The sequence below is a fragment of the Citromicrobium sp. JLT1363 genome (assembly GCF_000186705.1).
Classification (GTDB): Bacteria; Pseudomonadota; Alphaproteobacteria; order Sphingomonadales; family Sphingomonadaceae; genus Alteriqipengyuania.
This window is the reverse complement of record NZ_AEUE01000007.1, coordinates 110,946-221,034: the sequence shown is the minus strand read 5'-3', so window position 1 is coordinate 221,034 and position 110,089 is coordinate 110,946. Positions and strand designations below refer to the sequence as shown.

Annotated in this window: 119 protein-coding genes and 1 tRNA gene (2 of these 120 only partly in view); 58 read left to right on the top strand and 62 right to left on the bottom strand. The window is 65.5% G+C overall.

Translation table 11 applies throughout. The features are described 5' to 3' along the window. From ADAD_RS0112555 to ADAD_RS0112545, 3 genes are all read left to right on the top strand, one after another. Positions 1-105 carry the final stretch of a TMEM165/GDT1 family protein gene (locus tag ADAD_RS0112555; RefSeq protein ID WP_010414323.1) on the top strand. The gene continues 474 nt to the left of window position 1, outside the view, so the window shows 105 of its 579 coding nt (coding positions 475-579); its start codon lies off the left edge, out of view; the stop codon is at positions 103-105. 157 nt (positions 106-262) lie between these two features. Then, positions 263-2,026, top strand: a complete 1,764-nt coding sequence (locus ADAD_RS0112550) for a methyl-accepting chemotaxis protein (protein ID WP_010414321.1) — start codon at positions 263-265, stop codon at positions 2,024-2,026. A 74-nt stretch (positions 2,027-2,100) separates the two neighbouring features. Next, positions 2,101-2,367 carry an acylphosphatase gene (locus ADAD_RS0112545; RefSeq protein WP_010414319.1) on the top strand — a complete coding sequence of 89 codons (267 nt, stop codon included), beginning with the start codon at positions 2,101-2,103 and terminating at the stop codon, positions 2,365-2,367. A gap of 109 nt (positions 2,368-2,476) precedes the next feature. On the opposite strand, the gene ADAD_RS17025 is transcribed toward ADAD_RS0112545, so the two are convergent. Further along, entirely contained in the window at positions 2,477-2,626 is a 150-nt protein-coding gene (locus ADAD_RS17025; RefSeq protein ID WP_010414317.1) for a hypothetical protein, read from the bottom strand. 316 nt (positions 2,627-2,942) lie between these two features. On the opposite strand from ADAD_RS17025, the gene ADAD_RS0112535 reads away from it, so the two are divergent. Further along, positions 2,943-3,443 (top strand): hypothetical protein, encoded by a 501-nt coding sequence (locus ADAD_RS0112535; RefSeq protein WP_029140117.1) that lies wholly within the window; start codon positions 2,943-2,945, stop codon positions 3,441-3,443. Here ADAD_RS0112535 and ADAD_RS0112530 read toward each other — a convergent pair whose 3' ends face one another. Beyond that, positions 3,444-4,781: a chloride channel protein gene (locus ADAD_RS0112530; RefSeq protein WP_010414313.1), complete on the bottom strand. Its 1,338-nt coding sequence runs from the start codon at positions 4,779-4,781 to the stop codon at positions 3,444-3,446. Between the two features lie 33 nt (positions 4,782-4,814). After that, on the bottom strand, positions 4,815-5,384 hold the full coding sequence (locus ADAD_RS0112525) for a pyridoxamine 5'-phosphate oxidase family protein (RefSeq protein ID WP_010414311.1): 570 nt from the start codon (positions 5,382-5,384) through the stop codon (positions 4,815-4,817). 210 nt (positions 5,385-5,594) lie between these two features. On the opposite strand from ADAD_RS0112525, the gene ADAD_RS0112520 reads away from it, so the two are divergent. Both ADAD_RS0112520 and ADAD_RS0112515 read left to right on the top strand, forming a co-directional pair. Beyond that, positions 5,595-6,554 carry an RcnB family protein gene (locus ADAD_RS0112520; protein WP_010414310.1) on the top strand — a complete coding sequence of 320 codons (960 nt, stop codon included), beginning with the start codon at positions 5,595-5,597 and terminating at the stop codon, positions 6,552-6,554. Positions 6,555-6,673: 119 nt separating this feature from the next. Then, the gene (locus ADAD_RS0112515) at positions 6,674-7,345 is read left to right on the top strand and encodes a prolyl hydroxylase family protein (protein ID WP_010414307.1); all 672 of its coding nucleotides are present in this window, start codon (positions 6,674-6,676) and stop codon (positions 7,343-7,345) included. A 29-nt stretch (positions 7,346-7,374) separates the two neighbouring features. On the opposite strand, the gene ADAD_RS0112510 is transcribed toward ADAD_RS0112515, so the two are convergent. From ADAD_RS0112510 to ubiA, 4 genes are read right to left on the bottom strand one after another with little or no spacing between them, the layout of a single operon-like run. After that, on the bottom strand, positions 7,375-9,021 hold the full coding sequence (locus tag ADAD_RS0112510) for a lysine--tRNA ligase (protein ID WP_010414305.1): 1,647 nt from the start codon (positions 9,019-9,021) through the stop codon (positions 7,375-7,377). 51 nt (positions 9,022-9,072) lie between these two features. Next, positions 9,073-9,600, bottom strand: a complete 528-nt coding sequence (locus ADAD_RS0112505; protein WP_010414303.1) for a SixA phosphatase family protein — start codon at positions 9,598-9,600, stop codon at positions 9,073-9,075. Positions 9,601-9,634: 34 nt separating this feature from the next. Next, positions 9,635-12,406 carry an ATP-dependent DNA helicase gene (locus ADAD_RS0112500; RefSeq protein ID WP_010414300.1) on the bottom strand — a complete coding sequence of 924 codons (2,772 nt, stop codon included), beginning with the start codon at positions 12,404-12,406 and terminating at the stop codon, positions 9,635-9,637. Between the two features lie 48 nt (positions 12,407-12,454). Next, complete coding sequence (gene ubiA, locus ADAD_RS0112495; protein WP_010414298.1) at positions 12,455-13,378, bottom strand: 4-hydroxybenzoate octaprenyltransferase; 924 nt, start codon at positions 13,376-13,378, stop codon at positions 12,455-12,457. A 40-nt stretch (positions 13,379-13,418) separates the two neighbouring features. On the opposite strand from ubiA, the gene ADAD_RS0112490 reads away from it, so the two are divergent. Further along, positions 13,419-14,174: a 16S rRNA (uracil(1498)-N(3))-methyltransferase gene (locus ADAD_RS0112490; protein ID WP_010414296.1), complete on the top strand. Its 756-nt coding sequence runs from the start codon at positions 13,419-13,421 to the stop codon at positions 14,172-14,174. 42 nt (positions 14,175-14,216) lie between these two features. Next, a complete protein-coding gene (locus ADAD_RS0112485; RefSeq protein ID WP_010414293.1) occupies positions 14,217-15,587 on the top strand; it encodes a glutamate--cysteine ligase in 1,371 nt (456 codons plus the stop codon). A gap of 7 nt (positions 15,588-15,594) precedes the next feature. Here the strand turns inward: ADAD_RS0112485 and ADAD_RS0112480 are convergent, their stop codons facing one another. The 5 genes from ADAD_RS0112480 to ADAD_RS0112460 form a co-directional block, all read right to left on the bottom strand. After that, positions 15,595-16,947 (bottom strand): methyltransferase family protein, encoded by a 1,353-nt coding sequence (locus ADAD_RS0112480; RefSeq protein WP_010414291.1) that lies wholly within the window; start codon positions 16,945-16,947, stop codon positions 15,595-15,597. A 68-nt stretch (positions 16,948-17,015) separates the two neighbouring features. After that, positions 17,016-18,356, bottom strand: a complete 1,341-nt coding sequence (locus tag ADAD_RS0112475; protein ID WP_010414289.1) for an outer membrane protein assembly factor BamB family protein — start codon at positions 18,354-18,356, stop codon at positions 17,016-17,018. A gap of 38 nt (positions 18,357-18,394) precedes the next feature. Beyond that, positions 18,395-19,192 (bottom strand): tetratricopeptide repeat protein, encoded by a 798-nt coding sequence (locus tag ADAD_RS0112470; protein WP_010414287.1) that lies wholly within the window; start codon positions 19,190-19,192, stop codon positions 18,395-18,397. A gap of 108 nt (positions 19,193-19,300) precedes the next feature. Further along, positions 19,301-20,455 (bottom strand): glycosyltransferase family 4 protein, encoded by a 1,155-nt coding sequence (locus ADAD_RS0112465; protein WP_010414285.1) that lies wholly within the window; start codon positions 20,453-20,455, stop codon positions 19,301-19,303. Then, positions 20,455-21,345 (bottom strand): alpha/beta fold hydrolase, encoded by an 891-nt coding sequence (locus ADAD_RS0112460; protein ID WP_010414284.1) that lies wholly within the window; start codon positions 21,343-21,345, stop codon positions 20,455-20,457. Before ADAD_RS0112460 ends, ADAD_RS0112465 begins: the two co-directional genes overlap by 1 nt. A 71-nt stretch (positions 21,346-21,416) precedes the next feature. On the opposite strand from ADAD_RS0112460, the gene ADAD_RS0112455 reads away from it, so the two are divergent. From ADAD_RS0112455 to rarD, 3 genes are all read left to right on the top strand, one after another. After that, a complete protein-coding gene (locus ADAD_RS0112455; RefSeq protein ID WP_010414283.1) occupies positions 21,417-22,817 on the top strand; it encodes a protein adenylyltransferase SelO family protein in 1,401 nt (466 codons plus the stop codon). Positions 22,818-22,903: 86 nt separating this feature from the next. Then, entirely contained in the window at positions 22,904-24,319 is a 1,416-nt protein-coding gene (locus tag ADAD_RS0112450; protein WP_139020439.1) for a succinylglutamate-semialdehyde dehydrogenase, read from the top strand. Between the two features lie 236 nt (positions 24,320-24,555). Continuing rightward, the gene (rarD, locus tag ADAD_RS0112445; RefSeq protein WP_029140114.1) at positions 24,556-25,464 is read left to right on the top strand and encodes an EamA family transporter RarD; all 909 of its coding nucleotides are present in this window, start codon (positions 24,556-24,558) and stop codon (positions 25,462-25,464) included. Here the strand turns inward: rarD and pyrC are convergent. Beyond that, a complete protein-coding gene (gene pyrC, locus ADAD_RS0112440; RefSeq protein WP_010414280.1) occupies positions 25,461-26,498 on the bottom strand; it encodes a dihydroorotase in 1,038 nt (345 codons plus the stop codon). The genes rarD and pyrC overlap by 4 nt on opposite strands. Positions 26,499-26,713: 215 nt before the next feature. Here pyrC and ygfZ point away from each other — a divergent pair, with 215 nt between their 5' ends. After that, complete coding sequence (gene ygfZ / locus ADAD_RS0112435) at positions 26,714-27,457, top strand: CAF17-like 4Fe-4S cluster assembly/insertion protein YgfZ (protein WP_010414279.1); 744 nt, start codon at positions 26,714-26,716, stop codon at positions 27,455-27,457. A 68-nt stretch (positions 27,458-27,525) separates the two neighbouring features. Next, entirely contained in the window at positions 27,526-28,626 is a 1,101-nt protein-coding gene (locus ADAD_RS0112430; RefSeq protein WP_237700821.1) for a S41 family peptidase, read from the top strand. Positions 28,627-28,634: 8 nt separating this feature from the next. On the opposite strand, the gene ADAD_RS0112425 is transcribed toward ADAD_RS0112430, so the two are convergent. Beyond that, a complete protein-coding gene (locus tag ADAD_RS0112425; protein ID WP_029140113.1) occupies positions 28,635-29,243 on the bottom strand; it encodes a TetR/AcrR family transcriptional regulator in 609 nt (202 codons plus the stop codon). Positions 29,244-29,368: 125 nt separating this feature from the next. On the opposite strand from ADAD_RS0112425, the gene ADAD_RS0112420 reads away from it, so the two are divergent. Continuing rightward, entirely contained in the window at positions 29,369-30,217 is an 849-nt protein-coding gene (locus ADAD_RS0112420; RefSeq protein WP_010414276.1) for a metal-dependent hydrolase, read from the top strand. A 33-nt stretch (positions 30,218-30,250) separates the two neighbouring features. Here the strand turns inward: ADAD_RS0112420 and ADAD_RS0112415 are convergent, their stop codons facing one another. The 3 genes from ADAD_RS0112415 to rplU all read right to left on the bottom strand — a co-directional run bounded on the left by ADAD_RS0112415 (position 30,251) and on the right by rplU (position 31,785). Continuing rightward, positions 30,251-30,802 carry a GNAT family N-acetyltransferase gene (locus ADAD_RS0112415; RefSeq protein WP_010414275.1) on the bottom strand — a complete coding sequence of 184 codons (552 nt, stop codon included), beginning with the start codon at positions 30,800-30,802 and terminating at the stop codon, positions 30,251-30,253. 148 nt (positions 30,803-30,950) lie between these two features. After that, positions 30,951-31,220, bottom strand: a complete 270-nt coding sequence (rpmA, locus tag ADAD_RS0112410; RefSeq protein ID WP_010414272.1) for a 50S ribosomal protein L27 — start codon at positions 31,218-31,220, stop codon at positions 30,951-30,953. Positions 31,221-31,254: 34 nt separating this feature from the next. Next, the gene (rplU, locus tag ADAD_RS0112405; protein ID WP_010414270.1) at positions 31,255-31,785 is read right to left on the bottom strand and encodes a 50S ribosomal protein L21; all 531 of its coding nucleotides are present in this window, start codon (positions 31,783-31,785) and stop codon (positions 31,255-31,257) included. A 197-nt stretch (positions 31,786-31,982) separates the two neighbouring features. Between rplU and ADAD_RS0112400 the strand changes: the two genes are divergently transcribed. Then, complete coding sequence (locus ADAD_RS0112400; protein WP_010414267.1) at positions 31,983-32,534, top strand: hypothetical protein; 552 nt, start codon at positions 31,983-31,985, stop codon at positions 32,532-32,534. Beyond that, positions 32,531-33,220, top strand: coding sequence for a Crp/Fnr family transcriptional regulator (locus ADAD_RS0112395; protein WP_010414266.1), 690 nt, complete (start codon positions 32,531-32,533; stop codon positions 33,218-33,220). Before ADAD_RS0112400 ends, ADAD_RS0112395 begins: the two co-directional genes overlap by 4 nt. Here the strand turns inward: ADAD_RS0112395 and ADAD_RS0112390 are convergent, their stop codons facing one another. From ADAD_RS0112390 to coxB, 16 genes are all read right to left on the bottom strand, one after another. Continuing rightward, a complete protein-coding gene (locus ADAD_RS0112390) occupies positions 33,221-33,739 on the bottom strand; it encodes a hypothetical protein (RefSeq protein WP_139020438.1) in 519 nt (172 codons plus the stop codon). A 123-nt stretch (positions 33,740-33,862) separates the two neighbouring features. After that, on the bottom strand, positions 33,863-34,330 hold the full coding sequence (locus ADAD_RS0112385; RefSeq protein ID WP_010414263.1) for a molybdenum cofactor biosynthesis protein MoaE: 468 nt from the start codon (positions 34,328-34,330) through the stop codon (positions 33,863-33,865). 3 nt (positions 34,331-34,333) lie between these two features. Beyond that, complete coding sequence (locus ADAD_RS0112380) at positions 34,334-34,576, bottom strand: MoaD/ThiS family protein (RefSeq protein ID WP_010414260.1); 243 nt, start codon at positions 34,574-34,576, stop codon at positions 34,334-34,336. Position 34,577: 1 nt separating this feature from the next. Beyond that, positions 34,578-35,603: a GTP 3',8-cyclase MoaA gene (gene moaA, locus ADAD_RS0112375; RefSeq protein WP_010414257.1), complete on the bottom strand. Its 1,026-nt coding sequence runs from the start codon at positions 35,601-35,603 to the stop codon at positions 34,578-34,580. After that, positions 35,587-35,970 carry a Rossmann fold domain-containing protein gene (locus ADAD_RS0112370; RefSeq protein WP_010414254.1) on the bottom strand — a complete coding sequence of 128 codons (384 nt, stop codon included), beginning with the start codon at positions 35,968-35,970 and terminating at the stop codon, positions 35,587-35,589. The genes moaA and ADAD_RS0112370 overlap by 17 nt, the downstream gene beginning before the upstream one ends. Before the next feature lies 1 nt (position 35,971). Beyond that, positions 35,972-36,343: a dihydroneopterin aldolase gene (locus tag ADAD_RS0112365; RefSeq protein ID WP_010414251.1), complete on the bottom strand. Its 372-nt coding sequence runs from the start codon at positions 36,341-36,343 to the stop codon at positions 35,972-35,974. Positions 36,344-36,351: 8 nt separating this feature from the next. Then, positions 36,352-37,236 (bottom strand): class I SAM-dependent methyltransferase, encoded by an 885-nt coding sequence (locus ADAD_RS0112360; RefSeq protein WP_010414248.1) that lies wholly within the window; start codon positions 37,234-37,236, stop codon positions 36,352-36,354. Next, the gene (gene thrC, locus ADAD_RS0112355) at positions 37,236-38,642 is read right to left on the bottom strand and encodes a threonine synthase (RefSeq protein WP_010414245.1); all 1,407 of its coding nucleotides are present in this window, start codon (positions 38,640-38,642) and stop codon (positions 37,236-37,238) included. The genes ADAD_RS0112360 and thrC overlap by 1 nt, the downstream gene beginning before the upstream one ends. Then, on the bottom strand, positions 38,642-39,265 hold the full coding sequence (locus ADAD_RS0112350) for an SURF1 family protein (protein ID WP_010414243.1): 624 nt from the start codon (positions 39,263-39,265) through the stop codon (positions 38,642-38,644). The genes thrC and ADAD_RS0112350 overlap by 1 nt, the downstream gene beginning before the upstream one ends. Continuing rightward, complete coding sequence (locus ADAD_RS0112345; RefSeq protein ID WP_010414241.1) at positions 39,262-39,657, bottom strand: DUF983 domain-containing protein; 396 nt, start codon at positions 39,655-39,657, stop codon at positions 39,262-39,264. The genes ADAD_RS0112350 and ADAD_RS0112345 overlap by 4 nt, the downstream gene beginning before the upstream one ends. After that, entirely contained in the window at positions 39,657-40,538 is an 882-nt protein-coding gene (locus ADAD_RS0112340) for a cytochrome c oxidase subunit 3 (protein WP_010414238.1), read from the bottom strand. The genes ADAD_RS0112345 and ADAD_RS0112340 overlap by 1 nt, the downstream gene beginning before the upstream one ends. A 74-nt stretch (positions 40,539-40,612) precedes the next feature. Then, positions 40,613-41,221, bottom strand: a complete 609-nt coding sequence (locus tag ADAD_RS0112335; protein ID WP_010414235.1) for a cytochrome c oxidase assembly protein — start codon at positions 41,219-41,221, stop codon at positions 40,613-40,615. Positions 41,222-41,224: 3 nt separating this feature from the next. Then, positions 41,225-41,374: a hypothetical protein gene (locus tag ADAD_RS17020; protein ID WP_010414233.1), complete on the bottom strand. Its 150-nt coding sequence runs from the start codon at positions 41,372-41,374 to the stop codon at positions 41,225-41,227. Continuing rightward, complete coding sequence (locus ADAD_RS0112325; RefSeq protein ID WP_010414231.1) at positions 41,371-42,309, bottom strand: heme o synthase; 939 nt, start codon at positions 42,307-42,309, stop codon at positions 41,371-41,373. Before ADAD_RS0112325 ends, ADAD_RS17020 begins: the two co-directional genes overlap by 4 nt. Positions 42,310-42,405: 96 nt before the next feature. Then, positions 42,406-44,130 (bottom strand): cytochrome c oxidase subunit I, encoded by a 1,725-nt coding sequence (gene ctaD / locus ADAD_RS0112320; protein ID WP_010414229.1) that lies wholly within the window; start codon positions 44,128-44,130, stop codon positions 42,406-42,408. A 62-nt stretch (positions 44,131-44,192) separates the two neighbouring features. Beyond that, positions 44,193-45,335 carry a cytochrome c oxidase subunit II gene (coxB, locus tag ADAD_RS0112315; protein WP_010414227.1) on the bottom strand — a complete coding sequence of 381 codons (1,143 nt, stop codon included), beginning with the start codon at positions 45,333-45,335 and terminating at the stop codon, positions 44,193-44,195. A gap of 195 nt (positions 45,336-45,530) precedes the next feature. Here coxB and pyrE point away from each other — a divergent pair, with 195 nt between their 5' ends. The 8 genes from pyrE to ruvX all read left to right on the top strand — a co-directional run bounded on the left by pyrE (position 45,531) and on the right by ruvX (position 52,423). Then, complete coding sequence (gene pyrE, locus ADAD_RS0112310) at positions 45,531-46,112, top strand: orotate phosphoribosyltransferase (RefSeq protein ID WP_010414224.1); 582 nt, start codon at positions 45,531-45,533, stop codon at positions 46,110-46,112. Continuing rightward, on the top strand, positions 46,112-47,167 hold the full coding sequence (locus ADAD_RS0112305; RefSeq protein WP_010414221.1) for a serine hydrolase domain-containing protein: 1,056 nt from the start codon (positions 46,112-46,114) through the stop codon (positions 47,165-47,167). Before pyrE ends, ADAD_RS0112305 begins: the two co-directional genes overlap by 1 nt. 34 nt (positions 47,168-47,201) lie before the next feature. Beyond that, positions 47,202-47,945: a pyridoxine 5'-phosphate synthase gene (locus ADAD_RS0112300; RefSeq protein WP_010414218.1), complete on the top strand. Its 744-nt coding sequence runs from the start codon at positions 47,202-47,204 to the stop codon at positions 47,943-47,945. Positions 47,946-48,237: 292 nt separating this feature from the next. After that, on the top strand, positions 48,238-48,639 hold the full coding sequence (acpS, locus tag ADAD_RS0112290) for a holo-ACP synthase (RefSeq protein ID WP_010414212.1): 402 nt from the start codon (positions 48,238-48,240) through the stop codon (positions 48,637-48,639). Next, positions 48,636-49,514, top strand: a complete 879-nt coding sequence (gene lepB, locus ADAD_RS0112285; RefSeq protein WP_010414210.1) for a signal peptidase I — start codon at positions 48,636-48,638, stop codon at positions 49,512-49,514. The genes acpS and lepB overlap by 4 nt, the downstream gene beginning before the upstream one ends. Before the next feature lie 9 nt (positions 49,515-49,523). Next, entirely contained in the window at positions 49,524-50,708 is a 1,185-nt protein-coding gene (locus ADAD_RS15960) for an AI-2E family transporter (RefSeq protein ID WP_010414208.1), read from the top strand. 24 nt (positions 50,709-50,732) lie between these two features. After that, positions 50,733-51,956, top strand: coding sequence for a DUF3089 domain-containing protein (locus tag ADAD_RS0112275; RefSeq protein WP_029140107.1), 1,224 nt, complete (start codon positions 50,733-50,735; stop codon positions 51,954-51,956). Next, positions 51,935-52,423, top strand: coding sequence for a Holliday junction resolvase RuvX (ruvX, locus tag ADAD_RS0112270; RefSeq protein ID WP_010414203.1), 489 nt, complete (start codon positions 51,935-51,937; stop codon positions 52,421-52,423). The genes ADAD_RS0112275 and ruvX overlap by 22 nt, the downstream gene beginning before the upstream one ends. Here ruvX and ADAD_RS0112265 read toward each other — a convergent pair. Genes ADAD_RS0112265 through ADAD_RS17140 form a run of 3 tightly spaced genes read right to left on the bottom strand, consistent with a single transcriptional unit; the run spans position 52,420 to position 54,332 of the window. Continuing rightward, entirely contained in the window at positions 52,420-53,205 is a 786-nt protein-coding gene (locus tag ADAD_RS0112265; RefSeq protein WP_237700820.1) for a transposase, read from the bottom strand. The genes ruvX and ADAD_RS0112265 overlap by 4 nt on opposite strands. Continuing rightward, positions 53,205-54,158 (bottom strand): hypothetical protein, encoded by a 954-nt coding sequence (locus tag ADAD_RS0112260; protein ID WP_010414197.1) that lies wholly within the window; start codon positions 54,156-54,158, stop codon positions 53,205-53,207. Before ADAD_RS0112260 ends, ADAD_RS0112265 begins: the two co-directional genes overlap by 1 nt. A gap of 12 nt (positions 54,159-54,170) precedes the next feature. Next, entirely contained in the window at positions 54,171-54,332 is a 162-nt protein-coding gene (locus tag ADAD_RS17140; protein WP_010414194.1) for a hypothetical protein, read from the bottom strand. A 124-nt stretch (positions 54,333-54,456) separates the two neighbouring features. Between ADAD_RS17140 and ADAD_RS0112250 the strand changes: the two genes are divergently transcribed. Next, the gene (locus ADAD_RS0112250) at positions 54,457-54,939 is read left to right on the top strand and encodes a PaaI family thioesterase (RefSeq protein WP_050803752.1); all 483 of its coding nucleotides are present in this window, start codon (positions 54,457-54,459) and stop codon (positions 54,937-54,939) included. Continuing rightward, positions 54,932-55,348 carry a PaaI family thioesterase gene (locus tag ADAD_RS0112245; protein WP_010414188.1) on the top strand — a complete coding sequence of 139 codons (417 nt, stop codon included), beginning with the start codon at positions 54,932-54,934 and terminating at the stop codon, positions 55,346-55,348. The genes ADAD_RS0112250 and ADAD_RS0112245 overlap by 8 nt, the downstream gene beginning before the upstream one ends. A gap of 9 nt (positions 55,349-55,357) precedes the next feature. Here the strand turns inward: ADAD_RS0112245 and ADAD_RS0112240 are convergent, their stop codons facing one another. Together ADAD_RS0112240 and cobS are read right to left on the bottom strand one after the other, a co-directional pair. Beyond that, complete coding sequence (locus ADAD_RS0112240) at positions 55,358-57,499, bottom strand: transglycosylase domain-containing protein (protein WP_010414185.1); 2,142 nt, start codon at positions 57,497-57,499, stop codon at positions 55,358-55,360. Positions 57,500-57,546: 47 nt separating this feature from the next. Then, the gene (gene cobS, locus ADAD_RS0112235; RefSeq protein WP_010414183.1) at positions 57,547-58,533 is read right to left on the bottom strand and encodes a cobaltochelatase subunit CobS; all 987 of its coding nucleotides are present in this window, start codon (positions 58,531-58,533) and stop codon (positions 57,547-57,549) included. A 51-nt stretch (positions 58,534-58,584) separates the two neighbouring features. Here cobS and ADAD_RS0112230 point away from each other — a divergent pair, with 51 nt between their 5' ends. Together ADAD_RS0112230 and ADAD_RS0112225 are read left to right on the top strand one after the other, a co-directional pair. Then, entirely contained in the window at positions 58,585-59,475 is an 891-nt protein-coding gene (locus ADAD_RS0112230; RefSeq protein WP_010414180.1) for an oxygenase MpaB family protein, read from the top strand. A 67-nt stretch (positions 59,476-59,542) separates the two neighbouring features. Beyond that, on the top strand, positions 59,543-60,190 hold the full coding sequence (locus ADAD_RS0112225) for a glutathione S-transferase family protein (protein WP_033193367.1): 648 nt from the start codon (positions 59,543-59,545) through the stop codon (positions 60,188-60,190). On the opposite strand, the gene ADAD_RS0112220 is transcribed toward ADAD_RS0112225, so the two are convergent. Next, positions 60,187-60,780, bottom strand: a complete 594-nt coding sequence (locus ADAD_RS0112220; protein ID WP_010414175.1) for a J domain-containing protein — start codon at positions 60,778-60,780, stop codon at positions 60,187-60,189. The genes ADAD_RS0112225 and ADAD_RS0112220 overlap by 4 nt on opposite strands. Positions 60,781-60,833: 53 nt before the next feature. Here ADAD_RS0112220 and ADAD_RS0112215 point away from each other — a divergent pair, with 53 nt between their 5' ends. The 5 genes from ADAD_RS0112215 to ADAD_RS0112195 are packed head-to-tail and all read left to right on the top strand — an operon-like array spanning position 60,834 to position 64,456. Beyond that, positions 60,834-61,112: a BolA family protein gene (locus tag ADAD_RS0112215; RefSeq protein ID WP_029140105.1), complete on the top strand. Its 279-nt coding sequence runs from the start codon at positions 60,834-60,836 to the stop codon at positions 61,110-61,112. A 3-nt stretch (positions 61,113-61,115) separates the two neighbouring features. Continuing rightward, complete coding sequence (locus tag ADAD_RS0112210) at positions 61,116-61,823, top strand: glutathione S-transferase (protein WP_010414168.1); 708 nt, start codon at positions 61,116-61,118, stop codon at positions 61,821-61,823. Continuing rightward, a complete protein-coding gene (locus ADAD_RS0112205; RefSeq protein ID WP_010414165.1) occupies positions 61,820-62,713 on the top strand; it encodes a pirin family protein in 894 nt (297 codons plus the stop codon). Before ADAD_RS0112210 ends, ADAD_RS0112205 begins: the two co-directional genes overlap by 4 nt. Before the next feature lie 22 nt (positions 62,714-62,735). Beyond that, entirely contained in the window at positions 62,736-63,557 is an 822-nt protein-coding gene (locus tag ADAD_RS0112200; protein WP_010414162.1) for an SDR family NAD(P)-dependent oxidoreductase, read from the top strand. Further along, the gene (locus ADAD_RS0112195; protein ID WP_010414160.1) at positions 63,554-64,456 is read left to right on the top strand and encodes an alpha/beta fold hydrolase; all 903 of its coding nucleotides are present in this window, start codon (positions 63,554-63,556) and stop codon (positions 64,454-64,456) included. Before ADAD_RS0112200 ends, ADAD_RS0112195 begins: the two co-directional genes overlap by 4 nt. On the opposite strand, the gene ADAD_RS0112190 is transcribed toward ADAD_RS0112195, so the two are convergent. From ADAD_RS0112190 to ADAD_RS0112180, 3 genes are read right to left on the bottom strand one after another with little or no spacing between them, the layout of a single operon-like run. Beyond that, positions 64,453-64,761 carry a hypothetical protein gene (locus ADAD_RS0112190; RefSeq protein ID WP_139020436.1) on the bottom strand — a complete coding sequence of 103 codons (309 nt, stop codon included), beginning with the start codon at positions 64,759-64,761 and terminating at the stop codon, positions 64,453-64,455. The two genes, ADAD_RS0112195 and ADAD_RS0112190, sit on opposite strands and share 4 nt — an antisense overlap. Further along, positions 64,758-64,907 carry a hypothetical protein gene (locus ADAD_RS17015; RefSeq protein ID WP_158005193.1) on the bottom strand — a complete coding sequence of 50 codons (150 nt, stop codon included), beginning with the start codon at positions 64,905-64,907 and terminating at the stop codon, positions 64,758-64,760. The genes ADAD_RS0112190 and ADAD_RS17015 overlap by 4 nt, the downstream gene beginning before the upstream one ends. Next, entirely contained in the window at positions 64,904-66,010 is a 1,107-nt protein-coding gene (locus ADAD_RS0112180) for a DUF2332 domain-containing protein (RefSeq protein WP_010414151.1), read from the bottom strand. Before ADAD_RS0112180 ends, ADAD_RS17015 begins: the two co-directional genes overlap by 4 nt. Positions 66,011-66,059: 49 nt before the next feature. On the opposite strand from ADAD_RS0112180, the gene hisG reads away from it, so the two are divergent. The 3 genes from hisG to nusB are packed head-to-tail and all read left to right on the top strand — an operon-like array spanning position 66,060 to position 68,469. After that, a complete protein-coding gene (gene hisG, locus ADAD_RS0112175; RefSeq protein WP_010414149.1) occupies positions 66,060-66,731 on the top strand; it encodes an ATP phosphoribosyltransferase in 672 nt (223 codons plus the stop codon). Next, complete coding sequence (hisD, locus tag ADAD_RS0112170) at positions 66,731-68,020, top strand: histidinol dehydrogenase (RefSeq protein ID WP_010414146.1); 1,290 nt, start codon at positions 66,731-66,733, stop codon at positions 68,018-68,020. Before hisG ends, hisD begins: the two co-directional genes overlap by 1 nt. Beyond that, positions 68,020-68,469 (top strand): transcription antitermination factor NusB, encoded by a 450-nt coding sequence (nusB, locus tag ADAD_RS0112165; RefSeq protein ID WP_010414143.1) that lies wholly within the window; start codon positions 68,020-68,022, stop codon positions 68,467-68,469. Before hisD ends, nusB begins: the two co-directional genes overlap by 1 nt. Here nusB and ADAD_RS0112160 read toward each other — a convergent pair. Then, on the bottom strand, positions 68,466-69,209 hold the full coding sequence (locus tag ADAD_RS0112160; RefSeq protein ID WP_139020435.1) for a hypothetical protein: 744 nt from the start codon (positions 69,207-69,209) through the stop codon (positions 68,466-68,468). The genes nusB and ADAD_RS0112160 overlap by 4 nt on opposite strands. Before the next feature lie 125 nt (positions 69,210-69,334). Between ADAD_RS0112160 and thiL the strand changes: the two genes are divergently transcribed. Beyond that, complete coding sequence (thiL, locus tag ADAD_RS0112155) at positions 69,335-70,207, top strand: thiamine-phosphate kinase (RefSeq protein ID WP_010414137.1); 873 nt, start codon at positions 69,335-69,337, stop codon at positions 70,205-70,207. Positions 70,208-70,210: 3 nt separating this feature from the next. On the opposite strand, the gene ADAD_RS0112150 is transcribed toward thiL, so the two are convergent. Together ADAD_RS0112150 and ADAD_RS0112145 are read right to left on the bottom strand one after the other, a co-directional pair. Next, positions 70,211-71,179: a fatty acid desaturase gene (locus ADAD_RS0112150; RefSeq protein WP_010414134.1), complete on the bottom strand. Its 969-nt coding sequence runs from the start codon at positions 71,177-71,179 to the stop codon at positions 70,211-70,213. After that, complete coding sequence (locus ADAD_RS0112145; protein WP_139020450.1) at positions 71,176-71,370, bottom strand: hypothetical protein; 195 nt, start codon at positions 71,368-71,370, stop codon at positions 71,176-71,178. The genes ADAD_RS0112150 and ADAD_RS0112145 overlap by 4 nt, the downstream gene beginning before the upstream one ends. Before the next feature lie 186 nt (positions 71,371-71,556). Here ADAD_RS0112145 and ADAD_RS0112140 point away from each other — a divergent pair, with 186 nt between their 5' ends. The 6 genes from ADAD_RS0112140 (at position 71,557) to ADAD_RS0112110 (ending at position 78,775) form a co-directional block, all read left to right on the top strand. Next, positions 71,557-73,662 (top strand): sodium-translocating pyrophosphatase, encoded by a 2,106-nt coding sequence (locus ADAD_RS0112140; protein WP_010414129.1) that lies wholly within the window; start codon positions 71,557-71,559, stop codon positions 73,660-73,662. Between the two features lie 157 nt (positions 73,663-73,819). Then, positions 73,820-74,959: a GNAT family N-acetyltransferase gene (locus ADAD_RS0112135; RefSeq protein WP_010414127.1), complete on the top strand. Its 1,140-nt coding sequence runs from the start codon at positions 73,820-73,822 to the stop codon at positions 74,957-74,959. Then, positions 74,956-75,864: a cupin-like domain-containing protein gene (locus ADAD_RS0112130; protein ID WP_010414126.1), complete on the top strand. Its 909-nt coding sequence runs from the start codon at positions 74,956-74,958 to the stop codon at positions 75,862-75,864. The genes ADAD_RS0112135 and ADAD_RS0112130 overlap by 4 nt, the downstream gene beginning before the upstream one ends. Continuing rightward, positions 75,861-76,898 carry a GNAT family N-acetyltransferase gene (locus tag ADAD_RS0112125; protein ID WP_010414123.1) on the top strand — a complete coding sequence of 346 codons (1,038 nt, stop codon included), beginning with the start codon at positions 75,861-75,863 and terminating at the stop codon, positions 76,896-76,898. Before ADAD_RS0112130 ends, ADAD_RS0112125 begins: the two co-directional genes overlap by 4 nt. A gap of 167 nt (positions 76,899-77,065) precedes the next feature. Beyond that, positions 77,066-78,001 carry an acyl-CoA thioesterase gene (locus tag ADAD_RS0112115; protein WP_010414120.1) on the top strand — a complete coding sequence of 312 codons (936 nt, stop codon included), beginning with the start codon at positions 77,066-77,068 and terminating at the stop codon, positions 77,999-78,001. Between the two features lie 48 nt (positions 78,002-78,049). Then, a complete protein-coding gene (locus tag ADAD_RS0112110) occupies positions 78,050-78,775 on the top strand; it encodes an EcsC family protein (RefSeq protein WP_010414119.1) in 726 nt (241 codons plus the stop codon). Between the two features lie 4 nt (positions 78,776-78,779). Here the strand turns inward: ADAD_RS0112110 and ADAD_RS15955 are convergent, their stop codons facing one another. The 4 genes from ADAD_RS15955 to ADAD_RS0112090 all read right to left on the bottom strand — a co-directional run bounded on the left by ADAD_RS15955 (position 78,780) and on the right by ADAD_RS0112090 (position 85,984). Then, positions 78,780-79,781, bottom strand: coding sequence for a sterol desaturase family protein (locus ADAD_RS15955; protein WP_033193348.1), 1,002 nt, complete (start codon positions 79,779-79,781; stop codon positions 78,780-78,782). A gap of 87 nt (positions 79,782-79,868) precedes the next feature. Beyond that, on the bottom strand, positions 79,869-81,827 hold the full coding sequence (gene uvrC / locus ADAD_RS0112100; protein ID WP_010414114.1) for an excinuclease ABC subunit UvrC: 1,959 nt from the start codon (positions 81,825-81,827) through the stop codon (positions 79,869-79,871). A gap of 58 nt (positions 81,828-81,885) precedes the next feature. Continuing rightward, positions 81,886-82,953: a hypothetical protein gene (locus tag ADAD_RS0112095; RefSeq protein ID WP_237700819.1), complete on the bottom strand. Its 1,068-nt coding sequence runs from the start codon at positions 82,951-82,953 to the stop codon at positions 81,886-81,888. Positions 82,954-83,032: 79 nt separating this feature from the next. Beyond that, a complete protein-coding gene (locus tag ADAD_RS0112090) occupies positions 83,033-85,984 on the bottom strand; it encodes a TonB-dependent receptor plug domain-containing protein (protein ID WP_010414110.1) in 2,952 nt (983 codons plus the stop codon). A gap of 195 nt (positions 85,985-86,179) precedes the next feature. On the opposite strand from ADAD_RS0112090, the gene infA reads away from it, so the two are divergent. The 9 genes from infA (at position 86,180) to ADAD_RS0112045 (ending at position 90,764) form a co-directional block, all read left to right on the top strand. Then, positions 86,180-86,440 (top strand): translation initiation factor IF-1, encoded by a 261-nt coding sequence (gene infA / locus ADAD_RS0112085; protein WP_010414107.1) that lies wholly within the window; start codon positions 86,180-86,182, stop codon positions 86,438-86,440. 21 nt (positions 86,441-86,461) lie between these two features. Further along, positions 86,462-87,037 carry a Maf family protein gene (locus tag ADAD_RS0112080; RefSeq protein ID WP_010414106.1) on the top strand — a complete coding sequence of 192 codons (576 nt, stop codon included), beginning with the start codon at positions 86,462-86,464 and terminating at the stop codon, positions 87,035-87,037. Beyond that, positions 87,030-88,001, top strand: coding sequence for a ribonuclease (locus ADAD_RS0112075; protein WP_010414104.1), 972 nt, complete (start codon positions 87,030-87,032; stop codon positions 87,999-88,001). The genes ADAD_RS0112080 and ADAD_RS0112075 overlap by 8 nt, the downstream gene beginning before the upstream one ends. Then, positions 87,998-88,180 carry a DNA gyrase inhibitor YacG gene (locus tag ADAD_RS0112070; RefSeq protein WP_010414101.1) on the top strand — a complete coding sequence of 61 codons (183 nt, stop codon included), beginning with the start codon at positions 87,998-88,000 and terminating at the stop codon, positions 88,178-88,180. Before ADAD_RS0112075 ends, ADAD_RS0112070 begins: the two co-directional genes overlap by 4 nt. Positions 88,181-88,281: 101 nt before the next feature. Next, positions 88,282-88,356 (top strand) — tRNA-Phe (locus ADAD_RS0112065). Positions 88,357-88,501: 145 nt separating this feature from the next. Continuing rightward, positions 88,502-89,104, top strand: coding sequence for an NAD(P)H:quinone oxidoreductase (wrbA, locus tag ADAD_RS0112060; RefSeq protein WP_010414099.1), 603 nt, complete (start codon positions 88,502-88,504; stop codon positions 89,102-89,104). A gap of 286 nt (positions 89,105-89,390) precedes the next feature. Beyond that, positions 89,391-89,825, top strand: a complete 435-nt coding sequence (locus ADAD_RS0112055) for a DUF2141 domain-containing protein (RefSeq protein WP_010414097.1) — start codon at positions 89,391-89,393, stop codon at positions 89,823-89,825. After that, the gene (locus ADAD_RS0112050) at positions 89,822-90,454 is read left to right on the top strand and encodes a hypothetical protein (RefSeq protein ID WP_010414095.1); all 633 of its coding nucleotides are present in this window, start codon (positions 89,822-89,824) and stop codon (positions 90,452-90,454) included. The genes ADAD_RS0112055 and ADAD_RS0112050 overlap by 4 nt, the downstream gene beginning before the upstream one ends. Then, entirely contained in the window at positions 90,447-90,764 is a 318-nt protein-coding gene (locus ADAD_RS0112045) for a winged helix-turn-helix domain-containing protein (protein WP_010414092.1), read from the top strand. The genes ADAD_RS0112050 and ADAD_RS0112045 overlap by 8 nt, the downstream gene beginning before the upstream one ends. A 178-nt stretch (positions 90,765-90,942) precedes the next feature. Here ADAD_RS0112045 and ADAD_RS0112040 read toward each other — a convergent pair whose 3' ends face one another. After that, the gene (locus ADAD_RS0112040; RefSeq protein WP_083825615.1) at positions 90,943-93,153 is read right to left on the bottom strand and encodes a GGDEF domain-containing phosphodiesterase; all 2,211 of its coding nucleotides are present in this window, start codon (positions 93,151-93,153) and stop codon (positions 90,943-90,945) included. A gap of 309 nt (positions 93,154-93,462) precedes the next feature. On the opposite strand from ADAD_RS0112040, the gene purC reads away from it, so the two are divergent. From purC to purQ, 3 genes are all read left to right on the top strand, one after another. Beyond that, a complete protein-coding gene (gene purC, locus ADAD_RS0112035; RefSeq protein WP_010414088.1) occupies positions 93,463-94,263 on the top strand; it encodes a phosphoribosylaminoimidazolesuccinocarboxamide synthase in 801 nt (266 codons plus the stop codon). An 88-nt stretch (positions 94,264-94,351) separates the two neighbouring features. Further along, complete coding sequence (gene purS, locus ADAD_RS0112030) at positions 94,352-94,585, top strand: phosphoribosylformylglycinamidine synthase subunit PurS (protein ID WP_010414086.1); 234 nt, start codon at positions 94,352-94,354, stop codon at positions 94,583-94,585. A 6-nt stretch (positions 94,586-94,591) separates the two neighbouring features. Continuing rightward, entirely contained in the window at positions 94,592-95,266 is a 675-nt protein-coding gene (gene purQ, locus ADAD_RS0112025) for a phosphoribosylformylglycinamidine synthase subunit PurQ (protein ID WP_010414084.1), read from the top strand. 27 nt (positions 95,267-95,293) lie between these two features. On the opposite strand, the gene ADAD_RS0112020 is transcribed toward purQ, so the two are convergent. The 3 genes from ADAD_RS0112020 to ADAD_RS15950 are packed head-to-tail and all read right to left on the bottom strand — an operon-like array spanning position 95,294 to position 100,495. Continuing rightward, positions 95,294-97,651, bottom strand: coding sequence for an EAL domain-containing protein (locus ADAD_RS0112020; protein WP_010414083.1), 2,358 nt, complete (start codon positions 97,649-97,651; stop codon positions 95,294-95,296). Positions 97,652-97,710: 59 nt separating this feature from the next. Next, a complete protein-coding gene (glmS, locus tag ADAD_RS0112015) occupies positions 97,711-99,534 on the bottom strand; it encodes a glutamine--fructose-6-phosphate transaminase (isomerizing) (RefSeq protein WP_010414081.1) in 1,824 nt (607 codons plus the stop codon). A 1-nt stretch (position 99,535) separates the two neighbouring features. Beyond that, on the bottom strand, positions 99,536-100,495 hold the full coding sequence (locus tag ADAD_RS15950) for a DMT family transporter (RefSeq protein WP_192807587.1): 960 nt from the start codon (positions 100,493-100,495) through the stop codon (positions 99,536-99,538). A gap of 248 nt (positions 100,496-100,743) precedes the next feature. Between ADAD_RS15950 and ADAD_RS0112005 the strand changes: the two genes are divergently transcribed. Then, positions 100,744-102,291 (top strand): CpaF family protein, encoded by a 1,548-nt coding sequence (locus ADAD_RS0112005; RefSeq protein ID WP_029140104.1) that lies wholly within the window; start codon positions 100,744-100,746, stop codon positions 102,289-102,291. A gap of 3 nt (positions 102,292-102,294) precedes the next feature. Here ADAD_RS0112005 and ADAD_RS0112000 read toward each other — a convergent pair whose 3' ends face one another. Then, complete coding sequence (locus ADAD_RS0112000) at positions 102,295-102,525, bottom strand: hypothetical protein (protein ID WP_010414077.1); 231 nt, start codon at positions 102,523-102,525, stop codon at positions 102,295-102,297. A 103-nt stretch (positions 102,526-102,628) separates the two neighbouring features. On the opposite strand from ADAD_RS0112000, the gene ADAD_RS0111995 reads away from it, so the two are divergent. Both ADAD_RS0111995 and ADAD_RS0111990 read left to right on the top strand, forming a co-directional pair. After that, positions 102,629-103,531, top strand: coding sequence for a DMT family transporter (locus tag ADAD_RS0111995; protein ID WP_010414075.1), 903 nt, complete (start codon positions 102,629-102,631; stop codon positions 103,529-103,531). Between the two features lie 44 nt (positions 103,532-103,575). Further along, complete coding sequence (locus ADAD_RS0111990) at positions 103,576-103,707, top strand: entericidin A/B family lipoprotein (protein ID WP_029140103.1); 132 nt, start codon at positions 103,576-103,578, stop codon at positions 103,705-103,707. Between the two features lie 47 nt (positions 103,708-103,754). Here ADAD_RS0111990 and ADAD_RS0111985 read toward each other — a convergent pair whose 3' ends face one another. From ADAD_RS0111985 to ADAD_RS0111950, 8 genes are all read right to left on the bottom strand, one after another. After that, positions 103,755-104,354: a DUF938 domain-containing protein gene (locus ADAD_RS0111985; RefSeq protein WP_050803756.1), complete on the bottom strand. Its 600-nt coding sequence runs from the start codon at positions 104,352-104,354 to the stop codon at positions 103,755-103,757. Next, a complete protein-coding gene (locus tag ADAD_RS0111980; RefSeq protein WP_029140102.1) occupies positions 104,354-104,827 on the bottom strand; it encodes a methyltransferase family protein in 474 nt (157 codons plus the stop codon). The genes ADAD_RS0111985 and ADAD_RS0111980 overlap by 1 nt, the downstream gene beginning before the upstream one ends. Next, on the bottom strand, positions 104,824-105,285 hold the full coding sequence (locus tag ADAD_RS0111975) for an ABA4-like family protein (RefSeq protein ID WP_010414067.1): 462 nt from the start codon (positions 105,283-105,285) through the stop codon (positions 104,824-104,826). The genes ADAD_RS0111980 and ADAD_RS0111975 overlap by 4 nt, the downstream gene beginning before the upstream one ends. 6 nt (positions 105,286-105,291) lie before the next feature. Further along, positions 105,292-105,981: a nucleoside-diphosphate sugar epimerase gene (locus ADAD_RS16420; protein ID WP_010414065.1), complete on the bottom strand. Its 690-nt coding sequence runs from the start codon at positions 105,979-105,981 to the stop codon at positions 105,292-105,294. 10 nt (positions 105,982-105,991) lie between these two features. Further along, positions 105,992-107,152 (bottom strand): deoxyguanosinetriphosphate triphosphohydrolase, encoded by a 1,161-nt coding sequence (locus tag ADAD_RS0111965; RefSeq protein WP_033193363.1) that lies wholly within the window; start codon positions 107,150-107,152, stop codon positions 105,992-105,994. Between the two features lie 75 nt (positions 107,153-107,227). Continuing rightward, positions 107,228-107,923, bottom strand: coding sequence for an aspartate/glutamate racemase family protein (locus tag ADAD_RS0111960; RefSeq protein ID WP_029140101.1), 696 nt, complete (start codon positions 107,921-107,923; stop codon positions 107,228-107,230). 110 nt (positions 107,924-108,033) lie between these two features. After that, positions 108,034-109,026 (bottom strand): SO2930 family diheme c-type cytochrome, encoded by a 993-nt coding sequence (locus ADAD_RS0111955; RefSeq protein WP_010414060.1) that lies wholly within the window; start codon positions 109,024-109,026, stop codon positions 108,034-108,036. Continuing rightward, positions 109,023-110,089: the 3' portion of a parallel beta-helix domain-containing protein gene (locus tag ADAD_RS0111950; protein WP_010414059.1), read on the bottom strand. 139 nt of this gene lie beyond the right edge of the window; only the last 1,067 of its 1,206 coding nucleotides appear in the window; its start codon lies beyond the right edge, outside the window — the gene reads right to left on this strand; its stop codon occupies positions 109,023-109,025. The genes ADAD_RS0111955 and ADAD_RS0111950 overlap by 4 nt, the downstream gene beginning before the upstream one ends.

Sequence of the window (110,089 nt, the reverse complement as noted above, 5' to 3'; positions counted from 1 at the left end):
ATCGAGCGCGTTTCGCTGAAAGCCGTGCGGATCGTCGCCGCGCTGCTGTTCCTGCTCATCGGGCTGTGGGTCATCGCGGAGGCGGCCGGGATGCTCGGCGGGTAAGCCACGCGCGGAGCGCTGCGACCGGCGGCAATGCAATGGCGCCAAGGCGTCGGAACCCGGCTCCGACCGAATAAACCGGCGCCCTCGCGCCGCCATCGGCGCGTCTCTTCTAGAATGGGGTGACATTTCCATTCCCTCCGAGAGAAGATCGTTCCGGATGACCCTCAAGCTCAAGCTCTTCGTCTGCCTGGCCATATTGAGCGCGGCTTTGCTCGCACTCGCCGGTGCATTCTATCACACCGCGCGCACCAATGAGGCCGCGCTGTCCACCATCCTGGTGGACCGCGTGCAGCCGCTGGAGGACCTGAAGACGGTCGCCGATACCTATGCGGTGCTGATCGTCGACAACGCGCACAAGGCGCTGAACGGCAATGTCGGCTACCGCGAAGCGGCCGACAACGTGCGCGCAGGCGCCGCCGCTATCGACGAATCCTGGCAGTCCTATCGCGCGACCGAAATCGAGGGCGAAGAGGAACAGCTGGCGCAGCAGGCCGAAACGCAGATGGCCGCCGCCGATGCGGCTGTCATACGGCTGGAAGCGATCCTCGATTCGGGCGACGCCGCCGCACTGGAGCGGTTCGTCGAACGCGATCTTTATCAGACCATCGATCCGCTGTCGGAAACGATCACCGCCCTCTCCGCAATGCAGATCGACATCGCAAGCTCGGTCACCCAGCAAGCGCTGAAGGACACGAACGTCGCGCTGACCATCGTGGTGGTGCTCGCCATTCTGGCGGTGGCCGCCATCGCCCTGTCGATCTTCATCGTCACCCGCAAGGTCGTTCGCCCGATCACAAACCTGTCGAGCGTCGTCCACGATCTCGCGAAGTCGGGCGACGGGCAGCTGCCCCATCTGGAGCAGAAGGACGAGATCGGCGACATGGCCCGCGCGATCGACGCCTTCCTCAACGCCGTGCTGGAGAAGGAACGCGCTGCCGCCGCCATCACCGCGCGCGAACAGAAGATGGTGACCGACACGCTCGCCGAAGGCCTCTCCGCGCTCGCCGCCGGGGACCTGACGGTCGAAGTGACCGCCGCCTACCCGCCTGCCTATGCGGGCCTGAAATCCAACTATAACGACGCCGTCAAATCGCTGCGCACGCTGATCGAAAGCGTGGCCCGGGGGACGGAGACGATCCGCGGAAGCTCCAGCGAGATCGCGCAGAGTTCCGAGTCGCTCGCCCGCCGCACGGAAGCGAATGCGGCCAGCCTCGAAGAGACCTCGGCAGCGCTCGCGCAGATGAACGACCGGATCTCTCGCGGGGCCTCGGCAGCAAAGGATACCGCCGAAAGCGCCAATCAGGCCAACAGCGTCGTGCGTGATGGCCGCTCCCTTGCCGAACAGGCTATGCAGGCCATGGGCCGGGTGCAGGAAAGCGCCGAGGGCATCGACACCGTGATCGAGGGGCTCGACAAGATCGCCTTCCAGACGCGCGTGCTCGCCATGAACGCCGCGGTCGAAGCCGGCCGCGCGGGCGAGGCGGGTCGCGGGTTCGCGGTGGTCGCCGATCTGGTCTCCGCGCTTGCCATGCGGGCCGAGGAAGAGGCAGGTTCGGCGCGAGAGCAGCTGACCACCACGCAGGAAGAGGTCGGCAACGCCGTCGGCACAGTGCAGCGCGTCGATGCGGCGCTGGAACAGATTTCGTCGAGCGTCGGGAATGTAAACCAGCTGCTCGACACGATGGCTGCGGACAATCAGGCCCAGGCGTCGGCCATCGCGGAAATCGTCACGGCGGTCAGCGACATGGACAGGTCCACCCAGCAGAATGCGGCCATGGTCGAGGAAACGTCCGCCGCATCGCGCCAGCTGGCGTCGGAAGTGACCGTTCTGGCCGAAGAGGCGGCGCACTTCCGTACCGGCCCGGCTGCCGCCCACACCATCCCGCTTGTGCACCAGGCCCAGTCGGCCTCACTCCACTAGGGGCCATCGGGGCAAGGGATCGCACCGGCACAGTCGGCCATGCAATCCGCGCACGGTTGCGCTAGACTTGCAGGATGCTTGCACGTCACCTCATCCTGCACGGCAAGGTCCAGGGCGTATTCTACCGCGACTGGACGGTGGAGACCGCGCGATCGCTCGGCCTTGCAGGCTGGGTCCGCAACCTGGCCGATGGCACTGTGGAAGCGCATCTGGAGGGTGACGAAGGCAAGGTGGCGCGGATGATCGAGGCTATGCACGATGGCCCGCCACGCGCCCGTGTCGACCGGATCGAGCAGCACGATGCCGCGCCCCAGGCCTTTCAGAGCTTCGAACGTCGCTAGCTTCCCCTGCCCCATCGCTCCGCGAGCACCCCGGGCAAAGGGATCATGGGGGCGCGTATGGAGCTGCATCGGTGCCCCCCGCGCTTGAGTATATCGCGCGGTCGGCGGGTCATTTCGCCACCGGCCCCATCTCGTCGAACTGCGCGGCAAGGCTTTCGGCGCTCGCGGCTTCCGCCTCGGCCTGAGAACGGGCGACGAGCGTAAGAACCGTCAGCGAAAAGATCGAAATACCGGCAATAAGACAGATGCGAGTGGTCATGGCGAAAGTCCCTCGGTTGCTCGTGGAACATCGGTGCTTGTAATAATAGTATGACCATGCGCACGTTAGGTTCCCCTACGGCATCCTGCCCCGGGCCAGCCAAATGCCGGTGACTTTCCTACATTGCGCCGGGAAGCTAGGACGATAGCCGCTCTTTCCCAACGTGGTTCCTGCCGGGTCGCACGCGCGAATTGCGCGTCGAGATGAAGCGGTTTTTCACCCCCTGGACACTGTGTCAGGTGTGTCAGGCCTGCCGATTTGCGGACCCACAATTGTCGGTTTCGGAGCTTCCCGCCGCCCCATGCGCTGCGGGGCCATGCAGTACAAACACACCCTTCTCTGGCCCGCCCTCTCCTTCTCCGTCTTCTGCCTGATCGGCCTCGGCGCGCGCGAGGCGATCGGCACGGTCTACGGCGCTGCGGAGGCGCGCGACCTGCTGGAAGCCCTGAGCCGCGCCGGGCTCTACCTCGGCTCGGCCATAGCCACCGCGTCGGCCACCACGCTCGCGCTGATGCTGACGCTGATCGGGATGATCCGGCGCATCGAGACCGACTTCGACCGCAAGACCTACAAGCAGGTGACGCGCATCGCCGTGATCTCGACCGCCACGCTGATGCTCAGCTTCCTGGTGCTGCTGGCCTTTACCCTGCCGATCGGCGAGTTCGAGAATCTGCCGAGCGGCTGGTACAACTACCTCTACACCGCGCTGTTTGCACTGACCGTGGTGATGGTGGCCCTCGCCGCGGCCAGCGTGACCATCGTGTTCATGACGATCCGCTCGATCGTGTCGCACATCACGCCGGGAGAGAACGTCTAGCTAGCGGTCATCCCGAGCGTCGCCCTCTGCACCGTCGCGGCTCGCGGGCAGGAAGTCCCGCGACAAGGCGTGGTAGAGCCGATCCTTGCAGACGATGGAGCCCGCCCAGTCGCCGATCAGTGCGGTGGCGAACAAGGGCAGGATCGCGTGGGTGGAACTGGTCGCCTCGCTCAGAATGATGACGGCGGTCAGCGGCGCACGGACCACGCCCGTGAAGTACCCGCCCATGCCGATCAGGATGATCAGTCCGGCCTGTTCCGGCGGGAAGAGCGGGGTCAGCAGCTCTCCGAAGCCCGCGCCCACCGCCAACGAGGGGGCGAAGATCCCGCCGGGAATGCCGCTGGCGGTCGTCGCCAGCGCGCCGAGGAACTTGGCGGGGCCGAACCAGTATTCGCTCGCCCCGCCCGACAGCAGGTCGCGCGTCGCCTCGTACCCGGTGCCCGAGGTCGCGCCGGAGGTAACGAAGCCGAGCAGTCCGACCGCGATCCCGCACACCAGCGCGGTGACCAGCGGCCGGGACTTGAGCCGCGCCGCGAAGCGCCCGCCCGGCCCGCGCAATGCCAGCACCATGCGCGCGAAAAGGCCGCCCGCCGCGCCGCCCGCGAGCCCGGCGATCGGCGCGGCCACCAGCACGGTCACGATGGGCAGGCTGCCGCTGAGCTGCCCGAAATAGACGTAGTCGCCCGCAATGCCCTGGGCGGTCAGCCCGGCGATCATCACCGCGCCCATCACCATCACCGCCACCCGCTGTTCGTAGGCGACCGCCAGTTCCTCGATAGCAAAGGCGATCCCGGCAAGCGGAGTGTTGAACGCCGCCGCCACGCCCGCAGCGCCGCCCGCAATGTACACACCTGCGGTCACGTTGACGCGGAACAGGCGGTGCACCTGGACCATGATGGCTGCACCCAGCTGCACCGTCGGCCCTTCGCGCCCGACCGAGCCGCCGCCGAACAGGGCCGCCACCGTCAACGCCGCCTTGAACAGCGCAGTCCGGATCGACACCAGTCCCCTCAGCGCCACGTCGCCGGGCCTGCGGCTGGCCGCGATGACCTGCGGGATGCCCGATCCGCGTGCGTCGGGTGCCACCCGGCTGGTAATGGCCACGATGGCGACGAAGATCAGAGGCGCCGAAACCAGATGCACCCAGGGATGCGCGCGCGTCACGCGGTCGAACAGGGTGGTCGCGTGATCGCCCGCAACCGCGAAGCCGATCGCGACCAGCCCGATCAGCAGCGCACCCAGCAAGGTCGCGGCGCGGCGGCTCCAGTCGCTGGGGCTGATCAGTTCCTCGCCCATGCCAGGCAACAGATCTCTGGCAGGCAGGCGGGGGCGCTTCATAGCCCTCCCCCTATGGCAAGCGGAACACGCGGTCTAGGGCGTCAACCATTGCGCGGCGCCGGTGGCAAGATCGAACACGGCGCGCCGGTGGCCGTCATGCGCCAGGTGGAACCAGTCGAGCTGATGGATCTGGACCAGCAGCACTGCAAAGTTGGCGCGCGCCGGTGCCAGTTCCGCGTCGCTGGGCTCCACGCCTTCGAAAGCCTCGGGCAGGCCGGAGGCCGGTCCGGCGGCGAGAGTACCCGGCCCATCGCCCAGGTAACAGCGACGCGCGAAGTTGTCGCTCGCCTCCCACGCCGCCTGCGCCACCGCGCCCTCGCTTTCGACCCGCGCCTGGCCGCGCACGCGAATCTGCACCTTCTCGGCCTTGTTGTAGAACAGCACGCCGATCTGCGGATTGCGTGCAATCACCGCCACCTTGGGCGCGCGCGTGTCCGTATGGAAGCGCAGGCTCCAGGGGGCGAAATGGCGCAGCACCATGACCCGTGCATCGGCATCGGCCGTTGCCACCACCGGTGTATGCATGGGGGACCGGCGATCCTCCATCGCGCCGGCAAGACGCGTCTGCGCATCCTTGCGGACATCATCGAGGGTTTCGAACATGAACGCTCCCACGCCCTGTAAACGCGCGCGTGTCAATCCGTGACACAGCGCCTATCATTCATCAATTTGGGCGGAAAGATTAACAAAAACCCTTACGAAATGTTCAGAAACGTGTCAGTGCGTATCGTGCATGTATCACCTCGGGACAACGGGGCCGCATGGTGGGCGCGGCGCATTGGTCCATTGCAACCAAGGGAGCCGCAGAAACTCATGTACGATCTTTCAGACCTTTTCCGCTACGGCGGGCTTAGCGCGATAGGGCTGGCCTTGTCCGCCACCGGCCTGCCCGCCAGCGCCGCCGTCACCCAGCCCCAGCCCGCCAAGGTGACCACCTTCCTCGGCATGGCCGACGCCGGCGCCATGCAGCAACCCGCTGAGCGCAGCGAGAATCGCGGCAATCGCCGCGAATTGCGCCGGGAAAGCCGTCAGCAGCGACGGGAAGCGCGCCAGCAACAGAGGCGCGAGACACGCCAGCAGCAGCGGCAACAGGCCAGGCAACAGCAGCGTCGCGCTTCGCAGCCGTCCAACGCTTACGAGCGCACTTGGGAAGCCCGCCGCCAGGCTCGTGAAAACTACCGCGCCCAGCAGAGCCGTTCCGAACGCCGCGAAGCTCGTCAGGATCGCCGCGAAGCGCGCCGTGACTACCGCCGCGACCAGCGCCGCGAGACCCGGCAGGACCGCAGGGAGGCGCGGCGCGACTACCGCCGCGATCAGCGCCGCGAAGCGCGACGCGAGGCTCGCCGCGAGTACCGCAGGGATCAGCGTCGTGAGGCCCGCCGCGAATATCGTCGCGACCAGCGCCGCGAAGCGCGTCGCGAGTATCGCCGGGATCAAAGGCGCGAGGCGCGCCGCGATTATCGCCGGTGGAACCGCAGCTGGCGGAACAACAACCGCTATAACTGGCGCCATTACCGGGCGCAGAACCGCCGTCACTACAATCTCGGCCGGTACTATGCGCCTTACCGGAACTACAGCTATCGCCGGCTGAGCATCGGCTTCACGCTGGGCAGCCTGTTCTTCGGCAACCGCTACTGGATCAACGATCCGTGGAGCTATCGCCTGCCGCAGGTCTACGGCCCCTACAAGTGGGTCCGCTATTACGACGACGTGTTGCTGGTGAACACCTACAGCGGCGAAGTGGTCGATGTGATCTACGACTTCTTCTGGTAAGCTGCGGCTTGACCGCGAAGAATGGCCCCGTCGACTTCCGGTCGGCGGGGCTTTTCCCGTGCAACCCGCAGACGCTAACGGACTGGAACGGCGCGGCGGGCGCTGCTAGGGGCTTTCGCATGGCGAGCGTGAGTAGCAGACCCCCCGACAAGAACGCGCTGGAGCGCGTCGGCAAGCTGGTCAGGAACCGGCTTGAAGCCGATCCCAAGGCCTACAAGATCCCGACCGAGAAGGCGGAAATCTATGCCATCGGCGAATTCCTGACCTCCAACGAATGCCGCAAGCTGGCAGGGATGATCGACATGGTCGCCCGCCCCAGCACGCTGTACGAAGGCACCTACAAGGACGGCTTTCGCACGTCCTATTCGGGCAACTTCGATTCGCAGGATCCGATGGTGAAGATGATCAGCCGCCGGATGGACGACGCGCTGGGCCTGCCCGGCAAGATCGGCGAGACGATGCAGGGCCAACGCTACCTGCCGGGCCAGCAGTTCAAGGACCATCACGACTACTTCTACCCGGAAGAAGAGTACTGGAAGATGGAGCGCAAGAATGGCGGCCAGCGCAGCTGGACCGCGATGCTGTTCCTCAACAACGTGAAGGCTGGGGGCGCGACCTCATTCCCCGAACTGGGCCTGCGGATCGAGCCCAAGGCGGGCGTCCTGCTGACCTGGAACAACGCCAAGCCCGATGGCACGCCCAACGAGTGCACGCTGCACGCCGGTACGCCGGTGGAGGAAGGCGCGAAATACGTGATTACGCGGTGGTATCGCACCCGCCAGTGGGGCTGAGTTCGACGGCAAGTGCCGCAGGCTGAGCTTCAGCCTGCCGCGTTCGCCTTTGCCAGCGCCTCTGCAATCAGCGTGCGTGTGTTGGCGATGCCGTAAAGCGCGATGAAGCTGCCCATGCGTGGCCCCTGTTCGGACCCCAGCAGCGTCTCGTACAAGGCCCGGAACCAGTCGCGCAGGCTCTCGAAGCCGAATTCCTCGCGCTTGCCGATTTCGTACACGATCGTCTGCAGATCCTCCGCGCTCATGTCCGCGGCCACCTGCGACAATTCTCCGTCGAGCGCGGCGAGCGCCGAAGCCTCGTTCGGCGTCGGCGCCCGGCGCTGGAGCGTCGGGGCAATGAAATCGCGGTTGTAGGCGAGCGCAGTGCCGACCAGCGCATCGAGTTCGGGATGCTTCGCGGGATCGGGATCGTCGATGTAGTTGCCGAGATAGGACCAGACCTGATCGCGCGTGGCGGTCGCACCCATGACCCCGACGAGGTTGAGCAGAAGGCCATAGGTGACCGGCAGGCTGTCGCCGGCGCCGGGTGCTTCCTCTGCCGTGTATCCGCCATTGGCGCGCAGCAGGTGCCACACCGGATTGCCGAGCTGCTTGTCGAGCGGCTGGTCGGGCAGACGCTCCCGGAACTGCCAGTAATCGTCCACCGCGCGCGGTATCACGCCGACATGCAGCTGCTTGGCGCTCTTGGGATTGGGGAAGATGTAGAAGCCCAGCGATTCCTCGCTGCCATAGGTCAGCCATTCGTCGATCGTCAGGCCGTTGCCCTTGGACTTGCTGATCTTCTCGCCCTTTTCATCCAGGAACAGCTCGTAGATCAGCCCCTCGGGCTTCCTGCCGCCCAGCACCTTGGCAATCTTGCCGGATTGCACGCCGGTATCGGTCAGGTCCTTGCCGTACATTTCGTAATCGACGCCCTGCGCCACCCAGCGCATCGCGAAATCGACCTTCCACTGCAGCTTGGCCATGCCGCCCAGCGCCGATTGCTCGACCACGGTTCCGTCCTCGTCGGTGAAGCGGATCGTGCCCGCGGAGGCATCGACCACCTCGACCGGCACCTGCAACACCCGGCCCGTGACGGGACTGATCGGCATGATGGGCGAATAGGTCTTGCGGCGCTCCTCCCGCAGCGTGGGCAGCATGATGTCGAGAATCGCCTGATTATTGGCGAGCACGCCCTTCAGCGCATCGTCGAAGGCGCCCGAATTGTACCGGTCATGCGCAGCGACGAATTCGTACTGGAACCCGAAACGGTCCAGGAATTCGCGCAGCTTGGCGTTGTTGTGATGCGCAAAGCTGGGATGATCGCTGGCGAACGGATTGGGGATGCGGCTCAGGGGCTTGTGCAGGTTCGCCTGGAGCAGGTCTGCATTGGGCACGTTGTCCGGCACCTTGCGCAGCCCGTCCATGTCGTCGGAAAACGCCACCAGCCGCGTCTTGCCGTCCTCGGGCCGCGCGCCGATCAGCGCCTCGAACGCGCGGCGTACCAGCGTGGTGCGCAGCACTTCCTGAAACGTGCCGATATGCGGCAGGCCTGAGGGGCCATAACCTGTTTCGAAAAGGATCGGCGAACCGTCGGGTTTCGCGCCATCGGGATAGCGCTTGAGCAGCTTCTGCGCCTCCTGGAACGGCCAGGCCTTGGAGGTGCGGGCGGCGGCGATCAGATCTTGCATGCTCATGGCACGCGCATGTGCTGTGTTGCGCGCGATGTTGCAAGCGCGAAGCCGTAGCTAGTCCGCCGGGCCCAGAGTTTCGTCGAGGTCGCGCGGGCGCTTGAAGTGGATCAGCTTGCCATTGCTCTGGCCGAGTTCAGCCCAGTCGTCGATCGGCAGCTGGAGGACGGCGAAGGACGCGGTGGGAAACTTGACCATCGCCTCCCGGAAATCCGCCGTCTCCTCGTCCGGCGAGACGAGCGCCAGCAAAACGTCCTGCAATCCCGGATTATGCGCCGCGATCAGCACGCAATCGGCATCGCCCGCCAGTTCCTTGACCAGATCGAAGTGCGTTTCCGTTCCCGCAAGGTAGAGGCGCGGATCGAACTGCGTCTCCACCCCCAGCTTCGCGGCATCGAGGGTCAGGCGAACGCGTTCCGCCGGGCTCGCCAGCACGATGTCCCACTTCGGTTCCTGGCTGCGGATGTGGCGCCCCATCAATGCCGCGCCGCGCCGCCCGCGCTCGTTCAGTCCGCGATCGAAATCGCGCTGGTCGCGGTCGCCCCAATCGGACTTGGCATGGCGGAACAGGCCGAGATGTTTCATCGATTTTGCGCCTTTCCCGCCAGACTGCTTATCCTCAACCCGCTGTCGCGTCGAGCGCGGCGGACAGGTTGCGTCCCTGCCCTGCCGGCGGCCCGGCGGCAAGGCGGGAAACGGCTTCGTCCAGCGTGACCCTGTGGATCGGCGTGCCTTTGGGGAAGGCGCTGAGCAGGCGGCTTGGGAATGCGGCGGACAAGACGACGAAATGCCCGCTGTCCTCACGCGAACGGATCAGCCGCCCGAAGGCCTGCGCCAGTCGCGCGCGGATGATCCGGTCGTCGTAGGCTCCACCGCCGCCTCCCGCTTCCGCAAAGGCAGCGCGCCGTGCGCGGTGAAGGATCGTGGGGCGCGGCCATGGGACCGCTTCCAGCACCACGCTTCGCAAGCTCTCGCCCGGAACGTCGATCCCATCGCGCAGGGCATCCGTGCCCAGCAGGCTGGCGCGCGGATCATCGCCGAAAATGTCGGTCAGCGTGCCGGTATCGATCGGGTCCACATGCTGGGCGTACAGGGGCAGGCGCGCCCGGGCGAGCCGATCTGCAATGCGCGCATGAACCGCGCGCAGCCGCTTGATCGCGGTGAACAGGCCCAGCGTGCCGCCACCCGAAGCCTCGATCAGACGGGCGTAAGCGCCAGCCAGGCCGGCAATGTCGCCGCGCTTGATGTCGGTGACGATCAGCACCTCGGCGTTACTCGCGTAGTCGAACGGGCTTGGCTGGCTGGTGAGATGGGGTGCGAGCCCGATATGATCGGCACCGCTGGCCGCGATGGCGCGGGTCCAGTCGACCTCGCCTTCGGAATCGCGGTCGGCCAGCGTCGCGCTGGTGAGCATTACGCCGTGAGACGGTTCGAGCACGACCTTCGCGAAGGGCTTCATGGGGTCGAGCCAGCGCCGGTGCAGGCCGATATCGTATTCGCGCGATTCGAACCGGTCGACGGCCAGCCAGTCGACGAAATCCGCGTCTGCGGGTCCGCCGATGCGGGCCAGCAGGGCTTCCCATGCCGCGATCAGATCCACCCGCCACGCCAGCGAATGGCGCGCCCCCTCGATCCGCGCCCGGCCCTGCGAGTCGAGCCAGTCGGGCGCATCCTCCATCACCGCCTCGAGCCGCTGACCAAGCCTGAGCAGCGGTTTGCGCAGGTCCGCCAGCGCAGCCTGTGCGTCCTGCGCCGCATCGACCAGCGCGCCGGGCGGATCGGCGATCTCTGTTTCGATCCCGTATCCCGCTTCGGAGCCTCCGCTCTCGTCGCGGGCGAACACCGTGGCGCGAACCTGTGCCAGCAGTTCTTCCAGCGGACCCGAAGGGGCGCCCTCGCCGATCCGGCCAAGCCAGCCGTCCGCAGGCAACGCCTGTGCTGCCTCGATCGCGGCCTCGACCGCTTCCCCGCCAGCATCATCATACGAGGACACGTCGGCAAGCCGGGCGGCCAGCCCACGTCTGCGACCGCGCGTGTTGCGCTCCGGCCCGATGATCCAGCGGCGCAGTTCGATCGCCTCCTGCCCGGTCAGCGCGGCCGCAAAGGTGCTGTCGGCAGCGTCGAACACGTGATGGCCCTCGTCGAAGATCATCCGCGTGGGCGGATGGCCGTGGTGCCTTCCGCGAGCAGCATTGATCATCACCAGCGCGTGGTTAGCGATCACGAGGTCGGCCTGGGCGGAGGTACGCGCCGCCCGTTCGATGAAACACTTCCGGTAATGCGGGCACCCGGCGTAGACGCATTCACCGCGCTGGTCGGTCAGCGCGGTGATCCCTCGCCGGGGGAACAGCGTACCCAGCCACCCGGGCAGATCGCCGCCGATCATGTCGCCATCGCGCGTGTACTGCGCCCAGCGGGATACAAGATGGGCGAGCACCGCCCCGCGTCCCGCAAAACCGCCCTGCATCGCGTCCTCGAGGTTGAGCAGGCACAGGTAGTTCTCGCGCCCCTTGCGGACCACGACCGGTGCGGAGCCGTCGGCGCGCTTTTCGGGCCAGGCACGGCGGCTTTCGCGCCGCAACTGGCGCTGGAGATTCTTGGTATATGTGCTGACCCAGAGCGTGCCCTGCGCACGCTCTGCCCAGACGCTGGCGGGCGACAGATAGCCCAGCGTTTTGCCGATCCCCGTACCCGCCTGCGCGAGCAGCAATTGCGGCTTGGCCCTTTTCTCTCGCGGCGCGAATATCCGCGCAACTTCGGCGGCGTAGGCCCGCTGCCCCTCGCGCTTTTCCGCGCCTTCGCCGGTCAGCCGGGCAAGCTGCGCCTGCACCTCTTCCTCACCAATGGAGACCTGCGCAGGTTGCGGGCGCTCGGGCGTTTCTTCCCATTCCGGCAGGGTCGCAAACAGCCAGCGTTCCGCCTTGTTCGGCTTGGCCACAAAGGGCGCCAATACCTGTGCCCAGGGCCAGCGCGCGCGGGCGAGCGATTGCAGCGTGCTCCATGCGCCATGCCGCTCCGCCCAGTCGTCACGCCCGCACACGGCCAGCATCGCGGCCAGCGCGTCGCGCAGGAAGGCGGGGGTCGCGGCATCATCCTGCGGCGGCTCGATATCGAGCGCGGCAGCAAGACCCTTCGGTGTGGGCACGCAAAACTGCGCGGGATGCAGAAAAGCATAAAGCTCGAGCAGATCGAGCCCGGAGAGATCCGGATAGCCCAGCCGCGCGGCCACCAGCGGCGCATTGAGCATGAGCACCGGCGTATCGGCGCAGGCATTGATCGCCTGCCCTTTGCCGATCTCCTGCGTGGTGCCATCGGGCGTGCCCAGCCACAGCCCCGCATGGCTGGCATGGAGCGCGGGCAAGGCAGGCGGTTCGGGCGTCGGCGCGGCCATCGCGGCCTTTTCGGGTGCGCGGAACGAAAAGTAAACAGCGAGGAGGAGCTAAACCCCGGCGTTGCCCACCACGAAGCACGCCGCCGCCAGCAGGAAGCCCGCCCAGCGGTTCGACCGGAAACGCGCGAGCGGATTGTCGGGATCGCTCTCGTCAAGCGTCACCACCTGCCACGCAAGATGCCAGCCGACGGGCAGCAGCGTGATCCAGGAAACCCAATCCTCTCGCAGCAGCCAGAAACCAAGGCCCCACAGGAAGATCGCGCCACCATAGCATAGCGCCACGCCCTGCTTCACCTTGCCGCCCATTCGCAGCGCGCTCGACCGAATTCCCACCAGAGCATCGTCCTCGCGGTCTTGCACCGCGTAGATCGTGTCATAGCCGACGGTCCACAGCGCACAGCCGAGATAGACCGCCAGGGCCACGCCCCAGTTCTCGCCCACCAGCGTAGCCCAGCCGACCAGTACGCCCCAGTTGAAGGTCAGCCCCAGCCAGGCCTGTGGCCACCAGGTAATCCGCTTCATGAAGGGATAGGCGGCGACCAGCAGCAGGCTTGCCAAGGCGACGACCTGCGCCTGCAGCGGCAATTGCAGCAGCACGACCAGCCCGATCAGACTGAGCGCACCGAGCCATATCCACGCGGCCCGTTTGGAAACGCGCCCGCTCGCAATCGGTCGGCTGGCGGTGCGTGCCACCTTCCTGTCCAGTTCGGCGTCGGTGATATCGTTATAGACGCAGCCCGCCCCGCGCATGGCGATGGCACCCACCAGCAGCCATGCGAGCAGGCCCCACTGCCAACCGGCGCCGCTCAGCCACACGCCGAACACGCAAGGCCAGAACAGCAGCCACCAGCCTATCGGCCGGTCGAACCGGGCCAGCTGGGCAAGATCACGCGGAAGCTGCGGAAGCCTGGCTATCAGCCCGCGGTGCTCGCTGTCGGGAACGATGGTATCTGCGGAGTCGCTGCTGCTCATGGACTTGCTCCCTAGCGCGGCGCGTGCCACCTGCCCAGCCATGCCCGCCACCCCTGCCTGGCCCCCGAAAAGCGCGCCGCGCCTGTTCCTCGACGACGAGTTGAGCGAAGGGCGCACGTTCGCTCTCGACGGCAATCGGGCGCACTACCTGGGCAAGGTCATGCGCGTGTCGGAAGGCGACATCGTGATCCTGTGCGACGACATCACCGGCGAATGGGCAGCCCGGGTCGGCCAGGTCGACAAGCGGCGAGTCGATGTGACGGTTGCCGAGCGCCTGCGCCCGCGCGAGGAGGTGCCCGACCTGTGGCTGTGCCCGGCGCTGCTCAAGAAGGATCGCTTCGATCTGGTGCTGGAAAAGGCGACCGAACTGGGCGTCTCGGCCATTCATCCGGTCGTTACACGCCGCTGTGTGGCGGACAAGCTGAACCCGGAAAGGGCGCGTACCATCGTGACCGAAGCGGCTGAGCAATGCGCGCGCACCGCGCTGCCGAAACTGGCCGATCCTGTGAGGCTGGACGCATTGCTGGCCACGTGGCCACCCGATCGCGCGCTGTTCTTTGCCGACGAGGAAGGAGGCAGCGCGGCTGCCAGCCAGTTTGCTGCGCATGGTGGCCCTGCGGCAATCCTGACCGGCCCCGAAGGCGGCTTCGACGATGCGGAGCGCGATAAGATTCGCGCGCTACCCCAGGCCGTCCCGATCACTCTTGGCCCGCGCATCCTTCGCGGCGAAACCGCGGCCCAGGCTGCGGTCGCCGTCTGGATGGCCGCAGCCGGCGACTGGGCTACGGATCGATAAAATCCCTTTCCTCACGCGGATGGGTTTCCTAACGCCACCTGCATGAGCACGCGCAACGCATCGAACGAAGACGATCCCGTGATCGAAAGCCGCGACCAGCTGGTCGCGCCGATGCAGCAGGGCGAGAAGCCGAAGTCCGACTGGCAAATCGGCACCGAGCATGAGAAACTCGTCTACAAACGCGACGACTTCCATGCGCCCTCCTACGACGAAGAGGGAGGTATCCGCGATATCCTCCTGTCCCTGAAGGATTTTGGATGGGAGCCGGTCGAAGAGGGTGGCAAGGTCATCGCCATGGCAGGCGATGACGGGACGGTCAGCCTTGAACCCGCGGGCCAGCTCGAACTCTCCGGTGCGCCGCTCAGGACGCTGCACGAAACCTGCAACGAAGCGGGGCGTCATCTCGCGCAGGTGAAGGAGATCGGCGAGCGGTGCGGAGTCGGTTTCCTCGGCCTCGGCATGTGGCCCGACAAGACCCGTGAAGAGCTGCCGGTGATGCCCAAGGGCCGGTACGAGATCATGATGCGGCACATGCCGCGGGTGGGCACGCTGGGCCTCGACATGATGCTGCGCACCTGCACGATCCAGGTGAACCTGGATTATGGCAGCGAAGCCGACATGGTGAAGAAGTTCCGCGTCGGCCTCGCGCTGCAGCCGCTGGCAACCGCGCTGTTCGCCAATTCGCCCTTCACCGAGGGCAAGCCCAACGGATACCTCTCCTACCGCAGCCATATCTGGTCCGACACGGACCCGCAGCGCACCGGCATGCTGCCCTTCGTGTTCGAAGACGGCTTCGGCTACGATCGCTGGGTCGACTACATGCTCGACGTGCCGATGTACTTCGTCTTCCGCGACGGGAAATACCTCGATGCGGCGGGCCTGAGCTTCCGCGATTTTCTGGAAGGGAAGCTAAGCATCCTTCCCGGAGAGAAACCGACGCAGAGCGACTGGTGGGATCACCTGAGCACCGCCTTCCCCGAAGTGCGCCTCAAGAGCTTCCTCGAAATGCGCGGCGCGGATGGCGGCCCGTGGAGCCGCATCTGCGCCCTGCCCGCCTTCTGGGTCGGCCTGCTATACGACCAGACCGCGCTCGATGCCGCGTGGGACGTGGTCAAGGACTGGTCGATGGAAGAGCGCGAAGCCCTGCGAAATGCCGTGCCGAAGGAAGGGCTGGCGGCGCGCATTCCCGGCGGGCGCACGCTGCAGGATCTGGGCAAGGAAGTGCTGGATATCGCACGCGCAGGCCTTACCGCACGCGGATTCCTCAATACCGGCGGCGACAACGAGACCGGTTTTCTCCAGACGCTCGACGAGATTGTCGAGAGCGGCAAGTCGCCCGCGCAGCGCATGCTCGATCGCTATCATGGCGAATGGGGCGGCGATATCAGCCGGGTCTACAAGTACAGCTTCTAGCTGCGGGCTATTCCGCCGGTTGCAGCGATTCGCTCCGGCCCCGGCCGAGAGCCCGCGTCAGCGCGCCCAGCGGCGCGGTGATCGTGCCCTGCCGCGCCATCCATGCGTGATATTCGCGGTACTTCGCATCCTCGCCCAGCAGGTGCGCCTCCTCGGTCCGGGCGCGCCAGTAATAGATCGCCGAGACGAGTGACAGGCCGACCACGTTCCGGATAGCCTCCATCGGGCCGCCATCGGTGACGAGGAAGGGCAGAGAGGCGCTCCACCAGAACAGGTTTTTCGAAAGATAGGCCGGGTGCCGGGTGAAGCGGTACGGCCCGTGGGTGATGACCCCGCGATAGGTGAGGTTCGAGAAACGCAGGCCGAAGGCGACGGTCGCCCAGGCATACACGCCGGTCAGCATCACCAGCCAGCCACCCCATACCGATAGCAGCAGCGGGCTATCGGCCATCCAGTGGCGCCAGCCGGGCGCATTCGCTTCGTAAGCCAGCAGGCCGCCAGCATTCATCACACCATAGACGAAGGGCGGGTAGCACAGCAGCGCCGCAACCCATCCTGCAAGAAAAGGGTTCCCGCTGCGGATATGGCTGTCGAGCGGACGCAGCGTCATGACGTAGCCGACCGTGCCGATCTGCACGTCGATCACGAAAAGCAGGCTTATCATCGCAACCGCCAGCGCACCCGGCTGGCTAGCCAATTCGCCCGGGTTGGCGTTCACGACCTCGGCAAAACCGCCGGGCAGGATCGAGATCATGAAGGCGCCGAAAAATCCCTTGATGATCCACGCGCGCCAGTGGGCGATGACCCGGTCCTTGTCCCATGCCTCGCGGTTGAGGAGAAAGGCGCCGAAATGCCAGGTCGCATCGCGCGGATTTTCCATCCGCCGGTCGAGCCACAAGATGTAGGGAATCGAGAGAACGAGTGCAGGCACCGCCGCAAAGCCGAGCACCTTCATGGCAAACAGGTACTGCCCATCCCAGTACCAGCGCCCGATCGCATAAAGCGCGGCGAGCACCGCCCATGTCGCCCAAAGGCCCGTCAGCTTGGTGAAGGAAACGCTGCGTGTTGCGCCGGGATCTTGCGTCCCGCTCCAGCTCAGGCCGGTCGAAGGATTGCGATGGACCCTGTCGACGAAAACCGACCACACGACCATGGGCAGGCCGCTCGCCACGAGGCCCAGCAGCGCGGCATAGGGCCCGTCCAGCCGGGCGCGCGGGCCCGGCAGGTCGAGCGCGGCGGAGATATCAGGAAACGCGCGGCAGAACGCGATCCAGCCGAGCAGGCCCGCAAGGCCGACAAGTCCCACCGCAGCGGAAACATCGCTACGCGGACAATCGGAACTGGTGGCGGCATCGCGCATGACGCCGCCTTAGGCCGCAAAGGGTTAAATGCTCGGTAACGCCCTCTTCGTGGCGCGCCGGGCGGCGATCACCGGAAAGCGGTGATCGTGCCGCCATCGTCCAGCACGTAGAGCGTGTTGTTGACCACGATCGGCGGAAGGCTGACCGAATCCTTCAATTCGGTCAGCATGTTCGCCGAACCTTCCGCCACGCTCACCTGCCACAGCTCGCCGCGCGAGTTGGCGATGTAGAGCATGTTGTTGGCAAGCACGGGGCCGGTCCAGAAAATCTCGCCCTTGCGGTCTTCCGCGTCGCGATAGCGCCGCAGCTGCGTGATCCAGCGGACCTTGCCGGTGGAGCGAGCGATGGCGAGCAGCCGGGCATCGCTGGTCAGCGTGAACAGCCATTCGCCAGCCAGCGCCGGGGTGGAAATCCCGGAAAGGTTGAGCTCCCAGATACGCTGGCCCGTCACCAGTTCGTAGGCGGCCATGCGGCCACCCTGCCCCAGTGCATAGACCCGGCCATTGTCGATGATCGGATCGGCATCGATATCCGAAATGCTGCCGACCTCGGTCGAGATGGACGTGCGGGCAAGCGCGTCGGCCCACAAAACGCGTCCGTTCTCGTAGCGATAGGCCACCAGCTCGCCCGAGCTGTATCCGGCAACCACCGTGCCCTGGCCCGCAGCCGGAGAGGCGACTCCGAAAACGCCCGCCTGCGCAAGCGAACCCGATTCCTGCCACGCGATCTCGCCGTCGTTCTGGTTGAGGGCGATGATGCGGTTGTCCTGCGTCATCACCAGCACGAGGTTGAAGGCCAGCGTGGGTGCGTCGCGTAGCGGACCTGCCGGATTTGCGCTCCAGACCTCCGCGCCGTTGGCGGTATCCAGCGCGACCACCCGGCCCGTACCGCTGGTCACGAACAGACGATTGCCTGCCACCGCGATCCCGCCGCCGTAGACGGTGCCACGCATATCGGACGCGATGTCCGGGCTATACTGCCACAGGCGCGCGCCCGTCTCCGCATTCATGGCGTGGACCGTACCGGAGGTATCGACCGCGTACAGCGTGCCGTTCGCCACCACGGGCGCAGCGCCCAGCCTGCGGCTGCTGGTCGAACCCTCGATCCGCTGAGACCATACTGCGGTGGGATTGGCTGCCAGCGACAGGTGGCCGTAGCTCTTGCTCGGCGTGTTGCTGGCCATGGCCCAGCTGTCATTGACCCGCGCGGGCGGCAGGACGACCGATACGCCGGCCAGGTCCGGGTCCACGTTCGCGCCGCTTTCGATGCGCGAGAGGACGGGAACACGGTTGCCGACCGTAGGCGTGACGTTCTTGTCTCCGCCCCCGCCGAACAGACCGCCAGAGCAGCCCGTGACGACCAGCGTCAGAAGTAGAAGCGGGATCGCACCAGTGGCTCGCAAGGTCATCCTCCGAAAAATACGCCCTCTCGGGCCTCATGTGTCTGTTATTGCGGGCGTCGGCCAGCGGGCCGACCGGCGGCCTGAGCCGCGCGCATGCTCTCGATCAGTTCGTCGACATCGCCCACGGCGTCGATCCCCAGCACGCTCGCCATCTGGCGTGCGCGCCCGCGGATCGTTTCGGGCACATCCTCGTCCTTGGCGATCTGGGCGAACAACTTGCCCGCCTTTTCCTCCTGGCCCGCGTCGAGATAGGCCATGCCCAGGATCTCGCCCGCGCTGCCGTAGTAGGGCTCGCCCTCCTGTGCCAGCGGGGTCAGCCGGCGGATCACCTCCGAAGGTTCCAGCGAATCATAGGCGGCAACCACCGCGCGCAGTTCGGCCAGGTCGCGCAACGAGTCCGGGATATCCCCTTTTGCTGCGACCTGCTCGAAGAATTCCGCCGCCTTTTCGTTGTCGCCCTGCTCCAGCGCGATTCCGCCGCGCAGCATCTGCGCCTGCGCCTGCGCACCGCCTGCGCCATCCTGCGCCAACGGAGCGGCAGTTTCGTCCGCCTGCTTCAGGTTTCCGGCTTCCAGCTGGTCGATCGCCTGGACCAGGACTTCGGAATCACGTTCCCGGTCGCCATCGCTGCGGCTGGTGAAGAACAGATAGGCGGCGAATGCCAGCAGCGCCACGACGACGACGCCGACGATGATCAGGCCGTACTTCTGCCAGATATCGCGATACTGATCGGTACGGACAGCATCATCCACCTCCCGCAGGAGCGCTTCGTCCTGCGCGACTGCGGTCTTGGCCTTTCGGTCGGCTGCTTTTTCGCTGTTGCGGTTGGGTAACAGGGCCACGCCTGAGGGACTTTCCTTGAGACTGCCGGGATTGGCGCGGGTCTTTAAACCATGTTGCGCCGAGTTCAATAGGAGCGCGGGTGAACCGGGCGTGAAGGCACGCTGGTCCTAGCCCAGCACACCGCCGCCTAGCGCGCTGTCGTAAAGCCGCCTGTAGGACGCGATCATCTTGGCCTCGTCGTACTGCGCGCGCGCCTTTGCGCGGTTGGCCGCGCCGATCTGTGCGCGAAGATCCGCGTCGAGGGACAATGCCCGCAAGGCTTCCGCCAGAGAATTCTCGTCGTTCGGGCGGGCGATGTAATGGGCGTTTTCCTTCGCCACCATCGACGCGATGTCGCCCACCGCCGGCGCTGCCACCGGCAGGCCTGCCGCCATTGCCTCGACAACGGACAGCGGAAACTGTTCGGAGTGCGAGGATAGCGCAAAAATATCGAACAGGGCCAGGAAGGCTTTCGGGTTGGAGACGAAGCCGGGCAGGTGGACGCGGTGCGCAATTCCGGCCTCCTCGGCCGCGTCGCGGATAGCCTCACCCTCGGTCCCGTCCCCCACGATCACCAGTTGCCAGTCTTCCGGCAGGTGCGACACGGCGCGCACCAGCGCGGTGAGGTTCTTGACCGGACGCAGACCGGCCAGGGTGCCGACCCATTTCTCCCCTTCGTGCTTGATAACGCCGCGCAGCGCATCGGGGGGCGGGTTGGCTTTGAACCCCTTTGTGTCGATGCCGTTGGGAATGTGCTTCACCCGCCCGATCGGCTGGTGCCATACCTCCAGCGCGATGCCCTCCAGCACCTCCGATGGCACCACCAGCCCGCTCGCCTTGCCCAGCGCAATCCGGCGATACCAGTTGCGGCTGGCCTTGAGCTTTCGCCGCTCGTCCTCGTTGAAGCCATCCTCGTGGTGGATCAGCGGCGGCAGGCCCAGCGCATCCTTGAACAAGGTGTGCGCCATCACCGCATCCATGGCGCCCCAGTTGTAGGTCAGCACGAGGTCGTAGGGCTTCATCGCGATTGCCAGCTCGCGCAGCCGCCTGGGCCACGGCTTGCCCTTGAGCGGAGGGAACTTGCGCGGATAGCGCACCGTCCGCCCCTTCGCGATATGTTCGGCGGCGCCATAGGCGTTGCGGTCTGCCGACACGATCGAATGGGCCAGCTTGCTGCCGAACGCATTGATGAGCTGCACGCTGCGCAGCTCCTTCCCGCCCGCGGCGAAAGTGGAATGGAGATGGAGCACGCGCGGTGCCCCGTCGCGCTGTTTGCTGCTCATCACGCGTTCTCCTGCGTCCGCACCCGCGCGAGCAGCGCGTCGATCGCGGCGACGGCCTCAGGCTCATCGAGAGTCGGGGCATGGCCCGTTTTCGGCACGGTAGCGATCTCCATTGCGCGATTGCGCGTCTTCATCTGGCGCACCGTATCGGGCGAAAGCAGGTCGGAAAGCTCGCCCCGCACAAGCAGCAGCGGCGTATCGGCAAGCGATTCGAAGGCCAGCCACAGGTTGTCGGCAGGTGCGCCGCCCGCGTCTTCGCCCTCCCGGAACGTATCGCCGATCGCCATGTCGTAATCGAAGCTGATGCGCCCGTTCTGGCCCAGCACCATGACCCGCTTGGCAGCCTGCAGCCAGTCCTCCAGCTGATAGCCGGGATGCGCATCGCTATGCGTTTCCTGCAGGGCGCGCGCTGCATGCATCCAGGTGGGAAAGCTGCGGCCCTGACCGACATAGCTGCGGATCTTTTCCAGCCCGCCAGGCTCGATCGCAGGGCCGATGTCGTTGAGCACCGCACCCGCGATTCGCTCTGCCCCGCGCTGTGCCAACATCATCGTCATCAATCCGCCCAGCGAGGTGCCAATGGCGACGAAGCGTTCAATCCCGAGCTCGGCCAGCAGGGCTTCGACATCCGCCACATACTGGGAAACGTCATAGGTGCCTGCGTCGTCCGCATAGTCGCTGTCGCCGCGTCCGCGCATCTCGGGCACGATCACGCGCCATTCGGGCGAAAGACGCTCTGCCAGAAGCGTGAAATCGCGCGCATTGCGTGTCAGCCCGTGCATGCACAGGATTGGCGGCTGGTCAGTGTCTGATGGGCCGGGATAGTCGCGGTAATGCAGTTTCAGGCCGTCGGCGCTATGCCAGAAGCCATCGGTAAAGCGCTGATCCATGGCTCTCTTTTCGAGTTCGGCAGGGGCAGTTCGGTTGCGCACGGCGGCGCGCGTCGCCACTTATTGCCGCGATGGCCGATAAACCGCAACCATACGCACAGGATACTGCGCCGCCCATTCTGGCCCTCGCCGATTGGCTGGGCGACCCGGTCGACCCGGCGAAATTCCCTCAGACCAAGCTGCGCTGGCGCAATGATCGGGCGGCGGCCAGCGTGGGGCTGGATCATCTCTCGGATATCGAATGGGTCACCCATTTCGGCCGGTTCGAACCGCTACCCGATAATCTGGAGCGCCCGCTGGCACTGCGATACCATGGCCACCAGTTCCGCGTGTACAATCCCGAAATCGGCGATGGGCGCGGCTTCCTGTTCGCGCAAATGCGCGCTGCCGACGGTCGCCTGATGGATCTGGGCACCAAGGGATCGGGGCAGACGCCATACAGCCGCACTGCCGACGGACGGCTTACACTCAAGGGCGCAGTGCGCGAATTGCTGGCGACAGAGATGCTCGAGGCGCTCGGGGTCGATACCTCGAAGACCTTCTCCATTATCGAGACCGGCGAGGAATTGATGCGCGGGGACGAACCTTCGCCCACCCGTTCCGCCGTCCTCACCCGGCTGAGCCATGGCCATATCCGCATCGGCAGCTTTCAGCGCCTGCTTGCGCTCGACGAAGCCGGCCACATGCGCGAACTTGTGGATTACTGCCTCGCGCAATTTCCCGGCCCGCCGCCGCCCGCGGATGCCCCCGACCGGGACGATCCGGCGGTGCAGTTGCTGCACCAGGTGGTCGAACGGCTGGCGGACCTCGCGGCAAGCTGGATGGTGGCCGGTTTCGTCCACGGTGTACTCAATACCGACAATATGAACGTCTCGGGCGAAAGCTTCGACTACGGCCCGTGGCGCTGGTTGCCGAAGTGGGAGCCTGGCTTCACTGCCGCCTATTTCGACCACGCGGGCCTGTACGCATTCGGTCGTCAGCCCGAGGCGCTCGGCTGGAACTGCGCCCAACTCGCCACCGCCCTCAGGCTCATCGCCCCGTCGGACGGCCTTGTCGCCGCGCTGGAGCGGTTCGGCCCGCTTTATGGCCATCACCTGCGACGGCGCTGGCTGTGGCGGCTTGGGCTCGAACCGCTCGACGAGCAGCGCGATGCTGCCCTGATCGCGGCTTGCGAACGGCACATGCACGAAAACGCGATGCAGCCCGAGGCCTTCTTCCATGCCCATCGCGGCGGACGCGGCGCGGAAGGGGAACTGGCCGGTGCCTTCGCAGATTACAGCGCCGTCGGACCTGACGACCCTTACTGGGACGAGGGAACGCCACAGAGCATGCTGATAGACGAAGTGGAAACGATCTGGTCCGCGATAGACGAACGCGACGATTGGGCTCCGCTCATGGAAAAGGTCGATGCATTGCGACGGATGGGGAAAGCGCACGGCGATCCGCCACAGCCCGCCGCCAGCGACAGGTGACGCGCTGAAAATTTGGCGCTAATGCGCTGCGCTACACCCGGTCCGAGGGGGTCGCAGCGTCCAAGGGAATTGAGGAACTGCCAGGAGTGCCAATTTCACAGATCGTATCTTACGAACCTGCCACCGGGCAGGAACTGTTTCGTGCGCCAATCGGTGATGTGGACGAAACCGTTGCGCGCGCGCGCGAAGCCTTCCCCGGCTGGGCTTCGCGCCCCGTTGCCAACCGGATGGAAATGGTTCGCCGCTTCGCCAACGAAGTAAGGGCTGCGGCGGATGATTTCGCAGAACTGATCGCGCGCGAGACCGGCAAGCCGTTGTGGGAAGCCAAGACCGAAGTCGAAGCGGTCATCAACAAGGTGGAGATATCCATCTCCGCCTACATGGAGCGCACGGGGCAGAAGAAGCTCGAAAGCGCGCTGGGCGGCACCTCGGCCGTGCGGCACAAGCCACATGGCGTGATGGCCGTGCTCGGCCCCTATAACTTCCCGGCGCACCTGCCCAACGGCCATATCGCACCCGCGCTGATCGCGGGCAATACGGTGGTCTTCAAGCCATCGGAAAAGACCCCTGCCGTCGGCGCAATGCTGGTCGAATGCTTCCACCGCGCGGGCATCGATAAGGATGTCGTCCAAGTGCTGATCGGCGGGCCGGACGAAGGCAAGGCGCTGGTGGCGCACCCCGAAGTAGACGGCATCCTGTTCACCGGCAGCGCGCAGGCGGGCATCGCGATCAACCGCAAATGCGCGAACAATCCGGGCAAGATCCTCGCGCTCGAAATGGGCGGCAACAACCCCATCGTCGTCACGCGCACGCCCAAGGTCGAAGATGCTGCGCTGATCATCGCGCGCTCCGCCTTCACGACTGCGGGCCAGCGATGCACCGCCGCACGGCGGCTGATCGTGACCGAAGATATGTACGACGAGACCGTGGAGGCAGTGAAGACGCTGATCGGCAAGATCATCGTCGACGAACCCTTCGCCGATCCGCAGCCTTTCATGGGCACCGTGATCGACAACCAGGCGGCCGACCAGCTGACCGAGAGCTTCCTCTACCTGCTCTCCAATGGCGGCAAGGCGATCCGCCACCTGCGGCGGCTGAGCGAGGACGCCCCCTTCGTGGCCCCCGCCCTGATCGACACGACCGCGATGGAGGAACGCCCCGATGTGGAACTGTTCGGCCCGCTGCTGCAGGTCATCAAGGTGCCGGATCTGAACGCGGGCATTGTGGAGGCCAACAACACCCGGTTCGGCCTCTCCGCCTCGCTGGTGGGCGGCTCTCCGGACGACTTCAACCATTTCTGGGCCAATATCCGCGCCGGCATCGTCAACTGGAACCAGCCGACCAACGGGGCATCGTCCAAGGCGCCCTTCGGCGGGCTGGGCCTGTCCGGCAATCACCGCCCCGCCGCCTACTACGCCGCCGATTACTGCGCCTATCCGGTCGCCAGCAGCGAGATCGGGCAACCGCGCGCGAGCCTCGGCGTCGGGTTCAAGGTGGACTGATCGGGGCCCAGCATGAAAACGCCCCGGCAAGACTATTGCCGGGGCGCCTTCCACAGCGCTGGTGGGACGCTGCGCCTCGGCCTGCCTCGAGGACAGACCAAAGATCGTCTGGTGTTTCGGCGATCGAAGCCAGCCTTGCGTTGCCCCCGAATCGTCTATGCGTTCATAAATAGCGCCTCTTACATGAACGATCAGCAACGCTTGTGCAGGGTAATGTGCAGGCCTAGGGGCATCGCGTGAACGCCCCGAAATCCCCCGCACCCTCAGGCTTGCCGCAGGCACTGGGCGCCTACGTGATGTGGGGGTTCATGCCGCTTTATCTGCTGCTGGTGCGGCAGGTGCCCGCGTTCGAATTCGTCGGCTGGCGGATCGTGTGGACGTTGCCGGTGTGTCTGCTGATCGTCGCCTTCCGCCGCCAGTTCCCAGACATTCGCCAAGCTTTGGCCGACGGGCGCGCGCTGCTGGTCCTGGCGGCGAGCGCGATGCTGATATCGGTCAACTGGGTGGTGTATGTATGGGCGATCCAGCAGGGCGAGGTCTACGCGGCCAGCCTTGGCTATTACATCAACCCGCTGGTCAACATCCTGCTCGGCACGCTGATCCTCAAGGAGACGCTGAGCCGCGCGCAGTGGATCGCTGTCGCGCTGGCGGGCGTGGGCATCGCCGTGCTTGCCGCCGGCGCGCTGACCACCTTGTGGATCAGCCTGACGCTGGCATTCAGCTTCGGCACCTACGGCCTGCTGCGCAAGCAGGTGACGGTGGGCGCGCTGCCCGGCCTCACGATCGAAAGCGCCATCCTGCTGCTCCCCGCGCTGGGCGTCGCGGCGTGGTTCTGGGCCAGCCCGCAGGGGTCCTCCTTCGAGGTGAGCCTGGGCCTCAGCCTTGCGATCATGCTCGGGGGCCTCTTCACCGCCGTACCGCTGCTGATGTTCGCCATCGCCGCGCGGCGGATGGACTATTCGGTGCTCGGCTTCGTCCAGTTCCTCGCGCCCAGCATCGTCTTCATCCTTGGCCTGACCGTCTTCGGGGAAGAGCTGCACCCGGCGCAGGCCTTCTGCTTCGGCTGCATCTGGCTGGCCGCGGCGATCTTCGTGTGGGATCTGCTGGCGAGGCGGAAGCCGCGCAAGCCGACCCCGGTCAGCTAGTCCTCCAAACTCCACACAATCGTCTTGCCGGCCATGAAGGGCACCACCTGTGTATCGGCTGCCGGAATGCTCTCTGGCACCGCCTGATCCCGCCGAACTAGCGTCACCGTGCCCTCGTTCACCGGCAGGCCGTAGAAGCGAGGCCCGTTGAGCGAGGCGAAGGCTTCGAACCTGTCGAGCGCGCCTTCCTCGTCGAACACCTGCACGTAGGCCTCCAGCGCATGGGGCGCGTTGTAGATGCCCGCGCAGCCGCACGCGCTTTCCTTAGCATGCTGTTCGTGCGGCGCGCTGTCGGTGCCGAGGAACACCTTGGCCGAGCCCGAGGTGGCAAACGCCCGCAGCGCCAGCCGATGCTCCTCGCGCTTGGCGACGGGCAGGCAGTAGGCATGCGGGCGCATTCCGCCCACCAGCATCGCATTACGGTTGATGTGGAGGTGATGCGGCGTGATCGTCGCGCCCACATTCTCCCCCGCGCCTTCCACGAAATCGACCGCGTGGCGGCTGGTGATATGCTCGAAAGCGATTTTCAGCTGCGGCAGATCGCGGTGCAGCGGCGCGAGCACGGTCTCGATGAACACCGCTTCCCGGTCGAAAATGTCGATTTCCGCATCGGTCACTTCACCATGTACGCATAGGACCATGCCCGCCTCGGCCATCGCCTCGAACACCGGGCGCAGCTTGCCGATATCGGTCACGCCATGCGCCGAATTGGTGGTGGCATTGGCGGGGTAGAGCTTGGCTGCGGTAAACACGCCGTCGCGGAAACCGCCGATCAGATCGGCCGGGTCGGTATCGTCGGTCAGGTAGGCGGTCATCAGCGGAGCGAAGTCCGCACCCTGCGGCAGCGCCGCCATGATCCGCTCCCGATAGGCGCGTGCGGCATCCGCCGTCGTCACCGGCGGCGTGAGGTTGGGCATCACGATCGCGCGCCCGAACTGGCGTGCGGTGGCACCCGCCACGCTTTGCAGCATTGCGCCATCGCGCAGGTGCACATGCCAGTCGTCGGGGCGGCGGATCGTCAGCGTGTCTGTCATGCCGCGCGCCCTACCCCAACAGCGCCGCGGAGGGGAGCCCTGACACACCTGACACAGTGTCCTGGGCCGAAAAACTCTGCCGCCCCACGGCCTCTCTTTCGGCTGGCGGAGATAGCTGGGCAGTGCGGCGCATGTGCGGCACGTTAGCCGCACACCGTCATGTAGGACAGCGCCCCCACTGGCATGGCCTGCGCCGCGCCCCTATCTGCGCAGGCATGACAGCAACCCGCCTCGCCAACCGCGCTCTCGTCCGCCTCGCCCCGCTGGAAGAGGGAGAAAGCGTCTCCGCATTCCTCCAGGGCCTGCTGACGAACGACGTCACCGGAGAACTTCCCGCCTATGCCGCGCTGCTGAGCGCGCAGGGCAAGACCATGTTCGACATGATCGTCTGGCCCGGCCGCCCCTGCGAATACGGCGAAACCATGCTGCTCGATTGCGAGGCGGCGGTGGCGGACGATCTGGTCAAACGCCTGTCTCTCTATCGCCTGCGCCGCAAGATCGAGATCGCCCGCGACGAGAGCCTGTCGGTGCACTGGATCGCCCGGAGCGATGGCGAACACCCGGTCGACCCGCGCCTGCCCGCGCTGGGTCAGCGCTGGCTCGCGGAGGCGGATGAGGGCGAGGCCGCAGACGATGCCTGGCTCGCCCATCGCCTCTCGCTCGGCGTGCCCGAAGGCCAGGCCGAGCTGGGCGACATCCTGTGGCTGGAGACCAACGCGGTCGAGCTGAACGGGGTCAGCTTCAACAAGGGCTGCTATATCGGGCAGGAAAACACCGCGCGGATGAACTGGCGGCAGAAGGTCAACCGGCGGCTGGTGGTGGTGCCGCTGGACCGGTCCGAGGAGAAGCGCCGCAAGGCGGAATATCCCGAACAGGGCTACGCGGTCGATCACCTGCGCGTGGCCGACATACCCGGGGACCTGATGCCAGACTGGCTCGATCAGCCGTTGGTCGAATAGTCGATAAGCACTGCACGCCCGGGCCCTAGAGTTGCCAAAACAAGACATGACCGGGAGGCTGCGTGACCGTGCTTCGTGAAATCCGCGCGATGTTTCTTGCCATCGCCCTGCTCGCGCCGTCTGCGATAGCGGCGCAGGATGCATCTGATCGGGCCATCGACGCGCAGGCGCGCGACGGGGTGATCGAGACGCTGAGCGCCGAACTGCGCGAAAACTACGTCTTTCCCGAGGTGGCGGGCCGTGTCGCTACCGAGCTTCGCGCGCGTGCCGATGCAGGCGCATACGATTCGGCTACCACCGCCCGGGCCCTTGCCTCATCCCTGCACGAAGACCTGCGCGAAATCGGCAAGGATGGGCACTTCAGCGTGCGCTACCGCCCCGGTTTCGAACCCTACGAGCCCGACGAAACCGGCGTGCCCGATGCCGCCGAAATTGCGGAGATGCGCCGGGAGAGCGCGCGCCATGGCTATGGCATTGCCCGGATCGAACGGCTGCCCGGCAATGTCGGCTATCTGGACGTGCGGGCCTTCATCCAGCCCGAATTTGCCGCGCCCGCCTACGAAGCCGCCATGCAGCTGCTCGATGGCAGCGAAGCAATCATCGTCGATATGCGGTCGAACGGGGGTGGCGACCCACAGAGCGTCGCCCAGCTGATGAGCCATTTCCTGCCCTTCGGCACCGATCTGCTGATCAACAGCATTTACGACCGCCCCGAGGATTCCACGCGGGAATTCTGGAACGACAAGACCGTGGAAACCCGTTTCACCGGCCCGGTCTACGTGCTCACCTCGGATGTCACTTTCTCCGGCGGAGAGGAATTCGCCTACGACATGCAGACCCATGGCCGGGGCACGTTGATCGGCGAGACCACCGGTGGCGGGGCCAATCCCGGCGCGATGGTGCAGATCGGCCACGGCATGATCGCCTTCATCCCCACCGGCCGGGCGATCAACCCGATCACCGGGACGAACTGGGAAGGCACAGGGGTTGCACCCGATCATCCGGTTGCTGCCGACAAGGCGCTGCAGACCGGCCTCGCCATGGCGCTGGAACGGATTGCCGGGGAAACCGGGGATGCCGACCGCAGGGAGAAACTGGCGGGCCTGCGGGCAAAAGTGCGCAACGGAGAGGTCGCTCTGCCGCAGTGGAAGCATCCGCGACGGGACTGATCGGCGGTTCAGGGCGCGCTGCGGCCCGCCTGCTCCAGCGAATCGACCACGAACCGCTCGGCAATATCGCGCGCCGTGTTCGCGGGTAATTTCAGGGCCGACGAAAGCGGGTGGCCGATCAGCGACTGGCCCAGGGCCAGCAGCACGACGATCAGCGTGGATTGCAGGGCATCGTGATCCGCCGGATGGTCTGCGCCCTGCTCCTCGCGGTGAACCTGCTCGATCATCTGGTGGATCGCCCTTGTAAAGGGTTCCAGCGCATCCTCCTGCCCCGTCGCCAGCAACCAGCTGACCAGCGCGCCGCCGCCTTCGTGATCGAAGGCATCGAAGGCCTGGTCCACGATCACGCGCGGCGAGGCCGCGCCTTCGCGGCTCGCCCGGATCGAGGCGGCAATCCGCTCGCATACCGATTCGGCCAGATAGGTGCCCAGCGCATGCTGCAAGCCGGCGGCGGAGCCGAAATGGTGCAGCAGGTTGGCGTGGGTCCGGCCGACCCGTGATCCCACCGCTTTCAGCGTGACCGCCTGCGGCCCCGCCTCGATCAGCAGATCGCGCGCAGCTTCCAGCGCCCCGGCGCGCGATTCCTCGGGACTCAAGCGTTTACGACGAGTTGCCATGCGGCTTCGTAGTGCGCCGGGGCCTGCGCAGCAAGGAACCTATAAGCGCCATTGCCGTTCATCTTACTGACATTGGTGTAAGTTATATTGCACGCAAGACACAGGACGACACAGGAGTTGTCATCATGACCGCACGCGATTCAGCCCTTGCGGCAGAGCCCGCCATCACCGTGCGTGACGAACGCTTCAATCGCAGCAACACCCCGTCGCGCTGGTGGGCCGGAGAGCCCTTCGGCACCGCCTGGCACAATGCGCTATCGGGCACCTTCCCGCGCGGCGAGGCCTTCTTCATCGAATCGGTCAAGGCCTTCCGCGAAGGCACCGACGCCAGGCTGGCCGCGGAAATCCGCGCTTTCGTGAAGCAGGAGATCAACCACACGCGCGAACATATCGCCTTCAACCGGCTGGCTGCGGATGCGGGCTACGACATGGACATGATCGACCGGCGCACGAAGGAACTGCTCGAACTGGCCAACGGCCGGCCCGCTATCGCCAAGCTGGGCATTACCATGGCGCTGGAGCACTATACCGCGATGATGGCGCACGAATTCCTCGCCAATCCGCAGCATTTCGCCGATTCGGACCCCGAAGTTCGCAAGATGTGGGAATGGCACGCGGTCGAGGAGATCGAGCACAAGGGCGTCGCCTACGACGTGTGGAACCACGCGACGCGCGACTGGAGCGGCTTCCAGCGCTGGCTGCGCCGCAGCGTCATCATGCTCGAAGTGACCCGGCGCTTCCTCAATAACCGCTGGGTCGATGCGACCGAGCTGCTCGCGCAGGACGGAATTACCGGCTGGCGCGCGCATTGGGGGCTGGCGAAATACCTGTTCGGCACGCCCGGCGTGCTGCGCCGCTGCTTCCCGGCCTGGCTGAGCTATTTCAAGCCCGGCTTCCACCCGTGGGACCACGACGACCGCGCGCTCATCGGCAAGTACGAGGGCGACTACGAGGACGCCCTGCTGCCCGCGTAGGGCCCGGCGAACAGCACTCCGGCGGCGGCGCGATCACGCCGCCGCCGGCAGTGCCTCCTCTTTCAGGAAATCGAGTTCATATCCTATCGTCTGCGCTTCGTAGCCGCGCGCCAGGCTGCGGTGGCGCCCGACCTTGCCGGTCGGCATGAAGCCCGCCTTGCGCAGGACCCTGCCCGAAGCGGGATTGTCCAGAAAATGGCTGGCAACGATCCGCGGATGCCCGGTCGCGCGGGCGATCTCGACGACGGCGCGCGCCGCCTCGCTCGCATAGCCGCGGCCCCAATGCGGGCGCGCGATCCAGTAGCCCAGCTCCATCGTGCCATCCCCGCCGCCGTCCTGGGCGGGCAGCGGACCGATACCGATGCAGCCGATCACCTCGCCGCTATCGGCCAGAGTGACCAGGAAGCGGGGGGCGTAGGGATCTTGCGGCTGGGCGCACCATTCCTGCGCGTCAGCATCCGAATAGGGCCACGGCGCGGTGGCGAGATTGCGCACGATGCCTTCGTCCGCGATGCCCGCACGCACCGCGCACCAGTCTTCGGGCCAGGGTGGCCGCAACAGCAGCCGTTCGCTTCTGTGAAACATCGTACTTCCCCCGCGCACGGCCCTTGCGGGGCCGGGTTCCAAGGGAGACGAAAAAAGGGAGACGGGGCCGGCCCCCTCTCCCTCGATGGCCGGATGCTACCTCCGGCGGGGCCGCCTCGTTGGACGGCCCTGTTCGTGAACCGTCCGCTTATTCTGCCGCTTGCGCCAGCATGTCGACCGATACGTATTTGCGGCCGAGCTTCCCGTCGTGGAAGCGTACAATACCGTCGGTAAGCGCAAAGAGGGTGTGATCCTTGCCCATGCCGACATTGCTGCCCGCATAGAACTTGGTCCCGCGCTGACGCACGATAATGTTGCCCGCGACAACGCCTTCGCTGCCGAACTTCTTCACGCCGAGGCGGCGGCCTGCCGAATCGCGACCGTTACGCGAAGAGCCGCCTGCTTTCTTATGTGCCATTGGTCCTGGTCCTTACCTGTCGTGGGCCGCGCGCTTACGCGTCGCCCGAATCCTTGTCCGCCGCCTTCTTGGCGGGAGCCTTCTTGGCCGGAGCCTTGGTCGCGGCGGTCTTCTTCGGCGCGGCCTTCTTGGCTGCGGGCTTGTCGGCGGTATCGGCCTTCTTGGCCGGGGCCTTCTTCGCAGCAGGCTTCGCGTCCGCAGCCTTGTCTTCCGCAGGCGCGGCGTCCGCCTTCTTGGCGGCGGGCTTCGCCGCAGCCTTCTTGCTGCCTTCGCCCACATCGGTGATGCGCAGCAGCGTCATCTGCTGGCGATGGCCGGCCTTGCGGCGATAATTGTGACGGCGGCGCTTCTTGAAGACCACCACCTTCTCGCTCTTGGCCTGAGCGATGATCTCTGCCGAAACGGACACCTTGCCAGCATCGGCCAGGCTGTCGCCTTCGCCTGCAAGCAGGACATCGCCCAGAGTGATCGTATCGCCTGCTTCACCAGCAAGCTTCTCGACCGCGATTTTGTCTCCGGCGGCAACCCGGTATTGTTTGCCGCCCGTGCGCACCACTGCGAACATCGGTTCAACTTTCAATCGTTTTGCTGTGACGCTGCCCCATATGGAACACCGTATCGACGGGCGACACCATGGTGCGCCCCCCAAAGAACGGCGCGCTTACGGGATGGTTGGCGATAAGTCAACGCCGGGATGGCGGATTCTGGCGTATCTTGCGCACAGCCCCTACCACCATCGGCCGCGCATGCTAAGAGCCGGGGATGAATGCCCTGCGCCTGACGATCCTGTCCACTTCCGCCGCAGCGCTTGCCGCCTGCGCAAGCACACCCGACACCCCCTATCCCTCGCTCGCCATCCGCGATGCGGAACGCGCGAGCGGGCAATATCCGGTCCCCCAGGGCGATTGCGCGGTGGAGAGCCCCGACGCCGGGGGGCCGTTGCAGCCCGCTCCACCCGTACCGCCCCCGCCGCCCTCGATCCCTGCCAGGCTAATGGAGCAGGCATCGCAGCTCGAGGCGCAGGCACGCGCGGCCCACGCCGATTTCGAACGCGCCGTGCCTGCCACCCGCGCAGCTGTGCGCGGGGCTGGCGCGGTCGGTTCCAAGAGCTGGGGCCGAGCGGAGGTCGCCTACGCCAACCTGCGCTCGCTGCGCGGGCAAACCGCGATTCCTCTGGCCGATCTCGATACGCTGGTTGCCACCCGATCGGTTGCGGGTCAGCCCGTCGACCGGATCGTAGCGGCGCGCGATGCCGTAGCGCAGCTGGTTGAACAGGAAGACGCCGTGCTGGTAGAGCTGGCGCCGAACTCATGAACCTTGCCTGCGCCACCTGCCCCGTCCGCGACCGTGCGGCCTGTTCCGTGCTCGACGATAGCGAGCGCGAAAACCTCGCCCGTCGTGGCCATCATCGCACGCTCGAAGCGGGCGAAGTGCTCTTTCGCGCGGGCGAAAAGGTCAATGCCTGCGCCACGCTGACCACTGGGGCGCTCAAGGTCACGTCCATCGATGCCGACGGGCAGGAACATATCCTTGCGCTGGTTCACCCGGCAGGCTTCATCGGCGAATTCTTCCAGCCCTTCGACGATCACGAGATCGTGGCGCTGACGCAATCGCAGGTATGCCTGTTCAACGGGCCGGACATCGAATCGGCGATGGATGAATATCCCGCACTGGCGCGCGCCCTGCTGCGCCGCGTGCAGGAAGATCTTCATGCCAGCCGCAGCCTGCTTGCGCTGGCCGGAAAATCGGATGCGCAGGCGCAGGTGGCGGGTCTGATCATGGGATTTGCGCAGGCTGCCAGCGATTCGCCCTGCCACCCGGCCCAGAAATTCGAACTGCCGCTCAGCCGCGCGGACTGCGCCAACATGCTTGGCCTGACCATCGAGACGGTCAGCCGAAAGATCACCGCGCTGGAGAAGATGGGCGCCATCGTTCGCACAGGAAAACGCGGGATCGAACTGGTCGACCCCGCGCAACTTTCCGATCTTGCGGCCGGATAATCAGGCCGCGACAACCCCGGCGATCACCAGCACCGTCATCGCCCAGATCACGATCAGCGTGGGCAGGATCATCATCTGGATGACCGCATCCCTGCCCTGGAGCAGGCCCGTGTGCGTCTGGATTCCGCCTTGCGCCAGCTCGCCGAAGGTCTTTGCCCGCGCCTGCGGCTTGCGCCCGAGGCCCAGCCACAGCGCGGGTGCGGCGAACAGGCCGACGATGAAGATGGCGAAGATCGCCATGGGCAGCGCCAGTTCGGGCGTGGAAAGGCCGATCCCGAGCATGGCAATGAAACCGAGATAGAGGGCCACCGTCGCGCCGTAGAGCATGGTGGGCATTTCGAAGGTGCGGTCCACATCCTGGCGAATGACCGCCGGCTCGGCCTCGACCGGTGCCAGCGCTTCGACCAGCTTCATGCTCGGCTTTTCGACCTGCTCGCGCGGGTCGCGGAGCATTGCGGGCAGCTCGGCATGGACAATCGCCTTTTCGGCGACGGCGGCGCTGTTCAGACGTTCGGACATTCTTTCGCTCCTCATCGTCACTGAGGAGCGGCTTTTGGCCCTGCTCCTCCCTGTGTTCGAGAAGCGTATTGCGCCCTGACGTGCGCCCGTACCTTGATCCGGATCAAATCGAGGCGATTATTTTCAGACCCAGCGATTGCGGTCGGCAAAGTCCTGGGCGCGCGGTTCGATCCAGTGCCAGCCGTCCGGGCGCTTCTCCCGCTTCCAGAACCACGCCGCGCTCTTGAGATAGTCCATCAGGAAATCGACCGCATGAAAGGCGTCGCGGCGATGGCGGGCGGCGGCGACAACCAGCACGATCGATTCGCCCGGATGCATCACGCCAACGCGGTGCCACATGAGCACGCCGTCCAGCGGCCAGCGCTGCAGCGCCTTGTCCGCAAGCTGCTGCATGCCCGGCAGGGTGAGCGGTTCGTAATGCGTGAGTTCGAGCACGCGCACATCCTCGTCCGGGCGCACCTTGCCCAGAAAGGTTGCGACGCCACCGGCCTGCGGATGCGCGGCATTGAAGGCCGCCAGCGCCTCGCCGACCGACATGCCCGAATCGAGCAGGCGTACGTCGGCGGGCGATTGGATGATGAGCCGGGCCATCGCTCAGCCCCCGCTCACGGGGGGCAGCAGCGCCACCTCGTCGCCGTCCTGCGCCGCGAGATCGGCCTTGTCGGAAAGAACCTTGCCCGCACACGCCACATGCACGTGCGGTTCGCGCAGCTGCTCGGCCACGGCGGCAGGCACCGCAGCGAGCAAACCCTGCCAGTCCAGCGGAGCGGGATAGTCCGCCTCCGGCGCATCGGCTGAATCGCGGAGCGAACCAAGAAAGAGGACGCGTACGGCCATCTCAGCCCCCTGTAACAGACATGTGGCGCGGCTGCGTGGGCGCAAGGCCCGCGCCGATGCGGAAATCATGGGCGTAGGGTTTGATCGCCATGGCCTCGTCCAGCGCGTACGCCACCGCGCGATCGGGCGCGTCGCCCCGCAGTGCCGCGCGCAGGTCTACCCGCTCGCCCCCGCCAAGGCAGGGGTAGAGCTGGCCGGTGGCCGTCACCCGCAGGCGGTTGCATCCGGCGCAGAAGTTTTCGCTCATGGGGGTGATGAAGCCGATCCGCCCGCCGGTCTCGGCAATGTCGAAATAGCGCGATGGGCCGGGGGTATGCGCCTCGCTGGGCGTCAACGTCCAGCGCGCTTCCAGCTTCGCGCGGACCTGCGACAGTGGCAGATAGTGGTCTTCGCGCGCGGCATCGACTTCGCCCAGCGGCATGGTCTCGATCAGGCTGATCGCGTGGCCCTGCGCGTGCGCCCAGTTGACCAGATCGGCGATCTCGCCCTCGTTCACGCCGCGCATCGCCACCGTGTTGAGCTTCACCTGCAGTCCCGCCTCGCTTGCCGCGGCAATGCCTTCGAGCACCTGCGGCAGGGCATCGCGGCGCGACAATGCGCGGAAGGTTGCCGGATCGCGCGTGTCGAGCGAGACGTTGACCCGCCGCACCCCGGCTCGCGCCAGCGCGTCGGCATGGCCCGCCAGCTGCGTGCCGTTGGTGGTCAGCGTGACCTCGTCCAGCTCTTGCCCGACATGGCGGCCAATCGCGCGGATCAGGTCCACCACATCGCGCCGCACCAGCGGTTCGCCCCCGGTCAGCCGGACGGTGCGTACGCCGCGCGCCATGAAGCTGCGCGCGAGCAGGTAGAGTTCTTCCAGCGTCAGGATGTCCGCCCTGGGCAGGAACTGCATGCGTTCGGGCATGCAATAGGTGCAGCGCAGATCACAGCGGTCCGTCACCGAAAGGCGCAGGTAGGTGATCCGCCGCTGGTGCGTATCGACCAGCGGTGCGCGCTCCAGCGCCAGACGATCAGCCTTCCGTGTCATCGTCCCCAAGTCGGCCATCGCTGCCACTCTCGCAAGGGCCAGTCTCTGCCAGCGGGAGATATTGCCCGGTGATCGCGGGCGAGCGGCCCAGAAATGCGACCATCCGCCCCACCGCACCCGAATCGGATCCGGCGACGATGTTGATGCAGTGATCGGGATGCGCCCGGGCGAGGTCACGCGCCGCCGCACGACGCCAGTCGGCATGGTCGAACGGCGCGGGATGCATCACGACGACCACGTATTCGCTGCCCTGCGCGGCTGCGTGGCGCACCTTCTCCGCCCACTGCGCATGGAACGCCGCTGCCGCATCCAGCGCCGATTCGGGCAGTGGATCGACCCGGACGATCGCGGGCGACGCGTCTGCCACCTCAGGGCCGCTCGCGGTGCAGGGTGATGCCGATCTTTTCGCTTCCGATCCCGATCGCCAGCTTCACGATCGTCACCGAGATCGCCTCGATCCGCTCGTCCTGCAGGAACAGGGTTTCGCAGATATGGTCGCCCACCGCCTCGATCAGCTTGAAGTGGACGCCTTCGGGCAGCCCCTCGGTCGCGGCGTGGCGCAGGTCCATGTAGTTCTTGCTGGCGTCGAGCGTGGTGTCCGGCTCGTAAGCTGGCTGCGGGCTCATGCGCGCCTCTATCGTGATGCGCAGCGGCTGCGGCTTGCCCGTCTCTTCGGAATAGATTCCCGTGAGCACGTCGGTCTCGATATCCGCGACCCGCAGGATGAGGCTGTCTTTCATGGGGTCCGTCAAATAGAATTCCTCCAGCGTGCGAAGATGGCGGTGGGCAATACGCGCCCTTCCCCCTCTTCCCGGACGCCCAGATCGCCGTGTTCGACGGTGCCGGGCATGTCCGCGAAGGCTTCGTCGAGCAGCGCGGCGAGTGCAAGGCTGCTCATCCGCACGGCATAGACGGTCAGGAACAGGAAGCGGCTGTCCGCATCCAGAAGCTTCGCGCAGTCGGCGATCAGGGGGCTGAGCCCTTCCTCGATCCGCCACGTCTCGGTCTTCGGACCTCGGCCGAACTTCGGCGGATCGAGGATGATGCCGTCGTAGCGATTTTCGCGCCGCACCTCGCGCGCGGCGAACTTGGCCGCATCGTCCACCAGCCAGCGGACGGGCCTGTCCTCCATCCCGGCGAGTGCGGCGTTCTCGCGCGCCTGCGCCACCGATTTCTTGCTCGCATCGACATGCGTCACCGGACCGCACTGGCTGAGCGCAAGCGTGCCGACGCCGGTATAACCGAACATGTTGAGCGTCTGCGCGTCCGGCTTCCCCGCCAGCTCTGCGCGCATCCATTTCCACACCGGGGCCATGTCCGGGAAGAAGCCGAGATGGCGGAATGGCGTGCACTGCGCGTTGAACCGCACATCGTCCCACGCAAGCGGCCAGCTATCGGGCACCTGCGGCGAAAGATTCCAGCGGCCACCGCCATCCTCGTCCGCGCCGGGAACGAATTCGCCATCCGCCTGCCAGTTCTCCTGCCGCGGGCTCCAGAAGGCCTGCGGCTCGGGGCGGATGAAGCGGTAGGGCCCGAAGCGCTCCAGCTTGCGGCCGTGTCCGCTATCGACCAGCCCGTAATCGGCCCATGGTTCGCCGATCATCAGCTGTGGTTCGAGGCGCAGCTGCGCCATCAGCGCGTGGCCTTGGCCGAAATGTAATCGCGCACCGTGTCGTAATCGGCGGGCAGCGTTTCGAAGCGTTCTTCCAGCGCGAACAGGTCGCCCACGCGTGCGGGCAGATCGGCCCCGATGCCGATCGCCTGCTTCACGGCATCGGGGAACTTGGCGGGGTGCGCCGTGGCGAGCGTGACGACCGGGATCGATGCGTCGATCTCGTCGGCCATCGTCGCCGTGCATGCGGCATGGAGGCCCACGGCGGTATGCGGATCGATCACTTCGCCGCAGTTGTCGTGCGCCCAGCGCATCGCCGCCAGCGTGTCTTCCGGCGTGGCGCGGTGCGCGGAGAACATCGCCGCAATCCCCTCACGCTGCGCGGCATCGAGCGTCAGCGACTTGCTGCTCCCGAAGCCGTCCATCTGCGCGGCCAGCGCCTCCGCATCGCGCCCGTTGGCCTCGAACAGCAGGCGTTCGAAATTGGAGCTCACCTGGATATCCATCGACGGGGTGATCGTCGCGTGGCTCTCCCCCACCGAATAGTCGCCATCGCGAATCGCGCGGGCGAGAATGTCGTTCTTGTTGGTCGCCACGATCAGGCGCTCCACCGGCAGGCCCATCTGCGCGGCGACGTAACCTGCAAAGACATCGCCGAAATTGCCGGTCGGCACGCTGAAAGCGACCTTGCGATCGGCCGCACCCAGCTGTAGCGCGGCGGCGAAGTAGTACACCACCTGCGCCATCAGCCGCGCCCAGTTGATCGAGTTGACCGCACCTATGTCCAGCGTGTCGGTCAGCGCCGTATCCGCGAACATGCGCTTCACCATCGCCTGCGCATCGTCGAAGCTGCCGCCAATGGCGACATTGTGAACGTTGGCCGCGCTCACCGTGGTCATCTGGCGGCGCTGGATTTCGCTGACCCGGCCTTCGGGGTGGAGCATGAATATCTGGGCATTGTCGCGCCCCGCCACCGCATGGATCGCAGCAGAGCCCGTATCGCCGCTGGTCGCACCGATGATGGTCAGCGGGCGCTCGGCGCTTTCCAGAAAACGCTCGAACAGCAGGCCGAGCAGTTGCAGCGCCACATCCTTGAACGCCAGCGTGGGGCCGTGAAACAGCTCCAGCAGCCAGTGCTGGCCATCGAGCTGGACGAGCGGCGTCGTCGCGGCGTGATCGAACCCGCCATAGGCCTTTTCGCACAGCGTCAGCAGATCGTCGGGCGACAGGCTGCCGTCCACGAAGGGCGCCATTACCCGGGCGGCGAGTTGCGGGTAGGAAAGGCCGCGCATGGCGCGAATCTCGTCCGCCGAAAACTGCGGCCAGCTTTCGGGCAGGTACAGCCCGCCGTCGCTGGCCAGCCCCGTCAGCGTAACGCCTTCGAAATCGAGCACGGGCGCCTGCCCCCGGGTGGAAACGTAGCGCATCAGCTTTCCTCGTCCTTGCGGGCAGCACTCGACTGCCCCAGCACCCGCTTGCGTACCGCCAGCGCGTAAATCACCAGCGCGGTCATTGCGAAGAAGAACCACTGCCAGGCATAGGCAATGTGGTTATTGGGCAGTTCCGACGGGTCGGGCCGCTGCAGCGGCAGCAGCCCCGCACGCGGCGGATCGGCAACAAGACGCGGACCGGGCGCGATGATCCCCGTCACCTCGCCACCGTTCCAGATCGGCCCCTCCGGCCCGCGCGTCCAGCCCAGTGCGATGCGCGCTTCGCCGCCGCGCTTGCCGTCTTCGTTGGACAGCTCGCATTCGGCAATCCGCGCCCACCCCTTGGAGCCGCGCGCATTGGTACCGGCCACGGCAGTCAGTTCGGTGACCCGGGCACACTCGACCGAGCTGCGACGATAGAGGCGCCGCTCCAGCGCCTCGGCATTGTCTCCGGGCCAGGCGACCAGTTCCTCGTTATCGCCCGCAGCGGCATAGCGGGCGAGCAGCGCTTCCTTCTCGTCCGCGCGGCCCAGCTGCCAGAAGCCGAGGGCGATCATGGTCGCGACGGCCAGCAGCACGACGATGGTAGGGATAAGCGGCAGGCGCTTCAGGTAGTTCATCGTCCGGCCTCACCCGCCTTCTGGCGATATTCGGACCACAGCAGCGCTGCCTTGGAAAGCCGCAGACCGCCCAGGGTCATGCCGAGGCCCAGCGGTAGCCACAGGATCACATGGACCCACCAGGGCGGCGCCACTGCAACCGCGAGCCATCCCGCCAAACCGACAAGGATCGCGCCCACGATCAGGGTCAGGAAAGCAGCGGGCCCGTCGCCCACATTGAACCACGTGAAGTCCAGTCCACAGGCCCGACATCGGCTGTCGAAGGAGACCCAGCCGGAAAACAGCGTCCGATTGCCGCACTGCGGGCACAGACCGAAAAGGGCAGCCTCGCGCAAGGTCGGCTGCCCTTTCCCGTCATGTGAAGAATCGGAGGCCGGTTGGCCGTCTTGCATCAGTGGATTTCGGCGCCCCAGCCACCCCAGACATAGACGGAGATGAACAGGAACAGCCACACGACGTCGACGAAGTGCCAGTACCACGCAGCCGCTTCGAAACCGAAGTGCTGGCGCGGCGTGAAATGGCCGAGATAGGCGCGACGCAGGCACACGATCAGGAAGATCGTACCCACCAGAACGTGGAAGCCGTGGAAGCCGGTCGCCATGTAGAACGCGCTCGAATAGGTGTTGCCACCGAAGCCGAAGGGCGCGTGCATGTATTCGTAAGCCTGGATGGCGGTGAACAGCACGCCCAGCGCGATGGTGCCCCAAAGGCCCAGCTTCAGCCCTTCACGGTCGCCGTTGATGAGGCAGTGGTGCGCCCAGGTGACGGTGGTGCCCGAACACAGCAGGATCAGCGTGTTGAGCAGCGGCAGATCGAACGGGTCGATCACGTGCATGCCGTCGGGCGGGAAGACCGCCAGCGGACCTGCGCCCTCCTGGCCGATCAGGTTCTGCCAGGTTCCCTCGGCGATTTCCTGGATCGGCGCGGGGAACAGAGCGAAGTCGAAGAAGGCCCAGAACCAGCCCACGAAGAACATCACTTCGGACAGGATGAACAGGATCATGCCGTAACGCATGTGCAGCTGCACCACCGGGGTATGGTCGCCCGCGTGCGCTTCGTTGATGATCTTGGAGAACCAGCCCCAGAAGGTGGCAATCAGGCCGGCAATGCCGAGGCCCCAGACGATCTGCCAGGTGCCAGCGGGGAATGCCTCGCTCGCGCGGTGCATGTACATCACCATCCCGCTCGTGAAGACCAGCGCGGAAAGCGCACCCATGAAGGGCCAGATGTCTGGGGCGAGAATGTGATAATCGTGGTTCTTGGCGCCGGCCATGTCTCGTCTTTCCTGCTAGCTTGCCCTGCCCATAATCGGGCGATGCGCGATGGTCCAGAGGGACCGCCGCCGGTTTAACCGCCCCCTTCGGGCTTGTCCTCATCTCGTGCGCGGTGGAAGGTGTAGCTCAGCGTGATCTGCTCCACCCCTTCCATGTTCGGATCGTCCAGCGCCGCCGGATCGACATAGAACAGCACGGGCATGCGCATTTCCTCGCCCGGCTGCAAGGTCTGCTCGGTAAAGCAGAAACACTGGATCTTGTTGAAATAGGGTGCGGCCTGCTCCGGCTCGACATTGAAGGTCGCCGCGCCGGTGATGGGCACGTCCGCATTGTTGCGGGCGGTATAGAAGGCGAGGTCGCGCGTCCCGATCTGCACGGTATCCGTCGTATGCTCGGGCGCGAAGGTCCATGGCATGCCGCGCGCGGTGCTCGCATCGAAACGGATCGAGATCGGCGGCGCTCCGGCGCTTGCCGCGAGCCTTTCGGCCATGGCGGCATCGGATTCGGAAGCAACCTGGGTCGTCCCGCCGAAGCCCGTCACCTGGCAGAACATACGGTAAAGCGGCACCGCGGCAAAGCCCATGCCGACCATCACGGCCGCCATGACCAGCGCCATGAGGCCGATCCGCAGGTTCTTCTGCTCGAGACTGCGCCCGGCAATGGAAGCGGAAGCGGTCGCCATCGATCAGTCCCCCATCCGCACGATCGTGATCGCATAGAACAATACGGCGAAGAACAGCAGCACGCCGCCAATGGCGAGGTTGCGGCCCTTGCGCGCCTGCTTGAAGCGCGCTTCCTCTTCCGGCGTCATCCGGTTCGGTTTGTTCTCGGTCATGCGATCACCCCGGAATTCTGCAACAAACGGTCAACCACCAGCGCGGCGAACAGCACGAACAGGTAGAGGATCGAAAAGGCGAACAGCCGCTTTTCCGGCTTCATGCTGTCCTGCTCGATCGAGGTGCGCAAGCCCACCGGAACGGCAAGGGCGGCGAACAGCCCGGTCAGCGCGAGCGCCGCAGCTCCATAGACCACGCCCGCCGTGCCCCACAGCCAGGGGGCAGCGGCCAGCGGCACCATCAGCAGGGCGTAGGCCAGGATCTGGTGGCGGGTCGCCCGCTCTCCGTGGACAACCGGCATCATCGGCACGCCGGCCTTGGCGTAATCGCTCTTCACGAACAGCGCGAGCGCCCAGAAATGCGGCGGCGTCCAGAAGAAGATGATCGCGAACAGCAGGATCGGCGTGAGCGTCACCTCGCCGGTCACCGCGACCCAGCCGATCAGCGGAGGAAAGGCGCCTGCCCCGCCCCCGATCACAATGTTCTGCGGCGTGCGCGGCTTGAGCCACATGGTGTAGACGACCGCGTAGTAGAAGATGGACAGCGCCAGGATCGCGGCGGCCAGCCAGCCGATCGCCAGCCCCATGGTCAGCACCGAGGCCCCGCACAGCACGGCGGCGAAATCGCGCGCGTCGTTCCTGCTGACGCGGCCGGTTGGGAGCGGACGCTTGGCGGTGCGCTTCATCTTCGCATCCAGATCCGCCTCGAACCACTGGTTGAAGGCAGCGGCGCCGCCCGCGGCCAGCGCGATGCACAGAATCGCGGTGAAGCCGAGCACGGGGTTGATGCTGCCAGGCGCGGCCAGCAGCCCGCACAGGCCGGTAAACACGACCAGACGCACCACACCCGGCTTCGTCAGCGCAAGGAAATCGCGCCAGTGGCTCGACATCGGCGTCGCTGCGGTCGGTGTGTAAAGGGTCGTCGTGTCGGTCATATTATTCGGTCGGTCCTCGCGCGGGCTGGCACCTGCGCGCCGGAAATCGGGGGACGGGGCATGCATTCGCGCATGCCCCGCCCTTATGCCTGTGGCTTAGGCCGTGGCGGGCTTCTCCGCGCCGCCCGGCAGGTGATTGTGGTAATCGTGGTGGTCCTCGATCACCGGCAGCGTCTCGAACTGGTGGAACGGCGGCGGGCTGGACAGCGTCCATTCCAGCGTCGTCGCACCCGGGCCCCAGTAGTTCGCTTCCGCCCGGCGGCCGGCCGTGAAGGCATAGACCATGTTGACGAAGAAGATCACCACCGAAAGGGCGACGATGCCGTACCCGATGGTCGAGACCTCGTTCCAGAAGCTGTAGGCTTCCACATAGTCGGGATAGCGACGCGGCATGCCCTGCACGCCCAGGAAGTGCATCGGGAAGAACACCAGGTTCACGCCGACGAAGAACACCCAGAAGTGGATGTGCGCCAGCAGTTCGGAGTGCCAGCGGCCGCTCATCTTGGGGAACCAGTAGTAGATACCCGCGAAGATCGAGAAGACGGCGCCCATCGAAAGCACGTAGTGGAAGTGCGCGACGACGTAGTAGGTGTCGTGCAGATTGTCGTCGACGCCGCCATTGGCGAGCACGACGCCCGTCACACCGCCCACGGTGAACAGGAAGATGAAGCCCAGCGCCCAGACCATGGGCGATTTGAACTCCAGGCTGCCGCCCCACATCGTGGCGATCCAGCTGAAGATCTTCACGCCCGTGGGCACCGCGATGACCATGGTGGCGGCGGTGAAGTACATCTTCGTGTTCACGTCCAGGCCGACGGTATACATGTGGTGCGCCCACACGATGAAGCCGACCACGCCGATCGCGACCATGGCGTAGGCCATGCCGAGATAGCCGAACACCGGCTTGCGGCTGAAGGTCGCGACGATCTGGCTGATCATGCCGAAGCCCGGCAGAATCATGATGTAGACTTCCGGGTGGCCGAAGAACCAGAACAGGTGCTGGTACAGCACGGGGTCGCCGCCACCGGCCGGATCGAAGAAGGTCGTGCCGAAGTTACGGTCCGTGATCAGCATGGTGATCGCGGCGGCCAGCACCGGCAGCGCCAGCAGCAGCAGGAAGGCGGTGACCAGCACCGACCATACGAACAGCGGCATCTTGTGCAGGGTCATGCCCGGCGCGCGCATGTTGAAGATGGTGGTGATGAAGTTGGTCGCGCCAAGGATCGAGCCTGCGCCCGCGAGGTGGAGCGAGAAGATCGCGAAGTCGACCGCCGGGCCGACCGAACCGCTGGTGGATAGCGGCGCATAGACAGTCCAGCCGGTACCCGCACCCGGCCCGATACCGCCGGGCACGAACAGCGAGAACAGCAGCGAGCAGAAGCCCGCCACGGTCAGCCAGAACGAAATGTTGTTCATGCGCGGGAAGGCCATGTCCGGCGCGCCGATCATCAGCGGCACGAACCAGTTGCCGAAGCCCCCGATCATCGCGGGCATGACCATGAAGAACACCATGATCAGACCGTGTGCGGTGATGAACACGTTCCACATGTGCAGCGCGGTATCGAGATCGGCACCGCCGCCCATGAACTCGGCCCACCAGCCAAGGTACTGGATGCCCGGCGCTGCCAGCTCCATCCGCATGATGCCGGAGATGGCGCCACCGATGACCCCCGCGATCACCGCGAAGATCAGGTAGAGCGTGCCGATATCCTTGTGGTTGGTCGACATGAACCAGCGGGCGATGAAGCCCGGCTTGTGGTCCGCATCGTGATGGTCGTGCGCATCATCGTGGGCCTGGAAGGTGTCAGCGGTGGTAGCCATGTCGCTCGCGTTCTCTTTGGTTCTGCTGTTTTTCGATCAGATTGCTCGGGTTGGAAGCGCCGTCAATTGGTGCTTTCGGCCCCCTCGGTCTCGCTCGCATCGAGCGGAACGGACGGCGCCGTACCGCCATCATCCGCTGCGGTCGGCGCACCACCGGCGGCGGGCGCGCCATCAGCGGCGCTTGCCGGGGCCTGGATGTCGGCCGCCTCGCTGGTTTCGGCTTCTTCGCCGAAGCTGCCGCCCTTGGAAAGCACCCACTGGCGCCAGCGATCCATCGGCACCGCTTCGATCGCAATCGGCATGTAGGCGTGGCGCGCACCGCACAGTTCGGAGCACTGGCCGTAATAGATGCCCGGTTCCTGGATCGTCAGCATGCGCTCGTTCAGGCGGCCGGGAATCGCGTCCAGCTTGAACCACAGGCTCGGCACCGCGAAGCTGTGGATCACGTCCGCGCCGAAGGTCTGGATGCGCAGCGGCACGCCCACGGGCACGACCATGCGGTTATCCACCGCCAGCTGCGCGGGCAGACCGGCCGACAGCGCTTCTTCCGCTGGCAGCATGTTCGAAATCACTTCGAACCCGCCCTGGTCGGGATAGGTGTACCCCCAGTACCACTGGTACCCGGTCGCCTTGATGGTGATCGCATTTTCCGGCGGCGTTTCGTACTGCCGCGCCAGCAGCGTGATCGAAGGCACCGCGATCACGATCAGGATGATCACGGGAACGATGGTCCAGATCACCTCAATCAGCGTATTGTGCGTGGTGCGCGAAGGTTCGCGTCCTTCGCGGCGGCGATAGCGGACGACGACGACCATCAGCAGGAACAGCACGAAGGCACTGATCGCCACGATCACCGGGATCAGGATGTAGTTGTTCATCCCCAGCGCGTACTGGCCGTCATCCGTATACTGATCCTGGAAGGTCATGCTCTTCCAGGGATCTTCCTCGAACGAGGTCGGCTGCCCCTTGATCCATTCCGGACCGAGGTATTCGTAAGCAGCTTCCCCCTCGCCCGCGGCGTCCTGCGTGTCGGCGCCCTGGCCTTCAGCAGGGGTTTGCGCGGCCGCTTCGGCCTCGCCGGTGTCGGGCGCAGCCACGCTCGGCGTGGTGGCCAGCGCGGGCTGAATTGCGATGGCCAGAGCCACAAGGGCCAGCATGCCGATCACGAGACGGCGGATATCGCGGAAGGTGGCGGCAGTCGGCATTGTCTGTCGTATTCCCTGTAGTCTGACGAGAAACGGTGCTCTGGCGAACCCTCCCGGCCCGATACACACCATTTTGGCGAGGCGCTATAGGCGCGCTTGCCGCGACTCTCAAGCGCCTCTAGACGGGATTTCCCGCGCCGTCCAATGCGTTCGGCGCACCAATGTCTTAGCTTTCCGAAAGGCCACGCTCCTGGGATGACCGAAGAAGAGATCATCGGCGAACTGCGCGCCTGCGACGCATTGCTCGAAGGGCACTTCCTGCTCAGCTCGGGCCGACACTCCGCGCATTACCTGCAATGCGCGCGGGTACTGATGAACCCGGAGCGCGCCGGGCGCATGGCTTTTGCCCTCTCCCAGAAGATCCCGCGCGACATCCGCAGCCAGATCGACGTGGTGGTCAGCCCGGCGATGGGCGGCCTCATCATCGGGCACGAGATGGGGCGTGCGCTGGGGAAAAACGCGATGTTCCTCGAACGGCCCGAGGGTACGTTCGAACTGCGGCGCGGCTTCGCGCTGGAGAAAGGCGCGAAGGTGCTGATGGTGGAAGACGTCGTCACCACCGGCAAGTCGAGCATGGAAGCAATCGAAGCGGTAGGCCGCGAAGGCGGCGAGGTGATCGCCGAAGCCGCGCTGGTCGACCGGTCCTCGGGCACGGTCGAGCTGGGCGTGCCGTTCATCCCGCTGATCCAGCTGAGCTTCCCGACCTATTCCGAGGATGAGGTTCCGGGGAAACTTGCCAAGGTTCCCGTGACGAAGCCCGGGAGCAGAAAAGCCTGATGCTGCGGGCGGTCCTGGCATCGGCGCTCCTTCTCACTCTGGCGGGGTGCAGCACTCCAGCCGTGCAAGACCGGCCCGACGCCTACGACCGCCTGTTCGCCGCCCTGGACCAAACGGCGTTTGCAGGCGCGGTGGCGGCGAGCCAGGCGGCCAACGATTTCTACAACACCGATTTTCGCGGAAAAGCCGTCCCAGCCCACGCATCATCGAACATGGATGCGTGGCCCTGGGCCTCGGTGACCAAACAGGTGGTGGCGGTGCTGGTGATGCAGCAGGTCGAGGATGGGGCAATCTCGCTCGACGCGCCGGCTGCGACCTACCTACCCGCTTTCGGCGCGGAGACTGCCGCACCGACCATCCGCCAGCTGCTCCAGCACCGCTCCGGCCTGCGCAACCCCGACGACAGCCCGGTCGACGCGACCGGATTTCCCTCTTTCTATTCCGACGGCCCGACCGGGATCGACTGGTGCCTTGCCGAACGCTCCGCCCCAACGGACGAGTGGCGCTACAACAACTGCGACTACATCGTGCTGGGCGCGATCCTCGAGCGGGTGACCGGCCAGCCGATCGAGGCGCTGCTGGCGCAGCGGATCGGCGACCCGGCGCAATGGCGCGATACTGCCTTCCTGCGCAAGGAGAGCGCGCGCACCTTCGAAGGGCGCGATGCGACATACGCCACGCGGATCGCACGCTATGGTTCATCGGCCGCGCTGGTCGGCCCGCTGGAAGACATGCTGCGGTTCGACCGCGCGCTGCTCTCAGGCAAGCTGCTGAGTGCCGAGGCACGCGAAGAGCTGTGGAGCGGCGATCCCGCTCTCGGGTACATGGCGCTCGGCCAGTGGGTGTTCGACGCACCCTTGGATGGCTGCGACGCGCCGGTACGGGTTGTCGAGCGGCGCGGCGCGATCGGCAAATACCAGGTCCGCAACATCATCCTGCCCGAAAGCGGCTTCATGGTCGCGCTCGTCATCGATCAGGAGGATTTCGACTTCGGCGAGATATGGTCGGGCAGCGGCGCGATGCACGATGCGCTGGCCGCAGTGGCCTGTCGCTAGAATTGCGCGCCCGTTTCGCCTAAGCGCACCGGCCATGACTGAGCGCACGAACCCCGGCAAACTCCGCCTTGGCGTCAATATCGACCATGTCGCGACCATCAGGAACGCGCGCGGCGGCGACCATCCCGATCCCGTGCGCGCGGCGGAAATCGTCGCGGCGGTCGGCGGAGACGGGATCACCGCGCACCTGCGCGAGGACCGCCGGCATATCCGCGACGACGATCTGAAGCGGATTCAGGACGCAACCGACCTGCCGCTCAATCTGGAGATGGCGGCGACCGAAGAGATGCTGGCCATCGCGCTGCGACACAATCCGCACGCCGCCTGCATCGTCCCCGAAAAGCGCGAAGAGCGCACGACCGAGGGCGGGCTCGATGCAGCAGGCCTGCACAACCAGCTCGCGCCCATCGTCTCGCAGCTCACCGAGGCGGGCATCCGCGTCTCGCTGTTCATCGAGGCGAATCCCGCACAGCTCGAAGCGGCGATGCGCCTCGGCGCGCCCGTGGTAGAGTTTCACACCGGCGAATATGCGCACGCCACCGGCGAGCAGCGCGCGGTGGAGTTGAAGCGGATTGCGGATATGGCGGCACTGGCGGTGAAGAACGGGATCGAACCCCATGCGGGCCACGGCCTGACCTTCGAGAATGTCCAGCCCATCGCCGCGATTCCCCAGCTCGCCGAACTGAATATCGGGCATTACCTTGTGGGCGAAGCGATCTTCACCGGCCTCGAACCCGCGATCCGCCGCATGCGCGACCTGATGGACGCAGCGCGGTGAGTAATCGAACGGTCAATTCTACATTCTTTTGGCTTAACGCGCTCCTCGCTGTTTTGCTTCTCGCGATTTATCTTTTGCTGACTGCAGTTTATCAGACCTATCTGACGGACACGTCGCTGGCTTGGACCACCTTCAATGTTATAATTGCTTTCGCTCTCGTCGTAGGTTTTGTCGTGGGACTGAGGTTTTGGTTCTCTGGGCGAAGGACGCTGGGATTGAACGTCACCCTGTGGGTCAACATGGCTGGAGCTTTGCTCCTATTCTCGCCGGTCCTTTGGAGCCTTCTCCTATCATGATCATCGGCCTAGGCTCGGACCTGTGCAGTATCGAGCGGATTCAGAACTCGCTCGACCGCTATGGCGAGCGGTTCGAAAACCGCGTCTTCACCGAAACCGAGCGCGCCAAGGCGAGAAAGCGCCCCTTCACCATCGCGGGCACCTACGCCAAGCGGTTCGCCGCGAAGGAGGCGTTCTCCAAGGCCGTCGGCACCGGTTTCAAGCGCGGCGTCTACATGAAGGACATCGGCGTGGTTAACGCCCCCAGCGGCGCGCCCACTCTCGAACTGGCACACGGGGCCGCCAAGGCGCTTGCGCAAATCACGCCACAGGGCCATGTGGCGCACGTTCACCTTACCCTCACCGACGATCACCCATGGGCGCAGGCCTTCGTGATCATCGAGGCCTTTCCCGAATGAGCAGTGTTACCGGCATGAGCGATACCAACACCGCAAAGAAGGACGGCGAGGACGACAAGGTCAACTGGTTCGCCGAACTGCGCGGGCTCGCGATCATGCTGCTCGCCGTGCTGGCCTTCCACAGCTTCGTCGCCAAGCCGTTTTACATCCCCTCGACCAGCATGATGCCCAACCTGCTGGTGGGCGACCGGCTGATCGTGTCCAAATATCCCTACGGCTATTCCTGGGCCTCGGTGACGTTCCACCTGCTCCCGCGCGGGGACTGGCGCATCTTCGGCGGCACGCCCGAATACGGGGACATCGTGATCCCCGTGCACCCCCAGCGCAGCGAGGATTACATCAAGCGCGTGGTCGCCCTTCCGGGAGACCGGATCGCGGTGCGCGGCGGGCAGATCATCCTCAACGGTGTGCCGGTGCCGCAGCAGGTCGAGCCGGACATGCTGCTGCCCAACGATCTGAATACCCCCTGCAACGAACCCGAATTCGAAATCGTGACCGGGCCCGACGGCACATCCAAGTGCAGGGTCCCCGTGATGCGAGAAACGCTGCCGAACGGGGCCACCTATCTCATCATCGAGGCCCTGCCCGATCAGCCGCTGGACGATTACGACGAGATCCTGGTGCCCGAAGATGCGGTGTTCGTGATGGGCGACAACCGCGACTATTCGGCCGACAGCCGCGCCTCCGTGGCGCGGCAGGGGCTCGGCGGGCCCGTGCCGCTGGCCAATATCGGCGGGCGCGCGGAGTTCATCACCTTCTCGCTCGACGGCACGGCCAGCCTGAACCCGTTCAGCTGGTTCGGCGCGATGCGCGGGGATCGCGCGTTCACCACCCTGCGCCCGACCCGCACCGAAATCACCGAAGCGGCGGACTGACGCCAGCCGATGGATCAGTCCGGAACCGATTCCACGCCAGACGCGAAGCCCAGTCATCCGCTGCCCGAAGATCGGCGGATCGATCCGCCGATTCCCGCCGATGCGCAGGACGCGGACGAATGGGGCGGCGCAAGCCCCGCCTATATTTCCAATCCCCGCCTGAGGCACGAGGTCGGCAAGGCGCTGATCTGGGTCGGCGTGATCGGCCTGGTCGCGCTGGCCGTCTATATTTCGCAGGCGCTGCTGGTGATTTTCGCCTCGCTCGTCTTCGCCTCGCTGATCGACGGTGGCGCGCGGCTGATCGGTCGCTATCTCGCCATTCCGCGGGCGCTGCGGATCGTGATGGTGCTGCTGGGCGCGATCGCCTTCCTGATCTGGCTCGGCTATTTCGCCGGATCGCAGATCACCGAACAGGCAGCCACCCTGCCCGCCATCGTGGAAGCCCAGCTGAACGAGCTGATCGCACTCGCGCGGGCGAACGGCATGGCCATATCGCTGTCCGACGCGCAGTCCATGCTCGACCAGGTGCTCAGCGGCGTGGGCACCGTGACCCGCGCCATCGGCGGGATCGCGGGGGCCATCGGCACCACCGTCATCATCCTGGTCATCGGCATCTACGTGGCGCTGGAGCCCAATCTGTACGAACGCGGCGTCGAATGGATGGCACCGCGCAACGGCCGCAGCGAATTGCGCAAGACGCTCGCCGAAATGGCGCTGACCATGCGCCGCCTGATGGCGGGCCGCGTGGTCGGCATGGTGTTCGAAGGCGTGTTCACCTGGATCGCGCTGGAGCTGTTCGGCGTGCCCATGGCCGCGCTGCTCGGCATTCTGACCGGCCTGCTGGCCTTCATCCCCAACCTGGGCGCGCTGATTTCCGGCATCCTGATGGCGATCGTCGGCTTCTCTGTCGGGGTGGAGACGGGCATCGCGGCCATCGTGGTCTATTTCGTGGTGCAGACCTTCGACGGTTATGTCGTGATCCCCATGATCGCCCGCAAAACGGTCGACCTGCCGCCCGCCCTCGTGCTCGGCGCGCAGCTCATCATGGGCATCCTGTTCGGCATCATCGGCCTGCTGCTGGCCGATCCGCTGCTGGCCATGCTCAAGGTCGCGCTCGTACGCCGGTCCGAAGCAAACGATGCCGCCCAGGCCGCCGGGGCGGATGTCCAGGAAGGCGCGCCCGCAGGTTCCTGAGGGCCGCTTCGCAAGGAGAGAATGATGGTACGCGCATTCCTGTATTTCGTGGCGACGATGGTCGTGCTCGTCATCATCGGCATGTTCGCGCTCAACATCTGGTCCGAAGAGGTGACCGAATATACCTTCACGCCCGACGCGGAGTTCGTCGAGCAGGATGCGCTGGCCGACAATGCCTATGCAGACCCCGACATGTGGTATTCGCGGCCCGGCATCGGCACGAACGACCCCTCCCGCTACCAGCCGGCCATCGCGGAAACCGAGAACCCGCTGCCCCGCAGCGAGGACGAAGGCACGCTGGTGGAGCAGGCCAGCAAGGCAGGATCGCGTCGGATGACCGCCGAAGAGGCGGAGGACGCCCCGCCCTTCGCGGTCTTCTTCATCCACCCGACCAGCTACATCCCGACCCGCTTCGGCGAGGAGACCGCCAACTGGAACGCCGACTTCGGCAACGAGGAAGCGGAGGCGCGCGCCAACCTGTTCCTGCGCGGGCTCGCCAGCCCGTTCAACCGCGCCGCCGAGATCTGGGCGCCCAAGTATCGCCAGGCACATGTCGGCGCCTTCGTGACCGACAAGCCCGAGGCGGAGCAGGCCATCGACGCCGCCTATCGCGACGTGGCGCAGGCCTTCGACTATTTCCTCGAAAGCGTGGACGAGGATCGCCCCATCGTGCTCGCCGGGCACAGCCAGGGATCGCTCCACCTCCTGCGTCTGCTGCGAGAGCGGGTGAAGGGGCGCGACGTCGCCAACCGGATCGCAGCGGTCTACGCGGTGGGCTGGCCGATCTCGCTCGACCATGACCTGCCCGTGCTGCCGCTGCCCGCGTGCGAGCGGCAGAACCAGTCGGGCTGCATCCTCAGCTGGGCGAGCTTTGCCGACGGGGGCAATCCTTCCATGCTGCTCAGCCGTTTCCAGGCGAGCCCCGGCTTCGACGGCGAGGAACGCGGCGATACGCCGATCCTGTGCGTGAACCCGATCACCGGCTTCCAGAACAGCACGGCTCCGGCGGACGACAACAAGGGCACGCTGGTGCCGAACGAGAACCTGTCTTCGGGCGAACTGGTCGCGGGCGCGGTGGGCGCGCGGTGCGACGATCAGGGCATCCTGCGGATCGGCGATCCGCCCGCGATGGGCTCCGCCGTCCTCCCGGGGGACAACTACCACGTGTACGATATTCCGCTGTTCTGGCGGAATATTCAGGAAGATGTCGTGGTCCGGGTGCGCGAATGGGCGGCAGCGAACTCGTAGGCGAAACCGCCGCTGGTCTTGCCGAAGCCCTGCCCGATGGCGGCGCGCTGATCGGACTGGACCTGGGCACCAAGACCATCGGCATCGCCGTATGCGACGCGGGCTGGCGGTTCGCCACCGCGCTCAAGACGCTGCCGCGCGGCAAGTTCGGGCGCGACCGGGACGAGATGCGCAAGCTGATCGACGGGCGCGGCGTGCGCGGCATCGTGCTGGGCCTGCCGCGCAACATGGACGGCAGCGAGGGGCCGCGCGCGCAGGCGAGCCGCGCCTACGCGCGCAATCTGGCGGAGGCTTTCGGCCTGCCCGTGCTGCTGTGGGACGAACGCTGGTCTACCAAGAGCGCGGACGACGCGATGATCGGGCTGGACGTCAGCCGCCGCAAGCGCGCCGAACGGATCGACGCGGAAGCGGCGACGATTATCCTGCAGGCTGCCATAGATGCGGCCTCGAACGATCCGCTGATCTAGCCCGCCAGCTCCGCCGCCACCCGCCGCAGCGCGGCGCTGGGGTGATCGGCCGCGAAATCGCCCGCCAGATCATGCGCATCCCGGTTCCCCAGAGCCACCGCCAACCGCAACATGACCTCGTTCGCGCTGGGATTGAGCACCCGCACGATGCGCCCTTCCCCCGATCCTTCAGGAGGTTCGAAGCAATACTGGTCGAACCACCCCTGCGCCGGATTCGCGGCACAGATGTTGAGCGAGACGGAAAGGCTTTCGGGCGGATGCTGGCGATGAACGTCGCGGTGGGCGCGGTAGTGCAGCACGCGCCCTTCGCTCAGCCGTGAGGTTTCGACGAAACGCAGGTCGACAGGCTCGCCCGGTAGCCCCTCCACGCTTTCGAAATCGTACTCCCAGTAATCGCTGACATAACCTGGGCCGAAATAGCCGACCGTCAGGAAATCGAAATTATGGTCATGCGACAGGCCATAGACGAAGCTTGCCGGGCCGCTCGACCGGTAAACCGGGTCGTCGCGCGCGGGCCAGATATTCGCGCGCAGGAAATACCCGTTCCGGGGGCGGGCGAGCATGATCGCCTGCGGGCCATAGGCCGTCGTCTCACTGGCATCGCCCTGGCTAGCCAGATGTTCGATCAACAGATCGGCGAGGAAACTGCGGTTGGCTGCCAGCCCGGAAAGCGCGTCCGCCGCGTTTGCAAGAGAGAACTCGTCGACCGGATCGAAGCCCGTCGCATCGATCCGCTGTATGCATTCTCCAAGCGACAGCGGCCCGCGCGGGGGCGGTTTCATCACGCGCGGCATGGGGCCTCGCACAGGTTGGCAAGCTGTGGATAAGTTGTGCACAGAGAAACTCGCAGCGCCCTCGCCGCAGGCGCCAGCTCGTCTCCCGGGTCTTCCGCCAAACGGCTCAATCCAGCGAATCCTGCTGCCGTATCGAGCGCGAGCGCATGACGCAGTGCCTCCCACCGAGCGCCTCCGTCCGCCTGTCCACAAGCATAGTCGGCAAGCACGGGTGCCGCATCCGCACGTCCCATCGCACCGAGCAGCGCGGCGGAGAGCTGCGCCCGTCCCTCCGCCGGGCAGGCCGAGGCCCGGTGAACGACGCGTCCGGTCGCAATCTCGACCTCGCTGGTAGCTCGCGGACACGGGCGCTCGCACGACACGCGCAGGATCACCAGCGGCGTGTCGAGCGATACGATGGCGCGAGAGCGCGACCGGTCGCAGGCAAGGCGCAGGCCGGGTTGCAAGACCAGGTTGGTAACCTCGGGCGGCCCGGCACCGGACCAGTCGTAGGCCCTTCCCCGCCCGTTCCCGGCAATCACCAGTTCCCACCTGTCGCAATCGGTGAAGGCGATCGTCCTGGGGGGCATGGCCGCATTCGGCTCCACGATCAGCAGCGCAAGCGTCACCCCGCCGGCGCGGTGCAGGTGCATCGCCCCGCTACCGCTGGAATAGCTGTGGCGGAAGGGAATCTGCGCCAGCGGAGCATTGCGCCACGCACGCGTCATTGCGCAGACCCAGCCATCGACGAAGGCTTGTGCGCCCTCGCCCGCCATCAGCGCGCCGAGCGCGCTGCGGCAGTCCATGGCGCCATCGCGCGCCAGTGTTTCGCAGTCGGCAAGGATCGGCGCTACCCGATCGCTGGACGCCCATTCTTCCTTCGCAGACACCACGCGGACCTGCGCTGCGGCGATCTGCACGGCATCTCCGGCAAAGGCGCGTAGCGCAGGGTCCACGTGCATCGAGAAACCCCGTCAGAACAGGGTTTCGGGCGGAAAGGTCTCGTAAAGGAAGACCATGAGGTAGACGAGGCGGTCGTCGGTTGTTGCAGTGGCAAGGTCGGAAAGACTGCCCACGATACCCGGCGCGTCGGCAAGGCTGGGCAGGCAGTCGAGGGCGATTTCGGGAAGTTCCAAGGTCGAACGCTCCTGTATCGGGTTACGCGGCCCCCTGCCGCGCACCGCGAGAGTTCGCCCGACCAGCCTGCGGAAGCGAATTAAAACATTGTCATCGCGCCACGCACCGCACAGATGGCGGCGCATGGAGAAACAGACCTCCCCCAGCGATACATTTCATCGCGATCCTGGCGCAGTGTTCGATCCCGCGGCCGCCTCTCCCTTCCTCTTGTCCGGCGGGCATCCCGGCTGGCTGGGCCTTGCCTACCGCGACCATGGGCCCGACTGGGTCGAACTGGTGCTGCCCTGGCGCGAGGAGTTGATGGGCGACGATGTGCGCCGCGTCATTGCCTCCGGCCCCATATTCTCGATGCTCGACATGGCGGGCGGAATGGCGATCTGGGCGCACGCGCAGCGCTTCGTGCCGGTCGCCACGCTCGACATGCGGGTGGATTACCAGCGACCGGCGGGCGAGCGGGCGGACGTGATCGGCCGCTGCGAATGCTATCGCACCACGCGTTCCGCCGCATTCGTGCGCGGAATCGCGCATGATGGCGATCCCGACGATCCGGTGGCGACCATGGCGGCGGTCTACATGACCATCGGAGGGGCGCCGAAGAATGACTGACGAAGCACACCCGGACCTGCTTTCCCACTATGCGCGATCGCTCGGCATCGAAGTCTCCGGTTTCGAGGATAACGTGCCGGTGCTGCGCGTATCGGGAATCGACGCGATCGAGGGCCGGCCCGACCATTTCCACGGCGGCGCGACCAGCGGCCTGATGGAAACCGCTGCCTATGCCGCGCTGCGCATGGCGCTGAGCGAAAGGGGCGAGGAAGCGCAGCTCAAGCCGATCAACATCACCGTTCAATTCCTCGCCGCAGCGAAGAAGGCACCGCTCTTTGCCAAGGCGCGGATCACCAAGCTGGGGCGGCGCAGCGCCAATGTGACCGTAGAGGCGTGGCAGGAAGACCGGGAGCGGCCCCGCGCCAGCGCGGTTATGAACGTGATGATCCAGCGCGACGCCAAGGCCTGATCCGCCGCGCTAGTTCGCGGTGGCCGCTTCTTCCTCGCGCACCGGCGGCAGTTCGGGCGCGCTGCGCGGGCCATCCTGCGGCGCATCCAGCGGCGGCGCCTCGTCCCTCGGCGCCTCCTCGCGGATTGTGATCCCACGCGAATCGGTGGTGATCTCCGCCCCCTCTTCCTCGACCGGATCGGGAATGTCGCTCGCATTGGGTACATCGAGCGGCTGCACCGGCGCCCTCGGGTCCTGTCGGCGGGCGGGACCTTCCGACCGGATGCCCTGTGCGCGCAGCATGAAGCTCTTCCAGATGCGCGCAGGCAGGCCGCCGCCGCTCACCCCGTCGAGCGGGGTATTGTCGTCGTTGCCGACCCACACGCCCACCACCAGGTCGCCCGCATAGCCGACAAACAGCGCGTCGCGGTTGTTCTGCGTGGTCCCGGTCTTGCCGAAGTTCAGGCCGGGCAGCTGTGCGGCGCGGCCCGTGCCGTCATTGATCGCCGTACGCAGCAGGCGTTCGATATCGTTGTGGGTGGACCCGGAAAAGCTGCGCGGGGCGTTGAATATCCTGTCCCAAAGGCCGCGCGGTTCGCGCAGGAATGCGGTCGGCCGGACGGGGTAGGAATTGCCCGCAATCCCGGCATAGGCGGCCGTGAGGTCCATCAGCGACATGCCGGCCGTGCCCAGCGCCACGCTGGGGTCGCCGCGCGGGATCGGGCTCGAAATGCCGAGATCGCGCGCCAGTTCGATCACGTCGGCACTGCCCACCTCGTTGAACATGCGTACTGCGGCGACATTGCTGGAGCGCGCGAAGGCCTGTTCCAGCGTCAGGAAGTCGGAATACTGGTCGTCATAGTTTTCCGGGCGGTAGCTGCCCTGCGTGAAGGGCCGGTTGCTGACCGGATCCTCAGGACCGAAGCCGTTCTGAAGAGCGGCGAGATAGACGATGGTCTTGAAGGTAGATCCCGGTTGCCTGCGCGCCTGCGTCACCCGGTTGAAGGCGCTTTTCGAATAGTCCGTGCCGCCGATCATGGCGACGACCTCTCCGTTCCGGCGCATCGCGACCAGCGCGGCCTGCGCATCGCCTAGCGGCGCGTCGGCGATAACGTCGCGCGCGATGCCCTGCAGCCGCGCGTCGAGCGTGGTGGTCAGCGCCTGCAGCGCATAGCCCGGCTGCGTGCGGTCGCGCGCTTCGGGCAGCGCCCAGTCCGCGAAATAGGTGCCGGTGGGCAGATCATTGCTGAGCCGCATGTCGAGTTCGGGCGCGCGCATCCGCTCGGCTTGCTCGGACGAGAGGAATCCGGCCGAAACCAGGCTGGCCTTCACAGCCTGCATGCGGGTCGCAGCGCGCTCGTAATGCTGCGAGGGGGCGTAGGCCGAGGGCGCCTTGAGCAGCCCGGCCAGCATCGCCGCCTGGTTCGGCTCCAGCCTTTCGGGCTGGCGGTAGAAATAGTGCAGGCTGGCGGCGCGCAGTCCGTAGGTATTGTCGCCGAAGTAGGCGTTGGAAAGGTAGCGTTCGAGGATCTCGTCCTTGGTCAGCCACCCCTCCAGCCAGAAGGCGATCAGCATTTCTCGCGCCTTGCGCGAAAGCGACTGTTCGGGCGTGAGGAACGTGAACTTGGCCAGTTGCTGGGTGATCGTGCTGCCGCCCTGTGTGGGCCCGCCGGAGATGTTGTTCAGCGTGGCGCGCGCCAGCCCGCGCGGATCGACCCCCCAGTGGCTGTAGAAGCGGCGGTCTTCCGTGGCGAGGAAGGCCTGCACGACATGGTCCGGCAGGCGGTCCACATCCACCGGCTCGTCATAGACCGCACCGTTACGCGCGATCGGCGTGCCGTCTGCGGCCAGCAGCGTGACCTGCGGCGGGGCGATCGGCTCGAGCGATTTGGATAGCGGCGCGGTAAAGGCCAGCCAGATCACGGTCAGGATCACCAGCAGAAGCAGCCCGGCTGCGATCCGGACGCCCCAGTAACGGGTGCCGTGCGCGGTCAGGATTTCGTAGGCAAGATCCCACAGGGTGGGTCCGCTGCGGCGATCCTCCGCAAAATCGGGATCATTCTCCCACGGATCGTCGGCCATGCTTTCGGTGAGGCTGTAATAGCCGGAATGCCCGGCACTGCTACCGGCGGCTTCATGCCCTAGGCGTGGCTTGGCCTTGTGTCCCCACATGCACGCCTGAATACCGGATGCGCGTTAACCACGCCAGCCGATCTTGGTCAGGCTGCAGCAACAACGCTTTCGGGCAGGTCCTCGCCGAACACGCGCTGGTAGTATTCGGCCACCAGCATGCGTTCCGCCTCGTCGCACTTGTTGAGGAAGCTGACGCGGAAGGCGAAGCCGATATCCTTGAAGATCGCGGTGTTCTGCGCCCAGCTGATCACGGTACGCGGGCTCATCACGGTGGAAATATCGCCGTTCATGAAGCCCTGACGGCTGAGGTCCGCCACCTTCACCATGTTGGCGATGGTTGTCTTGTCCATGTCCGGCACCTTGGCGGAAACGATCTGCTGCTCGGTCTCGGCAGGCAGGTAGTTGAGGCCGACGACCACGTTCCAACGGTCCATCTGGCCCTGGTTGATCTGCTGCGTGCCGTGATACAGCCCGCTGGTGTCGCCCAGCCCGACCGTGTTCGAGGTTGCGAACAGGCGGAAGCCGGGGTTCGGGCGGATCACGCGGTTCTGGTCCAGCAGGGTCAGCTTGCCCTCTGCCTCCAGCACGCGCTGAATGACGAACATCACATCCGGGCGGCCCGCGTCGTATTCGTCGAATACCAGCGCGACCGGATGCTGCAGCGCCCAAGGCAGCAGACCTTCGCGGAATTCGGTGACCTGCAATCCGTCGCGCAGAACGATCGCATCGCGTCCGACAAGGTCGATACGGCTGATGTGGGCATCGAGGTTGATGCGCACGCACGGCCAGTTCAGCCGCGCGGCGACCTGTTCGATATGGGTCGACTTGCCGGTGCCGTGGTAGCCCTGCACCATCACGCGGCGGTTGAAGGCGAAGCCCGCCAGAATCGCCAGCGTCGTGTCCGGATCGAAAACATAGGTTTCGTCGATATCGGGCACGCGGTCGTCCGCCTTGCTGAAGGCGGGCACCTGCCAGTCGATATCCACGCCGAAGGTCTCGCGCACGTCGACCTTGGTGTCGGGTGCGCCGAGGATGGTGGTGTCGGTGGGCTGGAATGTCTTGTCGTCGCTCATCGCAGGCGGACGTAGAGAGGTTGCGCGCGCCCCGCAAGCGGGCTTTGGCCCATGGATTTCCAAACCCGGGTCACGCGCTATACCTGCAAGGGCACCATGGAACGCCGCACTCCCCTCGACCCGCTCCGTAACGCGATCCTCCAGCAGGTCCGCGCGGCCTTCAACCAGGGCAAGGTACCGACGAGCCATACGCCGCCCTCTGACGAAGCGCTGTTCGTGAAGGATTCCCCGATCCGGACGGTCCATGCGGATGTGACCGGCATGATGATCGGCGGGATTCGCGGCCTGTTCCTGCAGATGCTCCACCCCGCCGCCCTGCAGGGTGTGCTGGACTATTCGAATTTCCGAGAGGATGCGGAAGGGCGCTTCCATCGCACCGCGCAATTCATCTCCGTCACCACCTTCGGCCACCGCGAGCGTGCGCAGGAAGTCATCGATCGGGTCAACCAGATCCACACGAAGATCACCGGCACGCTGCCCGACGGAACGCCCTATTCTGCCACGGACCCGCGCACGCTAGCATGGGTCCACATCGCGGAAGCCTCCAGCTTCCTCGAAGGATACCTGCGCCACGCACGGCCCGACATGCCCCGGGCGCAGCAGGACGAATACTATGCGCAGATGGCCGTCATCGGCCGCGCGCTGCACGCCGATCCGGTGCCGACGAATGTGGCCGAGGCGAACACGATCCTGCGCGAATTCCGGCAGGAACTGACGACATCGAAGGAAGCGCGCGAGATCGCGCAGTTCGTGCTGGCGATTCGTCCGCGCGGATTTCCCGCAGCGCTGCAACAGGCGATCGGCGCGGAGGCGGTGCTGCTGCTGCCGCCCTTCGCCCGCTCCATGCTGGGGCTGAGCCGCCCCGGGCTCGCTGCATTCCCGGCCCGCGCCACGACCTGGGGCCTTGGCAAGACGCTGCGCTGGGCGATGCGTCAGGGCTGAAGCGGCAGGCTTTCCTTCGCCAAATCTCCGGGGCATGGAGGCGCACGCCTGGCGGGAGAGAGAGACGATGGCTGACTTCACTTTCTACACCAACCCGATGAGCCGCGGGCGGATTGCCCGCTGGGCGCTGCACGAAGCGGGTGCAGACTATGAACAGCAGATCGTCGAATACGCCCCCCCGGAAGACAGGCCCGAGGCGTTCAACCAGGCCAACCCGATGGGCAAGGTGCCAGCGCTGGTTCACCACCATGGCGAGCACGATCACGTCGTCAGCGAAGCGGCAGCGATCTGCCACTATCTTGCGGAAATGCATCCGGATGCTGCCCTGCTACCCGAGCAGCATGAGAAGGCGGACTATTTCCGCTACCTGTTCTTCGCTGCGGGGCCGCTGGAACAGGCCATCACCGCGAAGAACATGGGCTGGGACGATGGCGCCGACCCGCAACAGCAGCGCACCACCGGTTTCGGCAGTTACGATCGCACCGTCGACGCGCTGGAGACGATGCTGAGCGGGCGCAATTTCGTGTGCGGCGACCGCTTTACCATGGCGGACGTCTATGTCGGCAGCCAGACGATCTGGGGCGTCGAGTTCGACACGCTCCCCAAACGCGATATTTTCGTCGCCTATGCCGAGCGGCTGACGCAGCGCGCGAAGTACCGGGAAGCGAAGAAAATCGACGAGGACTGGGCTGCACAAAGGGCAGCCCAGGGCTAGCCGATCGCCGCGCTCTTTCGGAGGACCTGGTAGGCTTCCACCACCCGGCCAAGCCGCGTTTCGTAGCTGCGATCCCCGCCGTTGCGGTCGGGATGGTAGCGGCGGACCAGTTCCGAATAGCGCTGGCGCAAGCGCTTGGCGTCGGTTTTCTCGCCCAGACCAAGCGTTTCGAGCGCGCGTGCCTCTTCTTTCGAAAAGCGCCCCTCCATTGCCATGCGCGCCTCACGCTCGGCGCGACTCCTGATGCCGCCTGCCCGCGCGGAGATCGCATCCAGCGGATCGTCGAAATCCGCCCAGCGCGGCATGCCGTCCACCCCGCCAGTCGGCCTAAAGGCGGGGCTTTCGGTCTGCCAGCCGGCGGCGGGGGACTGGGCGCGCAGGATTTCGTCCGCGCTCATCCCGTCGAACCAGTCGTATCCGGCGTTGAACTCGCGTATGTGTTCAAGGCAGAACCAGCGCCATTGGCCCGGCCCGTCGAACGAATTGCCGTATGCGCCGGGCGCGCGGAACTCGCCGGGTTCGTCGCATGCAGGATGGGAGCAAAGCCTGCCGTTCGCCTCGTGACGGCCATGGAACCGGGTCTGTCGCATAAGCCTTTAGGATGGGCAACGCGTACGAAAATTGCAAAGGGATCGACGACGAAATGGCTGAAACCGTAGCTCAGGAGATGGAGCGGCGACTGCGCGATGCGTTCGCGCCGACCCGGCTCGAGATCATCAACGACAGCGCGAAACACCGTGGCCACACGGGCGACGATGGCAGCGGAGAATCGCATTTTACCATCGTGATCGAAGCGGAAGGCTTCGCCGATGCCTCGCGCGTCGAACGCCAGCGCATGGTCAATGGCGCGCTGGGCGATATTCCCGGCGACCGGGTGCACGCGCTCTCGATCAAGGCAAGCGCGCCCGAAAGCGCGGGCTGAGCGATGGCGTACGACCTGTGGTACTGGACCGGCGCCCCCGGACGCGGCGAATTCGTCCGTGTCGCTCTTGAAGCAGCGGGCGTGGATTATAGTGACCGTGCGCGAGAGGACGGCTCGCAAGCGTTGGTCGACGATCTGGAGGAGCGCAGCGGCATTCGGCCTTTCGCCCCGCCCTATCTGACCGATGGCGACATCTGCATCGCACAGGTCGCGCATATCGTGACCTGGCTGGGCGACCGACACGGGTTCGGCGGCGGGGACGAGCGCAGCAGTCTCGAGCTGATCATGCTGCAGCTGACCATCACCGATATCACTGCCGAGGCGCACGATGTGCATCACCCGATCGCCGATGCGCTCTATTACGAGGACCAGAAGGACGCGGCAAAGCGCGTGGCGGAGGATTTCCGCGAGACGCGCATGCCGAAGTTCTTCCGCTATTTCGAGGATGCGCTGTCCGCCAACCACGGCCGCTTCGTGCTGGGCGAGAAGTGGTCCCACGTCGACACTTCGCTGTTCCAGCTGGTCGAGGGGCTGCGCTATGCCTTTCCGCAGCGCATGAAAGCGATCGAAGGCGATTATCCGAAGCTGATCGCCTGCCGCGACGCGGTGGCGCAGCTCGACGGGATCAAAGCCTATCTTGCGTCGGACCGCCGGATGGCGTTCAACGAAGACGGCATCTTCCGCCATTACCCGGAGCTCGACGCAGCATGATCTCAGGCCCCATCGAGGCAACCATCACGCCGACCAACCACGATCTGGGCGATTTCGAGGTGCGCCGCGCGCTGCCTTCGAAGAAGCGCCGCATGGTCGGGCCCTTCATCTTCGTCGATGAGTTCGGGCCTGCGCACCTGCCGCCCGGTGGCGGGATGGACGTTCGCCCGCACCCGCACATCAATCTGGCGACGGTGACATGGCTGTTCGACGGCGCGATCAACCACCGCGACAGCCTGGGCACGGCCTCCACCATCCGGCCCGGCACGGTGAACCTGATGACGGCGGGCAGCGGAATCGTGCATTCCGAACGCTCCCCTGACGAAGAGCGCAAGGGCGGAGCCCGCATGTTCGGCATGCAGACCTGGCTTGCCCTGCCCGACGGGCGCGAGGAGATCGATCCCGCGTTCGAGGCGATCGACAGTCTGCCCGAGATCGAGGACGGCGGAGCCCGCGCGATCGTCATCATGGGCGAATTGTGGGGCAGCCGCGCCGCCACCACGACCTATGCCGACACGATCTATGCAGAGATCGTGCTTGCCCCGAATGGCCAGCTGCCGATCGAGTCGCAGGCGGACGAGCGGGCGCTGATGGTCGTCGAGGGTGAGGCAACGCTCGACGGGATGGAAATGCCCAAATACACCCTCATCGTCCTCAAGCCGGGCGATGTGCCCGCGCTCAAATCCGAAAAAGGCGCGCGGGTGATGCTTATGGGCGGAGAGAGTTTTGCAAGCGAGCGGCATGTTTTCTGGAACTTCGTCAGTTCGAACCGTGACCGGATCCAGCAGGCCAAGGATGACTGGAGCGCCGGTAAGTTTCCCAAGGTGCCGGGCGACGAGGAGGAATGGATTCCCCTTCCCGAAAAACCCAAGACGGTGACCTATCCCTGATGGCGCGCACGCAGGAGCGGACATGATGGATCGCTTTGCAGGCAAGGTCGCGTGGATCACCGGTGCATCCTCGGGCATCGGTGCGGCGCTGGCCCGTGCATTGGCCGACGCCGGAGCGCACATCGTCCTTTCGGGCCGCGACGAGGCGCGCCTTGCGCAGGTGGCGAAGGACTGTGCGACCGATACGCTGGTGCTGCCCTTCGATGTGCGTGATGACGCAGCCATGCGCGCCGCTTGCGAACGGGCCGTTGGCTGGAAGCAGGGCGTCGATATCTTCGTCGCCAATGCGGGCATTTCGCAGCGCAGCCGCGCGACCGAAACCGCGATGGAAGTCTACCGCAATATCATCGAGATCGACCTGACGGCGCAGATCGCCGCCACGCAGGAACTGCTGCCGCATTTCACGGCTCGCGGCAGTGGGCATCTGGTCTTCGTATCGTCCGTTGCCGGAAAGATCGGCATTCCGCTGCGCACCGCCTATTGCGCCGCCAAGCACGGGCTGATCGGCTATGCGGACGCGCTGCGCGCCGAACTCTCGCAATCGGGCATATCGGTGCATGTCGTGTGCCCCGGCTCCGTCGCCACCAATGTCAGCCGCAATGCGCTGACCGCCGACGGAAGCGCGCGCGGGCGAAGCGACAGCGTGATCGAACAGGGCATGGCACCCGAAGAAGCGGCCAGGCGCATTATCGATGGCGTGACAGAAGGCGAACGCGAGATCATCGTTGCACGAGGTGGCGAGAGCAGCTGGGGCGAACAGCGCCGCACGCCCGACGCGCTGTTCGACGAGGTCGCGCAACTGGTCGCCAGCGGATATATGGACAGGATCGAGGCGGAGGGATGAATATGGAACAGACGCGCGTTACGCTCGCCAGCGGGATCGAACTCGATGTGGTCGATCAGGGGCCCAAGGATGCTCCCGCGCTGATCTTCCTTCATGGATTCCCCGAAAGCCACCGCACATGGCGGCACCAGATCGCGCATTTCTCGGATCGCTTCCGCTGCATCGCGCCCGACCAGCGCGGCTATCGCGGTTCGTCCAAGCCGCGCGAGGTGGAAGCCTACACTCCCGACAAGCTGATCGGCGACATCTTCCAGCTGGCCGATGCGCTGGGGATCGAGAAGTTCACCATCGTCGGCCACGACTGGGGGGGCGCGATTGCCTGGGGCACCGCGATCAGCGGCCAGATGAACGGCCGGGTGGAGCGGGCAATCATCGCCAATGCGCCCCACCCCGCGATCTTCCAGAAGCTTCTCTACCTCGATCCGCACCAGCGCGAGAGCAGCCAGTACGTGCGCGGCTTCCGCGACACGAAGAACGACGATCTGGTGCGCGAAAAGGGCCTGGTCGGCATCCTCATGCAGGAGGTGAAGTGGGATCGCGCTTCGGCCATGGAGGACGAGGAGCGCGCCAAGCTGCTGGAGGAGTGGCAGGACCGCGCGGCGGCCTTCGGCATGCTCAACTGGTATCGCGCCAGCCCGCTCGTCGTCCCGCCTATGGACGCGCCGTTCGAACTGCCCGAAGACTATCAGCCCCCGCAGCTGCCCAGGCTGACCATCCCCACGCTCGTCATCTGGGCGCTGGACGATGTTGCCCTGCCGCCCGCGAACATCGAGGGGCTGGACGAGGTGATCGACGATCTTACCGTGGCTGAAGTGCCGGATTGCGGCCACTTCGTTCCGTGGGAAGCGCCGGAGAAGGTCAACGCTGCGATGGACGCGTTTCTGGAGCGAACGGCCTAGCCAGCGGAAGCGGCGAAGCACTCGGAAGAGAGCGCAGCGAGCCCCGCATCGTCGAAGAAGGGTTCGAATTTCGGGCGTGGCGACGGCCCCTCGCCATCGTAGCGGGCGGGCTGGCACCGATAGCCCCTGGACGTCTGCTTGATCGCTGGCCGGGGCATCCAGGCGATATGCCTGGGCGAGCGGCTCAGGCTGGTCGGGAAATAAACGAGGCACAACACCATCTCGGGATGGAGTGCGCTCAGCTTTCCGACATATCCGTACACCGCCTTTCCGGTCTTCTCGGCCGTGGGATACAGCCCCTTCACCTGCACGGCCGGATGGCGATGTCGTCCCCTTTGGCGAAGGTCGCGATCATGTCGAACCCTACATCGCGATGGGGGAGGTAGATGTTCCAGCCCGCGTCGGCCAGCACGCCTGCAACGTACATCTCCGCGAACTGGTCGCGGATCACGGCGCTTCCCATTCGACCCAGGTGCCGTGCGGGTGGGCGACCGCCAGCCTTTGCCAGTCTTCGCCCTTGCCCGACTTGCCGTTCCAGTAGCGCACGGACAGCTCGTGCCGGTGCGTATCGCGGTTGGCTTCCAGCGAAACCCAGGCGAGCGGAGCCTCTTCGGTGGCCTTCTCGCCCGCGGCCTCCATCGCCCTGGTCACGATCTCGCGCTGGTATTCGGGCACGTATTGCCACACGACCGAGTGCATGACGACCCGCGTGACACCCGCCTCCGGCGGTTCGGCGAGGACGCGCTCCACGAAGACATCCGCCGATTCGCGGGCCACCTCGGGCGGCATGGTGTCGGCGGCGGCAATCGCTGCATCCATACGTGCGAAGCGTTCGGTGAATTCGGGCCAGATATAGGCCTTCAGGCGCAGCGCCTGCGCGGGGTCCGTCAGGTCGACCGGCTTCACGTCGCATCCGCGCGCACCGACGATATCGTATTTCAGCGCGGGCGGGGGCGATCCGCGCCATTCAGGGGTCAGCCGCATCGACGCACCGCCCGGCCCGGCGGTCACACCGCCCAGGTCGAAGAAATAGCGGCGCATCATCAGGTTGATCCCCGCGCTGGCCCCGATCTCGTTGAGCGCGAATTGCGCCGGGAGGCCCCTGTCCGCCAGCCACAGCATGGCCGCTGCGTAGGCCCAGCTGCGGCCAGCCTCGTTCGTTTGCGGTGGCCCGTCGAGCCACGGCATCAGGAAAGCCTCGTGCCGTTCGATGGCATCGGCAACGATCTCCTGCGGATTGCTCACCCGCTGGTCGAGGTAGATGGCCGACAGCGCATCGTCCTCTCCCGCCAGGTGCAGCGCATGCAGGCCGCCCGCAATACGCAGCGGCAGGGCATCGGCCAGCGGCGCGCCCGCCCACTTGCGGACCCGGCGCATCACCGCCCCGCCCCTCTCGGTCTCCAGCAGATCGTGCAGTGCCTGGCAGATCGCCGCCGTGATCGGCGCGCCATTGTCCCGACAATAGGCGACCTGGTTGGCGAAGGCGCGCTGCACCGCGTCGAACCCTTTCGCCTGCGGATCGACCAACTCATATTTCGCTTCGTCGCCTGACATAACTCGCGCGCAATTGCCCTTTCGTCTCGCTCGCCCTATCTGGCGCCCCATGCCGCAGAGCCAACTCACCTTCGCCGTGCCCAAAGGCCGGCTTCTCGACGATGCCCTGCCCGTGATGGAGCGCGCAGGCGTCGTGCCCGAGGCGGGTTTCCACGACAAGGCCAACCGTGCGCTGTGCTTCGCTACGACACGCGAAGATCTCCGGCTCATCCGTGTGCGCGCCTTCGACGTGGCCACCTTCGTGGCGCATGGCGCGGCGCAGATCGGCATCGTCGGATCGGACGTGATCGAGGAATTCGAATATTCCGATCTCTACGCCCCCGTCGATCTGGATATCGGACACTGCCACCTCGCGGTCGCCAAGCAGGCAGAGGATGCGGGCGACGTCGATGGCGAGAGCCATGTTCGCGTGGCGACCAAGTATCCCAGCATCACCCGCCGCCATTTCGAACGCCACGGCATTCAGGCGGAGTGCGTGAAGCTGAACGGGGCGATGGAACTCGCGCCTTCACTGGGCCTCGCGCGACGGATCGTCGATCTGGTTTCCACCGGCACCACCCTGCGCGAGAACGGGCTGGTGGAAACGATGCGCATCCTCGACATTACTGCCCGGCTGATCGTCAATCGCGCCGCGCTGAAGACCGACAGCCGCGTGGCCGAACTTGTCGAAGCCTTCCGCCGCGAAGCGGAGGCGCGCGCGCAGGCCAAGGTGGCTGCGTGATGCAGATGCTCGATGCCAGCGCGGCGGATTTCGCCGAGAATTTCGATCGCGTGGTCAATGCCCGGCGCGAAAGCGCGGACAATGTCAGCCGCGACGTGGCCGATATCCTTTCGCGCATCAGGGCGCGCGGGGACGAGGCGCTGGCCGACCTGACCATGAAGCTCGACGGTCATCACTTCTCCTCCGACGAGGACTGGCGCGTGCCCGCCTGGCGGTGCGAGCGCGCCTACGAGGAGCTTGACGGCGAGCTGCGCGATGCGCTGGACCTCGCGGCCGCGCGCATTCGCTCCTATCACGAGGCCCAGAAACCCGGCCCACGCGATTATACCGACGATATCGGCATGCGGCTTGGCCATCGCTGGACGCCGGTGGATGCGGCAGGCGTCTACGTGCCCGGCGGACGGGCGGCCTACCCCTCCTCTCTGCTGATGAATGCGATCCCTGCGCGGGTCGCGGGGGTGGAGCGTCTGGTTGCGGTAACGCCTACGCCCAAGGGCGAGATGAACCCGCTGGTGCTCGCCGCCGCCCATATTGCGGGTATCGACGAGATCTGGCGTGTCGGGGGCGCGCAGGCGATCGGCGCGCTGGCCTATGGCACGCAGCGAATCGCGCCGGTCGATGTCATCACCGGGCCCGGCAATGCGTGGGTCGCGGAAGCCAAGCGGCAAGTGTTCGGCACGGTCGGGATCGACATGATCGCTGGGCCGAGTGAGATTCTGGTCATCGCGGACGACAAGAACGATCCCGCGTGGATCGCCGCCGATCTGCTCAGCCAGGCGGAACACGATCCCAGCTCTCAGTCGATCCTCATCACCGACAGCGCCGATTTCGCTGCACAGGTGGAAGACCAGGTCGACGTTCAGGCCGCTATGCTCGCCACCGGCAAGACGGCGCGCGCCGCGTGGGATGCGCATGGCGCGATCATCACGGTCGCCAGCCTCGACGATGCGATCCCGCTCGCCAACCGGCTCGCTGCCGAACATGTGGAGCTGGCCGTCGACGATCCCGAGGCGCTGTTTGCCAAACTGCGCCACGCAGGCAGCGTGTTCCTGGGCCGAATGGTGCCCGAAGCGGTCGGCGATTACGTCGCTGGCCCCAATCACGTCCTGCCCACAGGCCGCCGCGCGCGCTTTGCCAGCGGGCTTTCGGTGCTCGATTTCATGAAGCGGACCAGCTTTATCGAGGCGGGGCCCGATGCCCTTGCCGCCGTAGGCCCTGCCGCCATCGCCCTTGCCGAAGCCGAAGGGCTTCCGGCCCATGCCCAATCCATCAGGTTGCGTCTCAAGTAATGTCCAATCAGCGTTCCACCGCGCGCTCCGCCGCGCGCCTCGCCGCCGTCCAGGCGCTCTACCAGCGCGACATGGAAGGCACCGCCCTGCCCAAGCTGCTCGACGAGTTTCACCAGCACCGGCTGGGCCGCGAGATCGAGGGCGATACCTATGCCGACGCCGAGGTGCCCTTCTTCGACGATATCGTGCGCGGTGTGGATGCCCGGCGCGAGGAAATCGATCTGCGTTTGAGCGAGAAGCTGGCTGAAGGCTGGAACCTCAAGCGGCTCGACAAGACGATGCTGCAGGTGCTGCGCTGCGGCACCTACGAACTGATCGCCCGCGCCGACATCCCGACCGGCGCGATCATCAGCGAATATATCGACGTGGCGAAAGCCTTCTTCGACGACCGTGAGGCCAAGTTTGCCAACGGCGTGCTCGACGCCGTCGGCAAGGCCGCGCGTCCCTAGGTCGATGCGTAGATATTGCAGGTGAGGTAGGTCATCCCCGGCTTCGCGCTGCTTTCCACCAGCTGCACGATGGTATTCATGCCATAGACGCCGACCTCGCGACCATTGGCCTTGGGGATACCGCTGGCGGTTCTCTGCGCTGTGGCATAGTAATCGTCGAAGGGTGTCTCCAGCAGTTCCTGCTTCCCGTCGAGGTAGTATTGCTGGGAGAACGTCGCCGCGGGCATGGCCTCGCCATATTCCGGGTCCAGCTCGGACAAAGTCCAGCCCGCCGCTTCCAGTTTCTCCGCCAGATCAGGCGTGTCGTCGAAATAGAGGCGAATCTCGATCCCATCGTAAGGCACATTTTCGGTGAGGCTCTGCCGGGTGGCCGCGTTGGCCCACAGGCCCCGCAACGGCAGACCGTTCCAGTCCTCTTCCAGCGGCAGGAAGATACCGGGCATCTGGTAGGGTTCGTCGGCCAGCTCGACCGCCTGAATGGGCACTTTGCCCCCCGGCAAGGTGGTGCTGGCAGGCTTGGCGACGAGCATGCCGTAAGGCTCTCCCTCAAGCTCGGTCCGCATCATCGCCTCGACCACTCCCGCTGCCTTGGGCCCGAGTTCGCACTTGTCGCGGTCGGCAAAGGCGAGCCAGGAATCCTGCGTTCCCACTTCGCTTGCCTGCGCCCCATTCGCGTCGGCCTCGGCATTTCCGCAGGCTGCCAAAAGCGCTCCAAGCGCGACCATCGTTGCAAAACGCAAAACACCATCCTCCTTCGCAGTGCGACCCGCCGCCGATGCTCGCGATTGCCCGCGCCATGTCAAGCGGGCGCGCTCCACGCGCTGCAGCGTGACGCAAGGGCGCGCGGCTGGCATAGCGTACCGCAATGGCCGACGAACTCGCCTTCATCCAGTCGCTTCGCGCGCTTGCGCCGGACCCGGCGGCCCGCGGACTGGCGGACGATGCGGCCGTCCTGCGCGTCGGCGAGGAAACGCTGGTTCTCACCAAGGACATGATGGTGGAGGGCGTGCACTGGCTGCCCGAACAATCGCTCGCCGATGTGGCGTGGAAGCTGCTGGCGGTGAACCTGTCCGACCTTGCGGCCAAGGGCGCGGAGCCGGTGGGCGTCCTGCTCGGCTATATGATCGGCGCGGATGACGCGGCCTTTCTCGAAGGGCTCCAAGAGGCGCTCGGTACATTCGATGTGCCGCTTCTGGGCGGGGATACCGTCTCCGGCGAGGGACCGCGCACATTCAGCCTCACCGCCATCGGCCGCGCAACCCATTCGCCCGTCCCCTCGCGTCGTGGAGCGCAGGTGGGCGACGCGGTGTATCTGTGCGGATCGGCAGGCGGTGCCATGATGGGTTTCGAAGCGCTTGCGAAAGGCGGCACCGCAGATGTCACGCCGTTCACCCGCCCCATCGCGCTGCTGGCAGAGGGCCGCGCCCTGGCCCCCCTCGTCACCGCGATGATGGATGTTTCGGACGGCCTGCTGCTCGATGCGTGGCGCATGGCAGAGGCAAGTCGAGTCACGCTGGCGCTGGATAGCCGGGCCGTTCCCCTCGCTGCACCGGAAGCACGGCGGAACGATGCGCTGCGCTGGGGCGACGACTATGCGCTTTTGTTCGCCGCGCCTGCGGATGCGCAGCTGCCCGTGGCGGCCACGCGTATCGGCTCTGTCGAACCTCGCGGAGAAACCCCGCTTCGGCTCGACGGGGAATGGCACGACGGCCCCCGGGGCCTCGGCTACCAGCACTGAGCGCTAGAGCGCCGAGCAGTCTACCCCGCGTTTTTCCAGGATCGGCTTCATCTCGAGATACGCCGCCCTGGTTTTGTGGTTGGGGATGCCCGGATGCAGGTGGTGGATCAGGTGCGTTTCCATGCACATCGACAGGAAATGGCCGACGTGGCTCTTGAAGATGTTGGCCTGCACATACCGCTCCGTCTGGCCCTCTCTCGGGTGATGCGGCGCCCAGCTGAGGAAATAGCGGATGTAGCTGAGCCCCAGCTGGCGGGGCAGCCACCAGCACACCGCCGCCGCGATGGCATAGCCGTTCCACGCCATGGTGAAGAGCGTGGCGAGGTAGATCAGCTGGACGACCATGGTCTGCTTCAGCGCGATGCGCGATTCCCGCGTGTCCAGTGCCATGCACACCGTCTTGTAGCGGTTGATCGTGCCATCGACACGCGGCTGGCGGTTCCACCAGGTCTTGTACCAGGCCATCCACCAGTTGGGCGCTTCGTCGGTATAGTCCGGGTCTTTCTCAGGATGGTTGCAGTGCTTGTGATGCTCCAGATGCGTCACCCGGCCCATGCTGAAGGGCACGGCGATCGGCAGCAGCGAAACCTCGCCGACCAGCTGGTTGGCCCAGCGATAGCGGCTGCCGCGCTTGGCAATATTGTCATGCATCGCTTCGTGACAGGTGACGTAACCGGCGACGGTCAGGAAGGTGGAGACCACCAGCGTGATCAGCGGATGCACCACGCCGAACATGGTGAGCGGAAACAGCGCAAGCCACACCGCGAAGCCACCCAGCGCGGCGACCACGTAGCCCCACATCGGCCCGCCCTGATATTTGGCGGCAATGGCGCGTTCCTGCTTCAGAAGGTCGACGCGTGTGTGCCGGTCCAGCCTGTCGTCGGCTGCGAGTGGCAGAGCGCTACCGTCCGCCTCCTGCCGGTCGAACACCTCCTGCGAGATCGTATCGGGCGTCGAGGGATTGTCGGTCATATCCAGCGCCCCCTGATGGTCGCGTAGAGCCCCCAGCTTCCACCGATCAGCAGACCCAGCATGATCGGAGACATCCCCGACGGCGCCTCCCACCCCCACACGGCCATGCTTTGTGCGATCAACGGCGCGATGAAGCCGATGCCGAACAGAAACGGCATGATGGCGAACAGTTTCTCGACGGCGACCTGCATGGCCATAACCTAACCTTAACCACGGAATCCCGCAAGACTCCGCGAGTCGTGGTGGTGAGCTGGGCAGAAATCGCGCGAGGGCTTGCACCGGACACCTGCCCATTCTAGCCATGCGGCTATTGGATTGCCGAAAAGAATGGCAACCCGTCGAATAGTCGTTCGGCGTATATTGGGGGAGAAATAGGCGTGGAACTCGTTCTCGTCGCGATTGGACTGGGCCTGCTGGCCATCATCTACGGAATATTCACAAGCCGACAGGTTCTCGGTGCCGGAGCAGGCAACGAGAAAATGCAGGAGATCGCGGGCGCGATCCAGGAAGGCGCGCGCGCTTACCTGAACCGCCAGTACACCACTATCGCCATCGTCGGCGTGGTGGTCGCGGTGCTGGTTCTCGTGTTTCTCAGCTGGATCCCCGCTGTCGGCTTCCTGATCGGCGCCGTGCTTTCGGGCGCGGCGGGCTATATCGGGATGAACATCTCGGTAAAGGCCAACGTGCGCACCGCCGCTGCGGCACAAAGCGGCTTGCAGCAGGGCCTGACACTGGCGTTCCGCGCAGGCGCGATCACCGGCATGCTGGTGGCTGGCCTCGCGCTGCTCGCCATCGCGGTGTTCTTCTACATTCTGGCAGGCCCGATGGGCTTCGAGGCGAACAGCCGCGAAGTGGTCGACGGGCTTGTCGGCCTCGCCTTCGGCGCCTCGCTGATCTCGATCTTCGCGCGTCTGGGCGGCGGTATCTTCACCAAGGCGGCGGACGTCGGCGCGGACCTGGTCGGCAAGGTCGAGGCGGGTATTCCCGAGGACGACCCCCGCAACCCCGCCGTGATCGCGGACAATGTGGGCGACAATGTCGGCGACTGTGCGGGCATGGCGGCCGACCTGTTCGAAACCTATGTCGTCACCGTGGGTGCCACCATGGTTCTCACCGCCCTGCTGCTCACCACTGCAGGCGACCTGCTCTTGCCGCTGATGTCGTTGCCACTGCTGATCGGCGGGGCGTGCATCGTCACCTCGATCATCGGCACCTACTTCGTGAGGCTGGGCCGCAAGCAGAACATCATGGGAGCGATGTACAAGGGCTTCCTGGTGACCGCGATCCTCGCCATTCCGGCGATCTATGCCGTCACCGCATGGGCGCTGGGCGACATGGGGGCCGAGATCGGCGGCGGTGAGCTGACCACCTTCACCGGCATGGACCTGTTCTGGTCCGCCATGGTGGGCCTTGTCATCACGGGCCTGATCATCTGGATCACCGAGTACTACACCGGCACGGAGTATCGCCCGGTTCGCTCCATCGCCAAGGCATCGGAGACGGGCCACGGCACCAACGTGATCCAGGGCCTTGCGATTTCGCTCGAAGCGACCGCGCTGCCCACGCTGGTAATCGTGGCGGGCATCATCGTGGCCTACATGCTCGCCGGTCTGATCGGCATCGCCTACGCGGCGACCGCGATGCTGGCGCTGGCCGGGATGGTCGTGGCGCTCGACGCCTACGGCCCTGTCACCGACAATGCTGGCGGCATCGCCGAGATGGCAGGTCTGGACGACTCCGTGCGCGAGAAGACCGACGCTCTGGACGCAGTTGGCAACACCACCAAGGCGGTGACCAAGGGCTATGCCATCGGTTCGGCGGGTCTCGCCGCGCTGGTGCTGTTCGCCGCCTACACCACCGACATCGCGGAATATTTCCCGAACGCCGAAGTGAACTTCAGCCTCGAGAACCCGTACGTGATCGTCGGCCTGCTGCTCGGCGCGCTGCTGCCCTACCTGTTCGGCGCCATGGGCATGACCGCCGTGGGCCGTGCCGCAGGCGACGTGGTGAAGGACGTGCGCGAGCAGTTCGCGGCGGACAAGGGCATCATGGATGGCACCTCGCGGCCTGATTATGCCCGTACGGTGGACCTGGTGACCAAGGCCGCGATCAAGGAAATGATCGTGCCTTCGCTGCTGCCGGTGCTCGCGCCGATCGTCGTCTACTTCGTGATCACGCTGATCGCGGGACAGGACAACGGCTTCGCGGCGCTAGGCGCGTTGCTGCTCGGCGTGATCGTCGGCGGGCTGTTCGTCGCGCTGTCCATGACCGCCGGTGGCGGCGCGTGGGACAACGCGAAGAAGTACATCGAAGACGGCAACCACGGCGGCAAGGGGTCCGAGGCGCACAAGGCCGCAGTGACGGGCGATACCGTGGGCGATCCCTACAAGGACACCGCGGGCCCGGCGGTGAACCCGATGATCAAGATCACCAACATCGTCGCGCTGCTGCTGCTCGCGGCGCTGGCGGCGGGTGCTGCATGATCTGACAGCCGGACAGCATGTCCAATCCGAAGGGCGCGGCTCCGCAGGGGGTCGCGCCCTTTCTTTTTCCGCCGCGACTTAAGCAATTCTCAGGTTTTCGAAGCTAGGCTTAACGCCACGGTAAGGCTCGATCGACGGGAAAGGCGGCGCAGCTGCGATGCTGGTGGATACTGATTTCGGCGATGCCAGCGGTCGTGCGCCCGGTCTGGAAGTCGCCTCGTGGAAGGAAGGAACGCCCGATCCCGCGCAGTGGGACGAGCTGGCCCGTTCCGCCAGCGAGCCCAACCCCTTCTTCGAACGCTGGTTTCTGAAACCCTCGCTCGAGGCCTTCGACCCTCAGGGCAGCGTATCGCTCGCCCAATTACAGTGTGACGGCCGGCTCGTCGCGCTGGTCCCGATCAGGCTCTCGAGAAACTACTACGGCCGGCCTGTCCCGCATTTCTCCGTCTGGCTGCACGAGAACGCCTTTTGCGGCGTTCCCCTGATCGCGCGCGGGTTCGAGGCCATGTTCTGGTCCGCGCTCCTGCGTTGGGTCGACGAGCACGCGGGGATCGCCAGCTTTCTCCACCTTCCCGGATTGCCCGAAGGCTGCGGGCCGGACACCGTACTCGCCGAGCTTGCCTGCGAGAGCGGGCGCCCACTCGGCACGGTCGAACGCGAAGCGCGCGCCCTGCTCTTTTCCGAACTCTCTCCCGAAGACTATTACGAACAGTCCCTGCCGAACAAGAAGCGCAAGGAGTTGCGGCGCCAGGCGCGCAGGCTGGGCGAACAGGGCAGCGTGACCGTGGAACGGGCGACGCACGAAGCGGAGATCGCTCCGTGGGCGGATGCGTTTCTGGCGCTCGAAGCCGCCAGCTGGAAAGGGCGCGCCGGGTCTTCTCTCGCAAATAGTGACGCACGGGCACAATTCTTCCGCGACACGCTGACCGGCGCGGCAGCGCAAGGGCGTGTCGAAGGATTGTCGATACGGCTCGATGGCGAACCGATCGCAATGCTGGTCACTTTCCTCACCCCGCCCGGCAGCTTCAGCTTCAAGACCGCCTTCGACGAACGCTTTGCGAAATACTCGCCGGGGGTCTTGCTGCAGAAGGAAAATCTGGATCTGCTCGAACGCGGCGAGATCTCCTGGTGCGATAGCTGCGCGGCGCCAGACCACCCCATGATCGACCATTTCTGGCGCGAACAGCGCAGCCTCGTCTCGCGCAATGTCGCGATAGGCGGGCACCTGCGCCGCGCCATCGGAAGCCGCCTGATCTCATACGAAAGCCGCAGACTGGAAAGGTGCGTTGCCCCATGAATGCCGTGACGAACATCGCAAACGATACCACCGCAACTCCCGAAGGTCAGGTATTCCCGGAGGAGGCGCGCACCGCCTTTGCCGCTGCCTATCCCGAACAGCCGCTGGTGATGCCGCATCGGCTGCGCGACCATCCGCTGCTGGGGCTGGACGCGCTGGCCGAACTCGCCGGGCGGCTGCCGGAGAGTTCCATCGAGTATAATCGCGGCGATCTGCCGATCGGGATCGACGGAAAACCGGGCGCGACCGGTCTCTCCATCACCGATACGATCCACCGCATAGCGGAGACGAACAGCTGGGCGGCGGTCAAGAATATCGAGCAGGACGAGCGATATCGCGCGCTGCTGCACGAACTGCTGGAAGAGCTGCGGCCCGCCATCGAGGCGAAGACCGGCGCGATGCTGCATCCGCAGGGCTTCGTGTTCATTTCCAGCCCCGATGCGGTGACGCCCTATCACTTCGATCCGGAGCATAATATCCTGCTCCAGATCGCAGGCAGCAAGGTGATGACCCAGTTCCCGGCTGGCGATGGCCGCTACGCGCCGGACTGGATGCACGAAAGCTATCACCTGGGCGGCCCGCGAGAGCTGACCTGGAGCGACGAACTTGCAACGGGGGGCAGCGAATACGCCATCGGCCCCGGCGAAGCGCTGTTCGTGCCCGTGATGGCGCCGCACTTCGTGAAGAACGGCCCGGCAAGCTCGATCTCGCTGTCGATCACCTGGCGATCCGACTGGAGCTATGACGAAGCCGGCGCGCGCTGCTTCAACGCGATCCTGCGCAAGGCCGGCATGCAACCTGCACCGCCCAAGCGCTGGCCCGGCTCCAACCGGATGAAATGCGTCGGCTTTCGCGCCTATCGCAAGCTGTTCGGTCCCCCCGCGCCGCCGCTCGCCCCGAAATGAACGCACTCAGCCATCCGACCGAGGGCGACGCCACAGGCTCTGCCATCGACGCACTGGCCCACGCCGACGATCCACGCCGCGCGTTCCTGCGCGAGCGGTGGTTCAGCGCCGTCGACGATCCGAGTTTCCGCACGCATATCGTTGAAGGGAGCGAGGGGCGCCCGCTTCTGGGCTTGGGCCTGGTGTCCAGGTCTTTCGGCCCGCTCTCCATCGCGCAGGCGGCCGGCGCCTATTGGCCGTTCCGCGGGCTTCCCATGCCCGGCGACACCAGCGCGAAAACGCTCGCGGAAGCGCTGCGACAGCGCGGCGCGCGAGAGGCGCTTGGCCACGCATGGCGGCTCGGCCCGGTTATAGCAGACGATCCTGCGGTGGGGATCCTGCGTCAGGCGGCGGTCGACGCAGGCTGGCATTGCGTCGAGCGGCCCGTGGGATCGCTCTTCTGCCTCGATCTGGTCGCCCTGCGCGCATCGGGCACGTGGCCGTCGACCAAGGGCAAGCAGAAGGATCGCTGGCGGGTTCGCCAGCTCGAAAAGACCGGCCCGGTCAATATCACGACCTATAGCGGGCTCGACTGGAGCGCGGAGGATCGCGATGCCATCGCGCAGATCGAAGCGGCATCATGGGTCGGCCAGCTCGAACAGGGTGGCGATACGAAATTCCACGATCCGGACCTGCGCCGATATTGGGAGCGCGTCAGCGAGGACCCGGCACTCGCGGCAATGATCCGGGGGCATATCCTGTGGGTGGGCGAAACGCCTGCCGCCTTCACCTTCGGGCTGGAAACGGGCGACACGCGCTATTGCATCGCCAATAATTTCGACCGGCAATTCAACAAGTTCAGCCCCGGTCGCGTGCTGCTCTACCACGATTTCGAGGATGCGGCGGACCGGGGGTTCGCGCGGATCGACTGGGGGCTCGGCGATGGTGGATACAAGAGCCAGATGGGCGCACACGAGGATGCGACGGTCGTGGACCTGCTGTTCGTGCGCAATCCGCTGCTGGCCCGGATCGCCGCTCTGCTGTGGCGGCGCTGACTGACGCGACCAAGCTGGCGCTCCTCTTCCAGACTTCGCAAGCGCATCGATCCGTCTTGCTCCGTGCCCACCTGTTCGGCCTGTTGCCGGACGGAATATGCCGGATTGCCTCTGCCCGGACCTAAGCTGCGTTGATTTTGCCTGCGCGAGCCCGCAAGGAACATGCCATGCCTTCTGACAAGACTGCCTCGCCAGACAATGCCCCGACCCCGCAGGACCTCACCGATGATCTGGTGAGACTGCTCAGCCCTATCCGCGAAGGCGAGGACCGGTTTACCGGCCCGGCCCAGCCGGGCGGCCAGGGCCGCGTGTTCGGCGGGCAGGTGATCGCGCAGGCCCTTCAGGCAGCGCAGGCCACTATCGGCGAAGACAAGCAGGCGCATTCGCTGCATGCCTACTTTCTGCGCGGGGGCGAGGAAGGCCCGCCGATCGACTACGCGACAGAGCGCGATTTCGACGGGCGCAGCTTCGCCAACCGGCGGGTGGTGGCAAGCCAGGGTGGCACGCCCATCCTCAATCTCACCGCCAGTTTTCAGGCACCCGAGGAAGGCCTCTCACATCAGGCGGCACCCATGCCCGACGTCCCGGATCCCGAGGGCCTCGTGACGGACGACGAGGTGCGCGCGAAAGCGCTGGAAGCCTTCGGAGAGAAGATGTCCGCGGGCCAGCGGGCCTTGATGATGCGCCCCCGGCCCATCGAAATGCGGTCCAGCGGACGGCACCAGTGGCTCAACCCCGAACCGCGCGAGCCGCACAGCTTCAGCTGGTTCAAGACGGTCGGTTCCCTGCCCGACGATCCCGCGCTGCACCGCGCGGTGATCGCCTATGCCAGCGACTATACCCTGCTGGGCACCTCCGTCCTGCCCCATGGCCTCTCGTGGATGAGGGGGGAACTGATAAGCGCCAGCCTCGATCATGCGATATGGTTCCATGCGCCCGCCCGCGCAGACGAGTGGCTGCTGTATGAAACCGACAGCCCTTGGTCCGGCAGCGGCCGCGGATACAACCGGGGGCGCATCTTCACGCGCGACGGCGTGCTTGTCGCCAGCACTGCGCAGGAAGGCATGATCCGCCAGGCGCGTCGCAAGTCGGGTTCCGACTAAGCCTTTGTCAGATCCGGAACGAGCGGGCTCAAGGTCCGTTCGGCTTTCATGGATTTTGAAAAACAGCAGCAGGCCTTCCGCACCTCCAAGCCGTCCCTGATCGGGCGCGGGTTCGAGAAGATCACCAATCCGGTAGGTGGGGCGGTGGCGGGCCTGGTCCCCAACAGCCTCGTGCGCGGGGTTCTGCAGGGCATGGACCGGGCGATCGGAACGCCTCAGCTGATCAAGTTCGACCACGATCTGACCGATCTGAAGGCCTGTCACGACGCAGCCGAGCGGGTCGCCATTGCCACCCGCGCCATCAGCGGGACGACCGGCGCGGCATCGGGCATTGGCGGCATTCTGACCATGGGGCTCGACATTCCGGCCACCATCGCGCTGGCACTGCGCTGCATCCGCGATACGGGCCGCGCCTACGGCTACGACGGCAAGGGCGCGCGCGAGCGGCTGTTCCGGCTGCAGGTGCTCGAACTGGCCAGCCTGAACGACCGCGACCAGAAGGCGGAGAGGATCGCGGTCCTGGAAGCCGGAATCGCGGCCGACGGAAGCCTGACGGAGATCTCTCCGGACGATATCGAACCGATTATCGAACAGGCGGTGGAACGCGTATCGCGTGCGCTAGCCATCGCACTTTTCCGCCGCCGGGTGGGCGCGGTCGTCCCGCTGGTGGGCTCGGTGATCGGCGGCGCGGTGAACGTTTCCTTCCAGGGGGACGTGGGTGAGGCAGCGCGCTTCGCCTTCCAGGAACGCCGTCTGCGCGCGGGCAAGGCCTGATCGTTCAGTCGCGCCGCCGCAGCCGGGCGGTGGCGAATTCCCAAATCGTATGCGGCTGCCGATGGTCGGGAATTCCGGTCATTATCGGCTTTCCGTCGGGCGCCTCATACGTTCCGAACATCTTGTCGAAAACCACCAGCAGACCGCTGTAATTGCGATCGAAGTATTTGGGATCCATGCTGTGATGGGTCCGGTGAAAATTGCGGTCGACGATGATCCTGCCAAGCGGCCCCAGGCTCAAAGGTGCGCGGGTGTGGTGAAGCTGGCCATAGACTGTTTCCAGCGCGATCAGCACGGCAAATGTCTGGTATTCGAACCCGATCAGCGCCGCCATGATCATTGTGGCGACCCTGCCCACCATATCGTCGACCGGATGAACGATATTGGTCACCGCATCCAGATCCTCGATGCTGTGATGGACGGCATGGAAATGCCACAGGAACGGAATTTCGTGGCTGGCGCGGTGCTTCCAGTAGTTGAAGAAGCCCTTGATGACGATGAAGAGCAGCGCCAGCACGATGTCGAACACGAACCGGAAGCTTTCCGGCAGGGCGTCGGTTCGCAAGGCCAGGAGCGGATCGAACAGGCCCATCGGCAGGACCATCTGGATATAGGGATTGGCGAAGAAGTAGAAGCCCACCATGCCGACGTGGATCGCGACGATGAAGCCGATCCATCTCACGCTTTTCGGCCAGCCGACCAGCGCGGTTTCCAGCGTGAACCACGCCCCGATGATGATCAGCGCATTGCTCGCCAGCAAGAGGCCCCATCCGGCAACGCTCAGGCCCGCGAGAGCGTAACCGGCCACTCCACCTTGTGCGAAGGACAGCGCGGCAATCTCGGACAGTTCGCCAAGCATTTCGGCCCGCCATTCACCGGTCAGCGCCGGGATCAGGGCCACCGCAATGGCGAAAGCTGCCGCAAGCCAGAGAATCGCGCGCGAATGGCTATCTTCTCCGGATCCCACGATGCCGCGAAAATCGCGGATCGCAGAACGGAGTGGCATCGACCTCGACATGGCGACACATGATAAAGGTTAATCACGCGACGCGTCCAGACTTCACCTTGGCTGTCTCTGGCCTCGTGCGCGCTCTCAGGCACCCGCGTGATAGAAATCGAACACTTGCTGCGCCACCGCATCGCTGATGCCGGGTGCGCGTTTCAGATCGTCGAGCGCCGCCGCGCGCACCTTGCTGGCGGTGCCGAAGTGCAGCAGCAACGCGCGCTTTCGCGCTGGACCGATGCCGGGAATCTCGTCCAGCGGTGAGGCGGTAATCGCGCGGCTTCGCTTGGCCCGGTGCGCGCCGATCACGTAGCGGTGGACCTCGTCGCGCAGGTTCTGGAGGTGGAACAGCAGCGGAGAATTGACCGGCAGCGTCTTCTCGCGCCCGTCGGGGAAGTGAAACACCTCGCGCCCCTCGCGCCCGTGATCCGGCCCCTTGGCGATGGCGATCAGCGGGACGTTGTCGATTCCCATCTCGGCCAGCGTGTCGCGCACGGTCGACATCTGTCCCTTGCCGCCATCAAGCAACACGAGATCGGGCCATACGGTTTCGTGGCTGTTGCGCTTGCCCTCCTCCCCGTCGGGATTCTCGGCAAGGTTGCGGAAACGGCGCTGCATCACCTCGCGCATCATCCCGAAATCGTCGTTGGTCTGCGCGGACTTGATGTTGAACTTGCGGTACTGGGCCTTCTCGAACCCGTCCGGCCCCGCGACCACCATCGCGCCGACCGCCTTCGCGCCCTGGATATGCGAGTTGTCGTAAATCTCGATGCGCTGCGGCGGCTCTTCCAGTTCGAGGAATTCGGCGAGGTCGCGGTTGAGCTTCGCCTTCGTGCCCGTCTCGGCCAGCCGCCGGTCGAGCGCATCGACCGAATTGCGCTGCGCCTGCTCCATCAGCCGCCGCCGGTCGCCGCGCTGGGGCACCGAAATCTCGACCTTGTGCTCCGCCGCCTCGCACAGCGCCTGCGCCAGCAGCTCCGCCTCGGGCAGTTCGCGGTCGACCAGCAAGGTGCGCGGGGGCGGCACTTCCTCGTAGAATTGCATGATCACGCGGGCGAGCACCTCGTCCTTGTCGACATCCTGCGTGTGCGTGGGGAAGAAGGCGCGGTGGCCCCAGTTCTGTCCGCCGCGGATGAAGAAGGCCTGCACCGCGATCTGCCCACCCTTTGCGGCAAGCGCGAAGACGTCCGCATCGCCCACGCCTGTCGCGTTCACCGCCTGGCTGCCCTGAATGAAGGTCGCCGCGCGCAGCCGGTCGCGCAGGATGGCGGCGGTTTCGAAGTCGAGTTTCTCCGCTGCCTCGGCCATCTGCTTTTCGAGATCCTGCTGCACAGATGACGATTTCCCGCCGAGGAAATCCTTCGCCTGCCGCACCAGATCCTCGTACCCGTCCTCGTCGATCCGGCCCACGCACGGCGCCGAGCAACGCTTGATCTGGTAGAGCAGGCAGGGCCGGTCGCGATTGTTGAAAAAGCTGTCGGTACAGGATCTTAGCAGGAACAGCTTCTGCAGCGCATTAAGCGTCTTGTTGACCGAGCCCGCACTCGCAAACGGCCCGTAGTAATTGCCCTTCGCGCGCCGCGCCCCACGATGCTTGTGGATGCGTGGGAAGGCATGGTCGGCGCGCAGCAGGATGAAAGGGAAGCTTTTGTCGTCGCGCAGCAGCACATTGTACGGCGGACGATAGCGCTTGATGAACTGCGCTTCGAGCAGCAGCGCGCCCGCCTCGCTGTTGGTGGTGACGATCTCCATCCGCCGCGTCTGGCTGACCATCCGCTGCAGGCGATTGGTGAGCGCGTTGATCTGCGTATAGTTCGCCACCCGCGCCTTGAGGCTGCGCGCCTTGCCCACGTAGAGCACGTCGCCGCGCGCATCGAGCATGCGGTAGACGCCGGGCCGCGGCGGGAGCGTGCGAACCGTTTCGCGGATCGCGTTGACCCCGGCTTCGAGATCGGGCTGGGCCGAAGCCACCGTATAGGCGGCGCGTTCCTCGTTGAAACGCTCCTTGCCACGCGGGTCGTGGGGACGGTTTGCCTTGCTGTCCGACATGGCCAGCTAGATAGGCGGCGCGCCCGCTGGTTGCCAGCCAGCGGGGCGGGTTATCCGCTCAGGCAGCCGCGTCTGCCAGCTTTGCCTTGGCCCACGCTTCGAATTCCGTTTCGAGCGCCTCCAGGGTCTCCGGCAGGCCATTCTCCCCACCCGACCGCGCCAGCCAGCCGCTCAGATCGCTGCCATCGCGATAGGCCTCCGCGATCTCGTAGAGGATGCGCGGATCGCCGCTCGTCTCCATCAGATAATCGATGAACATTCGGGTTTGCCGATAGAAAGCCGCGGGCTTGCCGCCGCTAGCTTCGAGGAAAGCCGTCGCCTCGTCGCCCGAGAGCATCACCGCCCCGGTCGAGCCGCGTTCCAGTGTCTTCAGCGCCTGCGCGGATTGCAACAAGGGGTGATCCATCGAGAGGTAGGTATCGAGGGGGAATGCCAGAACCGTGCCGTCCGCATCGTACGCTTCACGCGCGGCAAAATAGCGGCTGCGGGTCTGAGCGTCGTTTTCCAGGGCTACCGCCGCTGTTTCGTCGAGCCAGTCGGGCGCGCTCGAACCATAACGCGCGGTTCGATCGGCAGACTCCGTCTCGGGCCCGTCGAAATATCGATTGAACAGCAGGTGCCCGATTTCATGGGCGATTGAGCCGTCTTCCATCTCAGGGTCCGCATGGGCGGGAGCGGCCCCCTCAGCCTTCGCCAGCGCCTGCTGAACCACCGCAGCGCGCTGGGCTTCCGGCAGAGAGGCCGTCTGCGCTTCCACCTGAGCAACGATGCTTTCCCTGAGCATTGCGGCCTTCGTCTCGTTGTCGATCCAGGGCAGCGGCTTGTAGCCATCGGCGACGAGCGCGGCCGTCAGCTCCGCAGAAACCTCCGGCTGCACCACCAGCGCAACCTTCTGCTCGCTTGGCGCGAAGTAATCCGCGAAAGCTGCGAAGGCACGCGGGAACACCTGCGCGTATTCGGATGCACGCGCCCCGCCGCCGATAACGGCGCCCCCGTCTGCGGGTTCGCATCGCAGATCGCCGATCACGCCAGCTTCGCGCCATTCGTTGCACGGCCCATCCTCCGCCCGAGCCGATCCTGCACTCGCCACGAACGCTGCCGCCACAATGATAGTTGTAATACGCACCCAGGCACCCCTTCCGTCTACACTTGTAATCCTGACGGAACCTCTAATGCCTGGTCAGCTTAACCGCTGATTTATGAGGTCAGAAAAGCTTGCGGAATTCGATCTCGAACGTGCGCGCCAGCGGGTCGATCAGAGCGGGCTGGAAGCGGATGGGAACCACCCCGTTGCCGTCCGTCACCTCCTGCCGCGTGTCGAAGAGGTTGCCGACACGCAAGGACATGCGCGCTCCCTTGAAGAAGCCCGGTTGCTCTCCGACCAGCCATTCCTGCTCTTCCAGATTGACGAACATGCGCAGATCGAAGGTCACCAGATCGCCGAAGATCAGATCGCCCGACCCGGTCGCCGGATTGCCGTCGATGCGCGTCCCGCTCTGGTAATTGCCGCTCAGGCGCGCGCCGATACCCTGATAGAACAGCCCGCCCTCCAGCTCGACCCGGTGACGCGAGATACCGCCGGACTGGCCCGAGGCATCGCCATCAAGGAAATCGAGCAGGGGAACACCCGCCGCGATGAGCGCGGTATTCTCGAATTCGATGGAATGATAAAGGCCGAACTGCCAGCGGCCCTGCCCGTCGTCACCGCGACCGCCACCGCCTCGTCGGCCACCACCACCACCACGGCGCCTGCCTTCGGAAGCCTCGCCCTCTCCTTCCGCGGCCTCGTTCTGGCAGATGGCCTCGCGGAGACGGGCGAGGCGCTCTTGGTTGATGGAGCCGTCCTCGTTGGTCAGGCGCTGGCGCAGGCGTTCCGGCAGGGCGGAAATATCAAGCGGCGCATCCCCGCCGGGCATGGTGCACAGCGTCTCTCGGATCGCCGCCACCTGCGCGGGGTCGAACCCGCCGGGCCCGCCAGGACCCATCCCGGGGCCTTCGGTGTTGCAGAACCGCTCGCGCGCCTGCGCCAGCCGTTCCTCGTTCACCGATCCATCCTCGTTCGTCAGGCGGTCGCGGATGAACGCAGGCAGAGCGGAAAGATCGGGCACGGTGCCCGGCTCCGTGGCGCAGAACTGCTCGCGCATCTGCTGGAACTGCTGCGGGTCCATGCGCCCCGTTCCGGGCCCACCGCCCGAGCCGGCGCCACCGCGTGCACCCGGCCCCCCGGGGCCGCGCGCACCTTCTTCAGGCGCCTTGCCGACGCGGCCGAACATGTTGATGCCGTAACGAAGGCGCCTGCTGTTACGCTCCGCATAGGTAATCGGCCGCTGGTCGAGCGCGACCAGCCTGCCCGTGCCGTCGCGCGTCACACGGCCGGGAAAGGCCGCTTCGATATCCGCGGTGAGCAACGGGAAGCTCTCGGTCGTGTCGCGCGAGCTGTTGTCGAAATATTCGACCAGGATGTTCGACCGTTCGAACAGGTCCAGCTCGTAATTCGCGCTCAGCTTGATGTCGTTCTGCGAGGATGCGGGAAGCAGCGGATTGCCGCCGCTGGTCACCGTGGCAAGCACGCTGTCGCCGGTTGCGAAATCGAACACCGGCACGTTGAACGTCTCGACCACCGGCGCGCCCAGCTCGGTCAGGCTGGGGGCGGCATCGCGGTTGATCCAGGTAACACCCAGCGTCAGCCTGTCGGTCAGATTCCAGGTCAGGCCCAGCGTCAGATCGGTGAGGGTTCCGAAATCGGAAAGATGGTCGATTCCCGCCGCCGCATTGAGCGTTATGTCCCCCACCGCGCCGAGAAAGCCTTCCCGGCTGCTGGTAAGCGGGACGGCAAGATTGACCCCGCCGTTGATGCGGCCCCGCGTCAGCTGCGTCGCGCCGAGCGCGGTACGCGTATCCTCGCTTTCGATCCGGTTCCACTTGTACCCGCCATCCACGGTCAGGTTCACCTCACCCGCAGGCAGAAGCAGCGGGCTGCCGCGCAGGGTGGCCAGCGAATCGACGGTGTAGGTGGCGCTCGAAGCGCGATCGAAACCGTTGGTTGCAATTGTGGGCAGCGGGCCATCGATGGCAAGCGTTCCGGCCGCAGCCTGGGCGACAAGCGCCGAAAGGTCGCGCCGCCTGTCGATATCGGTTTCGCTCAAAGTGTGATTGGCATCGAGCGTCAGATCGAGTTCGAAATCCCCGATCGGCTGGCGATAGGCACCGCCGCCGGAAAAGCTGGTGGTGCGCGATAGGCGCTCCAGCGGATTGGCATCGATCGCGCGCACCGCGCTGGCGCCTCCGGGCCCTGGCTCGGTCAACGTGACGATGTCGAGGCCCGAAAGCGAACGCGAATTGTTCTGCGATGCCGACAGGTTGACCGATACCGACTTGGCCTTGCGCCCTTCGCCGATCCCTGTGTTGAAAGAGCCTTCCAGTTCGTAGCTCTCCCCTCCTGCGCGAAGCGTGCGGAACGCTGCGGGGTCGGGATCGGTCGGCACCGTGGGCTGCGTGCCGGGCGTCTGGATGATATCGCGCTCGCCCTCGGTCAGCGGGCCCTGCGTGTTGAACTCGGCCGCGATGTTGTACCGGCGCGGGCCGTCGATCACCAGCTGGGAAAGTTCGACCTCACCGCTGGGCGCGCCGCCTGCGAAGGAATTGCCATATTCCAGCTCCACCTCGCGGCTGCTGAAATTGTCCTTCAGGATGAAATTGATCACCCGCTGATCCGCGCTGTAGCCGTATTCCAGCGCGACCTCTTCGGGAAACACCTCGACCTTTTCGATGGCTTCGGGCGGATAGCGACGCAGTTCGCGGAAGCTGGCGACGCGCTGTCCGTTCACCAGCACCACCGGCCTGCCCCCACCGCGGCCCCGGGCCGATCCGGTTTGCGGAGCAAGCTGGGCGATCAGGTCGGTCAGCGAATCCGCGCCGTAGGAGGCGATATCGGCTTCGGTCAGTTCGACCACCGGCGGAACGTCGGTATCGACCGCGCCGCGCTGGCGCTGGGCCGTTACCACGATCACATTGTCCGACACATCGTCGGCAGGCTGCTCGGACTGTGCGATATCGGGCGCATCTGCCGGCATTTCCTGAGCCAGTGCGGGGGCGCAACCGGCAGCGGCCAGCGCCATCACGGAAACCCGTGCGGCCAACTTCGAATAAAACTGCATGGGGACGCGTATTCCTCAACAAACTCAGCCGCCCCCGCGACCGGCCCTCGCAGCCAGCCGATCCGAAAGCAAACCCCGGCACGTAACGAATTGTCGCCGGAACCTTTCCCGTTGCTGACGCGCACTTCCCTTTTCGACCCATCATCGCTAAATCGCCGGAAAATTCGACGAACTGCATAAGGACAAGATCACTTCATGGCGAAAGAAGAGCTCCTCGAAATGCGCGGTCGGGTTGTCGAGCTGCTGCCCAACGCGATGTTCCGGGTAGAGCTTGAGAACGGCCACGAGATTCTCGGCCACACGGCCGGCAAGATGCGCAAGAACCGTATCCGTGTGCTGACCGGCGACGAAGTGCTGGTCGAACTCACGCCCTACGACCTGACCAAGGGCCGCATCACCTACCGCTTCATGCCGGGCCGTGGCGGCCCCGGCCCGCAGTCCACGCCTCCGGCCTGATCGCGAAGGCGCACGCGCGCCATGAATCGCACCCTCGTTCTGGCAAGCTCCAGCCCGCGCCGCCGCGACCTGCTCGCGCAGATCGGCGTGGTGCCCGGCGCCATCCGCTCGCCCGATATCGACGAAAGCCCGCGCAAGGGCGAACTTGCCCGCCCCTATGCCGAACGCATGGCGAGCGAGAAGGCACTCGCCGTGCCGCGGCAGGAAGGCGAGGTCGTGCTCGCGGGCGATACGACGGTCGCGCTAGGCCGCCGCATCCTGCCCCAGGCGGAGAACGAAGGCGATGTTGCCCGCTTCCTGCGGCTGCTTTCGGGCAGACGGCACCGTGTCCATTCGGCCATCTCGGTGATCGACGCGAACGAGAAGCAGCGGACCCGGTGCGTCACATCGCAGGTGAAATTCAAGCGCCTCTCCGAAGAAGAGATCGCCGCCTACGCGGACAGCGGTGAGGGAATCGGCAAGGCAGGCGGCTATGCGATACAGGGCCGCGCGGCCGGGCTGATCGACTTCCTCGCCGGTAGCCACTCGGGCGTGGTCGGCCTGCCGCTGTTCGAAACGCGCGCTTTGTTGAAGGCTGCGGGAATCGCCGTTGGCTGAGTGGCTCGTCGAGGACGGCATTGGTGAGGAACGCGCCTTTCGCCTGAGCAATGACGAGATCGAGGAACTGCGACTGCGCTGGCCGGCCCAGGGCCTGTTGGCAGGCATGGTCGCCGACGCAATCCTGATCGAACGTCCAAGCGCGAATGGTCGGGCGCGCGTGCAGTTTGCTTCGGGAGACCAGGCGTTCGCTCGCAACATTCCCCGCCAGGCAAGCGTAGGTGCGCATGTCCGTGTGCAGGTGACGCGAGAGGCCATCGCCGAACGGGGCCGACTGAAACTCGCACAGGCGCGCCACACCGATGCCGCGATCTGCGATGCCCCCTCGCTGGCGGACCAACTGGCGGTAGAGGGACACGATGTACGGACTGCGCCAACCCCCTCGCCATCGGCCGACTGGGACGCCCTGTGGGCCGATGCGGCGCTACGCGAGGTGATGCTGGCCGGTGGCAGCCTGCTGCTCGCCGAAACTCCGGCGCTCACCCTGATCGACGTGGATTGGTGGGGTGACGATCCTTCCGCCGTGACCGGGGCGATCGCCCGGACCCTTCGCCGGTTCGACCTGGGCGGAAATATCGCGATCGATTTTCCGACCGTCTCGACCAGGGCGGAACGCAAGACCATCGACGAACAGTTGGGGATCTTCCTGCAGGACTGGCCGCACGAACGTACCGCCATGAACGGATTCGGCCTGGTGCAGATCGTGCGCCGGCTCGAACGCCCGTCGCTCCTCCACCGAATCGCTCGCGACCGCAGGGGCGCGGTCGCGCGTCTGTTGCTGCGCCGAGCGGAAATGCTGGAAGGGGCCGGTCGGATCGCACTTTATGCGCAGCCATCGGTGCTCGATTGCCTGCGGGACGACTGGCTCGAAGAACTGCGGCGGCGCACCGGACGGCAGGTCACCCTGCGCCCCGACCCCGGCCTTGCGTTCGACGCACCGCACGCCCAGATCGTGCCGCTATGAGCACGAAGCCCTGCCCGATCTGCAAAACGCCGAAACAATCCGAGGAATACGCCCCCTTCTGTTCCGCGCGGTGCCGCGACAAGGACCTGAACCGCTGGTTCAACGATGGCTATTCGGTGCCCGGGCCGCCCGCAGATCCCGAAGATATAGCTCGCGATATTGATCAGGGGCACGACTGAGGTTCGATAGGGCTTGCCAAGCGCCGGTCGCTTCGCCATAGGCCCGCACTCATTCGCTCGCCGGACCATTCGCCGCATGGCTGGTCCGCCGTCGTGGCGACGCCCGGGTAGCTCAGTGGTAGAGCAGACGACTGAAAATCGTCGTGTCGGTGGTTCGACTCCGCCCCTGGGCACCACGCCCCCTCCCCCGCGATGGCTTTTTCCCGATTGTGCGCAATTTCCGTTTTCTGTGGCCAAGAAAAGCCATGGTGCTTGGGGAAACGCGCGCCCTATCTGCGGCATTGACCCTTCGAACATCGAACAATCCGCGAAAGGAAGCGCATGACCAAGATTCTCGTTCTCTACTACTCCTCCTACGGCCACACCTCCACAATGGCGGAAGCCGTCGCCGAAGGCGTGCGTGAGGCTGGCGCCGAGGCCGTTATCCGCCACGTGCCCGAAACCGCACCCGAAGAGGTGGTCAAGAACGCAGGCTTCACCGGAATGCCGGGGCACGAGGTGATCTCCGGCCCGGACGAGCTGACAGAATACGACGGCATCGTGGTCGGCTCCCCCACCCGCTATGGCCGCATGACCAGCCAGATGGCTGCCTTCTGGGATACGACCGGCGGGCTGTGGATGAAGGGTGCGCTGATCGGCAAGGTCGGTGCGGCGTTCAGTTCCACCGCCAGCCAGCATGGCGGGCAGGAAACCACGCTGATGTCGATCCTCACCAACCTGCTGCACATGGGCTGCACGATCGTCGGCCTCGATTACGGCTTCCAGGATCAGATGGGCGTCGGTGAGGTCAAGGGCGGATCGCCCTATGGCGCCACGACGATTGCCGATGGCGACGGCAGCCGCCAGCCAAGCAAGGCAGACCTCGACGGTGCGCGCTACCTCGGCAAGCGCGTGGCGCAGACCGCAGCCAAACTGCACGGCTGACGCACCGCATTTTCCCAACGGACCTGGACCGCGTGGACCGGGGGCCAAGAGGGAAAAAGTTCCCCGCCCGGGGAAGCGAAAACCGGACACGATTATCGCGGGGCGGGCCACCATGGCTCGCCCCGCTTTTCGTATGCGCGGACGAAACCGCGGATTGACCAAAGCAAAGAGCGAAGGGCCGCTAGCGAGGCATCGGCGTGCAGGACAGCGCGTGCGCTGACAGCCTCTCCTTGCATTGACGAGCACTTTATGTTTTAAAGTACCTATCGAAGCAAAGGAGGACCACATGATTCGCACCACACTCTTCGCCACCGCCGCGCTCGCCCTCGCGACCGCAGCCAGCCCCGCGCTTGCAGACACGGTCACCGTGAAGCTGACCGACTTGCGCCCCGACGCGGGCGCGCTCTACATCAGCCTGCAGAGCGAGGCACAGTTCATGCAGGAAGCCGCAATCGCCGAAAAAATGCTCGAAAACCCGCAGGATGGCACGGTCACCGTGACGTTCGACGACGTGCCCGAAGGCCGGTACGCCCTGATGGTCTGGCACGATATCGATGGTGATGGCACCTTCAGCATGGGGCGGATGGGCCCGACCGATGGCTGGGCGATGATCGGCGCATCCGAGCTGCGCGGCATGCCGAGCTGGGATGCGCAGAGCTTCACTCTCGATGGCAGCGCCACCATCACCGAAACGGTGCTTTATCCGGGAGACGGCCAATGAGCATCGCGCCCTCCCAAAGCGCGCAGGAAGACCTGCGCATGATGCGCGAACTCGCGGAGGAAGGGCGCGTGCGCCCTCTCCTCGGCGGGCGCGAATTCGTGATCTTCGGCGTCGCCATCGCTCTGGCCAGCCTGCTGCATGCGGCCCTGGTTTACGGCCTCCTGCCATGGCCACCAATGGCGTTGGCCGCCATCTGGTTCGGCACGATGATGCTGGCGGTGCTGCTGGCAGGCATCGCGCGCTCCGGGCGCGGCAGACCGACGACCGCCAATCGCGTGGAAATGGAGGTCTGGCGCGCCGGCGGCTATGTACTCGGCTCGCTGGCACTCAGCATCTTCGCCTATGGCATGCTCACCATGTCGCGCTCGGGGAGCGACCAGGGGTTCTTCCTCTTTACGCTGCTCCCACCCGTCGTCTTCGGCGTCTATGCCATCGCAATGGCGGCGAGTTCGGCGGCAGCGCGCGATCCATCGCTGCGCGGCTTTGCCATCACCTCCGTCGCGCTGTTGGTGGTCACGACGCTCCTGGCAGGATCGCCCACGCAGTACCTGGTGATGGCGGCAGGGGCCGTGATGGTATCCATCCTGCCCGGGCTCATGCTGCTGCGGCGTGAGCGCGAACATGGCTGACATCCCCCTGGACTACCGGGCGATCGACGATACGATCCACGGGCGCGTGCGGCTGGCCACCATGGCCTACCTGTCGAGCGCGGAATGTGCCGATTTCGGCGAGTTGCGCGCGCGAACCGGGGTCAGCGACGGCAACCTCTCGGTCCACCTGCGCAAGCTTGAGGATGCGGGCTATGTGGCGATCGAGAAGCGCTTCGAAGGCAAGAAGCCCGTCACCACAGCCTGCCTTACCGAGGCCGGGCGCGAAGCGTGGATCGCCTATCTCGACCGGATGAAGGCCATGCTGTTCGGGGCGGACCCGCCCGCTTGACGAATCGCGGAGCCGCTTCCTCTCCCAGACACAAAAAAGGGCCCGCAAAGGGGCCCTTTTCTTCGTTTTTTGCCTGGATCGGCTTAGCCGAAAATCCAGTCCCAGATCGAACGCATCATGGTTAATCTCCTCAGTGATGGAGCTTTTATCTATCTTAACCATGTTCGTTAGTAAAGCATTAACCAATATCCCTGAGCGACAAGCCTCTCTCACGCTCGGCCTGCAGGATCTCGATATACTCGGCGAGCCATAGCGGGTGGGAGATGTAGTATCCCTGGCCATAGGTGCAGCCCATGTCCGCCAGGCGTTCGTAGGTCGCGCGGTCTTCGATCCCTTCGGCGAGCACGGCTACGCCGGCCTCCCGAGCGGAATGGATCACCCCGCCGACGATTGCGCGCGCGCGGCGCGAATTCTGGAGGCCTGCAACGAATTTCCGGTCGATCTTGATCTCGTCGAACGGCAGTTCGAGCCACGCGTCGAAATTGGCGCTGCCGACGCCGAAATCGTCCAGCGACAGCTTGAAGCCAGCACTCTTCAGACGATCGACCACGTCTCGCGCGATGCCCAAATCCTCGATCCGCGCGGTCTCCGTCAGCTCGATCGTCATCAGTCGCGGATCGGTTCGATAGGCCTCCAGTGTTTCCAGAGCGATCTGGGCGATGCGATCATCGACCATTTGCACGGCCGATACGTTCACCGAAATCCGCGGCAGGAGTCCCTGTTCGTGAATCGACGCCACGGCTCGACACGACTTTTCGAAAATGCGGCGCGTCAGATTGTCCAGCCGTCCCATCCGCTCGCATTGCAGGATGAAGGACGAAGGAGGAACGTCGACACCGTCGGGGTCGCGCCATCTGGCCAGCACTTCCGCACCCATGATCGAATGCGTGGCAAGATCTACCTGCGGCTGAAGCTTGATCCCGATCTGATCGTCCGCGAGCGCCTGCGTCAGCTTGGCAGTCAGCGAATGATCCCAGTCCTCCCGGTCGTTGCCGACCACGAATACCGGCTTGTAGACTTCGCGTGCCTGGTCCGCGGCGGCGATCGCGGAACTCAGTCGCTGTTCGATAGGGTCCTTCGTCGAACTGTCCGCCCCCATCGTTATGGCGACATCGACGGATCTGCCGGTCACCCTGACAGGTTGCGATACAATGGCGCGCAGCCCCTCCAGGTGCGCCTCGAGATCGGGAATGCCTTCGGTGTCGCACACGAAGGCGAGGTATTTGCCACCATTGTAGTAGACCGTGCGATCCCGGTCGCCGAGTGCGAGCCGGTTACAGATTTCACATAGGTAGTGCCGTCGATCCGCGTTGTTCATCCCGACGAAGATCGACTCGAGCCGCGCCACTTTGGCGATGATCAGGCAATCGGATGCGGCTTCGTCATCGCCCGACAGGTCCTGATTGAGAGCGGCAAAATTCGGCAATCGGGTCAGTGGATCGATCGCAAGATGCCGTCGACGATATCTCGCGATCGCGCGACAGATTGCATAGGACAACGCCAGCAGCAGCCCATCGGCAAAGACCGCCTTGATGCCGAGATATGCTATGGCGACGAACAGCGCCGCCGCGAATGAGCACCAGGCGACATAGAAAATGCGGCGATGCCTCTTCGTGTGCGTGAACCGCACGCCGAGAGCCAGCGCCATGCCGAGCACGAGCGTGATCGAGAACCACGGCAGGCGTTGTCCACTTCCCCGGAGCAGGGTTTCGGCTGCCAGGATATGGATAATAGTAGGCGAGACGGTGTCTGCCCCTGGGGCGCGTATGTTCGCGCCGAAGGAATCGGTGCCCAGGATGTAGGTCTTGTCCGTCGAACCGAGCCGCGAGAGTCCAGCTTCGATCGAGTCCGCCCCGATTGTCGGAATGGTGCTGGCGCGGATCGTGTAATCGATCAGAACTGTATCGCGAGCATCGCCGGTGTCTGCCAGCGCAAAACTCAGTGGAGCCAGCCCGGCACCCTTCGCGGGATCTTCGGCCCTGTCGAATCCCCAGACGAAGCGGAGGAAATCGGCATCGTAGTCGCTCCCATAGACCCGGGCGCCTTGTGTGAAATAGGCACTTGTGGGCGGTATCCTGTCGCTGTCCTTGTAGTCCTGCTCGAGTGAGTTGGTTGGGAATACGTGGTTGGCGTTATCAGCGATGAGCGCCCGTAACCGCAGATCGGTCTGGGGCGAATCGCTTCGCTGGAGCGGAACGTTGATGAAGATCCGTTCGGCCCCGGCCGCACGAAGATGCTCGAGCGTGCTCAGGACATTGTAGTTGATGACGGCGGGGTTGTCCGACGCGGCAGGCATCCGCACGAAAACGAGATCGCCGCTCGCCTCGCGCTCGAACAATCGGGCCTGTATCGCCCAAGCGGTGATATCGACCGGACGCAAGAAAGTCATGAAGCCTGCCGCAAGCGCGATAGCGAGTGCTATCAACGCATGCTTCAGGCGTTCGTCTAGTGCGAACCTGCGCGTCACCGGGATGGGATCCGTTTCATGGTAAGTATTCCACTATAGGCGACCGGTAAACACGCAGTTCACGTCGCGCGCCTTCCCGCCCCGTTCCCGATCGCGCATCCCGGCGATGTCCGCCACTCTGTCGACCAGGCAATTGCTCTCCACCGGCTTTCGCGCTACTGCCGAATGCCCGCCCCGGCTTCTCTGGTGAGAGGCCGGGGCGCAGTTCTTTTCGAAAAGCAGGTAAGACCCATGTCGCGTCGCCGCCAGATTTACGAGGGCAAGGCCAAGATCCTCTACGAAGGGCCCGAGCCCGGCACGCTGATCCAGTATTTCAAGGATGACGCGACCGCCTTCAATGCCGAGAAGAAGGGCACGATCAACGGCAAGGGCGTGATCAACAACCGCATCAGCGAACACGTGTTCACGCGGCTGGCCAATATCGGCATCCCGACGCACTTCATCCGCCGCCTGAACATGCGCGAACAGCTGATCCGGCAGGTGGAGATCATTCCGCTGGAAGTGGTCGTGCGCAATGTCGCCGCCGGTTCGCTGTGCAAGCGGCTGGGCCTCGAAGAAGGCGAGCCGCTGCCGCATTCGCTGATCGAATATTACTACAAGGACGATGGCCTGGGCGATCCGCTGGTCGCCGAAGAGCACATCGCCTGCTTCAACTGGGCGAGCCAGGAAGAGATGCAGGACATGGCCGCGATGGCCATCCGCATTAACGATTTCATCGCCGGCATGTTCGCCGCGGTCGACATCCGTCTGGTCGATTTCAAGCTGGAATTCGGGCGGCTGTGGGACGGCGACTATGCGCGCGTCATCCTGGCCGACGAAATCAGCCCCGATGGCTGCCGCTTGTGGGACATGAACTCGGGCGAAAAGCTCGACAAGGATCGCTTCCGCCGCGACCTGGGCGGCGAGGAAGAAGCCTACCAGGAAGTCGCCCGGCGTCTCGGCGTGCTGCAGAACGACGACAATGCGCCCGGCGAAGTGCTGGACCTGTCCGCCCATCGCGGCCGCATGCGCGGCGTGCCCAAGAAGAAGTGAGCATCCCGCGCCGACGCGTTGCGCTTGGCGAACCGCAGCGCTAGGCGGCTGGGCAACCAGACCACCCCGACGACGAAGGCCCTTCCGCATGAAAAAGCGCATTTTCGTGACCCTCAAGCCCGGCGTGCTCGATCCGCAGGGGCGCGCGGTGCATCACGCGCTCGACGGGATGGGCTTCGATGGCGTGAACGACGTTCGCATCGGCCGGCTGATCGAACTCGATGTGGCCGACACTGTTACGGACGAGGCGCTGGGCGAGATGTGCGAGAAGCTGCTCGCCAACACGGTGATCGAGAATTACCGGATCGAAGGTTCGGAGTAGGCAGCGATGAACACCGCCGTCATCACCTTTCCCGGCTCCAACTGCGACCGCGACATGGTGGTCGCGATCCGCGATGTCTTCGGTTCGCAACCCCATCAGATCTGGCACCGCGAAACGACGCTGCCCGAGAGGCTGGACTTCATCGCCCTGCCCGGCGGCTTTTCCTATGGCGACTATCTGCGCGCAGGCGCGATGGCGGCGAACAGCCCCATCATGCGCGAGATCGTGCGCGAAGCGGAACGCGGCGTGCCCGTGCTGGGCGTATGCAACGGCTTCCAGGTCCTGGCCGAAGCGCGGCTGCTGCCCGGCGCGCTGATGCGCAACGCCAACCAGCGCTTCGTGTGCCGCGATGCCGCGCTCAGGGTGGAAAACGCCGATACCCGCTTCACGACGGGGTTCAGCAAGGGCGAGACGATCACCATCCCGGTCGCGCACCACGACGGCAACTATTTCGCCGACGAAACCACGCTGGACCGGCTCGAAGGCGACGGGCGGGTGGTGTTCCGCTACCTGCACGCCACCAACGGATCGCGCCGCGACATTGCGGGCATCGTGAACGATGGTGGCAATGTGCTGGGCATGATGCCGCACCCCGAGCGCGCGATCGACGCGGCGCACGGCGGCACCGACGGGCGCCGCCTGTTTGCCTCGGTGATGGAAAGTCTCGCCGCCACGGCCTGAACAGGCCGGCAGACGTCGGCACGAAGGCTAGGCCCGCAGCTCGCGGTAATCGGTCTGGAACAGCGACCGCGCATCGTCGGATGACATCGGGCGACCGAAATAGAAGCCCTGGATGCGGTCGCACCCCATGGTCCTGACGAGCCGCGCCTCTTCCTCGCTTTCCACGCCTTCCGCCGTGGTCTTCATCTCCAGGCTGTGCGCCATGGCGACCACAGCGCGCACGATGGCCAGGCTCTCGCTGCTGCCCTGCGCCGCGCCCTGCACGAAGCTGCGATCGACCTTTATGGTGGAAAACTGCAGTTTTCGCAGATAGCCGAGCGAGGAATAGCCGGTGCCGAAATCGTCGAGCGCGACCTGACAGCCCAGCGCCATCACCTGCGCCAGCGCCACGCGAGCAACTTCCGCATCGCTGAGGAAAATGCTCTCCGTCACCTCGATCTCCAGCCGCCGGGGGTCGAGTCCGCTGCGGGTCAGTGCATCCACGACGGTAGAGACGAAATCGGGCTCCACCAGCTGTTCGGGTGAGACGTTGACGTTGACCTTCACGTGACCGGGCCAGGCCATCGCTTCCTTGCAGGCCTGTTTCAGCACCCATGTGCCGATCGGCACGATCAGGCGCGTGTCCTCCGCCAGCGGAATGAACTTGCCCGGGCTGACCAGCCCATGCTCCTCACTTTGCCAGCGGATCAGCGCCTCGAAACTGACGACCTGTTCGGTCTTCGCATCGACAACCGGCTGGAAGTTGAGCAGCAGCTCGTCCTTCTCCAGCGCCTTGCGCAGCGAGAATTCCAGCTGCCGGCGCTCTTCCGCGTCGGCGTGCAGAGAAGGCTCGTAGGGGAAGTGCACGCCGCGCCCGCCGTCCTTCGCGCGATAGAGCGCGAGGTCTGCGTTGCGCATCAGATCCTCGACCGTCTTGCCATCGCGCGGAGCGAGCGCGGAACCCGCGCTGGCCCCCACAAACAGCGTATGGGCATCAACCTCGTAAGGCTGCGACAGCCGCTCGATCACCTTGCGGGCGAGCGAATCGACCGCGCCGAAATCGCACGCATCGCGCACGACGATGCCGAACTCGTCACCGCCAAGCCGCCCGCATAGCTCGTTTTCACCGGCAATCTCCGCGAGCCGCCCGGATACCTGTTCGAGCAGGCGATCGCCGATCTGGTGGCCAAGCGAATCGTTGACTGCCTTGAACCGGTCGAGATCGATCATGACGAAGGCGCAGCGGCGGCGCATGTCGCGGGCCTCTTCCATCGCCTCGCCCAGCGCTTCGTGCAGCATCAGGCGATTGGGCAGCCCGGTCAGCGTGTCGTAGCGGGCGAGGTACGCGATCTTCTCCGAAGACTTGCGCTGTTCGGTGACATCCGATCCCACCCCGCGATACCCGAGATATTCGCCCTTCTCCCCCAGGATGGGCGTACCGGAGAGTTCGAGCCACCGCGGCATGCCATCGATCTTCACACGGACCATGAGGTTGGAGAAGTTCTCGCGCGCATTGAGATGATCGGCCAGCATGCGCAGCGAATCCGCGCCCGGGCCGCTCTCCCAATCGTCGTCCGAGATCAGTTCGAAGAATGCCTTCCCCTCCAGTTCGGAAGGCGTGGCATTCATCGCAAAGGCAAATCGCGGCGAGGCCGAGCGCACCCGGCGGCTCTTGTCGATCTGCCACAGCCAGTCCGCCTCGTTCTCCTCGAATTCGCGCAGCAGCAGGGAAACCGTGTGCGTCTTTTCCACCAGCGCGGTCTCCGCGATGGCGAAGCGCAGGAAATCCTGTGCCCTGATCCAGATCGAACCGAATCCGAAGAAAGCGAAAAAGCCTACGAAAACAATCATTTCTGTACTGCCCGCCAGCCAGAAGCCGGTGGCGGCACCGATCGTCAGCAGGCCGGAGAAGGCCAGTGCACTCAGCGGCACCACCCCCATCAGCACCACGCAGCCCACGGCGATCCCCGCGCCCAGGATCAGGCCGCGTATGGCAATCTCCGGTCCGGCAACCAGCTGGAGAAGCGGCATCAGGCTTGCCCAACCGACCCCCAGCATGATGCTGCCCACCAGGTGTCCGCGCGCCTCTCGCCCGTTGAGCGCGGGCTTGTCGCTCCGCAGGAACTGGGCATCGGTCTGCGTATAGATATAGACGCTGACGGTGAGCCAGACGAGCCAGCAGACAAGCAGAGGCAGCGGCACGAAGCGGAAGAACATCACCGCTGCGAGCAGAGCGCCCACGGCATGGCAGGCGATCCGCGGGACCATCAGCCTGGCCAGTTCGCGGTGCTGCAACATCCACAGGCGCGGCCAGTTCAGGTCGGGCCCCGGCGCGAGACCCAGCACCGCCCTTACGGGCAGTTTCTGACGTAGAGTCCGTTCGTCGATTGGCGCATTGTCGATCACTCGCCACGCCTTAAGGCGCAATGGTTAGTTCCCGGTAAAGTGCCGACCGGGGGCCCGAACTATTCGACCGTCACCGATTTGGCGAGGTTGCGCGGCTGATCGACATCGGTGCCCTTCACCAGCGCCACGTGATAGGCCAGCAGTTGTACCGGCACGGCATACACCAGCGGCGCGATCAGGGGGTGCACCTTGGGCATCTCGATCGTGGCGAGGCACCCCTCGCCCGCTTCCGCGAGGCCGTCCGCATCCGAAATGAGCACCACCTGCCCGCCGCGCGCGCGCACCTCCTGCATGTTGGAGACGGTCTTTTCGAACAGCGGGCCGCTGGGCGCGATCACGACCACCGGTACATCCTCGTCGATCAGCGCGATGGGGCCGTGCTTCATCTCTCCGCTGGCATAGCCTTCGGCGTGGATATAGCTGATTTCCTTCAGCTTGAGCGCGCCTTCCAGCGCCATCGGGAAGTCTGCTCCGCGCCCGAGATACAGCACGTCGCGCGCCGGGGCGATGGTGTGGGCCATCGCCGCAATGTCGTCGTCATGGTCGAGCGCCTGGTTGAGGCAGGCGGGCGCTTCGAGCAGGTGGCGCACCACCTCCTGTTCCTCGGCGCGTTCCATCTGGCCCTTCACCACCGCCAGCTTCGCGGCAAGCGCGGCGAGCACTGCCAGCTGGCAGGTGAAAGCCTTGGTCGATGCGACACCGATCTCCGGCCCGGCGTGGATCGGCAGCAGCAGGTCCGCCTCGCGCGCCATGGTGCTGGTGGGCACGTTGACGATGGCGGCGATCGTCTGCCCCTGCGCCTTGCAGTATCGCAGCGCGGCCAGCGTGTCGGCGGTCTCCCCGCTCTGCGAAATGAACAGCGCGAGCCCGCCCTTGGGCAGCGGCGGCTCGCGATAGCGAAACTCGCTCGCCACATCGATGTCGACCGGCACGCGCGCGAACTGTTCGATCCAGTAGCGGCCGACCATCCCGGCATAATAGGACGTGCCGCAGGCGACGATGGTCATCCGGTCGATGCTGGAGAGGTCGAAATCCATCTGTGGCAGGGCGACGGTCTGGTCCGCCTGGCGCACATAGCTGGAGAGCGTCTGGGCAACCACGGTGGGCTGTTCGAAGATCTCCTTCTGCATGAAGTGGCGGTAGTTGCCCCGCTCCACGGCCGCGGCACTGGCGCCCGAGGCGACGATTTCGCGTTCTACTTCGTTGCCCTCCGCGTCATGCACCTGCACGCCCTCGCGGGTGACGACCGCCCAGTCGCCCTCCTCCAGGTAGGAAATGCGCTGGGTCAGCGGCGCCAGCGCCAGCGCGTCCGATCCGATGAACATCTCGCCCTCGCCGTGGCCGATCACCAGCGGCGAGCCGAGCCGCGCGCCGATGATCCTGTCCGGCTGGTCAGGGAAAACGATCGCCAGCGCGAAGGCACCGCGCAGGCGGGGGAGAACCGTACGAACCGCTTCTTCGGGCGACGCGCCGCGCTCCACCTCGCGGCTGACCAGCAGTGCGACCACTTCGCTGTCGGTCTCGCTCTGCGCGGTATAGCCATCCGCGTTCAGCTCGTCGCGCAGGGTGCGGAAATTCTCGATAATGCCGTTATGGACCAGCGCGGCGGCCTTGCCCGCGTGGGGGTGCGCATTGGCTTCGGTCGGCGCGCCATGCGTTGCCCAGCGCGTGTGAGCGATGCCGATGGTGCCGGGGGCGGGACTGTCCTTCAGCACCTCGACCAGGTTGGCCAGCTTTCCTTCCGCCCTGCGGCGGATCATCTGCCCGTCGTCGATCGTACACACGCCCGAGGAATCATAGCCGCGGTATTCCATCCGCTTCAGGCCATCGACCAGGCGATCCGCCACCGGGGTTTCGCTGATAATTCCGATAATGCCGCACATGTCAGTCGCCGTTTCCGCTTTTGCTCCTCTCGCGCTCTAGCGTCTGCGGCTGGCCTTGCAATGCGCGCGACATCCGGGTGGTCGCGCGCGGAGTGGTCAGCCACAGGAAAAGCCCCGCGCCGATGATGATCGCGGCACCCGCCACGGTCGCCAGATCGGGCACATCGGAAAACAGCAGATAGCCCAGCGTGATCGCCACGATCATCTGCACGTAGGTGACGGGCGCGATGGTCGCCGCGCCCGCGCGCGTAGTGCCCAGAAACACCAGCCAGTGCGCGGTGCTGGCGGTGATCGCGACCAGCGCGCAGCGCGCGACGATGCTCCAGTCCGGCAGGCTGACCTGCAGGCCCGGCGCGCCGCTGACGTGGCCGATCACCGCCGCCGCGATCAGGAAGGGGGTGGCAAGGCAGGCGATGAACACCTGCATCGAGAGCGCACTCCCGTCGCCCGCCGCCGCGCGGTTGCAGATGACCATCAGGCCGAAGAAAAAGGCCGACAGCAGAGGCAGGCCCGCCATGATCCCCAGCTCCGCGAAGTTGGGCCGCAACACCAGCATCACGCCGACCAGCGCGATCGGCGAGGCGATCCACACCGCCGGGCGGACCTTTTCCTTCAGCAGCGGGCCGCTCAGCAGGGCGACGAATACGGGCGAGACGAAGGCCAACGCCATCGCCTCTGCCAGCTGCATCACGAAAACGGCGGAAAAGAAGCACAGGGTCGCGCCGGCCAGGCATGCGCCGCGCGCCACCTGCAGCAACGGGCGGCGCGGGCGAAAGGCACCCGGCCCCTCGCTGCGCAACAGCAGGAGGGAGAGCGCGATCGCACCGATGGTGAAGCGCAGCGCCGCGACGGCCAGAGGAGACCACTCGCCCGCCATCGTCTTGACGATCGCGTCGCCGACCGACAGCGAGCTGAAGCCCGCCGCCGCCAGCAAGATGCCGCTGCGTTCACTATGCTGCACGTTGCCTGCGAAGTCCTTTTGCAATGCCGTTCATTGCGCCCTTCGCGCAAAGCGGCGCATGTTTCCAGCCGCGTATCGGTTCGCGCGGTGGACAGGCACGGCCGGTTCCATCGGCGATCGGTCAGACACCTGATCCGTTTAGGGAAATGCTAAGGTTTCCATCATATTCACCATCTCCGAGAAGGTGCTGTTGGCCATTATGCCCGCACGCCGCATTGCTTGGCCTGGATGCTTCGGGAGATACGATAATGAGCGCTTTCGGACGCAGGAACGGGCCCGGGGGCTTGGGCTCCGGCAACCGTCCCGCATTCGGCAACGCCAAGCCCATGAAGGGCTCCAATGCGCCCCGCCCCAGCAATCCCGAAGGGGGCGAGCAGTTTCCGCCGATTCCCGACGAAGATACTGCCTCGGGCGAAGGTTCTTCCTCGCCCACTCCGGCGCCCGCCCCTTCCGGCAATAACCGCCACGCCGATGCGCGTCGCCGGCTCGACGAGCGATCCAACGCGGTCCACGTCAAGGAAGAAGTCACCGGCTTCGAAGCCAGCGTCCACAAGATCAAGGAGCAGGTGCTGCCGCGCCTGCTTGAGAGAATCGACCCCGAAGCGGCTTCTACGCTGACGAAGGAAGAGCTGGGCGAGGAGTTCCGCCCGATCATCATGGAAGTGCTGGCCGAGCTGAAGGTCACGCTGAACCGGCGCGAACAGTTCGCGCTGGAAAAGGTACTGATCGACGAACTGCTCGGCTTCGGTCCACTGGAAGAGCTGCTTCAGGACCCGGACGTTTCCGACATCATGGTCAACGGGCCCGACCAGACCTACATCGAAAAGAAGGGCAAGCTGACCCTCGCCCCGATCCAGTTCCGCGACGAACAGCACCTGTTCCAGATCGCGCAGCGGATCGTGAACCAGGTCGGCCGCCGCGTCGACCAGACCACGCCGCTGGCCGACGCCCGTCTGAAGGACGGCAGCCGTGTCAACGTGATCGTCCCGCCGCTCAGCTTGCGCGGCACCGCGATCTCCATTCGTAAGTTCTCCGAAAAGCCGATCACCATCGACATGCTCAAGAACTGGGGCTCGATGGACGACAAGATGGCCACCGCGCTCAAGATCGCGGGCGCCTGCCGGATGAATGTCGTGATCTCGGGCGGTACGGGTTCGGGTAAGACGACGATGCTCAATGCCCTGTCGAAGATGATCGACCCGGGCGAGCGTGTGCTGACGATCGAGGACGCGGCCGAACTGCGCCTTCAGCAGCCGCACTGGCTGCCGCTCGAAACGCGCCCGCCCAACCTCGAAGGCCAGGGCGCGATCACCATCGGCGACCTTGTGAAGAACGCTCTGCGTATGCGGCCCGACCGCATCATCCTGGGCGAAATTCGCGGCGCGGAAGCGTTCGACCTGCTCGCCGCGATGAACACTGGCCACGATGGTTCCATGTGCACGCTGCACGCCAACTCCCCACGCGAGGCACTGGGGCGTATGGAAAACATGATCCTGATGGGCGACATCAAGATCCCCAAGGAAGCCATCAGCCGCCAGATTGCCGAGTCCGTCGACCTGATCGTGCAGGTAAAGCGCCTGCGCGACGGCAGCCGCCGCACCACCAACATCACCGAGGTGATCGGGATGGAAGGCGACGTCATCGTCACCCAGGAACTGTTCAAGTTCGAGTACATGGACGAGAGCGAGGACGGCAAGATTCTGGGGGAATTCCGCAGTCAGGGCCTGCGCCCCTACACGCTGGAAAAGGCCCGGCAGTTCGGCTTCGACCAGGCGTATCTTGAGGCATGCCTGTAGGGCCTAGCCCTTCAGCAGCGCTGGCAGAGCCGTCGCCAGCAGCCCGCCCCCGATCACCGCCGCGAACAGAAAGATCGTCATCCACGGCATGCAGCCGACCCGGTCGATCCGGGCGCGCTTGCCGCGGAGCCTTTCCGCAACCATCGCGATCAGCGCCACGACCACGAAGGCGAGGCCGGCCAGCGCCACGCGCCCCGCATCGCTGAGAAAAATGAGATCGTGCCACCAGGTCATCGCGGTGCGAGGTGGCGATTGATGCGGACAAGCGCAACTTGATTGCGCGCCATCAATCTCTAACAGCCATGGGATGGAAGCTGGCGTCGCCCAATCCCGCCCATTGACGGCCATCGGCTTGCGTCTGCTGGCGGCTCTCGCCCTCACCACACTCTCGATGCTGGTGAAGCTGGCGGGCGAACAGGGCGTCCACCTGGCCGAGATGATCTTCTGGCGGCAGGCAGTCACGCTGCTGGTGATGATCGGCTTCGCCTCGGCCACGGTCGGCCTCGCCGCGCTGAAGCCGGTGCGCTTCGGCGCGCACGTGGTGCGCAGCGTCTTCGGCATCATCGGCATGGCGCTGGTCTATGGCGCCGTGATCCTGCTGCCGCTGGCAGAGGCGACCACGCTCAACTTCACCGCGCCGATCTGGGCCGTGATCCTGTCCATGCTGCTGCTGAAGGAGAAGATCGGCCGCTATCGCTGGAGCGCGGTGGCCATCGGCTTTGTCGGCATCCTGATCGTCACGCAGCCCGGCGGCACGCCCGTAGACCCCACCGGTATCGCGGTGGGGCTGGCAGCGGCCTTCATGGTCGCGCTGATATCGATCCAGATCCAGGATCTGAACAAGACCGAAGGTTCGACCAGCATCGTGTTCTGGTTCTGCCTGCTCACCGCACCGGTGGCGGCACTTTCCCTGCCCTTCGTGGGCAAGGCGCATTCGACCGAAGCCTGGCTGCTGCTGGGCGGTATCGGGCTGAGCGGCGCGGCAGCGCAATTATTGCTGACCAACTCGCTGCGCTACGGATCGGCGGCGACGGTGATCGTGATGGATTACACCGCGCTGCTGTGGGCCACGCTGTACGGGTGGCAGGTTTTCGACGAACTGCCCGCCCCGACCACCTGGATCGGCGCGCCGATCATCATTCTGGCGGGATCGATCATCGTGCTGCGCGAAGGACACCTTGCCCGGCAGAAGAGGCGCGCCACCGCTCTCGAGGAACCGCTCCCGCCACAAACACGTTGAACTGGCGAAACGGGCGCATGGCGCTCTTTGCGAAAGGAAAAACGATGATCCGCAAGCTTGCCCTCGCCGTCGGTGTCGCCGCGCTCGGCCTTACCGCCACCGCCTGCAACACCGTCAAAGGCCTTGGCCAGGATGTCGAATCGGTCGGTCAGGCCGGTGAAGAAGCCATCGATTGATCTGCAGCATCTGTTGCGTGGCAGCCCCGCCCCCAAGCGGCCCCGCGTTACGATCTGCGATAGACCAGCACGATATTATTGGCCGGCATTTGCACCCGGCGCATGCGGCTGAAGCCGCTGCGCCGGGCAAGCGCATCAATGTCTGAAACGTCGCGCAGGCCCCATTCCGGGTTGCGCGCTTTCAGGCTTTCATCGAACGCCAGATTGCTTGCTGCGGTCTCCACTCCGGCCTCGATATAGGGGCCGTAAAGGATCAGCGGCGCGCCCTCTGCAAGGATTTCGGCCGCACCGGCGAACAGCCCCTCACTCGCCCGCCACGGGCTGATATGTACCATATTGACACATAATAGCGCGTCCGCGCTCCGGATCGGCCATTCTTCGGTGCTTACATCCAGCGCGACCGGTTCACGCAGGTTGGGCAGTGCAGCTTCTTCGGCATAGGCTCCGATAGAGGCGCGCGCCTGAGCGTCGGGATCGCTCGGCTGCCAGTCCAGATCGGGGAATTGCCGCGCGAAATGCACCGCATGCTCACCCGTGCCGCTGGCGATCTCCAGCACGAGGCCACGCTCTGGCAATTCCTCCGAAAGCACCTGCGCAATCGGGGCGCGGTTGCGCTGGGCGGCCGGGCTCTCGCGTTTGGCGCTCATCAGATCCACCGCCGGACCCGCGCGCAATAGGCGCGATACTCCTCGCCAAAAGTGGCGATCAGGTGCGGTTCCTCCCGCGCGATCACGAAGCGGTCGATCAGCAGCACCGCCAGCGGTACCGACACGAGGCCGCCAATGCTCTGCGCGAACAGCGCAATTCCCAGCTGCACCAGCACCATCCCCAGATACATGGGATTGCGGCTGAACCGGTACAGGCCCGAAGTGACGAGGGCCGTGTCCTTCTTCCAGGGCTCGGGATCGTTGCCCGCCCTGAAGAAGCCGAACAGCCCCGAAGCCAGGATCGCCGCGCCAAGGGCGCCGACGACCAACCCGATGGGGCGCAGCGCGGCGACATCTATCCCCGGCAGTCCGAACGCCGGTTCGGCGGCCAGCCCCAGCAACAGCAGGCCCAGGACGACCAGCGGCGGCGGGAAGCGGACCTGTGCGCTATCCTGATCGACCAGTGCCATCATGCGTTCTCCGTTTCGTCGGCGCGCAGGAAGAGGCGCGCGATCAGCCATGCGAAAAGGCCCGCCGGCCCCGCCATGAAGATCGCAAGCAGAAACGGCACCTGCACCAGCCGGCCCACGGCCCGGCCATCCGCATCGCGCGCGATCCACAGGCCCGCGAACAGGTCCAGCGCCAGGTAGTGCGTCCAGCCGACCACGATGGCAGCTTCCGAACGGAACATCGCCATCAGCCCCTCTACGCTGTACTCGAAGGCGGGGTTCGGCACGGTTCCGGCTGCCGGGGCAGGGTCCACCATGTTGCCGACCAGCGCCACGAGGATCACCAGATAGGTCGCGCAGAGCAGGCCGATGGCGCCGTACAGCACGCAGGCCAGCACGCTTTCGCGGCGAGGCAGCAGGATCAGCAGTGCCCAGCCGCCAAGCGCGATGACATTGGTGAAATCGAAGAGCGTCTGCCACATGCCGTGCTAGCCCTGCCCGGCTTCAGAGGCGCCCACCGTCTTGTTGCCCGGTGCACGCGAAAGCATCGCCGCCGCCCTTTCGATCCCCTCCTCCTCGTGCACGAACTTGCCCGGCGTGCGCCTGAGGCTGAGCGTCAGGATCGCGTGCGCCACCATATCCACATCCGTACCCCGCCCGCGCAACGCCGAGATATCCGAAAGCGGGCCATCGTCTGAAATGCCGCGTTGGGAAAGCGGGCCGGGCCGCATGATGTCGAGCCGCTTGAAGCCGAGCCGCGAAAGCTCAGTCTCCGCCTTGCCCTTGGCGCTGAGATGCTTGTCGCGCGACCAGCGGTCCGCCCCTTCGGAACTGATCGCCACAAGCCGTTCGACGCCTGCAAAGCGCGCAGTCTTGGCGATTTCCAAAACAGCTTCTTCGGAATCGATCGCGCGCATCGGGCTGCGATCCTTGCCCACCAGATTTACCGCCGGGCCCAGCCCCACCACGAAAACCTTGGGCTTCATGGCCCGCATCACGCGCGACCAGCGGTCCGCATCGGCGATGAACACTTCCAGCCTACTGCCACGCGGCAGTTCTATCTCGCCCAGCGTGAGCGCGACCATGCGGATTTGCGGCTGATACCGCGCAAGATGCAGCAGCCGCAGCCCGATCGGCTCGCTCACGCCCCCCATCGCCACGCGGAATCGGCTGCTCATCTACCCCCACTCAAACATTGCTGAGATCGCTGACTGCGTCCCCATGAAACTCCCGCACCCGTTCTAGCGCGAATCGGTCCGACATGCCCGCGATATAATCCGCGATATGTCGGCTGCGATGCGGCTCTTCGCCGGGCAGGCTCTCGAACCACCGGGTTCCCATTCTTGCCGGATCTTCGCAATAGGTCTGCCAGAGGCGTTCTATAACGGCATCGGCCTTGTCTGCCGTGGCGGTCTGTTCGGGGTGGTAGTAGAGCTTGGCATACATGAACGCCTTCAGGCGGCGTTCGGCCGCGTGCAGCGCGGGCGAGAACCCGGCGAGCGCCCTGCCCGCCCCCGCAATGGCCGCCGGATCGTCCATTCCCGCAGTCGCGGTGCGGGTCTGGGCAAGCACATCGTTCACCATCCAGCCGATCTGCCCGCGCACCAGTTCGCGCAGCTGCCTGTCACGCGGAGCGTTGGGAAAGCGGCGTTCCACCTCGCGCCACTGATCGGCGATGAAGTCCAGCGTCAGCAGATCGTCGAGTTCGAGGAAGCCCGCGCGCAGGCCGTCGTCGATATCGTGGTTGTCGTAGGCGATATCGTCCGCCACCGCAGCCACCTGCGCCTCCAGCGTGGGCCATCCTTCGAGGTCCAGCGGGAATGCCGCATCCAGTTCCGCCAACGCCCAGTGGGGCGCGTGAACCGGCCCGTTATGCTTGGCGAGCCCTTCGAGCACTTCCCAGCTGAGGTTGAGGCCTTCGTGCGTACAGTAGGGGCTTTCCAGCCGCATCAGCGTGCGCAGCGTCTGCGCATTGTGATCGAACCCGCCATGATCGACCAGCGCGCGGTCCAGCGCCTCCTCGCCCGCATGGCCGAAGGGCGGATGGCCGATATCGTGCGCGAGGCACAGTGCCTCGGTCAGATCCTCGTCCAGGCCCAGCGCACGGGCAATCACGCGACCGATCTGCGCGACTTCCAGGCTGTGCGTCAGGCGCGTGCGGTAGTGATCGCCTTCGGGTGCGACGAAAACCTGCGTCTTGCTGCGCAACCGGCGAAAGGCGATCGAATGGATGATCCGGTCGCGGTCGCGCTGGAAGGCGCTGCGCGGGCCGCGCGTTTCATCCGAAGTGCCAGGGAATTCGCGGCCGCGCGAACGGGCGGGATCGGCGGCGAGGGGCGAGCGCTCCATGCTGGCGTCGCCTAGACCGCCGCGGGCCATGGAACAACCACCCCTGTCGCCATGGTTGCGGCCATTTCCTGCCGCTCAGCCCTCACTCAGGATCCAGTCGACGATCGCCGCGCTGTGGATGCGCGCGGAATCGAAGATCGGCAGGACGTTGGCATCGACATCGATCACCATGTCCAGTTCGGTGCACGCGAGCACGATGGCTTCGGCACCGTCTTTTTCCAGGTTGGTTATCATCGTGCGGAAAAACCGCTCCGCATCGCGGCTGGCCTTCCCGTGCATCAGTTCGTCGTAGATGATCTCGTTCACCCGCTCGACATGGGTCATGTCGGGCGGCAGCAGATCGACCCCGTGCGAGACCAGATGGCGGCGGTAGAAGCTTTCGATCATCACGTTGCGCGTCCCGATCAGCGCGGCGTTGACGGCGCCTTCGGCCTTCATCTTCTCGCCCACGGCCTCGGCAATGTGCAGCACCGGCACGTCGACCGCCTCGGCGACCTGATCGTAGACGCGGTGCATCGAATTGGCCGCGATGGCCAGCGCCCCTGCCCCGGCCTCTTCCAGCCGCTTTGCCGAAGCGACCAGAATATCGGCCGCGCGGTCCCACTCATCGTCGTTGGTGAGGCCGGACAATTCCTTGAAATCGAGGCTTTCGATCAGCAGCGGAGCGGACGCCATGGGCCCCACGCGCCGCGTCACGCCCTTGTTGATCCACTCGTAATACATGCGGGTCGAGACCCAGCTCATGCCGCCGATAAGGCCAAACTTGCGCACGGTGTATGCGTCCCTGTCGCTTGTACGCAGCCCAGCCGGCTGGCTGGCGCGCTGTATGATGGTCGTGCCCGCTGACGGGAGCGAGGCGGATTCGCTGGCTTGCTAGCGGGTCAAAGCCCGGCAATCCAGCGTTCGACCAGCGCAACGCCTTCCTCGTCCACGGTTGCCTTGCCCAGTTCGGGCATTGCGACGCCCGGCTCTCCGCTCCCCATGCGATAGACGAGGATGGAGGCTTCGGGGTCGCCCGGCACGATATCGAACTGCAACCCGCCCGATCCGCGCCCTGCGGCGACGGGGCGCTTGTTGATCCCGATGGCGTGCGGATCGTCCGTTTCCCACCGCAGATCGAGGCCCGAGTTGGACGCGGTCGAGCCGGGGCGGTGGCAATGCGCGCAGTTCACATCGAGATAGGCGCGCGCCGCGGCGGTACGATCGGCGGCCGCACGGTCTTCCCAGCGGGGCATGGTGTCTGCGCCTTCCGGAACCGTCCCGAGAAAACTCTGCAACCACGCGGTCGACAGATTGCGCGTCTTGGGGCCTATCGGCGTAACTGCGCCTTCGAGCCCGTGGCATTCCTTGCACTGGTTCTTGTTCGGAACGCGGTAGCTGATTTCCTCTCCCCACGGCGTGGTCACGGGCACCCGCTTGCCCGCGAGCGCGAGCGTCGCCTCGGTCTGCTCCTCGTTCCACACGTAAGGCAGAGCTACCCAGCCGTCGGCGCGGTGCAGCAGGACGCGGGTTTCGATCTTGCGCTGGCCACCCCCCTCCCCGAAGGCAAAGGTCTTGATGAGGGCTGAGCCCACCGGGAATTCCAGCAGGCCCTGATCGCCGATGGCGATCTCCTGCCCGTCGGGCACGTAGACGAAGCGATGCTTGTCCGCCCCATCCGAAAACAGCGGCATGTTGAGCCGGTAGGGCACGACGCCGGGCGCCGGATCGTTTGCCGCACGATCGAGGAAAAATCCGTAATTGCCCAAGGTCTTCGGCAGGCTGTCACTCGCGATCAGCGTGTCGTCGACCTTGGGCGGCGGCAGCGCCTGCACGCCTGCGCTGACCGCAAGCGTGGCCACTGCCGCGCCCAGGATGGCCAGATTGCGGATCACTTCAGCCGCGCTTCTAGTTCGTCAGGTGCGCCCCAGCCTTCGATGCTGATCGGCTGGCCGATGGCCCCCACATCGAGCGGACCCGGTCGCGCGGATTCGATGCCTGCACCCTGTTCGGGCAGGTTGACCGACCAGCCTGCCAGGTCCGGGTGGACCATCAGCGTGGTCATCTCGGGATCTTCCAGCCCGTCCCACATCACTGGCGGCAAGGCTCCACCGAAGGCCGCGAGCAGCATCTCAGCCCCCTCGAATTGCGGGTCCGTGCCACCCTCGTCCACCTGATTGTGATCGATGCTGATTTCGCGCGGGTACGGATTATACTCGGGGTCCTCGAAGGCGAGCGGATAGGCGATGACCATGATCGGCGCTGTCGGGTTGTCGTAGAGCATGTTCTGGCCGACCCACACGGTGTCGTTCGCCATTACCATGATGCCGGTGCCGCGCCGCACGGATGCGACGATATTGCCCTCTGGCGCGAAATTGGGCGTGGTGTTGTTGGCGACCAGGTTGTTGCGCACCAGCACCTCGCCGCCGTTCTTCACCGGCAGCCCGGGTAGATCGAACACCAAGATACCGCCGGTATTCTCGGTCACGAAATTGCGCTCGACGATGGCCTGGCGGCTGTTCTCGATCTCGATCCCTGCGACATTGGCGCGCGCGGTCGAATTGCGCACCGTGATCTTGCTCGACTGCCCGACATAGATGCCCGCATCGGATGCGCCGGAGACCTCGCATCCGTCGATCAGGATGCCGGTGCTTTCGACCGGATAGAGCCCGTAGGCGCCATTGGTCGCCGCCGGTCCGTTGGTCCAGGTGACGCGCACGCCCTGGTAGACGATGTCGTCCGCGCCCTTCGACTTGATCCCGTCGCCCTTGGGGTTCTCCATCCCGAAGTTGCGCAGCGTCACGCCGTCGCTGGTGACGAGCAAGCTTTCGCCCGCGCCCCGCTGTCCGCTGAAATCGAGCACGCTGGCATGCATGCCCGCCCCGCGCACGGTTACGCCGTCCACATCGAGGCTGAGGCCGTCCGTCAGATCGAAACGACCGGCTGCGAGCACGATCT

Coding starts and splice junctions, on each gene's coding strand:
- ADAD_RS0112550 (WP_010414321.1), top strand. CDS start 263: ATGACCCTCAAGCTCAAGCTCTTCGTCTGCCTGGCCATATTGAGCGCG.
- ADAD_RS0112545 (WP_010414319.1), top strand. CDS start 2,101: ATGCTTGCACGTCACCTCATCCTGCACGGCAAGGTCCAGGGCGTATTC.
- ADAD_RS17025 (WP_010414317.1), bottom strand. CDS start 2,626: ATGACCACTCGCATCTGTCTTATTGCCGGTATTTCGATCTTTTCGCTG.
- ADAD_RS0112535 (WP_029140117.1), top strand. CDS start 2,943: ATGCAGTACAAACACACCCTTCTCTGGCCCGCCCTCTCCTTCTCCGTC.
- ADAD_RS0112530 (WP_010414313.1), bottom strand. CDS start 4,781: ATGAAGCGCCCCCGCCTGCCTGCCAGAGATCTGTTGCCTGGCATGGGC.
- ADAD_RS0112525 (WP_010414311.1), bottom strand. CDS start 5,384: ATGTTCGAAACCCTCGATGATGTCCGCAAGGATGCGCAGACGCGTCTT.
- ADAD_RS0112520 (WP_010414310.1), top strand. CDS start 5,595: ATGTACGATCTTTCAGACCTTTTCCGCTACGGCGGGCTTAGCGCGATA.
- ADAD_RS0112515 (WP_010414307.1), top strand. CDS start 6,674: ATGGCGAGCGTGAGTAGCAGACCCCCCGACAAGAACGCGCTGGAGCGC.
- ADAD_RS0112510 (WP_010414305.1), bottom strand. CDS start 9,021: ATGAGCATGCAAGATCTGATCGCCGCCGCCCGCACCTCCAAGGCCTGG.
- ADAD_RS0112505 (WP_010414303.1), bottom strand. CDS start 9,600: ATGAAACATCTCGGCCTGTTCCGCCATGCCAAGTCCGATTGGGGCGAC.
- ADAD_RS0112500 (WP_010414300.1), bottom strand. CDS start 12,406: ATGGCCGCGCCGACGCCCGAACCGCCTGCCTTGCCCGCGCTCCATGCC.
- ubiA (WP_010414298.1), bottom strand. CDS start 13,378: ATGAGCAGCAGCGACTCCGCAGATACCATCGTTCCCGACAGCGAGCAC.
- ADAD_RS0112490 (WP_010414296.1), top strand. CDS start 13,419: ATGCCCGCCACCCCTGCCTGGCCCCCGAAAAGCGCGCCGCGCCTGTTC.
- ADAD_RS0112485 (WP_010414293.1), top strand. CDS start 14,217: ATGAGCACGCGCAACGCATCGAACGAAGACGATCCCGTGATCGAAAGC.
- ADAD_RS0112480 (WP_010414291.1), bottom strand. CDS start 16,947: ATGCGCGATGCCGCCACCAGTTCCGATTGTCCGCGTAGCGATGTTTCC.
- ADAD_RS0112475 (WP_010414289.1), bottom strand. CDS start 18,356: ATGACCTTGCGAGCCACTGGTGCGATCCCGCTTCTACTTCTGACGCTG.
- ADAD_RS0112465 (WP_010414285.1), bottom strand. CDS start 20,455: ATGAGCAGCAAACAGCGCGACGGGGCACCGCGCGTGCTCCATCTCCAT.
- ADAD_RS0112460 (WP_010414284.1), bottom strand. CDS start 21,345: ATGGATCAGCGCTTTACCGATGGCTTCTGGCATAGCGCCGACGGCCTG.
- ADAD_RS0112455 (WP_010414283.1), top strand. CDS start 21,417: ATGGCCGATAAACCGCAACCATACGCACAGGATACTGCGCCGCCCATT.
- pyrC (WP_010414280.1), bottom strand. CDS start 26,498: ATGACAGACACGCTGACGATCCGCCGCCCCGACGACTGGCATGTGCAC.
- ygfZ (WP_010414279.1), top strand. CDS start 26,714: ATGACAGCAACCCGCCTCGCCAACCGCGCTCTCGTCCGCCTCGCCCCG.
- ADAD_RS0112425 (WP_029140113.1), bottom strand. CDS start 29,243: ATGGCAACTCGTCGTAAACGCTTGAGTCCCGAGGAATCGCGCGCCGGG.
- ADAD_RS0112420 (WP_010414276.1), top strand. CDS start 29,369: ATGACCGCACGCGATTCAGCCCTTGCGGCAGAGCCCGCCATCACCGTG.
- ADAD_RS0112415 (WP_010414275.1), bottom strand. CDS start 30,802: ATGTTTCACAGAAGCGAACGGCTGCTGTTGCGGCCACCCTGGCCCGAA.
- rpmA (WP_010414272.1), bottom strand. CDS start 31,220: ATGGCACATAAGAAAGCAGGCGGCTCTTCGCGTAACGGTCGCGATTCG.
- rplU (WP_010414270.1), bottom strand. CDS start 31,785: ATGTTCGCAGTGGTGCGCACGGGCGGCAAACAATACCGGGTTGCCGCC.
- ADAD_RS0112400 (WP_010414267.1), top strand. CDS start 31,983: ATGAATGCCCTGCGCCTGACGATCCTGTCCACTTCCGCCGCAGCGCTT.
- ADAD_RS0112395 (WP_010414266.1), top strand. CDS start 32,531: ATGAACCTTGCCTGCGCCACCTGCCCCGTCCGCGACCGTGCGGCCTGT.
- ADAD_RS0112390 (WP_139020438.1), bottom strand. CDS start 33,739: ATGTCCGAACGTCTGAACAGCGCCGCCGTCGCCGAAAAGGCGATTGTC.
- ADAD_RS0112385 (WP_010414263.1), bottom strand. CDS start 34,330: ATGGCCCGGCTCATCATCCAATCGCCCGCCGACGTACGCCTGCTCGAT.
- ADAD_RS0112380 (WP_010414260.1), bottom strand. CDS start 34,576: ATGGCCGTACGCGTCCTCTTTCTTGGTTCGCTCCGCGATTCAGCCGAT.
- moaA (WP_010414257.1), bottom strand. CDS start 35,603: ATGACACGGAAGGCTGATCGTCTGGCGCTGGAGCGCGCACCGCTGGTC.
- ADAD_RS0112365 (WP_010414251.1), bottom strand. CDS start 36,343: ATGAAAGACAGCCTCATCCTGCGGGTCGCGGATATCGAGACCGACGTG.
- ADAD_RS0112360 (WP_010414248.1), bottom strand. CDS start 37,236: ATGGCGCAGCTGCGCCTCGAACCACAGCTGATGATCGGCGAACCATGG.
- thrC (WP_010414245.1), bottom strand. CDS start 38,642: ATGCGCTACGTTTCCACCCGGGGGCAGGCGCCCGTGCTCGATTTCGAA.
- ADAD_RS0112350 (WP_010414243.1), bottom strand. CDS start 39,265: ATGAACTACCTGAAGCGCCTGCCGCTTATCCCTACCATCGTCGTGCTG.
- ADAD_RS0112345 (WP_010414241.1), bottom strand. CDS start 39,657: ATGCAAGACGGCCAACCGGCCTCCGATTCTTCACATGACGGGAAAGGG.
- ADAD_RS0112340 (WP_010414238.1), bottom strand. CDS start 40,538: ATGGCCGGCGCCAAGAACCACGATTATCACATTCTCGCCCCAGACATC.
- ADAD_RS0112335 (WP_010414235.1), bottom strand. CDS start 41,221: ATGGCGACCGCTTCCGCTTCCATTGCCGGGCGCAGTCTCGAGCAGAAG.
- ADAD_RS17020 (WP_010414233.1), bottom strand. CDS start 41,374: ATGACCGAGAACAAACCGAACCGGATGACGCCGGAAGAGGAAGCGCGC.
- ADAD_RS0112325 (WP_010414231.1), bottom strand. CDS start 42,309: ATGACCGACACGACGACCCTTTACACACCGACCGCAGCGACGCCGATG.
- ctaD (WP_010414229.1), bottom strand. CDS start 44,130: ATGGCTACCACCGCTGACACCTTCCAGGCCCACGATGATGCGCACGAC.
- coxB (WP_010414227.1), bottom strand. CDS start 45,335: ATGCCGACTGCCGCCACCTTCCGCGATATCCGCCGTCTCGTGATCGGC.
- pyrE (WP_010414224.1), top strand. CDS start 45,531: ATGACCGAAGAAGAGATCATCGGCGAACTGCGCGCCTGCGACGCATTG.
- ADAD_RS0112305 (WP_010414221.1), top strand. CDS start 46,112: ATGCTGCGGGCGGTCCTGGCATCGGCGCTCCTTCTCACTCTGGCGGGG.
- ADAD_RS0112300 (WP_010414218.1), top strand. CDS start 47,202: ATGACTGAGCGCACGAACCCCGGCAAACTCCGCCTTGGCGTCAATATC.
- acpS (WP_010414212.1), top strand. CDS start 48,238: ATGATCATCGGCCTAGGCTCGGACCTGTGCAGTATCGAGCGGATTCAG.
- lepB (WP_010414210.1), top strand. CDS start 48,636: ATGAGCAGTGTTACCGGCATGAGCGATACCAACACCGCAAAGAAGGAC.
- ADAD_RS15960 (WP_010414208.1), top strand. CDS start 49,524: ATGGATCAGTCCGGAACCGATTCCACGCCAGACGCGAAGCCCAGTCAT.
- ADAD_RS0112275 (WP_029140107.1), top strand. CDS start 50,733: ATGGTACGCGCATTCCTGTATTTCGTGGCGACGATGGTCGTGCTCGTC.
- ruvX (WP_010414203.1), top strand. CDS start 51,935: ATGGGCGGCAGCGAACTCGTAGGCGAAACCGCCGCTGGTCTTGCCGAA.
- ADAD_RS0112265 (WP_237700820.1), bottom strand. CDS start 53,205: ATGAAACCGCCCCCGCGCGGGCCGCTGTCGCTTGGAGAATGCATACAG.
- ADAD_RS0112260 (WP_010414197.1), bottom strand. CDS start 54,158: ATGCACGTGGACCCTGCGCTACGCGCCTTTGCCGGAGATGCCGTGCAG.
- ADAD_RS0112250 (WP_050803752.1), top strand. CDS start 54,457: ATGGAGAAACAGACCTCCCCCAGCGATACATTTCATCGCGATCCTGGC.
- ADAD_RS0112245 (WP_010414188.1), top strand. CDS start 54,932: ATGACTGACGAAGCACACCCGGACCTGCTTTCCCACTATGCGCGATCG.
- ADAD_RS0112240 (WP_010414185.1), bottom strand. CDS start 57,499: ATGTGGGGACACAAGGCCAAGCCACGCCTAGGGCATGAAGCCGCCGGT.
- cobS (WP_010414183.1), bottom strand. CDS start 58,533: ATGAGCGACGACAAGACATTCCAGCCCACCGACACCACCATCCTCGGC.
- ADAD_RS0112230 (WP_010414180.1), top strand. CDS start 58,585: ATGGATTTCCAAACCCGGGTCACGCGCTATACCTGCAAGGGCACCATG.
- ADAD_RS0112225 (WP_033193367.1), top strand. CDS start 59,543: ATGGCTGACTTCACTTTCTACACCAACCCGATGAGCCGCGGGCGGATT.
- ADAD_RS0112220 (WP_010414175.1), bottom strand. CDS start 60,780: ATGCGACAGACCCGGTTCCATGGCCGTCACGAGGCGAACGGCAGGCTT.
- ADAD_RS0112215 (WP_029140105.1), top strand. CDS start 60,834: ATGGCTGAAACCGTAGCTCAGGAGATGGAGCGGCGACTGCGCGATGCG.
- ADAD_RS0112210 (WP_010414168.1), top strand. CDS start 61,116: ATGGCGTACGACCTGTGGTACTGGACCGGCGCCCCCGGACGCGGCGAA.
- ADAD_RS0112205 (WP_010414165.1), top strand. CDS start 61,820: ATGATCTCAGGCCCCATCGAGGCAACCATCACGCCGACCAACCACGAT.
- ADAD_RS0112200 (WP_010414162.1), top strand. CDS start 62,736: ATGATGGATCGCTTTGCAGGCAAGGTCGCGTGGATCACCGGTGCATCC.
- ADAD_RS0112195 (WP_010414160.1), top strand. CDS start 63,554: ATGAATATGGAACAGACGCGCGTTACGCTCGCCAGCGGGATCGAACTC.
- ADAD_RS0112180 (WP_010414151.1), bottom strand. CDS start 66,010: ATGTCAGGCGACGAAGCGAAATATGAGTTGGTCGATCCGCAGGCGAAA.
- hisG (WP_010414149.1), top strand. CDS start 66,060: ATGCCGCAGAGCCAACTCACCTTCGCCGTGCCCAAAGGCCGGCTTCTC.
- hisD (WP_010414146.1), top strand. CDS start 66,731: ATGCAGATGCTCGATGCCAGCGCGGCGGATTTCGCCGAGAATTTCGAT.
- nusB (WP_010414143.1), top strand. CDS start 68,020: ATGTCCAATCAGCGTTCCACCGCGCGCTCCGCCGCGCGCCTCGCCGCC.
- thiL (WP_010414137.1), top strand. CDS start 69,335: ATGGCCGACGAACTCGCCTTCATCCAGTCGCTTCGCGCGCTTGCGCCG.
- ADAD_RS0112150 (WP_010414134.1), bottom strand. CDS start 71,179: ATGACCGACAATCCCTCGACGCCCGATACGATCTCGCAGGAGGTGTTC.
- ADAD_RS0112145 (WP_139020450.1), bottom strand. CDS start 71,370: ATGCAGGTCGCCGTCGAGAAACTGTTCGCCATCATGCCGTTTCTGTTC.
- ADAD_RS0112135 (WP_010414127.1), top strand. CDS start 73,820: ATGCTGGTGGATACTGATTTCGGCGATGCCAGCGGTCGTGCGCCCGGT.
- ADAD_RS0112130 (WP_010414126.1), top strand. CDS start 74,956: ATGAATGCCGTGACGAACATCGCAAACGATACCACCGCAACTCCCGAA.
- ADAD_RS0112125 (WP_010414123.1), top strand. CDS start 75,861: ATGAACGCACTCAGCCATCCGACCGAGGGCGACGCCACAGGCTCTGCC.
- ADAD_RS0112115 (WP_010414120.1), top strand. CDS start 77,066: ATGCCTTCTGACAAGACTGCCTCGCCAGACAATGCCCCGACCCCGCAG.
- ADAD_RS0112110 (WP_010414119.1), top strand. CDS start 78,050: ATGGATTTTGAAAAACAGCAGCAGGCCTTCCGCACCTCCAAGCCGTCC.
- ADAD_RS15955 (WP_033193348.1), bottom strand. CDS start 79,781: ATGCCACTCCGTTCTGCGATCCGCGATTTTCGCGGCATCGTGGGATCC.
- uvrC (WP_010414114.1), bottom strand. CDS start 81,827: ATGTCGGACAGCAAGGCAAACCGTCCCCACGACCCGCGTGGCAAGGAG.
- ADAD_RS0112090 (WP_010414110.1), bottom strand. CDS start 85,984: ATGCAGTTTTATTCGAAGTTGGCCGCACGGGTTTCCGTGATGGCGCTG.
- infA (WP_010414107.1), top strand. CDS start 86,180: ATGGCGAAAGAAGAGCTCCTCGAAATGCGCGGTCGGGTTGTCGAGCTG.
- ADAD_RS0112080 (WP_010414106.1), top strand. CDS start 86,462: ATGAATCGCACCCTCGTTCTGGCAAGCTCCAGCCCGCGCCGCCGCGAC.
- ADAD_RS0112070 (WP_010414101.1), top strand. CDS start 87,998: ATGAGCACGAAGCCCTGCCCGATCTGCAAAACGCCGAAACAATCCGAG.
- wrbA (WP_010414099.1), top strand. CDS start 88,502: ATGACCAAGATTCTCGTTCTCTACTACTCCTCCTACGGCCACACCTCC.
- ADAD_RS0112055 (WP_010414097.1), top strand. CDS start 89,391: ATGATTCGCACCACACTCTTCGCCACCGCCGCGCTCGCCCTCGCGACC.
- ADAD_RS0112050 (WP_010414095.1), top strand. CDS start 89,822: ATGAGCATCGCGCCCTCCCAAAGCGCGCAGGAAGACCTGCGCATGATG.
- ADAD_RS0112045 (WP_010414092.1), top strand. CDS start 90,447: ATGGCTGACATCCCCCTGGACTACCGGGCGATCGACGATACGATCCAC.
- ADAD_RS0112040 (WP_083825615.1), bottom strand. CDS start 93,153: ATGACTTTCTTGCGTCCGGTCGATATCACCGCTTGGGCGATACAGGCC.
- purC (WP_010414088.1), top strand. CDS start 93,463: ATGTCGCGTCGCCGCCAGATTTACGAGGGCAAGGCCAAGATCCTCTAC.
- purS (WP_010414086.1), top strand. CDS start 94,352: ATGAAAAAGCGCATTTTCGTGACCCTCAAGCCCGGCGTGCTCGATCCG.
- purQ (WP_010414084.1), top strand. CDS start 94,592: ATGAACACCGCCGTCATCACCTTTCCCGGCTCCAACTGCGACCGCGAC.
- glmS (WP_010414081.1), bottom strand. CDS start 99,534: ATGTGCGGCATTATCGGAATTATCAGCGAAACCCCGGTGGCGGATCGC.
- ADAD_RS0112005 (WP_029140104.1), top strand. CDS start 100,744: ATGAGCGCTTTCGGACGCAGGAACGGGCCCGGGGGCTTGGGCTCCGGC.
- ADAD_RS0112000 (WP_010414077.1), bottom strand. CDS start 102,525: ATGACCTGGTGGCACGATCTCATTTTTCTCAGCGATGCGGGGCGCGTG.
- ADAD_RS0111990 (WP_029140103.1), top strand. CDS start 103,576: ATGATCCGCAAGCTTGCCCTCGCCGTCGGTGTCGCCGCGCTCGGCCTT.
- ADAD_RS0111985 (WP_050803756.1), bottom strand. CDS start 104,354: ATGAGCGCCAAACGCGAGAGCCCGGCCGCCCAGCGCAACCGCGCCCCG.
- ADAD_RS0111980 (WP_029140102.1), bottom strand. CDS start 104,827: ATGATGGCACTGGTCGATCAGGATAGCGCACAGGTCCGCTTCCCGCCG.
- ADAD_RS0111975 (WP_010414067.1), bottom strand. CDS start 105,285: ATGTGGCAGACGCTCTTCGATTTCACCAATGTCATCGCGCTTGGCGGC.
- ADAD_RS16420 (WP_010414065.1), bottom strand. CDS start 105,981: ATGAGCAGCCGATTCCGCGTGGCGATGGGGGGCGTGAGCGAGCCGATC.
- ADAD_RS0111965 (WP_033193363.1), bottom strand. CDS start 107,152: ATGGAGCGCTCGCCCCTCGCCGCCGATCCCGCCCGTTCGCGCGGCCGC.